The 115,343-nt window shown below is 43.2% G+C and carries 102 protein-coding genes and 3 riboswitches (2 of these 105 only partly in view); of the genes, 71 read left to right on the top strand and 31 right to left on the bottom strand.

The features are described from left to right. The 4 genes from ACZ5B7_RS27215 to ACZ5B7_RS27200 form a co-directional block, all read left to right on the top strand. Positions 1-168 carry the end of a DUF1177 domain-containing protein gene (locus ACZ5B7_RS27215; protein WP_464491694.1) on the top strand. 780 nt of this gene lie to the left of the window's left edge, so the window shows 168 of its 948 coding nt (coding positions 781-948); its start codon lies off the left edge, out of view; its stop codon occupies positions 166-168. Between the two features lie 53 nt (positions 169-221). Then, on the top strand, positions 222-893 hold the full coding sequence (locus ACZ5B7_RS27210) for an AroM family protein (RefSeq protein ID WP_464491693.1): 672 nt from the start codon (positions 222-224) through the stop codon (positions 891-893). A gap of 21 nt (positions 894-914) precedes the next feature. Next, the gene (locus tag ACZ5B7_RS27205) at positions 915-1,844 is read left to right on the top strand and encodes an aminopeptidase (RefSeq protein ID WP_378585985.1); all 930 of its coding nucleotides are present in this window, start codon (positions 915-917) and stop codon (positions 1,842-1,844) included. 156 nt (positions 1,845-2,000) lie between these two features. Then, positions 2,001-2,861, top strand: a complete 861-nt coding sequence (locus tag ACZ5B7_RS27200) for an NADPH-dependent oxidoreductase (RefSeq protein WP_464491692.1) — start codon at positions 2,001-2,003, stop codon at positions 2,859-2,861. A gap of 82 nt (positions 2,862-2,943) precedes the next feature. On the opposite strand, the gene ACZ5B7_RS27195 is transcribed toward ACZ5B7_RS27200, so the two are convergent. The 3 genes from ACZ5B7_RS27195 to motA form a co-directional block, all read right to left on the bottom strand. Next, complete coding sequence (locus tag ACZ5B7_RS27195) at positions 2,944-3,882, bottom strand: DMT family transporter (RefSeq protein WP_464491691.1); 939 nt, start codon at positions 3,880-3,882, stop codon at positions 2,944-2,946. A gap of 332 nt (positions 3,883-4,214) precedes the next feature. Continuing rightward, a riboswitch (cyclic di-GMP riboswitch) is annotated at positions 4,215-4,310 on the bottom strand. A 79-nt stretch (positions 4,311-4,389) separates the two neighbouring features. Beyond that, the gene (locus tag ACZ5B7_RS27190; protein ID WP_464491690.1) at positions 4,390-5,115 is read right to left on the bottom strand and encodes an OmpA family protein; all 726 of its coding nucleotides are present in this window, start codon (positions 5,113-5,115) and stop codon (positions 4,390-4,392) included. Between the two features lie 76 nt (positions 5,116-5,191). Beyond that, positions 5,192-5,983: a flagellar motor stator protein MotA gene (gene motA / locus ACZ5B7_RS27185; protein ID WP_464491689.1), complete on the bottom strand. Its 792-nt coding sequence runs from the start codon at positions 5,981-5,983 to the stop codon at positions 5,192-5,194. Positions 5,984-6,086: 103 nt separating this feature from the next. Between motA and ACZ5B7_RS27180 the strand changes: the two genes are divergently transcribed. The 4 genes from ACZ5B7_RS27180 (at position 6,087) to ACZ5B7_RS27165 (ending at position 8,937) form a co-directional block, all read left to right on the top strand. Next, positions 6,087-6,527 carry a YaaR family protein gene (locus ACZ5B7_RS27180; RefSeq protein WP_464491688.1) on the top strand — a complete coding sequence of 147 codons (441 nt, stop codon included), beginning with the start codon at positions 6,087-6,089 and terminating at the stop codon, positions 6,525-6,527. Between the two features lie 24 nt (positions 6,528-6,551). Further along, a complete protein-coding gene (locus ACZ5B7_RS27175) occupies positions 6,552-6,956 on the top strand; it encodes a flagellar basal body-associated FliL family protein (RefSeq protein WP_464491687.1) in 405 nt (134 codons plus the stop codon). Positions 6,957-6,980: 24 nt separating this feature from the next. Further along, on the top strand, positions 6,981-7,832 hold the full coding sequence (locus ACZ5B7_RS27170) for a flagellar hook-basal body protein (RefSeq protein ID WP_464491686.1): 852 nt from the start codon (positions 6,981-6,983) through the stop codon (positions 7,830-7,832). A gap of 334 nt (positions 7,833-8,166) precedes the next feature. After that, positions 8,167-8,937, top strand: coding sequence for a flagellar hook-basal body protein (locus tag ACZ5B7_RS27165; protein WP_464491685.1), 771 nt, complete (start codon positions 8,167-8,169; stop codon positions 8,935-8,937). A 41-nt stretch (positions 8,938-8,978) separates the two neighbouring features. Here the strand turns inward: ACZ5B7_RS27165 and ACZ5B7_RS27160 are convergent, their stop codons facing one another. Then, positions 8,979-9,428 (bottom strand): PilZ domain-containing protein, encoded by a 450-nt coding sequence (locus tag ACZ5B7_RS27160; protein ID WP_464491684.1) that lies wholly within the window; start codon positions 9,426-9,428, stop codon positions 8,979-8,981. A gap of 189 nt (positions 9,429-9,617) precedes the next feature. Here ACZ5B7_RS27160 and flgM point away from each other — a divergent pair, with 189 nt between their 5' ends. The 6 genes from flgM to ACZ5B7_RS27130 all read left to right on the top strand — a co-directional run bounded on the left by flgM (position 9,618) and on the right by ACZ5B7_RS27130 (position 18,522). Then, positions 9,618-9,881 carry a flagellar biosynthesis anti-sigma factor FlgM gene (gene flgM / locus ACZ5B7_RS27155; protein ID WP_464491683.1) on the top strand — a complete coding sequence of 88 codons (264 nt, stop codon included), beginning with the start codon at positions 9,618-9,620 and terminating at the stop codon, positions 9,879-9,881. Beyond that, entirely contained in the window at positions 9,878-10,339 is a 462-nt protein-coding gene (locus tag ACZ5B7_RS27150; RefSeq protein WP_464491682.1) for a flagellar protein FlgN, read from the top strand. Before flgM ends, ACZ5B7_RS27150 begins: the two co-directional genes overlap by 4 nt. 14 nt (positions 10,340-10,353) lie before the next feature. Next, positions 10,354-11,799 (top strand): flagellar hook-associated protein FlgK, encoded by a 1,446-nt coding sequence (gene flgK, locus ACZ5B7_RS27145; RefSeq protein ID WP_464491681.1) that lies wholly within the window; start codon positions 10,354-10,356, stop codon positions 11,797-11,799. Between the two features lie 21 nt (positions 11,800-11,820). Beyond that, entirely contained in the window at positions 11,821-12,699 is an 879-nt protein-coding gene (gene flgL / locus ACZ5B7_RS27140; RefSeq protein WP_464491680.1) for a flagellar hook-associated protein FlgL, read from the top strand. 178 nt (positions 12,700-12,877) lie between these two features. After that, complete coding sequence (locus ACZ5B7_RS27135; RefSeq protein ID WP_464491679.1) at positions 12,878-14,482, top strand: flagellin N-terminal helical domain-containing protein; 1,605 nt, start codon at positions 12,878-12,880, stop codon at positions 14,480-14,482. An 89-nt stretch (positions 14,483-14,571) separates the two neighbouring features. Continuing rightward, on the top strand, positions 14,572-18,522 hold the full coding sequence (locus tag ACZ5B7_RS27130) for an OmpL47-type beta-barrel domain-containing protein (RefSeq protein ID WP_464491678.1): 3,951 nt from the start codon (positions 14,572-14,574) through the stop codon (positions 18,520-18,522). Positions 18,523-18,572: 50 nt separating this feature from the next. On the opposite strand, the gene ACZ5B7_RS27125 is transcribed toward ACZ5B7_RS27130, so the two are convergent. After that, a complete protein-coding gene (locus ACZ5B7_RS27125) occupies positions 18,573-19,253 on the bottom strand; it encodes a glucosaminidase domain-containing protein (protein WP_464491677.1) in 681 nt (226 codons plus the stop codon). Between the two features lie 148 nt (positions 19,254-19,401). Here ACZ5B7_RS27125 and ACZ5B7_RS27120 point away from each other — a divergent pair, with 148 nt between their 5' ends. The 29 genes from ACZ5B7_RS27120 to pgaD all read left to right on the top strand — a co-directional run bounded on the left by ACZ5B7_RS27120 (position 19,402) and on the right by pgaD (position 43,860). Next, positions 19,402-20,520 carry a flagellar hook-length control protein FliK gene (locus ACZ5B7_RS27120; RefSeq protein ID WP_464491676.1) on the top strand — a complete coding sequence of 373 codons (1,119 nt, stop codon included), beginning with the start codon at positions 19,402-19,404 and terminating at the stop codon, positions 20,518-20,520. Between the two features lie 15 nt (positions 20,521-20,535). Beyond that, the gene (locus ACZ5B7_RS27115) at positions 20,536-20,955 is read left to right on the top strand and encodes a flagellar hook capping FlgD N-terminal domain-containing protein (protein WP_464491675.1); all 420 of its coding nucleotides are present in this window, start codon (positions 20,536-20,538) and stop codon (positions 20,953-20,955) included. A gap of 21 nt (positions 20,956-20,976) precedes the next feature. After that, the gene (locus tag ACZ5B7_RS27110) at positions 20,977-21,795 is read left to right on the top strand and encodes a flagellar hook-basal body complex protein (protein WP_464491674.1); all 819 of its coding nucleotides are present in this window, start codon (positions 20,977-20,979) and stop codon (positions 21,793-21,795) included. Positions 21,796-21,873: 78 nt separating this feature from the next. Continuing rightward, complete coding sequence (fliM, locus tag ACZ5B7_RS27105; protein WP_464491673.1) at positions 21,874-22,791, top strand: flagellar motor switch protein FliM; 918 nt, start codon at positions 21,874-21,876, stop codon at positions 22,789-22,791. A 1-nt stretch (position 22,792) separates the two neighbouring features. After that, on the top strand, positions 22,793-23,164 hold the full coding sequence (fliN, locus tag ACZ5B7_RS27100; protein ID WP_464491672.1) for a flagellar motor switch protein FliN: 372 nt from the start codon (positions 22,793-22,795) through the stop codon (positions 23,162-23,164). Positions 23,165-23,418: 254 nt separating this feature from the next. Continuing rightward, the gene (gene fliD, locus ACZ5B7_RS27095; RefSeq protein WP_464491671.1) at positions 23,419-24,972 is read left to right on the top strand and encodes a flagellar filament capping protein FliD; all 1,554 of its coding nucleotides are present in this window, start codon (positions 23,419-23,421) and stop codon (positions 24,970-24,972) included. Positions 24,973-24,975: 3 nt separating this feature from the next. After that, a complete protein-coding gene (locus ACZ5B7_RS27090) occupies positions 24,976-25,329 on the top strand; it encodes a hypothetical protein (protein WP_464491670.1) in 354 nt (117 codons plus the stop codon). 14 nt (positions 25,330-25,343) lie between these two features. After that, positions 25,344-25,724 carry a flagellar export chaperone FliS gene (fliS, locus tag ACZ5B7_RS27085; protein ID WP_464491669.1) on the top strand — a complete coding sequence of 127 codons (381 nt, stop codon included), beginning with the start codon at positions 25,344-25,346 and terminating at the stop codon, positions 25,722-25,724. A gap of 119 nt (positions 25,725-25,843) precedes the next feature. Further along, a riboswitch (cyclic di-GMP riboswitch) is annotated at positions 25,844-25,931 on the top strand. Positions 25,932-26,035: 104 nt separating this feature from the next. After that, positions 26,036-26,425 carry a flagellar basal body rod protein FlgB gene (gene flgB / locus ACZ5B7_RS27080; protein ID WP_464491668.1) on the top strand — a complete coding sequence of 130 codons (390 nt, stop codon included), beginning with the start codon at positions 26,036-26,038 and terminating at the stop codon, positions 26,423-26,425. 10 nt (positions 26,426-26,435) lie between these two features. Next, positions 26,436-26,882: a flagellar basal body rod protein FlgC gene (gene flgC, locus ACZ5B7_RS27075; protein ID WP_464491667.1), complete on the top strand. Its 447-nt coding sequence runs from the start codon at positions 26,436-26,438 to the stop codon at positions 26,880-26,882. Between the two features lie 13 nt (positions 26,883-26,895). Further along, positions 26,896-27,195, top strand: coding sequence for a flagellar hook-basal body complex protein FliE (gene fliE, locus ACZ5B7_RS27070; RefSeq protein ID WP_464491666.1), 300 nt, complete (start codon positions 26,896-26,898; stop codon positions 27,193-27,195). A 146-nt stretch (positions 27,196-27,341) separates the two neighbouring features. Further along, on the top strand, positions 27,342-28,955 hold the full coding sequence (gene fliF / locus ACZ5B7_RS27065; protein ID WP_464491665.1) for a flagellar basal-body MS-ring/collar protein FliF: 1,614 nt from the start codon (positions 27,342-27,344) through the stop codon (positions 28,953-28,955). Position 28,956: 1 nt separating this feature from the next. Next, entirely contained in the window at positions 28,957-29,955 is a 999-nt protein-coding gene (gene fliG / locus ACZ5B7_RS27060; RefSeq protein ID WP_464491664.1) for a flagellar motor switch protein FliG, read from the top strand. Next, on the top strand, positions 29,945-30,727 hold the full coding sequence (locus ACZ5B7_RS27055; RefSeq protein ID WP_464491663.1) for a FliH/SctL family protein: 783 nt from the start codon (positions 29,945-29,947) through the stop codon (positions 30,725-30,727). Before fliG ends, ACZ5B7_RS27055 begins: the two co-directional genes overlap by 11 nt. Positions 30,728-30,738: 11 nt before the next feature. Then, a complete protein-coding gene (gene fliI / locus ACZ5B7_RS27050) occupies positions 30,739-32,067 on the top strand; it encodes a flagellar protein export ATPase FliI (RefSeq protein WP_464491662.1) in 1,329 nt (442 codons plus the stop codon). Continuing rightward, a complete protein-coding gene (gene fliJ / locus ACZ5B7_RS27045; RefSeq protein ID WP_378585898.1) occupies positions 32,064-32,498 on the top strand; it encodes a flagellar export protein FliJ in 435 nt (144 codons plus the stop codon). Before fliI ends, fliJ begins: the two co-directional genes overlap by 4 nt. Positions 32,499-32,641: 143 nt before the next feature. Continuing rightward, positions 32,642-32,983 (top strand): flagellar motor switch protein FliN, encoded by a 342-nt coding sequence (gene fliN, locus ACZ5B7_RS27040; RefSeq protein WP_464491661.1) that lies wholly within the window; start codon positions 32,642-32,644, stop codon positions 32,981-32,983. Between the two features lie 11 nt (positions 32,984-32,994). Beyond that, entirely contained in the window at positions 32,995-33,609 is a 615-nt protein-coding gene (locus ACZ5B7_RS27035) for a flagellar biosynthetic protein FliO (RefSeq protein WP_464491660.1), read from the top strand. A gap of 5 nt (positions 33,610-33,614) precedes the next feature. Next, positions 33,615-34,367, top strand: coding sequence for a flagellar type III secretion system pore protein FliP (gene fliP, locus ACZ5B7_RS27030; protein WP_464491659.1), 753 nt, complete (start codon positions 33,615-33,617; stop codon positions 34,365-34,367). Positions 34,368-34,445: 78 nt separating this feature from the next. Further along, positions 34,446-34,715 carry a flagellar biosynthesis protein FliQ gene (fliQ, locus tag ACZ5B7_RS27025; protein WP_213117565.1) on the top strand — a complete coding sequence of 90 codons (270 nt, stop codon included), beginning with the start codon at positions 34,446-34,448 and terminating at the stop codon, positions 34,713-34,715. 9 nt (positions 34,716-34,724) lie between these two features. Beyond that, entirely contained in the window at positions 34,725-35,507 is a 783-nt protein-coding gene (gene fliR / locus ACZ5B7_RS27020; protein WP_464491658.1) for a flagellar biosynthetic protein FliR, read from the top strand. Next, positions 35,504-36,601 (top strand): flagellar biosynthesis protein FlhB, encoded by a 1,098-nt coding sequence (gene flhB / locus ACZ5B7_RS27015; RefSeq protein WP_464491657.1) that lies wholly within the window; start codon positions 35,504-35,506, stop codon positions 36,599-36,601. The genes fliR and flhB overlap by 4 nt, the downstream gene beginning before the upstream one ends. 17 nt (positions 36,602-36,618) lie before the next feature. Beyond that, a complete protein-coding gene (gene flhA, locus ACZ5B7_RS27010) occupies positions 36,619-38,667 on the top strand; it encodes a flagellar biosynthesis protein FlhA (protein ID WP_464491656.1) in 2,049 nt (682 codons plus the stop codon). Continuing rightward, positions 38,667-39,809, top strand: a complete 1,143-nt coding sequence (flhF, locus tag ACZ5B7_RS27005; protein WP_464491655.1) for a flagellar biosynthesis protein FlhF — start codon at positions 38,667-38,669, stop codon at positions 39,807-39,809. Before flhA ends, flhF begins: the two co-directional genes overlap by 1 nt. Beyond that, a complete protein-coding gene (locus ACZ5B7_RS27000) occupies positions 39,763-40,749 on the top strand; it encodes a MinD/ParA family protein (protein WP_464491654.1) in 987 nt (328 codons plus the stop codon). Before flhF ends, ACZ5B7_RS27000 begins: the two co-directional genes overlap by 47 nt. Before the next feature lie 30 nt (positions 40,750-40,779). Continuing rightward, positions 40,780-41,490, top strand: coding sequence for a FliA/WhiG family RNA polymerase sigma factor (locus tag ACZ5B7_RS26995; protein ID WP_378585877.1), 711 nt, complete (start codon positions 40,780-40,782; stop codon positions 41,488-41,490). Between the two features lie 170 nt (positions 41,491-41,660). Next, positions 41,661-41,999 (top strand): PilZ domain-containing protein, encoded by a 339-nt coding sequence (locus tag ACZ5B7_RS26990; protein ID WP_464491653.1) that lies wholly within the window; start codon positions 41,661-41,663, stop codon positions 41,997-41,999. Positions 42,000-42,234: 235 nt separating this feature from the next. Then, positions 42,235-43,473 (top strand): poly-beta-1,6-N-acetyl-D-glucosamine synthase, encoded by a 1,239-nt coding sequence (pgaC, locus tag ACZ5B7_RS26985; protein ID WP_464491652.1) that lies wholly within the window; start codon positions 42,235-42,237, stop codon positions 43,471-43,473. An 18-nt stretch (positions 43,474-43,491) separates the two neighbouring features. Beyond that, the gene (gene pgaD / locus ACZ5B7_RS26980) at positions 43,492-43,860 is read left to right on the top strand and encodes a poly-beta-1,6-N-acetyl-D-glucosamine biosynthesis protein PgaD (RefSeq protein ID WP_464491651.1); all 369 of its coding nucleotides are present in this window, start codon (positions 43,492-43,494) and stop codon (positions 43,858-43,860) included. Between the two features lie 67 nt (positions 43,861-43,927). On the opposite strand, the gene ACZ5B7_RS26975 is transcribed toward pgaD, so the two are convergent. Continuing rightward, positions 43,928-44,563: a class D sortase gene (locus tag ACZ5B7_RS26975; RefSeq protein WP_464491650.1), complete on the bottom strand. Its 636-nt coding sequence runs from the start codon at positions 44,561-44,563 to the stop codon at positions 43,928-43,930. A 3-nt stretch (positions 44,564-44,566) separates the two neighbouring features. After that, a complete protein-coding gene (locus ACZ5B7_RS26970; RefSeq protein WP_464491649.1) occupies positions 44,567-45,274 on the bottom strand; it encodes a cell wall anchor protein in 708 nt (235 codons plus the stop codon). A gap of 206 nt (positions 45,275-45,480) precedes the next feature. Here ACZ5B7_RS26970 and ACZ5B7_RS26965 point away from each other — a divergent pair, with 206 nt between their 5' ends. Then, the gene (locus tag ACZ5B7_RS26965; protein ID WP_464491648.1) at positions 45,481-46,449 is read left to right on the top strand and encodes a 2-hydroxyacid dehydrogenase; all 969 of its coding nucleotides are present in this window, start codon (positions 45,481-45,483) and stop codon (positions 46,447-46,449) included. 39 nt (positions 46,450-46,488) lie between these two features. On the opposite strand, the gene ACZ5B7_RS26960 is transcribed toward ACZ5B7_RS26965, so the two are convergent. Further along, positions 46,489-47,967, bottom strand: coding sequence for a GGDEF domain-containing protein (locus ACZ5B7_RS26960; RefSeq protein ID WP_464491647.1), 1,479 nt, complete (start codon positions 47,965-47,967; stop codon positions 46,489-46,491). A gap of 183 nt (positions 47,968-48,150) precedes the next feature. On the opposite strand from ACZ5B7_RS26960, the gene ACZ5B7_RS26955 reads away from it, so the two are divergent. Continuing rightward, the gene (locus ACZ5B7_RS26955; protein ID WP_464494583.1) at positions 48,151-49,143 is read left to right on the top strand and encodes a zinc-binding dehydrogenase; all 993 of its coding nucleotides are present in this window, start codon (positions 48,151-48,153) and stop codon (positions 49,141-49,143) included. A gap of 258 nt (positions 49,144-49,401) precedes the next feature. Here ACZ5B7_RS26955 and ACZ5B7_RS26950 read toward each other — a convergent pair whose 3' ends face one another. The 4 genes from ACZ5B7_RS26950 to ACZ5B7_RS26935 all read right to left on the bottom strand — a co-directional run bounded on the left by ACZ5B7_RS26950 (position 49,402) and on the right by ACZ5B7_RS26935 (position 54,117). After that, complete coding sequence (locus ACZ5B7_RS26950; protein WP_464491646.1) at positions 49,402-50,589, bottom strand: aminotransferase; 1,188 nt, start codon at positions 50,587-50,589, stop codon at positions 49,402-49,404. Next, positions 50,586-51,089, bottom strand: a complete 504-nt coding sequence (locus ACZ5B7_RS26945) for an Lrp/AsnC family transcriptional regulator (protein ID WP_464491645.1) — start codon at positions 51,087-51,089, stop codon at positions 50,586-50,588. Before ACZ5B7_RS26945 ends, ACZ5B7_RS26950 begins: the two co-directional genes overlap by 4 nt. Positions 51,090-51,257: 168 nt before the next feature. Beyond that, on the bottom strand, positions 51,258-52,067 hold the full coding sequence (locus tag ACZ5B7_RS26940) for an N-acetylmuramoyl-L-alanine amidase (RefSeq protein WP_464491644.1): 810 nt from the start codon (positions 52,065-52,067) through the stop codon (positions 51,258-51,260). Positions 52,068-52,422: 355 nt separating this feature from the next. Continuing rightward, positions 52,423-54,117, bottom strand: a complete 1,695-nt coding sequence (locus ACZ5B7_RS26935; protein ID WP_464491643.1) for an N-acetylmuramoyl-L-alanine amidase — start codon at positions 54,115-54,117, stop codon at positions 52,423-52,425. A gap of 221 nt (positions 54,118-54,338) precedes the next feature. Between ACZ5B7_RS26935 and galE the strand changes: the two genes are divergently transcribed. Then, positions 54,339-55,310 (top strand): UDP-glucose 4-epimerase GalE, encoded by a 972-nt coding sequence (gene galE / locus ACZ5B7_RS26930; RefSeq protein WP_464494582.1) that lies wholly within the window; start codon positions 54,339-54,341, stop codon positions 55,308-55,310. 111 nt (positions 55,311-55,421) lie between these two features. Here the strand turns inward: galE and ACZ5B7_RS26925 are convergent, their stop codons facing one another. Further along, positions 55,422-56,720 (bottom strand): NCS2 family permease, encoded by a 1,299-nt coding sequence (locus tag ACZ5B7_RS26925; RefSeq protein ID WP_464491642.1) that lies wholly within the window; start codon positions 56,718-56,720, stop codon positions 55,422-55,424. 269 nt (positions 56,721-56,989) lie between these two features. On the opposite strand from ACZ5B7_RS26925, the gene ACZ5B7_RS26920 reads away from it, so the two are divergent. The 3 genes from ACZ5B7_RS26920 (at position 56,990) to ACZ5B7_RS26910 (ending at position 59,037) form a co-directional block, all read left to right on the top strand. Then, the gene (locus ACZ5B7_RS26920; RefSeq protein ID WP_464491641.1) at positions 56,990-57,454 is read left to right on the top strand and encodes a hypothetical protein; all 465 of its coding nucleotides are present in this window, start codon (positions 56,990-56,992) and stop codon (positions 57,452-57,454) included. A 168-nt stretch (positions 57,455-57,622) separates the two neighbouring features. After that, a complete protein-coding gene (locus ACZ5B7_RS26915) occupies positions 57,623-58,063 on the top strand; it encodes an NUDIX hydrolase (protein WP_464491640.1) in 441 nt (146 codons plus the stop codon). A gap of 98 nt (positions 58,064-58,161) precedes the next feature. After that, complete coding sequence (locus tag ACZ5B7_RS26910; protein ID WP_464491639.1) at positions 58,162-59,037, top strand: ADP-ribosylglycohydrolase family protein; 876 nt, start codon at positions 58,162-58,164, stop codon at positions 59,035-59,037. Between the two features lie 55 nt (positions 59,038-59,092). On the opposite strand, the gene ACZ5B7_RS26905 is transcribed toward ACZ5B7_RS26910, so the two are convergent. Continuing rightward, positions 59,093-60,247, bottom strand: coding sequence for a HupE/UreJ family protein (locus ACZ5B7_RS26905; protein WP_464491638.1), 1,155 nt, complete (start codon positions 60,245-60,247; stop codon positions 59,093-59,095). A gap of 178 nt (positions 60,248-60,425) precedes the next feature. Here ACZ5B7_RS26905 and ACZ5B7_RS26900 point away from each other — a divergent pair, with 178 nt between their 5' ends. Then, entirely contained in the window at positions 60,426-65,732 is a 5,307-nt protein-coding gene (locus ACZ5B7_RS26900; RefSeq protein ID WP_464491637.1) for an OmpL47-type beta-barrel domain-containing protein, read from the top strand. Between the two features lie 74 nt (positions 65,733-65,806). Here the strand turns inward: ACZ5B7_RS26900 and ACZ5B7_RS26895 are convergent, their stop codons facing one another. Continuing rightward, a complete protein-coding gene (locus tag ACZ5B7_RS26895; protein ID WP_464491636.1) occupies positions 65,807-66,226 on the bottom strand; it encodes a VanZ family protein in 420 nt (139 codons plus the stop codon). A gap of 180 nt (positions 66,227-66,406) precedes the next feature. Between ACZ5B7_RS26895 and ACZ5B7_RS26890 the strand changes: the two genes are divergently transcribed. Next, entirely contained in the window at positions 66,407-68,362 is a 1,956-nt protein-coding gene (locus ACZ5B7_RS26890) for a bifunctional 2',3'-cyclic-nucleotide 2'-phosphodiesterase/3'-nucleotidase (protein WP_464491635.1), read from the top strand. Positions 68,363-68,562: 200 nt separating this feature from the next. Here the strand turns inward: ACZ5B7_RS26890 and ACZ5B7_RS26885 are convergent, their stop codons facing one another. Beyond that, positions 68,563-72,096: a bifunctional 2',3'-cyclic-nucleotide 2'-phosphodiesterase/3'-nucleotidase gene (locus tag ACZ5B7_RS26885; RefSeq protein ID WP_464491634.1), complete on the bottom strand. Its 3,534-nt coding sequence runs from the start codon at positions 72,094-72,096 to the stop codon at positions 68,563-68,565. A 331-nt stretch (positions 72,097-72,427) separates the two neighbouring features. Here ACZ5B7_RS26885 and ACZ5B7_RS26880 point away from each other — a divergent pair, with 331 nt between their 5' ends. Continuing rightward, positions 72,428-73,264: a YitT family protein gene (locus ACZ5B7_RS26880; RefSeq protein ID WP_464494581.1), complete on the top strand. Its 837-nt coding sequence runs from the start codon at positions 72,428-72,430 to the stop codon at positions 73,262-73,264. Positions 73,265-73,425: 161 nt separating this feature from the next. Further along, positions 73,426-73,821 carry a hypothetical protein gene (locus ACZ5B7_RS26875; RefSeq protein WP_464491633.1) on the top strand — a complete coding sequence of 132 codons (396 nt, stop codon included), beginning with the start codon at positions 73,426-73,428 and terminating at the stop codon, positions 73,819-73,821. Between the two features lie 240 nt (positions 73,822-74,061). On the opposite strand, the gene ACZ5B7_RS26870 is transcribed toward ACZ5B7_RS26875, so the two are convergent. Then, positions 74,062-76,140 (bottom strand): molybdopterin-containing oxidoreductase family protein, encoded by a 2,079-nt coding sequence (locus ACZ5B7_RS26870; RefSeq protein ID WP_464491632.1) that lies wholly within the window; start codon positions 76,138-76,140, stop codon positions 74,062-74,064. 150 nt (positions 76,141-76,290) lie between these two features. Further along, entirely contained in the window at positions 76,291-77,991 is a 1,701-nt protein-coding gene (gene ilvB, locus ACZ5B7_RS26865; RefSeq protein ID WP_464491631.1) for a biosynthetic-type acetolactate synthase large subunit, read from the bottom strand. Positions 77,992-78,193: 202 nt separating this feature from the next. Between ilvB and ACZ5B7_RS26860 the strand changes: the two genes are divergently transcribed. From ACZ5B7_RS26860 to ACZ5B7_RS26845, 4 genes are all read left to right on the top strand, one after another. Further along, positions 78,194-78,706, top strand: coding sequence for a hypothetical protein (locus ACZ5B7_RS26860; protein ID WP_464491630.1), 513 nt, complete (start codon positions 78,194-78,196; stop codon positions 78,704-78,706). A gap of 70 nt (positions 78,707-78,776) precedes the next feature. Further along, positions 78,777-79,457, top strand: coding sequence for a response regulator transcription factor (locus tag ACZ5B7_RS26855; RefSeq protein ID WP_423799719.1), 681 nt, complete (start codon positions 78,777-78,779; stop codon positions 79,455-79,457). Position 79,458: 1 nt separating this feature from the next. Beyond that, positions 79,459-80,808, top strand: coding sequence for a sensor histidine kinase (locus ACZ5B7_RS26850; protein ID WP_464491629.1), 1,350 nt, complete (start codon positions 79,459-79,461; stop codon positions 80,806-80,808). A gap of 450 nt (positions 80,809-81,258) precedes the next feature. Beyond that, positions 81,259-81,699, top strand: coding sequence for a ferritin-like domain-containing protein (locus ACZ5B7_RS26845; protein ID WP_464491628.1), 441 nt, complete (start codon positions 81,259-81,261; stop codon positions 81,697-81,699). Between the two features lie 57 nt (positions 81,700-81,756). On the opposite strand, the gene ACZ5B7_RS26840 is transcribed toward ACZ5B7_RS26845, so the two are convergent. Beyond that, positions 81,757-82,002, bottom strand: coding sequence for a hypothetical protein (locus ACZ5B7_RS26840; protein ID WP_464491627.1), 246 nt, complete (start codon positions 82,000-82,002; stop codon positions 81,757-81,759). 64 nt (positions 82,003-82,066) lie between these two features. Between ACZ5B7_RS26840 and ACZ5B7_RS26835 the strand changes: the two genes are divergently transcribed. After that, positions 82,067-82,294 carry a magnesium chelatase subunit ChlI family protein gene (locus ACZ5B7_RS26835; RefSeq protein ID WP_464494580.1) on the top strand — a complete coding sequence of 76 codons (228 nt, stop codon included), beginning with the start codon at positions 82,067-82,069 and terminating at the stop codon, positions 82,292-82,294. 55 nt (positions 82,295-82,349) lie between these two features. On the opposite strand, the gene ACZ5B7_RS26830 is transcribed toward ACZ5B7_RS26835, so the two are convergent. The 4 genes from ACZ5B7_RS26830 to ACZ5B7_RS26815 form a co-directional block, all read right to left on the bottom strand. Then, positions 82,350-82,955 carry a glycerol-3-phosphate acyltransferase gene (locus ACZ5B7_RS26830; RefSeq protein WP_464491626.1) on the bottom strand — a complete coding sequence of 202 codons (606 nt, stop codon included), beginning with the start codon at positions 82,953-82,955 and terminating at the stop codon, positions 82,350-82,352. Between the two features lie 133 nt (positions 82,956-83,088). Then, entirely contained in the window at positions 83,089-83,910 is an 822-nt protein-coding gene (zupT, locus tag ACZ5B7_RS26825) for a zinc transporter ZupT (RefSeq protein WP_464491625.1), read from the bottom strand. Between the two features lie 209 nt (positions 83,911-84,119). Beyond that, positions 84,120-85,046: an LCP family glycopolymer transferase gene (locus ACZ5B7_RS26820; protein WP_464491624.1), complete on the bottom strand. Its 927-nt coding sequence runs from the start codon at positions 85,044-85,046 to the stop codon at positions 84,120-84,122. Between the two features lie 221 nt (positions 85,047-85,267). Further along, positions 85,268-86,689 carry a S1C family serine protease gene (locus ACZ5B7_RS26815; RefSeq protein WP_464491623.1) on the bottom strand — a complete coding sequence of 474 codons (1,422 nt, stop codon included), beginning with the start codon at positions 86,687-86,689 and terminating at the stop codon, positions 85,268-85,270. 216 nt (positions 86,690-86,905) lie between these two features. Here ACZ5B7_RS26815 and wecB point away from each other — a divergent pair, with 216 nt between their 5' ends. The 4 genes from wecB (at position 86,906) to ACZ5B7_RS26795 (ending at position 90,652) form a co-directional block, all read left to right on the top strand. Further along, positions 86,906-88,045 (top strand): non-hydrolyzing UDP-N-acetylglucosamine 2-epimerase, encoded by a 1,140-nt coding sequence (gene wecB, locus ACZ5B7_RS26810; protein WP_464491622.1) that lies wholly within the window; start codon positions 86,906-86,908, stop codon positions 88,043-88,045. 183 nt (positions 88,046-88,228) lie between these two features. After that, the gene (gloA2, locus tag ACZ5B7_RS26805) at positions 88,229-88,615 is read left to right on the top strand and encodes an SMU1112c/YaeR family gloxylase I-like metalloprotein (RefSeq protein WP_464491621.1); all 387 of its coding nucleotides are present in this window, start codon (positions 88,229-88,231) and stop codon (positions 88,613-88,615) included. Between the two features lie 208 nt (positions 88,616-88,823). After that, on the top strand, positions 88,824-89,480 hold the full coding sequence (locus ACZ5B7_RS26800; protein ID WP_423799710.1) for a 5-bromo-4-chloroindolyl phosphate hydrolysis family protein: 657 nt from the start codon (positions 88,824-88,826) through the stop codon (positions 89,478-89,480). Further along, entirely contained in the window at positions 89,477-90,652 is a 1,176-nt protein-coding gene (locus ACZ5B7_RS26795; RefSeq protein WP_464491620.1) for a toxic anion resistance protein, read from the top strand. The genes ACZ5B7_RS26800 and ACZ5B7_RS26795 overlap by 4 nt, the downstream gene beginning before the upstream one ends. A gap of 1,336 nt (positions 90,653-91,988) precedes the next feature. Here ACZ5B7_RS26795 and ACZ5B7_RS26790 read toward each other — a convergent pair. Further along, positions 91,989-92,759: a M15 family metallopeptidase gene (locus tag ACZ5B7_RS26790; RefSeq protein WP_464491619.1), complete on the bottom strand. Its 771-nt coding sequence runs from the start codon at positions 92,757-92,759 to the stop codon at positions 91,989-91,991. Between the two features lie 233 nt (positions 92,760-92,992). Then, positions 92,993-93,077, top strand: a riboswitch (cyclic di-GMP riboswitch). 48 nt (positions 93,078-93,125) lie between these two features. Here ACZ5B7_RS26790 and ACZ5B7_RS26785 point away from each other — a divergent pair. Next, positions 93,126-93,302, top strand: a complete 177-nt coding sequence (locus ACZ5B7_RS26785) for a hypothetical protein (protein WP_464491618.1) — start codon at positions 93,126-93,128, stop codon at positions 93,300-93,302. Between the two features lie 149 nt (positions 93,303-93,451). On the opposite strand, the gene ACZ5B7_RS26780 is transcribed toward ACZ5B7_RS26785, so the two are convergent. After that, entirely contained in the window at positions 93,452-94,507 is a 1,056-nt protein-coding gene (locus ACZ5B7_RS26780; protein ID WP_464491617.1) for a multicopper oxidase domain-containing protein, read from the bottom strand. Between the two features lie 219 nt (positions 94,508-94,726). On the opposite strand from ACZ5B7_RS26780, the gene ACZ5B7_RS26775 reads away from it, so the two are divergent. Next, a complete protein-coding gene (locus tag ACZ5B7_RS26775) occupies positions 94,727-94,873 on the top strand; it encodes a hypothetical protein (protein WP_464491616.1) in 147 nt (48 codons plus the stop codon). Between the two features lie 508 nt (positions 94,874-95,381). Then, complete coding sequence (locus ACZ5B7_RS26770; protein ID WP_464491615.1) at positions 95,382-96,659, top strand: UDP-glucose dehydrogenase family protein; 1,278 nt, start codon at positions 95,382-95,384, stop codon at positions 96,657-96,659. A gap of 34 nt (positions 96,660-96,693) precedes the next feature. Here ACZ5B7_RS26770 and ACZ5B7_RS26765 read toward each other — a convergent pair whose 3' ends face one another. Further along, positions 96,694-97,317: a LysE family translocator gene (locus tag ACZ5B7_RS26765; RefSeq protein ID WP_464491614.1), complete on the bottom strand. Its 624-nt coding sequence runs from the start codon at positions 97,315-97,317 to the stop codon at positions 96,694-96,696. A 144-nt stretch (positions 97,318-97,461) separates the two neighbouring features. Beyond that, positions 97,462-99,249, bottom strand: a complete 1,788-nt coding sequence (locus ACZ5B7_RS26760) for a vWA domain-containing protein (RefSeq protein WP_464491613.1) — start codon at positions 99,247-99,249, stop codon at positions 97,462-97,464. Positions 99,250-99,712: 463 nt separating this feature from the next. Between ACZ5B7_RS26760 and ACZ5B7_RS26755 the strand changes: the two genes are divergently transcribed. Beyond that, entirely contained in the window at positions 99,713-100,627 is a 915-nt protein-coding gene (locus ACZ5B7_RS26755; RefSeq protein ID WP_464491612.1) for a CPBP family glutamic-type intramembrane protease, read from the top strand. A gap of 66 nt (positions 100,628-100,693) precedes the next feature. On the opposite strand, the gene ACZ5B7_RS26750 is transcribed toward ACZ5B7_RS26755, so the two are convergent. After that, complete coding sequence (locus ACZ5B7_RS26750) at positions 100,694-101,311, bottom strand: hypothetical protein (protein ID WP_464491610.1); 618 nt, start codon at positions 101,309-101,311, stop codon at positions 100,694-100,696. A 277-nt stretch (positions 101,312-101,588) separates the two neighbouring features. Between ACZ5B7_RS26750 and ACZ5B7_RS26745 the strand changes: the two genes are divergently transcribed. The 4 genes from ACZ5B7_RS26745 (at position 101,589) to ACZ5B7_RS26730 (ending at position 110,301) form a co-directional block, all read left to right on the top strand. After that, positions 101,589-104,000 (top strand): immune inhibitor A domain-containing protein, encoded by a 2,412-nt coding sequence (locus ACZ5B7_RS26745; protein WP_464491609.1) that lies wholly within the window; start codon positions 101,589-101,591, stop codon positions 103,998-104,000. A 330-nt stretch (positions 104,001-104,330) separates the two neighbouring features. After that, complete coding sequence (galU, locus tag ACZ5B7_RS26740) at positions 104,331-105,209, top strand: UTP--glucose-1-phosphate uridylyltransferase GalU (protein ID WP_464491608.1); 879 nt, start codon at positions 104,331-104,333, stop codon at positions 105,207-105,209. Positions 105,210-105,374: 165 nt separating this feature from the next. Next, the gene (locus tag ACZ5B7_RS26735; RefSeq protein WP_464491607.1) at positions 105,375-107,417 is read left to right on the top strand and encodes an N-acetylmuramoyl-L-alanine amidase; all 2,043 of its coding nucleotides are present in this window, start codon (positions 105,375-105,377) and stop codon (positions 107,415-107,417) included. Positions 107,418-107,604: 187 nt separating this feature from the next. Beyond that, positions 107,605-110,301, top strand: a complete 2,697-nt coding sequence (locus ACZ5B7_RS26730) for a glucosaminidase domain-containing protein (RefSeq protein WP_464491606.1) — start codon at positions 107,605-107,607, stop codon at positions 110,299-110,301. A gap of 47 nt (positions 110,302-110,348) precedes the next feature. Here the strand turns inward: ACZ5B7_RS26730 and ACZ5B7_RS26725 are convergent, their stop codons facing one another. The 3 genes from ACZ5B7_RS26725 to ACZ5B7_RS26715 all read right to left on the bottom strand — a co-directional run bounded on the left by ACZ5B7_RS26725 (position 110,349) and on the right by ACZ5B7_RS26715 (position 114,083). Then, the gene (locus ACZ5B7_RS26725; protein WP_464491605.1) at positions 110,349-111,260 is read right to left on the bottom strand and encodes a glycosyltransferase family 2 protein; all 912 of its coding nucleotides are present in this window, start codon (positions 111,258-111,260) and stop codon (positions 110,349-110,351) included. An 81-nt stretch (positions 111,261-111,341) separates the two neighbouring features. After that, on the bottom strand, positions 111,342-112,781 hold the full coding sequence (locus tag ACZ5B7_RS26720) for an oligosaccharide flippase family protein (RefSeq protein ID WP_464491604.1): 1,440 nt from the start codon (positions 112,779-112,781) through the stop codon (positions 111,342-111,344). Between the two features lie 231 nt (positions 112,782-113,012). Further along, positions 113,013-114,083, bottom strand: a complete 1,071-nt coding sequence (locus tag ACZ5B7_RS26715; protein ID WP_464491603.1) for a glycosyltransferase family protein — start codon at positions 114,081-114,083, stop codon at positions 113,013-113,015. A 586-nt stretch (positions 114,084-114,669) separates the two neighbouring features. On the opposite strand from ACZ5B7_RS26715, the gene ACZ5B7_RS26710 reads away from it, so the two are divergent. Further along, positions 114,670-115,343 carry the 5' portion of an SDR family NAD(P)-dependent oxidoreductase gene (locus tag ACZ5B7_RS26710; RefSeq protein ID WP_464491602.1) on the top strand. Its footprint extends 463 nt past the window's final position, so 674 of the gene's 1,137 nt are visible here — the first part of the coding sequence; it begins with the start codon at positions 114,670-114,672; the stop codon falls past the right edge of the window.

Here is a 115,343-nt window from a genome sequence, read left to right as displayed (position 1 = left end):
CACGAAACGGACATTGCCGATGCCGTTCGCTTTGCTGTAGAAGTGGCCAAGGAAGCTACAAACGGAACCTGTGAGCTGTACAGCAAGGATGAATTTGCAAAAATCACAGAGTTGTATGGTTCAATGAAACAACTGCAGACCATGGGGCAGAAGGCTTCTCAGGTTTAATTTAGAGAAGGGGGGCGAGTGCCCTCCTTTATTTTTACTTTAGGGGTGAAGAGTTGGAGAAATTGGGTATGATTACGATTGGGCAGGCACCAAGGACTGATGTAGCCCCAATCATTGAACGATATTTAGAGAATCGGGCAGAACTCGTCCAGGTTGGCGTCTTAGACGGAATGACCAAGGAGTATGTGGAAGAGCATTTATTTCCGGAAGCGGATGATTATGTGCTGACATCGCGATTAGTGACAGGTGAATCTGTTGTGATGTCTCGGGAAAAAATACAACCGATTTTACAAAGGAAGATTGATGAGCTTGAGGGAATGGGTATCAAGCAAATTCTTCTGTTATGTACAGGTGTGTTTCCCGGCCTAACAACGAAGGCTTCTTATTTGATTGAGCCGGACCATATTATTCCGCCTGCGGTAAAAGCGATGGTTGGCGGCCGAAGGTTTGGTGTCATCGTGCCGCTTCCTGAACAAAAGGCGAACCTGAAACCAAAATATACTCCATTCGGGCTTGATCCAGTATTTGCGGTAGCTTCTCCTTATAAAAATGATCCTGCGGGCTACGAGGCAGCGGCAATTGAACTAAAAGGTAAAGTGGATATCATTTTGCTTGACTGCATGGGCTATACAGAGGAAGCGCGGGAACTGGCGGTGAAGGCTTCAGGCTTGCCAGTTATCCTTTCAAACGCAATTATGGCAAAATTAGTATCAGAAATGATTTAAATAAAAAAAGGATGATCATAAATGAAAGAGCAGTTAGTAGAAGTTAGCCAAAGTGTATTGGAAAAATGTTTGGGACTGCAAGAGGGCGAATTGTTTCTTGTTGTCACTGACGATGTCAAGAAAGAGCTTGGAGAGGCGTTATATGAAGCAGGTAAAAAGCTAGGCGCAGAAGCAATGATTGTCGTGATGAAGGAACGGCAGAAGTCAGGGGAAGAGCCTCCTGTCTCGATTGCGGCCGCGATGGTGGAAGCGGATGTGGCGGTCTGCATTACGCAGCATTCCTTAACACATACCCAGGCACGCAAACAAGCGGCAGCAGCTGGTACAAGAATCGCTACGATGCCGGGGATTACGGAGGATATGTTTTTAGAAGGCGCCATTTCTGCTGATTATACAAAGGTTAAAGAGCTTACTGAAGAGGTTACGGAGCTTTTGACGGAAGGGCGCGAGGTCCTGATTGAGAAGGACGGGTATAGCTTATCTTTCTCTATTGAAGGGCGTAATGGGGTTCCGAGCACAGGCATGTATTTGAATAAAGGTGAGTCCGGGAACCTACCTTCAGGTGAGGCTTACATTGCTCCTGTTGAAGGAAGTGCGCGTGGTCAAATTCTGATTGATGGTTCGTTGGCGGGAATCGGCCGTTTGGAAACGCCGGTCTTATTAACCCTTGAAGAAGGGCGTATTGTGAATGCTGAAGGGGATGACGCTGGCAGATTATTGGAGATTCTGGGAGACGGAGATGGAAGATGTTTGGCCGAATTCGGAATCGGTACCAATGACAAAGCCCGCATCACAGGAGTTGTACTGGAAGACGAAAAAGTCTACGGCACCATCCACGTCGCCTTCGGCAGCAACAACACCTTCGGCGGCACCATCTCAGCCGGCGTCCACATCGACGGCGTCGTCAAAAACCCAGCCTTCTACATCGACGGCAAACAAATCATAATATAAAGTGATGCATGGGGACGGTTCTCGTGCATCATTTCGCAGTGACGGAGGCAATGAATGGGGGCATGAGCCCATTCTGATAAAACGGTAATTCATTAAAGTAAGGCAGGGGGATTTTCCATTTCTCTCTGCCATTTTTTCAACAGGGGGTATGTTTTCATGCTGCAAGAGAAGATTTCTAGTAGGTTGGCATTAGAGGGAATTAAACTTTCAAAAGATTTGATTAACGAAACGATTGAAGTACTTACAGCCCATGAATCTGTACGAGGTTTTCTTCCGAATCCGCTTCCGGAGGGGGCTTTGCAGGCTATTACTACTGCCGCACGAAGCGCCCCAACCTCTTCCAATCTTCAGGCATACAGCATAATCGTGGTAAAGGATGAGCAAAGAAAGAGCAGGTTAGCTGCATTATCGGGAAACCAAAGTTTCATCAAGGAAGCACCCGTTTTTCTCATCTTTTGTGCAGATATCTTCCGATTAAAATATGTTACTGAAAGACAGGGCTATACGTTTTCTGCCAAGACGCTAGAAATGTTTTTGCTTTCATCCGTAGACGCTGCTTTAGCGCTGCAAAATGCTTTAGTAGCGGCTGAATCTTTGGGACTCGGTAGTGTCCCGGTAGGGTCTATTCGGAACAATCCAAAGGAAGTTATGGCGGAACTAGGTTTACCGGAGGGTGTTTATGCAGTCGCAGGTTTAGCGATCGGTTTCGAGAAAGAGGGGATGAGAAGGGGTGTAAAACCACGGCTTCCTGAACAAGTCACGGTTCATGCTGAAACTTATTCAATAGAAGAAATTGATACTTATTTGAATGAATATGATCAAATTATGATTTCAAGGAGAACGTATGATGGAAGAAGGGTCTCTTTGGCGGGAGAACCTGAAAAGCACGGGATGGATTACGGATGGTGCGAACACACGGCACGAAGATGCACAAGACCGGAAACCATCGCGGCCTCAGCAAGCTTACGAGAAAACCTAAAACAAATTCTTGAACAAAACGGCTTTTCCTTTAAATAAACATGAAGCACGGGGACGGTTCTGATGCCTCACTATTATGAGGCACAAGAACCGTCCCCATGCATCAAAAACCCCTGTGAGCTTAGGCCCCGGGGGTTTCGTTTATGTGGAAGTTTTCGTTTTCAGCTGCTTTCTGCATTGGCGGGGCGGCTTTTTGTTTTTTGCTCATGAAGAAGAAGACGCCGAGCAGGACGAGGAGGCCGCCGGCGATTTGCCAGCCTGATAGTCGCTCTCCGAGTAAGATGACAGCCAAAATGGTGCTGCCGACTGGTTCGCCGAGAATACTCATCGAAATGGTTGTCGCGTTCACATAGTTTAATAGCCAGTTATTAATTACATGGCTAAGGCTCGGAACGATGGCTAGCAGTAGGAAAATCCCCCATTCCTTCGGTGGATAATCGAGAAACGGCACTCCGGCCCACAGATTATAAACAACAAGCACAATCCCCGCACAGAGGAACACGCTAAAGCTGTATATCCAGTGGGATACATTTTTCACGACGGTTTGCCCGATAAATAAATAACCGACCACCGCGATAACGCTGAAAAAGGAGAGAAGATCGCCACGGATGGCATCAGCGCTTAAACCGAAGTCTCCCCAGCCAATCATCATTGCTCCGATGATTGCAATCCCCATTGTGGCCAGTGCGGAAGCAGTCGTTCTTTCTTTAAAAAGAAAAAATCCGCCTACCAGCGAAATAATCGGCTGCAGTGCGAGAATGATGGTCGAGCTTGCAACCGTGGTTAACTTTAACGAGCCGAACCAAAGAACAAAATGCAGGGCCAGAAAAACTCCGGAGAAAAAGAGCATGGCGCCATTCTTTGGACTCACTTTTTTAAACTCCTTGCGTTTCACCCAGACCATCGGTGCCAATAACAAACTGGCAAACAACATTCGGTACATACTTAAAATTGAAGCTGGCGCGTCGGACCATTTCACAAAGATAGCCGAAAACGATATGGCAATAATGGATATAGTGAGCGCCAGGCTTATGGATTTTGAACTTATAGATTGTTTCATTGCTGCTTCCTTCCTTGATGGTGTTTTGAATGAACTCTCACAAATCTATTACTATTATCGCAGATATTGTTCGAAATTCGTAGACCTTTATTTTCCATGTCCAAAACCAATCAAGGGGGGAATTAATTCTCAACAATAACTATTTAATCTCATTTTATGGTAAGTAATCTTTTGTTCGAGCTTGCACTGCAACTCATAGTCAAGACAGTCTGCAAGCAACAGCTCATGGTAATTCACCCTAAACAAGTGCCACTCTTTTTTGAATTTAGCTAATAATGTATTCATTCCATTTTCAACCCCTTTTCTATTGTCATAAATCGCAGGAGTCCGTATTCGGGAGCTGGCTAGCATGGTGATCGGAATGACCAATGACCTTAGCCCCTGTAGCTTTGCGTCGCCATTTTTCAATGGGTTTGCCTTTTCGTACGATTTATGGATTTACTACTATTTTGACGATGAACAACTTGTCTCAGCAAGTGTTTTCCCGTTTTTTATATTGGGAAAAAATTATTCTTGGACTTTTAGAATCATGATATCTACCCGCCGGTTGGCCTGCCGGTGCTCTCCTGTGTCATTCGGATACAACGGCTTTTGCTCGCCAAAGCCGGCAAATTGTAATTTATCAGAAGAGATGCCATTTTGCTCGAAAAAGTAAAGAACGGACAAAGCACGGGCAGACGACAATTCCCAGTTCGACCTGAATCTGCCCCCAGTAATCGGGACATTATCCGTGTGGCCCTCAATGCTGATAGGGTTTTGCACTCCTTTAATCAAATCCAGCAAGTCACCCAAAATTGCAGGGGAATTTCCCTTCAATTCGGCGCTGCCGGACTCAAACAAAATGACATCCTTAAGGGAAAGTTTGATTCCCTTAGGCTCGTCTTGAACGGTGATGACCTTCTCCAAGCCGCGTGCCTCGATATAGCTTTGAATATTCTCCATCAGGCTATGCAATTTTTCATTCTCTTCCTGTTTCTCTTCTTCGCCGGCAGTTTTTTCGAGCGGCTTCACCGCAGGCGAACTGGCATTTTCTTTTAAAATCAAACTGCTTCCTTTGCCGCTCAAAGCTGAATTCATCGAAACCATGATTTGCTGCAACTTTTCGGAATTGATACTGCTCGAAGCAAATAGGACGATAAACAAAGCAAGCAGCAGGGTCAAAAGGTCCGCGTAAGGAATTAACCAGCTTTCGTCCATATGCTCTTCATTATCTTGCAGTCTCCGCCTCCTCACCGTTCTATTCCTCCTTTCTTACAAGATATCCTAGTCAAAACGCAGCCTCTATTTTTCCAGGGTTGAACTCACAGTCTTACAGACTCTCAACCTCTTTCACAACCATTTCCTCCTGTTTCAAACGTGCCTTTGTTGGCAAATAAACAGCAAGCTTTCGTTCAATCAATTTAGGTGTTATCCCTTCCTGGATGGCAAGGAGTCCCTCCATCATCATCAATTTCAGGTCCTGCTCTTTTTTCGCTATGCGCTTCAGTTTATTGGAGATCGGATGCCACAGGACATATCCAGAAAAAATCCCTAGAAGCGTTGCGATAAAGGCGGCGGCAATCGAGTGTCCGAGTTTGTCCATGTCCTGAAGATTTCCGAGCGCCGCAATTAAACCAACCACAGCACCCAAAACGCCTAGTGTCGGCGCGTACGTCCCCGCCTGGCTGAAGACGAGGCTGCCGGCCTTGTGCCGTTCTGCCGCTGCTTCCAGTTCACTGAACAAGATTTCCTCCATTTGGTCCCGGTCACTGCCGTCAATAATCATTTCAAGGCCATTTTTTAAAAAAGGATCCTCGACGGACTCGGCGATTTCCTCCAATGCGAGTACGCCTTCGCGTCTAGCCACCATCGACCACTCCACCATCATCTCGATGACTTCGTCTTGGCTCGGCAGCTTTGGCTCAACAAAAGCAATTTTCAACAGCATCGGAATTTTTTTTATTTCACTTATGGGAAATGCGACAAACAAGGCAGAGATCGTTCCACCAAAAATAATTATAAAGGCGGCGGGGTTCGCCAACGCTTCAAACGACGCGCCTTTTAATACCATCCCTACACCGATAGAAACGATAGCCAGAATCAAACCGATAAATGTCGTCATAAATTTCTCCTTTTCTAATGATTGCTAAAATTAATAATTTATTGTAATTTAGTTTTACAAATATCGACAATCACAAACTTAAGCGTTTGGAAGGTGTTTTCCCTTGAAAGTTAGTAACGGATTTGGTGTCACAAACGAAAAAATGTTTTTTCCAAAAGAAACGAAGCAAGCTGAATCATCCTCATTCCAACAGATTTTGACAGATTCAAAGACCAATTTGGTAAAAGAGCAGCTAAGCTCCCTTTTAGATGGGATTCAAAAGCAAGGGGAGCGATTGGTTCAGTCACGAACGGCTGCTGATCTTCAAAAATATAAGAAATTAATTCAATCCTTTTTGCAGGAAGTTGTAAAAAATGGCCTCTCTTTAGAAATAACGGATTCTTTCACGTCAATGAATAGGGGGAGGAGACTAAAAATTATTAAAGAGATTGATAGAAATTTGTTGGAGCTGTCGAAGGAAATTTTAGAAAAAGAGGATGCAAATATTCAATTGCTTAATAAGATAGGGGAAATCAAAGGCCTGTTAATCGACCTCTATCTGTAATTTTGACACCAAAGGATGAAAATAATGAAAAAAATCCTAACGCTAAGTGTAGTTCTTGTGTTATTCATCGCGGGCGGTCTTTTTTACTATCAATATCAAAAAAATAACCCTGCCAGCTCACAGGATAAGACGCTGGATCAGCTCGCTAATCAGACCATTCAAACGAAGCAAATCAGCACCAACCTTAATTCGGAAAACCTAATTCAAGTTCAGTTTTCGATTGAAATGGATTCCAAGAAAACGTTGAAGCAATCAGAAAAAATAAAGCCAATCATCGAAAGTGACATTATCAAGATTTTGTCTAAATCAAATAAAGACGATTTTAAGGATATTGCTGCCTTCGAAGGAAAAATCAAAGACAAGCTTAACGAGCGGTTCTCTGATGGAAAAATTATGAACGTTTATACAACGGAACTGTTGATTCAGTAAAATTTTTAAAAAAGGAGAATGACGATGCTTAGAGGGATCGACACGGCGGCGTCCGGCATGATTGCCTTGCAAAGAAGGCAGGAGGCATTGACGAATAACTTAGCCAATATTGAAACGCCAGGCTATAAAAAAGTGGATACAACCTTACGTTCTTTCCCGGAGGTTTTGCTTGAGCGGATTCATGACTCTGGGAATGGCAATGGCTCGAATCCGACAGGCTTCTCCTTGGTTGGGTCGCTGCAGCAGGGGGTCTATGCACAGGAAAATATCTCGAGCTTTATGCAGGGGGACCTTGTGAGCACAGACAATCCTTTAGACATGGCCATTGATGACCGAGCTTTGACGGTGCAAAATGGGCAAAAGCCTGGTGCGTTTTTCGCTGTCGAGAACGGTGCTGGTGAAGTCCGCTATATCCGAAACGGCAGGTTCACGGTGGATGAGGCGGGACAGCTTCGCACAACGGAAGGATATGCGGTGCTAAACCCTAATGGCCATCCAGTTCGGACGAGTGCGGAATTGGCCGGCGGTGATGTTTCTGTTAGTGCGGACGGGGAGATTATTCTTTATCCGGATGACCTTTCTAGGAGGACGGTTCTGGATCGGATTGGGCTTGTTTTGATCCAAAATCCTAATGACCTGATCAAGGAAGGAAACGGTCTGTTCAAGCTGCAGGGAGGCGGAAACCCACCGCCGTTATTGACCGAATTGCCGGCCGGTGTGCAACTGCGTCATAAGATGATTGAAAAATCGAATGTCGACCCTACGATGACAATGACGAACATGATGGAAAACGTCCGTATTTACGAAGCTAATCAGAAGGTTTTGCAGGCTTATGACAAGTCTTTGGAGCTGTTAAATTCGATTGGTAGAGTGTAATTTACACTGGTTTCTAACGAGTTTTACGGGGATTTTTTATGAAGGACGGATCATGTCGCGGTAAGCAGGGAAATGTCCTTCATCGGGCTTATGAAGGCCAAAACTAGTCGCGGCAAGTAGGGAAATGTCCTTCATCGGGTTTATGAAGGCCAAAACGAATCGTGGCAATCGGGGAAATGTCCTTCATCGAGGATATGAAGGCCAAAACGAGTCGTGGCAGGCAAGAAAATGTCCTTCATCGAGGTTATGAAGGACAAACGGGGCCGTGACAATCAAAAAAATGTCCTTCATCCTCGCGCCCCTCATGGACACACAAGCAAAGGAGATGAATCTCATGAATACATCGCTATATATCGCCACAAGCGGCTTAAATGCCTATCAGAAAAAGTTAGATACGATCGCCAATAATATGGCCAATGCCGAAACTACCGGATTCAAAAAAAGAGAGGCATCCTTCGAAGAAAACTTGGCGATTTCCATCGATAATCAGAAGGCTGCCAATCGCGAAGTCGGCAGATTGACCCCAAACGGGATCCGCACAGGCTTTGGGGTGCACATCACTGCAGCACAGTTGAATTTGGAACAGGGGGCAGCCAAAGCCACCAACAACCCTTTGGATTTTATGATCAATGGAAAAGGATTTTTTCAAGTGGGGAAAGGGAACGATGTGTTCTATACCCGTAACGGGTCATTCCAGCAGGGCCCGACAGGGAATGGCACATACCGGTTGGTAAACGCAGACGGCTGTTACCTTATGGACAGAAACGGGGCCCCGGTGGAAATCCCAGAAGGAGCCGCATTTTCCGTTAATGAAAATGGCGTTATTTCGCCGACGAACCGGCAGATAGCGGTTGTGGACTTTGTGAATCCTCAGCAATTAATCCACCAAGGTGGAAATGTCTATCGGTTTACAGGTGGAGCGAATGAAGTGCTAGGTAATCCGGCTGCGCAAATTCGTCAGGGCTATCTTGAAGCATCCAATGTCGACTTGAGCAAAGAAATTACGGACATGCTGACAACACAGCGCGGCTTCCAGTTTAATTCCCGATCCATTTCCTTCGCCGATCAAATGATGGGGATTGCTAATGGGATTATTAGAAGTTAATCTTTACAAAAAAAGAGCCGTTTTCCGCGGCTCTTTTCCAGTTAAATCACGATTTTTTCTTTACTTTTCTCCCAGAGGACCTTAAATAGCTTTTGTTCTGTTTTTTCATCTAGCGGATGAAAATGAACCCCGTATTCATAAAAATCATTTTCCAAAATCTTTCTTCTGCGGATCTGACCGGTCAGTGTGAAGGATTCCCGCAAGAAGGCAAACTCGATCGTTATTTCATCGATTTTACCAATATCGACCAAAGAATGTAGCTTCATTCCGGTGATGCTGATATCGCGAATCAGCCCTTTGTATTCCGGTTCCCCTGAAGAAGAAGGATAGAACCAGCAATCCTGATCCAGTAAGCTAAGCCGGAAAGCTGTCCGGCGATTCGGTTTTTTCGGAACAACATGTTTTTCTTTTTGAAAAAAGGTTCTCCCTGCATATAAAATAATAATCAATACCACTATACTTAGGCTAAGGATAATATGTGTCGTACTCAACTATGATTCCCCTTAATATTTTCTCAATAATAAAAATTTACCATTCAAAACCAAATCTGAAAAGGGGCTAAACACTTTTGAAGAAATGGCCGTTAATAAATTATAAAGAATGAAGCATGGGGACGGTTCTCGTGCCTCAATGAAGCACGAGAACCGTCCCCATGCTTCACCCGGAAAGGAGCCGGTCGTATGAAAATTAATGATTTTAGCCGTCTGCAGGCTTATCAGTCATATAAAAATCAGGTTAATAAGACGCCGCAGCAGGATGTGAATAAGAAGGTTCAGGTAGATAAGGTGGAGTTTTCACCTGCTGCACAGGAAAAAATAAGCGCAGAACGAGAAAAGCGTATTGAAGAATTGAAAAAGCAAATTGAGGGCGGCACGTACAAGGTGGACAGCAAGAAAATTGCCGAGAAATTATTGGATTCTTGGGACAGAGGGACGGATCAATGAAATCGGTTGAGCTGTTAAAAACAATCCTGCAAGAAATGATTACTGTCTATGAAAATCTGCTTACGGTTGGGAAGGAAAAGCAGGCAGCTCTTATTAAAGGTGACCCCGAGCAGCTGCTTGCTGTTTTTCCAAAGGAATCTGCTTTAATCAAAGAAATCAGCCACCTCGAGGAGCGTCGTCAGCAGGAAACCAATTCCCTTCAGATGGAGACTTTAAGTGAGTTAATCGCAGAACATCCATCTGCGGAACTTTCATTCTATCAAACCGAGCTTAAAGCAAAATTAACAGAATTAGAGAAGCAGCATGAGTTGAACAGCCAGTTAGTGCAGTCTTCACTAGAATACATTAATAGCATGCTGTCATTGTTTACCCAAAAACAAGAGCAGCCGCTGACTTATTCAGCAAAAAATTACATGCAGGCCAACACATCGAGAAGCTTTTTCGATGCAAAAGTGTAAGGGGAGGGTGCGAGATGACTTCAACATTTCATGGAATTGAAATTGGCAAACGGGCGATTTTTGCATCATCCACGGCCTTAAGTGTAACCGGGCATAATATCGCTAACGCCAACACCGAAGGCTACACCAGACAAAAAGCCATCACCGAAGCATCCAATCCGCTTACCTACCCTGGCATGAATTCGGGAAAAGGACCGTATCAGCTGGGAACCGGCGTGGATACAAAGGAAATCACCCGGATCCGGGATTCTTTTTTGGACGGACAGTTCCGGACGCAAAACGAGCAGCTTGGGTATTGGAATGTGAAACAGGATACACTGTCAAAAATCGAACAGACCTTAAACGAACCTTCCGATAATGGCCTGCAAGCAGTCTTTGATCGCTTTTGGCAATCCTGGGAGGATTTATCGAAGGAGCCGGACAGCTTATCAGCTAGGGCAGTGGTCCTATCCAATGGCACCGCGCTGGTGGACCGTTTCAATCAAATCTCCAATTCTATCGATCAATTAAGTCAAGATTTAAAAAATAATATCTCAACGAAAATGACCGAAATGAATAATTTGGCCAAACAGGTCAGTGGGTTAAATACGCAAATTGCAAAAATGGTCGCTTCCGGACAAGAGCCTAACGATTTAATGGACAAACGCGATTTGATGATTGACCAGCTTTCAAAATTGGCTGACATTGAAGTGAAGCCTGCGGCGGGCGGAATGGTTGATATTTTTATAGGCCAAGAGTATTTGGTCAATGGTGATCAAAGCAGCACAGTATCCTTTGACAGCTCGAATAACCAACCATTGCTGAACGGGCAGAACATTTCCTTGAAATCTGGGGAGTTGGCCGGCATGGTGGATTCTTTAACGCAGGATATTCCTTCTTATATGGGAAAAATCAATGAAATGGTGACGGTATTCAGTTCAGAAGTAAACAGCATCCATGCCGGTGCCAATGCCATGAATCTGGATGATATTCAAAATCGAAAAATAGATCCAAACGCCGCTCTGGAGCAAATCCCGTTTTTTGTGACGAAGGCTGGTACCTCTCCGACTACGGCAGGTGACATCATGGTTAACCCACTGATTACAGCTTCCTTGAATAAAATCGCGGCGGCACAAGAGGCCAGCGCAGGGGACGCGCAAAACGCCAATCAGTTAAATGACTTAAAATTTAAGGTTCTTTCTTTTTCCAATCAGTCTACTACCTTGAATCAATTTTACCGGACGCTGGCAGGCGAGATTGGCATTAAAACGCAAGAGGCACTGCAGATGGAAAATAACGCGGACTTGTTAGTGCAGCAGGCAGAAAACCGCCGCCAGTCAGTATCAGGCGTTTCGATTGATGAAGAAATGACGAACATGGTCCGGTTCCAGCAATCCTATAATGCTGCATCACGATACATATCGGTCATGGACGAGGTATTGGATAAATTAATAAACGGAACGGGTCGTGTAGGAGTTTAGTCATACGCGGAGGTGAGTAAAGTGCGTGTTACGCAAAAGATGTTAAGTACGCAAATGATCCGGAATATTCAACAGAATTACCGCTCCTTGAGTCAGTATCAGGAGCAGATTGCTTCGGGCAAGGCGGTCAACAAGACTTCAGATGATCCGGTAAAATCTATTCAAATCATGTCCTACCGCTCAGCGCTGGCAGAAACGGGACAGTTTAAACGGAATGCTGAAGACGGGCTGGACTGGTTGGAGGCCACGGATAAATCCTTGGACGACTTGACGCAGGTGATGCAAAAAGCGCGCGAGTTGACGGTCCAAGGCGCAAATGGCGTCAATAACCAGGAAGCCAGGCAATCCATCGCCATAGGTTTAAAGGAACTCATCGGTGAAATCGGCGATATCGCCAATGCTAAAATCGGCGACCGCTATCTGTTTGCTGGAACCGATACGGACACGGCGCCGTTTCAGGATGGCAAGTTTGTGAATACCAATCAGAACTCCCTATCTTGGAACGTCGGCCAAGGCATCTATATGAACGTCAATGTTAACGGAACGGAAATTTTTAATTTTCAAGCCGATGGACTTAATTTATCTGAAACTATTGAAAAAATTGCCGGCGAACTGGATCTGGGCAACAATCCGGAACAATTATTGGGCACTCTAGATAAACAGCTGAACAACCTTTTGGCGCATCGTTCTGTAGTCGGGACCAATGTTAACCGTTTGGAAATGATGGTCAACCGTTTGGATGAAACGGAAATCACCACCAAGAGCATTCTTTCTAAAAATGAAGATGCCGACATGGCGAAGGTTATAACTGATTTGACCAATCAGCAAACGATTCTAAATGCTGCGCTGTCATCAGGCGCGAAGGCAATCCAGCCTACACTGGTGGATTTTTTAAGATAATATTTAAAGGTGTTTCCGGGGGACCGGGAGCATCTTTTTTTTGCGAAGAAATTATCCAAATAAGTAAAAAAATAATAAAAAACGCCATTTATCCTCTCTCCACTCCGCAAAAAGTGTCGTTAAAGAATAGTAGAAAGGCAATAAACCAATTTACCTAAACACTAGGAGGAAAAAAGAGATGAGAATTAACCATAACATTTCTGCGCTTAACGCTTATCATCAATTAAGTGCAAACTCAAATGCCGCATCAAAGAACTTAGAAAAATTGTCTTCTGGCTTACGCATCAACCGCGCAGCAGATGACGCAACTGGTCTAGCAATCTCTGAAAAAATGAGAGCGCAAATCCGCGGTTTGGATCAAGCGCAACGTAATGCTCAAGACGGTATCTCCCTGATCCAAACAGCAGAAGGTGCCATGAACGAAACTCACAGTATTCTTCAACGTGTTCGTGAACTAGCTAACCAAGCAGCAAACGGAACTTCTACAACTCAGGATAAACAAAACATCCAAACAGAGGTAAACCAACTAATCGATGAAATCGATCGTGTTGCAAGTGACACCGAATTTAATAGCTTTAAAATCTTAAATGGTGATATCTCTAAAACTGCTAAATTTGCTCAATCTACTGGTGGTGCAGTTGATAGTGTAGTAGCTTCTGCAACAGCTGCGGCAGGTACAACTACAGTCACAACTACTGGCCCATTAGCAGCAGCGACTGCAGCTATTTGGCAAACAGGAACCTTAATGGATCATAATGGTGCAGCTCCTGCAGCTGTAAGTGGTACAACTAAATTAACTAACCTTGGTGATGGCACAAGCAACTATGGTCTCCAAGTTGGTGATGAAATATCCCTTTCTGCAGTTGTTGGTGGTGAAGTGAAAAACTCCGTTTATGTTGTAACAGCTGAAAGTACATTAGACGACTTTATGGCATCTGTTAAAAACACATTAGGTGCTGCGGATGTATCAATGGATACAGCAGGCGGTACTGCAACTGCTGACGTAGATGCATTAGGTTTAGACCAGCCTGCTTCTGCTGCGAATTCAATGGTAATTACTGGCCAATCAGGTGCCGCTAATGATATTAGCTCATTAACCATCACTGCATCTTCTTCAGAAGGAATTGCTCGTACTTCATTCAATCAAGAAATGAATGGTGGAACTAATGACGGACTTGAACAGATTCAAGTTGCAGGAAACAAAGATGACTATATTGCTTCAGTGGATATTAATGGTGACGGGGCTGCAGGAGCAGGGGACGGAAAGATTGCAGTCCGCTCAAACTCTGTTGTCAAAGTTTCTAACTTGCAATTATCCTTTAAAGATACAATTGCTGCCGGTGATACTTCTACTATTACAGTAGGTACAGCTAATAATACAGTTTCCATCCACGTTGGCGCTAACTCTGGACAAACATTGGAAATCGGAATTAACGCAATGGATTCAGTGGCATTAGGCCTTAAAAAGGATGGAGTAAATATCTCTCTTATGAGCGAAGTAGGTGCTGAAAACGCATTGAAAGTTTTAGATGGAGCAATTAGCACTGTTTCATCTGAACGCTCAAAGCTAGGGGCAATTCAAAACCGTTTAGAACATACCATCAACAGCCTTGGAACTTCATCTGAAAACTTAACAGCTGCTGAATCACGCTTACGTGATGTAGATATGGCTAATGAAATGATGCAATTTACGAAAAACAACATTCTTTCACAAGCGGCACAATCCATGCTTGCCCAGGCTAACCAGCAGCCTCAAGGAGTATTACAGCTGCTTCGTGGTTAATTACTAGTTTTTTAAAATTAAAAAGAAGTCTCTTGTAAGGAGAGACTTCTTTTTAAGCTATCTATTAAAAAATGGATGGAGGATAAGGTATGCAAAAAATAAAGAAGAAACTTTCTTTGTTTATACTGGCTGTCTTAATATTGCAGTTGTTTTCACCGATTACCTCTGCATTAGCCGCCAGTATACCAACAGCACCAACTAATTTGCGTTCTTCTCTAGATGGAATTGATAATGTTATTTTGAGATGGGATGCTGTTACTGGTGCTTCGGTTTATCGTGTTTATGAAATAAAAGGTGAGGAAAAGGTACAAATTACTCAGACCTCAAACCTCAATCGCTATTTTCCTAGTGTTTCGGCAGGAACTCATACGTATGCTGTAACAGCAGTTAATAGTGCTGGGGAGTCACCATTATCATCATCTATTGATGTTGTAATTAAATATCCGGAAATGCAGCCGCCGAGCGGCGCGACCTCCACTATTTTTAACGGCAATGATGTTTCGTTAAAATGGAATGCTATTGAGTTTGCAAATGGATACAAGATATACGAAGTAAAAGACGGCCAAAGAGTTTTGCTGTCCTCTGTAACTACTACAAGCAAAACTTTTACCAATGTGTCCGAGGGGCAGCACCAATACGAATTATCCTCTTACAATGATAAATACGGTGAATCAAACACTAGTTCACTTTTTGTAAACGTAGTGTATCCCGTAATGGCAGCGCCGGAAAACTTGTCATCTTATATTTATGATATAAATAATACGACTCTAAGCTGGAAAGAAGTGGCTTATGCCGAGTCCTATAATATCTATCGAATAGTTGATGGAGAAAGAAATTTGGTTGCCTCTACTACGAATACAAGGCAATATATATCGAATATTCCGGAAGGTGACAATGTTTTTGAAGTCACTGCTGTTAGTTCCAAATTTGGAGAAACAAAAGAAGGCAGTAAAATCAATGTTTCAATCGATTATCCGGAAATGCTTCCACCTGATCAAATCAATTCTTTCTTCTATAACGGGAATGATTTAATGCTCACGTGGTCTTCTGTAAAATATGCCAATAATTATCAAGTCTATCAAGTAAAAGATGGTCAAAAAGATTTAATCGCTACGACAACAAGTCGTTCATACTATTTGAGCAACCTCCCAGAAGGAGATTATACGTATGAAATCGTTGCTGTAAGTGACCGCTTTGGTGAATCTGCACCTAAGACATACGATGTAACAGTAGTTTTTCCTGAGATGCAGGCTCCTAGAGCAATTTTAACGATGGATACAGCGAATAGCGCCATCATAAGTTGGTCTTCAGTTCCTTATGCTACTGAATATGAAGTTTATAAATTAGTAAATGGAGAACCAACATTAATTGGTACAACTACAAAAACGGGTTATTCTGTAAAGGATCTTGAACAAGGTAAACATGAATATACCGTGGTCGCAAAGTCAGACCGTTTCGGTAAATCAACATACTCTAATATAGTAGTTGCTGAGGTTTCTCCAGTATTGCCGGCACCACAGGCTAGCCAGCCAGTAGTAAATGATGATTCCGTCACTCTCTCCTGGCAGCCAGTTGAAGATGCAGCATCTTATAACATTTATAAAGAAGTTGATGGTGAACGTGTCCTTGTAGGCACAACAACCGATCCAAACTTCAAACTGGATACTCCTGAAGAACAAGGCACTCACGAGTATCAAATCGTCCCAGTAACAGCAGACGGCACAGAATCTATCGACTACGCAACCGTCACAGTAGACATCGATAAACCTTCCGATGTCACACCGCCTGTAACGACCGCTGAAACCAACTTAGAATGGTCAAAAGAGGATGTCGGCGTTACGTTAACTGCAACTGACGACCTAAGCGGCGTCAAAACCACCTACTATTCTATCAATCTTGGAGAATTTGCAGAAGGTACGAGTGCCGTTCTTGATAAAGAAGGTGTTCACACCGTTTCTTTCTACAGCGTGGACAATGCAGGCAACGTGGAGGAAGTGAAAACGGTTGAAGTAAAAGTCGATAAAGAGGCACCTCAAACCGTTATCAATACTAGTGCTTATTGGTATAACCAAGACGTACAAGCAGAGTTAACCGCCACCGACAATCTGTCTGGCGTGAAAGCAACCTATTATTCTGTTGATGGCTCTGAATTTGCCGAAGGAACAAGCTTCCCTCTTGAAACCGAAGGCGTTCACACCGTTTCTTTTTACAGCGTAGACAATGTGGGCAACGTTGAAGCAGTAAGAACAGTCGAAGTCAAGATTGACAAAGAGGCACCGAATACAACTGCTAATACAACTGGTGACTGGTACAGCCAGGGTGTCACAGTTGAATTAACGGCAGTTGACAATCTATCAGGCGTTCATTCTACCTACTATTCCGTAAATGGTTCCGATTTTCAGGAAGGCACCAGCATTGTGCTCGATAAAGAAGGTATTAACAAGATTACATTTTACAGTGTAGACAATGCCGGAAATGTCGAGGAAAAACAAACTGTTGAGGTTAAAGTGGATAAAACCGCTCCAACAACAGTGAGCAATGTAGAGGACAAATGGTATACAGAGGCAGTAAATGTGGCCCTTACCGCTACGGATGATTTAAGCGGCGTAAAAGCTACCTATTACTCTATCAATGGTTCTGAGTTTACCGAAGGTACTGATTTCGTGCTTGATAACGAAGGTATAAACACGGTGACTTATTACAGTGTAGACAATGCCGGAAATATTGAGGAAAAACAAACAGTCAAGGTTAAAGTGGATAAAACCGCTCCAACGACAGTAAGCAATGTCGAGGACAAGTGGTACACAGATACTGTGAACGTAGAGCTAACAGCTACCGATGATGTAAGCGGAGTGAAAGCAACCTACTACTCTATCAATGGTTCTGAGTTTGCTGAAGGTACCAGTTTTGTGGTCGACAAAGAAGGCGTCAACAAGATTGCTTTCTACAGCATAGACAATGCCGGAAACGTTGAAGAAAAACAAACTGTTGAGGTAAAAGTGGATAAAACGGCTCCAACAACAGTAAGCAATGTAGAGGACAAGTGGTACACAGACGGAGTAAATGTGGAGCTTACTGCCAACGATAACCTAAGCGGAGTGAAAGCAACCTACTACTCTATCAATGGCTCTGATTTTACAGAAGGCACTAGCTTTGTTCTTGATCAAGAAGGGGTCAACACAATTTCCTTCTACAGCATCGACAATGCTGGAAATGTTGAAGAAAGTCAGACGGTTGAAGTGAAAACAGATAAAACTGCTCCAACGACAGTAAGCAATATTGAGGATAAATGGTATACAGACACAGTGAATGTAGGGTTAACTGCAAACGACAATCTAAGCGGCGTCAAGTCAACCTACTATACTATCGATGGATCTAAAATCGCTGAGGGCACTAGCTTCGCTGTTGCAAACGAAGGCCTCCATACGGTTTCCTTCTACAGCGTCGATCAAGCAGGCAATGTTGAAGAAACGAAGACAGCAGCGGTTAAAATCGATAAAACAGCACCAACGATTATAGCTGATTTTGAAAAGGAATATGCCCTTGGAACAGTCTTAGACTTAAACTACCAAGCAACTGATAATCTATCAGGCATTAAAGAGACATCTGTGGAAGTCAATGGTGTAGTGAACACGACTGGTAAAGTTACACTCGATAAACCAGGCACTTATACGATTAAAATCACTGCCATTGATAATGCCGGCCTAAAAACGACTGTTACAAGAACCGTTTCCGCTTATATCCAGGCAACGATTGAGGTTTTACCTAAAGTCATGAACGGCAACAAAGGCGCGTTCACGGTTCAGGTGTCACTACCGAAGCCATATAACTTCGCAAATGTTGATTTATCAACAACAAAACTGAATGGCGTTCAAGCTAATAACGACAGCAAAGGCTTAGAAAACCAAGCCAAAAAAGGTCAATTCAAATTTAATCGTGAAGATTTTGTTTGGGATGATAAAGAGGAATATTTAGAATTCCGCGCGATGGTTGACGGCTATCTAGTCGTTGGCAGCACGACTGTAAAGGTTATTAAATAATTAAAAAAGAGGCTGCTCCAAAGCCTAGAAAGGGGCAGCCTCTTTATAGATTACGCTGTAAACGAATAGAAAAAGTTGTTAACACCCTTGACCCAGTTGTTATTTAACCCTGTTGGGTCGTTGGCAGCGCCGACGGGGGCGTATTTGGCACCGATTTTGGCAATCGTGTCGTAGCCCTTGTCTAAATAATTTTGCCTTAGGTTACGGGCCATGTCAGCAATGCTTTCCGCAACGGATTCGTACTGGCGCAGGCCATTTTTGCCCATCATGCCGGCGATATTATTTTTTACATTGGCCGCATGGGACTTGCCGTTGCCAGATTCATGAACGGCGATGGATGCCAGCAGATTAGGATTGATATTATATCTTCGTCCTGCTTCAACAAAAAATTCGCCCATATTGCTCAATTTGCCTTTAAGGGCACTATTTAATTTATCAGTTGAAACATCAGTAAAACCTAATGTCATATTATCATCAAGTAAATGTGAGTAATCTTTCATCCCATTCAGAATAGGAGAGTTGTTCGTAATAAAGGAACCACTCGAATTCTCAGGGACATACGTATTTTGCTGGTCTTGCCCACTCAAAACAGCCTGCAACAAATTCGTAAACATATCACCTGTCGGAAAAAGGCTCGCTTCAGCGTTGATGCTTTTACCGGCAAGACTTTTTGAAATCGAAAGCAGGGCCATGTTTTTAAACCATTCGGAAGAAACTGGACTGTAACTCATGATTTATACCTCTGTAAGTAATTTGGTAATTGGAAACAATAACCGTTTTTAATATATATTACTCTATTTTTTTAAAAATTTAAATGATAGAAAATACAAATTTTTTTGTTTATGATTAAACTACTTTCGCCGGAAAGGAGAATAATTTGTGATTCCATCCACTTCGATGAGTTCCACAAGCCACAAATTATCAGAGAAGACTAGCAGCAGTAAGCCGGAAAATCAACAGCCAGGTTCGTTTTTGGAGCTGTTGAATGCATTGAAAAATGGGACAGGTTCACCTCAGAATCTTATTTCGATGGTTGACCAGGTCTTAGACCAGCCTGACACATCAAATCAGGAACTGGACCAAGACAGCGAACAGCAAACTCGAGATGATTTGCTTGCTTTTATCAGTTCATTTTTTGAAAAGACAAATCCTGCACTTGCTCTTCTTCAAACGAAAACTACTGAGGCAGCCCAGAACGAAGGGAAGCAAGCATTGCCGGCGCTGCAGACGGAGCTAGAAGGAATATTGGGCCAGAAGCAAGCTCAAGAATTAATAAAGTCATTTCAGGAGCAGCTTAAATCGAATCAAAACACTGTTCAGGTACAGAACCCGCTTCAACAGCCAATCCAATTTGTGCGGGAGCAAGTTCACCTGCCACAGAATGCGGTCGAGATACAGCAAAATCTACCTGTTTCTAAACTTGAACCCGATTCTGATTTCAAACAGCAGCAATTCGACGGAAAAGAAGTTATTTTTCAATCCCTAACTCCCCCGGGAGGTGCAGACCAGCCAACTGCTAAGAATGAACCTACCCACCTAACAAAGGTTTCTAAGGAACAACTGGCAGCAGAGGTGATGGGCTTATTAAAGAACCATGCCAATCTACATAAGAGCTCTGACATCATCGAAGCGAGGTTTTCAATGACGCCGGAACACCTTGGGGAGATTGATATAAAAATTGTAATTCAAAAGGGGCAGGTAACGGCGCAATTTCTGGCAGATTCTGCCCATGGAAAAGAAATGCTAGATTCGCAAATGTCACTATTGAAGGCTTCCTTGCAGCAGCAAGGCTTTCAAGTGGATAAAATTGAAGTCGCCCAAAGCGGCCAGATGCTGCAAAATCAGTTTTCACAGCAAGACAACCGGTCGCAGCAGGATCAGCACCAGCAGCGCCAGCCCAAAAAGAAAGTGAATCGTGATGAGTTTTATCAGAGCCATAACACGATTGACACATATATGCATAGAGAGTCCGATACGACGATTAATATTCTTGCATAAAAGGAGATGAAGAACATGACATCCGTAAATACAACCACACCATTCTCAAACACGCTGAATGCCAAACAGACAAACCAAGCCACAAATTCATTAGGCAAGGATGCTTTCCTGAAACTGCTGACTACCCAATTGCGGAATCAGGACCCGACCCAGCCGATGGAGGACCGTGAATTTATTTCCCAGCTGGCCCAATTTAGCACCCTTGAACAGATGTCCAACTTAAATCAGGCCTTTGCCCAATTCGCCAACTCGAGCACGAAAGATATCAGCTACTATTCCCATATGATCAGCAAGGAAGCGTCCTGGCTGGATGCCGAAACAGGTCTTCAGGCGAGCGGCATCATTAATGGGGTCATCAAAAAAGACAATCAATTTTTTTATAAAATAAATGACCAAGAGATTCCGATCGAATCAATCATTTCTGCAAAAAACTAACAAACTCTGGAGGTAGGTAACATGCTTCGTTCTTTAAATTCAAGTGTATCTGGTATGAAGGCGTTCCAAAACAAATTAGATGTCATTGGTAACAATATCGCCAACGTGAATACGGTTGGTTATAAGAAAAGCCGTATCATGTTTCAGGATGTGCTAAGCCAAACGGTCCGCGGCAGTTCATCACCGGATCCGGTCGGCGGGTCTGGTGGAACGAATCCGGTGCAAATTGGGTTAGGTGTGAAAACGGCATCGATTGACACGATTCACATGGCTGGAAGTCCAACGACTACGAATCTATCATCCGACTTATACATGGATGGGGACGGATTTTTCGTGGTGCAAAGCGACAGCGGGGCAAAGTACTTAACACGGGCCGGTAACTTTGACCGGGATGGCGCCGGCAACCTCGTGAATCCACAAGGATATAAAGTGCTGGATTCTGGTGGAAATCCTATCCAAATTGATTCGGATGTTTATGTTTCCTACACCATTGATTATAATGGGGTTATTAAAGGGGTCACTCCAGCAGGCACTGCCGATGAAATTGCTACACTTGGGACGGTTGTTATTTCCAATCCAGGCGGCTTGAAAAAAGTGGGCGGTTCCCTGTATGAATTAACAGGAAATTCCGATACAGAAACCAATATCGATAATCTGATTGCCAAACGTTCAGATAACCATGCCGGGCAAATTGTTTCGGGCCAGCTGGAAATGTCAAACGTGGACCTATCCGAAGAGATTACCGAAATGATTACCGCACAGCGCGGTTTTCAGGCGAATGCGAAGGTAATTACTGTGTCCGATTCGATTTTGGAAGAATTGGTGAATTTAAAACGATAATAGTTTCAAATTTTTATAAGGGAGGGAAAGTATTACTGCTTTCCCTTCGCATCATTTTATGGTGGTGGAACCTACGCAATGAAAGAAAAAATTATTCAAAACAGCCAAGACGTCAAAGTCTATGATTTTAAAAAAGCGCTTCGCTTATCGATGGAGCAGGTTCGTGTTTTGACGAGAATCCATGATAATTTCGCTTATCAGCTGGCTTCCTCAATTTCGACGCAATTAAGAACCATCGTGCAAGTGGATGTGGTGTCGGTCAATCAAATGCTTTACGAGGAATTCATCAAGGAACTGCCGGCTTATACAATTTTAAACGTTTTTGAAACGTCCGAAAAAGGCCGCATGATTATGGAATTAAAGCCGCAAATGGCTTATGCCATCCTCAATCGTTTGCTCGGCGGCAGGGAGCTTTCGCCAGCCTCCGATGATAAAACAACGTTAACGCAAATTGAGAATAAAATTCTTCATAAGCTGTTCGAGGGCTTTGTAGAGAATTTACGGAAATCGTGGAAGGATCTCATGAACGTCGATTTGAAGGTGTTTGAGATTGAAACGAATCCCCAGTTTTTACAGGTCGCGATCCCGAATGAAACCGTGATTGTGATTGCCTTTACGATCAAAATCGGCGATGTGACGGAAAAAATGCACATTTGCATTCCGTATATCATTTTGGAGCCGTTTTTGCCAAAGCTATCATCCTATCAATTGTTCTCGACCCGAAGCCACGCCAAAAGCACGCAGGAATCCAAGCTGTTAAAGTCCAAAATTGAAGAACTGGAAATCCCGTTAAGCGTCGAACTGGGGCGCTCGAAGATTTCGATTGAAGAGTTTTTATCGTTAAACGTCGGGGATGTCATCCAGTTGAATCAGTTGTATGATGAACCGTTAAAGGCGAAGGTGGGAAAAGAAGTGAAATTCTTTGTCAAACCGGGTGTGAAGAAGACACGGCTGGCAGCCGAAATCGAAACTGTTTTAGAAAAAGAGGGAAAATAAGATGAGTAACGAGGAGAAAATTTCAAGAGAAGAATTGGAAGCTCTATTAGGCGATACCGAAAAGGAAACGAAGCCGTTTATTTTTCAAGACTTGCCGGATGAACCGCAAAAGCGGGAAACGGACGACTCCGTTAATTTGGATTTGCTCATGGATATTTCGTTGGAGCTGGTTGTGGAGCTGGGCCGGACGAAAAAGAAAATTAACGAAATTCTCGAACTCACACAAGGCTCCATTATCGAACTGGACCGTGTCTCCGGCGAGCCGGTCGATGTCCTGATCAACGGAAAAATTGTCGCCAAAGGCGAAGTGGTCGTCATCGACGACTATTTTGGGATTAGAATCACGGAAATTTTAAATAAAACAATCAATTGACCTGAAGAAAGGCTGAAGCGGCCTTTCTTTTTTCTTTATTATAAAAATTTATCTACGAATTTTTTATCTTTATCTACGAATTTTTAAATATATCTACAAATTTTCAAATATATCTACGAATTTCCGAGTTTATCTGCAAATTTATTAAATCCGCCCTACACGCTCCCAATTTTTCAAAAAGAACTAAACGTTCCCCAAAAACCTGCCGTTATTTTTATTAAGAGCAAAGAAATGATGGTACGGAGGATTTTTAAATGATTTCAAATGATTTTCGCTTATCGGGTCTGGCGTCGGGGATGGATACTGAGGCGCTTGTGACCAAATTAATGAACGCGGAAAAAATCCCCTTAAACAAGGTAATTCAAAATAAGACGATGACGGAATGGAAAATGGATGCGTACCGCGATGTGAATACCAAATTTCTCGATTTGCGGTCTTCGATGGAAGCGCTCAGGCTCGAATCCACTTTTCAAAAAAGCAAGCTGTCGTCCTCGGATGCCGCCAAGGTCGATGCTTCTCTTACAGGTACCCCAAGCAGAAGTGAATACGTGATTTCCTCTGCCAAACTCTATCAGCCGGGTACGCCCTCCTCTGTCAAATTCGCACAGGCAGGAGTAGCCAATGATAAAGCCGAACTAGGATCGGGGTTTAGTTTTTCCCTGAACAATGAATCTATCAGCCTTACTGCACAGGATACAATCCAAAGCTCGATTGCAAAAATCAATGCTTTATCCACCAAAACAGGGGTGACGGCCACTTATTCCAGCGGCGATAACGCGATTATTTTCACCTCAAAGGATGACCAGACGGGTATCAGTATTGCCAATGTATCCAACAGCTCAAACCAGCTTAAGATTGCAGCGGGTACGGTGGGCAGCCAGCAGAATGACTTCCCAGCAGGAAACGCCAGCGGGGCCGTCGGTACCTCACCAGTCTCATCAACACCCGGCGAGGTCACCATTAACGGAACGACCATCACAATCAAAAGCAACCAATTTACCTACGACGGCATCCAGTTTAACCTAAAAACCGAACTGCCGGCCGGAAGCAATGTCACTGTTACGAAGAAACCGGACGTTGATGCAATTTTTGACAGTATCCAAGGCTTTGTTGACAAATACAACGAAACAATCAAAACCCTTCACGACAAATTGGGCGAAAAGCGCTATAAAGACTATACCCCTTTGTTAGATGACCAGAAGAAGGATATGAAGGACAAAGAAATCGAGCTGTGGGAGGAAAAAGCAAAGAGCGGCCTACTATCAAATGACCAGATGATTGCCTCCGCTCTCGACAAAATGCGGTCCATCCTCTATTCCAAAGTCAGTGACAAAGACCCTGCCATAATGAACAGTGACTTCGATACGCTGGCGGAAATCGGCATCACCTCAAGTACTAACTACCGGGATAATGGCAAGCTCGTCATCGATGAAACGAAATTGAAAGCGGCACTGGAAAATAATCTAGACCAAGTTGCTCAGCTTTTTTCAAAGAAATACGATATGGGGACTTCCACCAACAACACGGTGAACAATGCCGAAGAGTTTCAAAACAGCGGGGTCGCCTGGAGGTTGTATGACCAGCTGAACGAAACGATGAAGGACATAACGAAGACGGCCGGTTATTCGAGTGACACTTACCTTTCAAAGGCGTTAAAGCGGCTGGATGAGCAAATTGATTCTTGGGAGAAACGCCTGCAGACAAAGGAAAGCTATTACTGGAAGCAGTTCACTGCGATGGAGCAGGCCATCCAGAAATCGAATACGCAAAGCAGCTGGCTGATGCAGCAAATGGGTGGTGGAATGTAATCGATGGAGAAACAAAAAGAGCAGTTTTTAAAAGATTACTATCAGCTGACAAGCAATCTACTAGAAACGAATGAAGTAGAACTTATTGAACAGCTGCTCCAAGAACGGGACCAGTGCATTGAGAAAGTAAACGAGCTAGATCAACGTAACGGTGCCATCCTCATGAGCGAAGCCATCAAGGAAGAGCTCCGGCGCATTCACCCGTTAGAACGAAAGCTTCAGGAAAAATTAACAGGGGCCAAGCAAACGATTCTTGCGGCGATTGGCTCTCTACAAAAAGAGAAAACGATCAAACAGCAGTACGGGGAACCAACTGCGGCAGCGGTAAGCGGAATTTTTTACGACAAGCGAAAATAAGGGAAAGGTGTGAGATGATGGCTCTGAATAATGCCTATCAATCCTACGAAAATAATCAAGTACTATATGCGAAAAAAGAAGAGCTGCCCCTTTTGTTATATACCGGGGCGATTAAATTTATCCTTCAGGCCAGAATGGCAATGGAGAAAAAAGACTGGCAAAGGGCTAATGACCGAATCCAGCGGGCTCAAAAAATTGTCACTGAATTAATGGTTACCCTGAATATGGATATCGAAATCTCAAAATCTTTTATAGTACTTTATGATTACATGAAGGAAAAGTTAATAGAGGCGAATATCAAAAAGGACGAGCAGCTGTTAATCGAAGTGGAAAAAATGTTAACAGAACTGCAGGATACCTGGAAAGAAGCGCTGAAAATAGTACGGCCTGCTTAACTAATTTTAGTTAAGTAGGCCTTTTTAATTAATTTTGTTGTCAACTGACTAAAACCATTGTATTATTATTTTTGTAGGAAAAATTCGACAATATAATTTTCCAAAAATCGACAAATACAATCCGATAATAGCAAACCTGGGGAAACCCAGCGACGCAAAGCTATAGGGGCTAAGGATCCGAAGGGATTACGCCAGCCAGTTGCCGAAGAGACTCATAGTTTACCCTATTAGACTATTCTTCGGAATGGTCTTTTTTATGTCCTAAAAATAAAAATTTAAGTATTCTGAATTTTTGATAGGAGTGATGATCCATGTCGATGCTTCAAAATATTAATCTCGTCCAACGTGCTTTAGATGCCTCTGTGTTAAGACATAATGCCATTTCCAACAATATCGCCAATGTGAACACCCCAAACTATAAACCCCAAAAAGTTATTTTTGAAGACATTTTAAAACAAGAGCTTTCCGGTGCTGGCTTTGATGGGAAGAGAACGAATATCAAGCATATTCCAATCGGCCTATCTGCTTCGAGCCAGCCTTTGATTACCCAGGAACCTACTGTGATGCAAAATAGCGGCAATGGGGTGGATATGGATAGTGAGATGACGGAGTTGACGAAAAACTCGATTTGGTACCAAACATTATCATATCAGATAAGCGAAGAATTCAATTTACTCAAAACAGCGATTAAGAGCAGGTAGGTGATTCATAATGTCGATGTTCCAACCCTTAAATATTAGTTCTTCAGCCCTAACCGCCCAGCGGTTAAAAATGGATACAATCTCCTCTAATATTGCCAATGCGACGACCACCCGGGGCCAATTGGTGGATGGGGTCTGGATGCCTTACCGGCGGAAGATGGTTGAGGTGCAAGCGAATGGGACGGGAGGAACCCCGTTCAGCCAATTCTTGCAAAATGAAATGAATTCAAATGGGGTCAAGGTCACAAGAATCGTAGAAGACAAGACTCCGTTTCGGCCGGTTTATGACCCGACCCATCCCGATGCCAATAATGAAGGCTACGTGATGATGCCAAACGTGGACATTACAAAAGAAATGGTCGACCTGATGACAGCCTCCCGTACTTATGAAGCGAACATCACAGCCTTTAATGTCGGAAAAAGTATGTCGCTGAAAGCTTTAGATATTGGCAGATAAGGAGTGTTAAAAAATGAGAATTGATCAGCTGTTTCCGGCGCAAGCATCGATCGTTGGAAAAACTCAAAATGCACGGCCCGCTTCCGTGTCAGGCACCTCCTTTTCGAACTCGTTAAGCGAGGCCTTACAGAAAGCAAATGAAACAATTGTCCAATCGGAAAACATGTCCGAAAAAATAGCCACAGGTGAAATAAAAAATATCCATGACGTCACCATAGCTGCACAAAAAGCACAAATCGCCCTGCAACTGACAACCCAAGTAAGGGACAAAGTAGTCGAAGCCTACCAAGAAATCATGAGAATGCAAGTTTAGGGCAAAGTGAAGCATGGGGACGGTTCTTGTGCATCACTTTTCAGAAGCAAAGGGACGGTTCTTGTGCATCACCTTATCAGGAAGTCATGTGAAGAATGCAGGTTTTAAAGGTGCAGCCGATTCTTGGCTAGCATAGCGGAGGGCTTATGAATCAGAAATTTAATGATTTCAAGGAAAAACTCTCGCAGTTTTGGAAAAACGCGAGCAAGAAAAATAAAACATTATATATCGGGACGTTTATTTTACTAGTGGCCCTGCTCAGCTTTGGTATTTTTTATTTTTCCAAGCCCAGCCTTGTTCCTTTGTATGCCAATAGTTTGAGTCAAAAAGAAATTGGCGAGATTAAGGCCGTCTTGGAAAAGCAGGGGGTTACGGACATAGAAGTGACCAACAATGGCACGCAAATTCTCGTTCCGAAAGAGCAATCTGCAGATCTGATCGTCAACTTGGCGGCAGAAGGGTTTCCAAAAAGCGGTCCGATTAGTTTTTCAGAACAGACCAAGGATTTGAAATTCGGCGTCACCGATCGCGAACTTGATGCCATCGAGAGAGAGGTCATTCAAGGGCAGCTGGCCAATTTGATGACGAAAATCAACGGCGTCAAAAATGCGGAGGTCATGATTACTCTTCCGAAGGACAGCGTGTTTATTCGGCCGGAGGAAGAAGGGAAAGCCAGTGCATCAATTATTGTTGACCTCGAGCCCGGCTATCAATTGGAGAAACAGCAGATTAAAGCTCTATACCATTTGGCATCCAAGAGCATTCCGAATCTGCCTGAAGAAAACATCGTCATCACCGATGAAAATGGCCAGCTTCTTTCCTTGCCGCAGTCGGGCGATAATGCCTTTGCCGGGGTGGATAGCTATGAAAGCCAACGGGAGATTAAGCAAAAGGTAGAGGCGGACATTCAACGCAGCATCCAGCAGATGCTCGGCACGATGCTCGGACAGGATAAAGTGCTGGTCCAGACCTTTGTGAAGATGAACTTCGACCAGGTGAAGACGCAGCAAAACTTAGTCGAACCGCTCCCGAATTCCGATAAGGGAATGGCCGTCAGTGTTGAAGAGGTCACGAAATCCTACAGCGGCGAGGGGGCCGTTCCGAGCGGTGTAGACGGCGCCGGTGAAGGCGATGTGCCTGCCTATGCGGCTGAAGGCAGCGGCGGAAAAAATGACTACCAGGAAAAAGTTAATCGCGTCAATTATGAATTCAACCGGATTACAAAGGAAATGGTCGAAAGCCCGTATACGATTGACGATTTGACCATTAACGTCGGTGTGGAACCGCCGAATCCGAAAAATCCGGCATCCTTAACAGCTGATACGCAGGATAATATCCGAAATATTATTGCCAACGTAGTACACACAGCGATAAAGGACAATAAAGGGCTAACAGATGCCGATATTAACAACCGCATCACCGTATTCCCAAGAGAATTTGCTGGTAAAAAGGATTTGACGCCTGCCAAGACGGATTTAAGTCAAAAGGAAACTTATATGAATTATATCTGGATTGGAGCAGCAGCATTAGGTCTCCTTTTGGTCGGTGGTTTAATTCTTGCCGCCCTGCTTAGAAGGAGAAAGAAAGAGGACATGGAGTCAGCCTCAGAATTTTTAGAAATGAAAAAGCTGACCGAATTTGAGCCTATCATTAACAAAAAGGAATCAGTGCAAAACGAATTAAATCAATTGGCTGGTAAAAATCCGGATGAATTTGTCGACCTGTTACGGTACTGGTTAAAGGAAGAAAAGGAGGGATAACATGCGGAAGTTAACGGGAATTCAAAAAGTTGCGATTCTTTTGGTTGCTTTGGGGAAAGAGGGGTCTTCAGCGATTTTGAAACAGCTGAAGGAAGACGAAGTGGAATTGATTACAAAGGAGATTGCCCATCTTCAATGGATCGATGCCAAGGTGAAGGAAGATGTGCTCAGAGAATTTTACCAAATGGCATCTGAGCGGAAGGTCGTTTCGACAGGCGGTGAGCACTTTGCCAAGGATGTGCTCGCACTCTCCTTTGGCGAAGAAAAGGCGAAGGAGATGTTGAACCGCTCCTCCGAAAAGAATCGAAAGAAGCCTTTTTACTTTGCGCAAAAGGCGGAGCCAGTTCAAATCCTCAACCTTTTGCAATATGAAAATTCCCAAACCATCGCACTCGTTCTTTCTTATTTGGAGCCGAAAAAGGCCTCAGCGATTCTGTCTTCTTTTTCACCGGAAAAGCAGGCGGAAATCGCCACAAAAATTGCTTTGATGGACACAGTTTCGCCTGAAGTGGTCAGGCAGGTCGAGGAAGTGCTGCAGGAAAAACTGTCGACGACGACTTCGCAGGATTATTCAGTTAACAACGGGATTGACAATATTGTCAATATCCTGACCGGGGTGGACCGAAGCACGGAAAAGCATATTTTAGAATCGTTGAGCAGGCAAAATGTGGGTCTCGCCGAAGAAATCAAAGGCAAAATGTTCGTCTTTGAAGATATCGCCTTACTCGACAATCATTCGATTCAACGGATTTTACGGGATGTGGACGGTGAAGACTTATACTTGGCATTGAAAATTGCCAGCGAAGACCTCAAAGAAGCTATTTTTAAAAATATCTCCAAACGACGTGCCGAGGCGCTCGAGGAACAAAGCCAATTCGACCGTCCTGTCCGCTTAAAGGAAGCGGAGGAAGCGCAGGGACGGATTGTCCGCATTATTCGCAGGCTCGAAGAAGAAGGCTCCATCATCATAGAGCGAGGGGTGGAGGAAATTGTCATCTAATCTTTTTAAAGCTACATTCATCTCGCCGGTCATTGAAACGAAATACTTATCTTTACATAAAGGGAAGGATTCTTATTTTCCACATTCGGACCAAAGCGCCGAGGAGCTTTTGCAAGAAGCTGAACAGCAGGCGGCGGAAATTATCGTGCAGGCTCAAATGAAGGCGGCAATGGAAAAAGAACAAGCGGCCGAAGATCTGGAGAAATGGAAGCTATTAGAGCAGGAAAAAGTGATAGCACAGCTGGAGGAAATCAAGCAGCAGGGATACCAGCAGGGCTATGAAGAAGGCTTACAGCAAGCTCATCACGACTATGCCGGTAGAATCGAGCTGGCCCAGGAAGTTCTCGAAAAAGCGTATGAAGAGAAAAAGGCCATTATTAAGGAGTCCGAGCCGTTTGTCATTGATTTATCCATTCAAACTGCGGCCAAGGTAATCCATAAGGAATTGGCAACAAACCCGGAGGTGCTTCTTCATCTGATCAAGCAGAGCTTACTGTATTCGAATGAGCGGTCGACGATTTCGATTTGTGTCAGTCCAGATGATTATGAGTTTGTGCAAAACCAGCGTAATCAAATTCTTGAATCTGTGGAAGGGCAGGTAGAGGTGAAAATCCTGCCGGAGCATTCGATTGAAGAAGGAGGCTGCGTCATCCGCACCTCGTACGGAAGCATCGATGCCCGGATAGATGTTCAGCTGAAGGAAATCAAACAGGCACTGCTGAAAACGCTGAGGGATGATACGTATGAACAGGCTGCTCCAGGTCACATTTAGGGATGATTCGAATGAACAAGCTCTTGAAAATTGAAAAATATTTGCAAACACTGCAGACCATCAACCCAATCAAGTTTAATGGAAAAGTCACTCAGGTCATCGGCTTGACGATTGAATCCCAGGGACCAGATGTGAAACTTGGTGATGTCTGCCTTATTTATCCTTCTTCCTCTGAGAAGCCTTTAGAAGCGGAGGTAGTCGGTTTCAAAGGAAACCGAGTTCTGCTGATGCCTTTAGGTGAACTTGTTTCCATCGGTCCCGGCTGTGAGGTGGTCTCGACCGGGAAGCCGCTCACCGTCAAAGTGGGCATGGAATTATTAGGCAAGGTGTTGGACGGTTTAGGCAAGCCAATGGATGAAAGTCCGCTTCCGTCCGGATTGGTCGAGGTCGACACCAACAATAATCCTCCAAATCCGTTAAAGCGGCCGAGAATACATACGCCTTTGAATGTCGGGGTCCGCGCGATTGACGGACTGCTCACAGTTGGGAAAGGCCAGCGAGTCGGCATTTTTGCCGGGAGCGGCGTTGGAAAAAGTACTTTGCTCGGGATGATTGCCCGGAACACCAGCGCGGATGTCAATATCATCGGCCTGATCGGCGAACGCGGCCGGGAGGTGCTTGATTTTATCGAACGGGACCTTGGTAAGGAAGGTTTGGAAAAATCGGTCGTGGTTGTGGCCACGAGCGACCAGCCTGCCTTGGTGAGAATCAAGGGCGCCATCATCGCCACAACGATCGCAGAATTTTTCCGGGATCAGGGCTTAAGTGTCAACCTGATGCTTGACTCGGTTACCCGTTATGCGATGGCCCAGCGGGAAATCGGCCTGGCTATCGGGGAACCGCCGACTACAAAAGGATATACTCCGTCTGTTTTTGCAATGCTGCCGAAGCTTTTGGAACGGGCTGGAACCGGACCGCGCGGGGAAATCACTGCTTTTTACACAGTGTTGGTGGACGGCGATGACATGAATGAGCCGATTGCTGATACGGCTAGAGGAATCCTCGACGGACATATTGTGTTAGACCGAAAGCTTGCGCAACAGGGACACTTCCCGTCGATTAATGTGCTAAACAGTGTCAGCCGGGTGATGAAGGATATCGGGGACCCGGAGCATCTTCGGAGCGCGGAAATTCTGAAGCAGCATATGGCCATTTACAAAGAAGCAGAGGATCTAATTAAAATTGGTGCCTATAAACAAGGAACGAATGCCGAAATTGATTTGTCCATTAAGTACAAGGTTTGGATAGACAGCTTTTTGAAGCAGGGCGTCAATGAAACCTCTCATTTAGATGATGCGGTTGCAGCGATGATTCAACAATTTGGAGGAATGGCTAGATGAGTTTTCAGTTCCGGTTTGAAAAGATATTAAATATGAAGGAAAAAGAAAAAGAATCGGCTCTAAATGAGATGAATGTCGCACGAAAAAAGAAGGAAGTAGCCGAGAGGGAACTGCTTGAGCTTGTGGAACGGAAAGAAAGTTATTTACGAGATTTCGAGCAAAAAACTTCACTTCGCGTGACGGAAATGCTCGAAAGAGACCAATACCTTTATTTCTTGGACAAGCAAATCGAGCGGGTTAAAAGGAAGGTAGCGGATTTGACGAGGGATTTCAATCTGAAAAACCAGCTGCTGCTTTCGAAAAATCAGGAAGAGAAGGTTTGGTCAACATGGCGGGAAAAGTCCTTTGATGAATATTCTGAGAAAGTGAAACGGGACGAGCAAAATATGTTAGATGAGATGGCGGTTATTCGGTATTTTCACAACAGATGAATTTGATTCGCCGATAGAACTGTTCAATTCGCCGATAGAACCCAAAAATACGCTGATAGAGTGTAATTTTACATAAAAAACCACCACTTTAATGAACGTGAATCACGAAAACAGTCTAAAAAACTAAGAGGGAGTGCAATCCAATGAACGAAAAACATATCAAACAAATCAAAGCAGTCCAATTTGCCCCTCTTTTTGATGAAGCAAAGTCCTCCGGAGCAGGAAATGAATTAAATTCGATTGAAGATGTAAACCTACAGCTCATCGTTGAACTAGGCAAGACCCATATGAAGGTGAAGGATATCCTGAAGATTAAACCAGGTGTGATTATTCCGGTAGACAAGCTGGCCGGGGAACATGTGGATGTCGTGATTAACGGATCCGCTGTTGCTGAGGCCGAGGTAGTGGTCGTCGATGAGAAGTTTGCCATACGGATCACCGATATCGTTTCTAAGCAGGAACGAGAAGAAAGAATGCACGATTAGAGGTGGCTACGTTGCAGATTGTTTCTTTTTTAAAAAAAATCAGCCTTACCTTTGTAATGGTGTTCCTCTTTTCTTCATTTAATAGTCATCAAGTCGCGTTCGGAGCAGGAAGCGGCACCGTTTATGATGCCTATTCCAAGGATCAGCAAACTAAAACCGTACAAGGGAACCCTTCGGCCGCAATGCCGCAGCAGCCGTCCCTTGTCCCATCCTTTATAAAATTTATATTTTCATTTGCAGCGATCATCATTTTGCTGCTGTTATGCTTGAAATTTTTAAAATCGAAATCGAAACCAATATTATCGCAAGGTCCCATCCATTCGCTGGGCGGATACCCATTAGGCGGCAGTAAGTCCGTACAAATGGTCATGATTGGCAAAACCTTATATATTTTAGGCATCGGAAACGAGGTCCGCCTCCTGCAGACAATCGAACCAGGTGAGGAACAGGATCTTATTATGCAATCTCTTGTTGAACAGACAGAGTACAAAAAAAAGTCCATTAACTTTTTTAAAAAAGGGGCTCCTATACAATATCAACAGACAGAAGACTGGGAGCAAACCCTGCTGTCCCAAATCAATCAAGTGAAACAAGCGAGCATTCCAATTAACAAACTAAAAGACTAGACAAAATGGCGGAGATTCAGTTGGCAAAAAAAATTCTCATTTTCATACCAATTTTCTTATTTCTTTTTCAAGATGTCAGCTTTGCTGCTCTCAATTCCCCCATCCCTGGGATTAATACATCATCCGAACCCCAGGCAGTGGCCTCATCGATTAAAATTATTCTCTTATTAACGGTTCTTTCGGTGGCCCCGGCCATTTTGTTGCTGATGACGTCGTTTACGAGGATTGTAATTGTGCTGTCGTTTGTTCGTACCTCCCTAGGCACGCAGCAAATGCCGCCCAATCAAGTGATCGTTGGTCTGGCACTGTTTCTGACGATGTTTGTAATGGGACCGATTTTTTCTGATATCAACCAGCATGCTTTGCAGCCATTGATGGATGGAAAAATCACACAGGAGCAGGCATTCGATACTGCCAGCAAGCCGCTGAAGGAATTTATGGCAAAACAAACGAGAGAAAGGGATTTGAATCTCTTTTTGGATTATACAAAATCGGAAAAACCGAAAACGATTCAGGATATTCCTTTGCACGTCCTAGTGCCAGCGTTCGCCATCAGCGAGTTGAAAACAGCCTTTCAAATGGGCTTTATGATTTTTCTGCCCTTTTTAATCATTGATATGATTGTATCCAGCATTTTAATGGCGATGGGCATGATGATGCTCCCGCCCGTCCTCATCTCATTGCCATTTAAAATCTTGTTATTTATCCTGGTGGACGGCTGGCATCTGATCGTCAAATCCTTGCTTACTAGCTTTTAGGGGGTCAGACCCCCACTGGTTCACCGCATTAAAGTACCGGGGGTCTGACTCCCTCAAATAACGGAGGTTTTCTTCATCATGACACCGGAAATGGTCTTCGAAGTATCCAGGCAAAGCGTTTATACCACTCTATTAGTTGCGGCACCCGTTTTGGGAATCGCGTTGGTGGTCGGACTTGTCATCAGCATATTCCAGTCAGTGACGCAGATTCAGGAGCAAACCCTGGTGTTTGTTCCAAAAATCATCGCAGTGTTTGTCGGGTTGCTGCTGTTCGGTCCGTGGATGCTCCAGCATCTATTGGACTTTACGCAAAATATCTTGGGCAATCTGTCCCATTTTACAGGGTAGTGCAGCAGCATGGAATGGTTAAATCAAATCCCCGACTTCCTGCTTATCCTGGCGCGGATTATCTGTTTTTTCATCACTGTACCGGTGTTTATGATGAGAACAATTCCGGCACCCTTTAAGATTGGACTGTCGTTTTTCATGGCCGTCATTGTATTCATTTCCGTGGAACCGTCACATGCACCACTGGCTTTTTCAGGCGTCTATATCGTGCTGCTTATTAAAGAATGTTTGGTAGGTTTGGTGCTTGGCTTCATCGCATCGATTCTCTTTTACGCCATTCAATTGGCAGGCACCCTGATTGACCTGCAGGCGGGCTTTTCAATGGGCGCGGTCTTTGATCCGCAATCTGGTACAAATGCCAACTTAACGGGCAGGCTGAAAAATGTAATGGCGACCCTGTTTCTCCTGTCGATGAATGGCCATCACCTGCTGCTCCAAGGAGTATTGGAAAGCTACCGCTGGATTCCGGTAGATGCGCTTGTGCCTGCCTTTACGGACGGAAGAATCTCAACGTTTATGCTGGAAACTTTCAAAAGCTCGTTTGTGATTGCCTTTTTACTGGCGGCGCCCATCGTGTTTACGTTATTTTTGGTGGATTTGGTGTTAGGAATCATCGGGAAAACGTCCCCGCAAATCAATCTAATGGTGGTCGGATTTTCCGTGAAAATAGGGGTTCATTTTCTTGTCATGCTTGTGGCATTGCCGAGCTTTTTCCTATTGCTCAATACGTTGTTTTCAGAAATGGTGGAATCACTCAGCCAGATGATCCGCATCATGGGGGCGTCATCATGAAGGCCAAGGGTTCATTTTACCTGACAATAGATTTGCAATTTTTCTCAGAGGAAAAAACGGAAAAAGCGACCCCGCAAAAAAGAAGGGAAGCGAGAAATAAAGGTCAAGTGGCCAAAAGTATGGAGCTTTCTTCGTCTTTGATGCTTGCTGCCTTTTTCTTATTTCTTCTTATTTACGGAAAATATCTAGGGACTCAGCTGCTTTTTCTGTTCCGCGAACTTTTTTCTTCCTATTTAATAGGAGAGGTGTCACCGGCTGGCATCGATAAGCTATTCGCAGACCTGACCATGCTTTGTTTTAAAATCGTCTTGCCGGTGTTGCTCGTCTCGTTCGTAGCGGCGTTATTTTCAAACTACATCCAAATCGGCTTTTTATTTACAACGGAAAACCTTAAATTCAATTTGAAAAAATTAAACCCCGTCGAAGGGGCGAAACGCATTTTTTCGATGCGCTCGTTGGTGGAGCTGCTGAAAAATATCCTGAAAATCACCTTGATTGGTGGCGTTTCCTACTGGCTTTTAAAAAAAGAAATAGGAACCATCCTGCAGCTTTCGCAAATGGGAGCCGGACAAATGATTTCCTATCTGTTTACCTTCATCATCAAACTAGGGCTGATTACTTCTATTTTATATGTCGTCATCGGAGTGGCCGATTTTATTTTTCAAAAATATGACCATGAAAAGAAGCTGCGAATGTCGATTAAGGAAATCAAGGATGAGCATAAAAAGAGTGAAGGGGACCCGTTAGTAAAAGGGAAAATCAGAGAGTTGCAGCGGGAGATGTCGATGAATCGGATGATTCAAGACGTACCAACTGCGGATGTCGTCATCACCAACCCGACTCATTATGCGATTGCGATTTCCTATGATGCTGCAAAAGCATCGGCCCCGATAGTCGTGGCCAAGGGTGTCGATTTCATGGCGCAGAAAATCAAAGAAATTGCTAAAGAAAATGGCGTTATCATGACAGAGAACAGGCCGCTGGCGCGGGCGTTATATGCAAACGTGGAAATCGGTGAGGAAATCCCGGAGGACTTATTTAAAGCGGTGGCTGAGATTCTCGCCTATGTGTACCGGTTAAAAAGAAAATTCTGAAGAAAGAAGGTGAAGAGATGAAATTTAAAGATATTTCCGTGCTGCTTGCGGTATTGCTGATTGTCGTTATGATGGTCATTCCATTGCCGCCATTTCTCTTAGATATTTTGCTTATTATCAATATCTCGTTATCGATCACAATTTTATTAGTAGGAATGAATACCAAGGAGCCTTTAGATTTCTCTATTTTTCCTTCTCTCTTACTGATCACGACTCTTTTTCGCTTGGCGTTGAATGTATCGACAACCAGGGCTATTTTGTCGCATGGGCATGCAGGCCAAGTTGTGGCTACCTTCGGAGAGTTCGTTATCGGCGGGAATCCTGTGATCGGTTTTATCATCTTTTTAATTCTGATTATTATCCAGTTCCTCGTTATTACGAAAGGCTCTGAGCGGGTCGCAGAGGTAGCGGCGCGCTTTACCTTGGATGCGATGCCGGGAAAGCAGATGAGCATTGATGCCGATTTAAACGCCGGACTCATCAGCGAGAAGGATGCCCGGGCGAGACGTGAAAAGGTCGGGCAGGAAGCGGATTTCTACGGGGCCATGGACGGTGCCAGTAAATTCGTTAAAGGCGATGCGATCGCCGGTATCATTATTCTGTTTATCAACGTTATTGGTGGCTTCATCATCGGGATGACGATGATGGGGATGGATTTTGCTCAGGCCGCAAGCACGTTTACCCTGCTTTCTGTCGGGGACGGTCTTGTCAGCCAAATACCGGCCCTGCTCATTTCAACAGCAACCGGTATTATCGTGACCCGCGCAGCCTCAGATGGTAATCTTGGCGATGACTTGACCCGCCAGCTATTTGCCTATCCGAAGCTGATTTATGTGGTAGCCGGCTGTATCGCCTTATTCGGTCTGGTGACGCCAATCGGTATCTTGTTGACTTGGAGCATTGCCGGTTTGCTTGCGTTTGCTGCATATAAAATGCAAAAAGCGAAGGAAAAAGAGGAAGAAGCGCAGGAGGAGATCAGTGATACTCCTCCTGCGGAAGAAAATAGTCCGGAGAATGTGCTTAACCTTCTTCATGTCGATTCACTTGAATTTGAGTTTGGCTTAGGATTGATTCCATTAGCCGACACCTCCCAGGGCGGGGACATTTTGGATCGCGTGATTGCGATTCGTAAGCAGGTCGCGTTGGAATTGGGGCTGGTCATTCCGATTATTCGGATTCGCGATAATGTTAATTTGGAGTCCAATGAGTATGTCATCAAATTAAAAGGAAACGAGATTGCTAGAGGGGAAATTTTTCTAAACCATTACCTGATGCTGTCGCCGGAGGATGAGGACCATGACATTATGGGAATTGAAACGACTGAGCCGACGTTTGGTCTGCCGGCTTTATGGATTCAGGAGGAGATGAAGAAGAAAGCGGAGATTTTCGGATTTACTGTTGTCGATGCTTCATCCGTAATTACTACCCATCTCGCGGAAACGATCAAGCGGTATGCCCATGAAATTTTGGGAAGAGAAGAGACAAAGCAGTTGCTTGATAAGGCGAAGGAACATTACCCATCCTTGGTGGAGGAATTGGTTCCGCAGCTGTTATCGGTCGGGCAAGTTCAAAAGGTTTTGCAAAAGCTGTTAAAAGAAAAAATCTCCATCCGGAACCTGCCAGTTATTCTTGAGACGCTTGCCGACTGGGCCGTTTTTACAAAAAATCCGGACTATTTGGCCGAATATGTGAGACAAGGACTCGCACGGCAAATTACCGGCCAATTGGCCGTCAATAAAATGATTCAAGTAATTACGGTGAATGCCAATGTGGAAAAGGTGATTTCTGAGAATGTTCAGGAAACGGAGCAAGGCGTGTATTTGACGCTGGACCCACAAACGATTCAGCAGCTTGTTCATGCCATTAATGATACTGTACAACAGGTGGTTAACGTGGGAATTCAGCCAATCATCTTGACTTCCCCGGCGATCCGGATGTATCTCAAACAAATTGTCGAGCGGATTAATGCCGATATGCCCGTTATATCGTTTAACGAGCTGGAATCTGATGTTGAAGTGCAAAATATTGGTGTCGTTCATTTTCAACATGCTGGAGTGGTTGCCTAATGAAGATTAAGAGATATATAGTCGATTCCCTGCCGCAGGCGATCCAGCTGATTCGCCAGGAGCTGGGCGAGAATGCCGTCATTCTAAACACAAAGGAAATCAAAACAGGCGGGTTTTTCGGTCTTTTTCAACGAAAGCAGTTAGAGGTGATTGCTGCTTCGGAGGTGGCAGAGAAGAAGGCTGAAGAGCTGCCGGTGCCAAAACAGCCGCAAGCGGAAGAATCGGAAGTGCTGAAACGGTTGGAGAATGTGGAGAAGCTGCTGGAGAATTTTTCGAAAAATGAAGCACTTGTGGAGTCTAAACAATCGGGCCAAAAGCTTCAGAAATGGCTTGCCAAGTTAGAGGAGCAGGAAGTTGACGAGGAAGTCATCCGTTTTATTGAAAAGAAAATCATCACACAATCCTCTTCGTTAGAGGAACTAACCGAACAACAAGTGGGGGAAATGGTCCAAGATGCCATAACGGGACTGTTTCAGGACGGTATCGCATCGGAAGGGTTGGATTCTGAGGTCAACATGATTACGCTGATCGGCCCGACAGGGGTTGGGAAAACGACAACGATTGCGAAGCTCGCTTCCAGGCAAGTGTTATATCAGCGCAAAAAAGTCGGCCTTTTAACCGCAGATACGTTTCGGATTGCAGCAGTGGAGCAGCTGCGGACCTACGCAAATATCTTAAATGTACCGATTGAGGTCGCTGATAGTCCAGAACACGTGAAGCTTGCAATGGAGCGTCTAGAGCATTGCCAGATGATTTTTATGGACTCAGCAGGCAGAAATTATCTGGAGGAGCAATATATCGAGGAAATGAATGAGCTTCTCTCCAAAGCGTCCAAGCAGGAAAACCACCTTGTGCTCAGCATGACCACTAGATGGAAAGATATGAAGCAGATTGTGGAAAAGATGAAATCGCTGCAAATCGACAAGATTATCCTGACGAAGTGGGATGAAAGCACCTGTTTTGGGGCGGCCTTAAATTTTGTTTATCACTACCCCTACCCTTTATCTTTCCTTTGTTTGGGTCAGGGGGTTCCCGAGGACATCATGCTGGCAGAGGCGCAATATATGGCGAAAAAGATAATGGGAGTAGATGAACGTGCAGGATCAGGCGCAGAGACTGAGAGAATTGTATCAGCGTTTTAATGGCAGGGAGCAGGAACCAGCTGCTGAATCGGCGATAAAGGCCCGTGGTGGAGCAGCATCCGAAGCGGCAATTTCTGCCCGGCGCAGAATAACACCAATAACAGATGCAGTTCCACAACACGAAAAAGCAACAAAGGTCGTATCCGTCACTAGCGGCAAGGGCGGGGTCGGTAAATCCAATTTTGCATTAAACTTTGCCCTCAGCCTGAGCGAATCCGGACAAAAGGTGGTCCTAATTGATTTCGATATTGGCATGGCGAATCTTGAAATTTTACTGGGAATGACCCCGAGGCACCATCTCATCGATATGGTGAAGGAGAAAAAAAGCATCTGGGATGTCCTTGAAAAAGGCCCGAACGGACTAGAACTGATTTCCGGCGGGAGCGGCTTTGAGGAAATTTTGGATTTAAGCCATGATAATGCCGATTATTTATTTGCCGAACTTGGAAGGCTGCAGGGGTATGCCGACATTATCCTGTTTGATACAGGAGCGGGCCTTTCCAAGGAGTCGCAGCGCTGCCATCTGGCGGCGGATGAAATTATTTTAGTGACGACGCCGGAACCGACAGCCATTACAGATGCTTATTCGGTGATAAAAATTCTCCATCACCAGGATTCGAGCTTGAACGTTCGGTTAGTGGTCAACCGTGTCGCCAATTCCAAGGAAGGAATTGCAATTGCAGGCAGGGTACGGACGGTGACGAAAAGATTTTTAAATAAAGAGATTGAGATTCTTGGGTTTATGCCGAATGATTCCCTTGTATTTCAATCCGTTCTCGAGCAGACGCCATTTTACCTGAACTATCCGAAATCTCAGGCGGCTAAGTGGATGAAGGACATGGTGAATATTTATTTGCATGGAGATGGCGGTAAACGCCAGGCAGCCACCGGAATCAAAGGGTTTATCCAAAAGATGTCTCAATTTGTGGTAAAAAAGTAAACAGTATCTAGGGGAGAGGAGGAGGTACCGTTGAAGCAGCAGCATGAAGAAGAGTTATTTAATCGCTATTTGCCATTAGTTTATAAAATCGTCAAAGCTATGAAAAGAAGCCTGCCCCGCCATGTTGAGGAAGACGAGCTTGTTTCGTTTGGAATGATGGGCCTATTGGATGCTTTCCGGAAATACAGCCAGCGTGACAATATCAAGTTTGAAACCTATGCGACCCAGCGGATTCGCGGCGAAATTTATGACGGACTGCGTCGAAACGACCCGCTGTCACGGACATTGCGGAAAAAAGAAAGAGAAGTTATGAAAGCCTTCGAAACATTAGAACAAACGCTGTTCAGGCAGCCAACCCTAAAAGAAGTCAGCGAATTTCTAAAGATGAGTGTGAAAGAGTGCAAGGATATACTTACGCAGGCTTCTTTTGAAAAACAAGCCTCTTTGGATGAGCCGGTTGAGAGTGGGGAGGAAACTGTTCTCAAAAGGGATTTTCTTTCCGATGATTCCGTTGTTGACCAGGCAAAGCAGGTAGAAGAGAAAGAGCGCAGCCAAATCCTCTCCTCCCTCATCGATGAGCTGCCCGAAAAGGAAAAAATAATCATGTCCCTTATTTACGAAGAAAACTTAAGCATGAGCGAAGTTGGCAGAATCCTTGGCCTACACAAATCACGAATCTCCCAACTCCACTTAAGAATTATAAAAAAGCTAAAACTAGCTTTTGAAAAGGAGTATAACTGATGCATGGGGACGGTTCTTGTGCCTCAGTGAGGCACAAGAACCGTCCCCATGCATCGATTTTTATATGAAAAATAGGAAAAAAGGCTCAACGGGGATTGGAAAACGGCCGTTATTAGTATTATTCATAGAATTTTTTATATAAAAATCGTAAGTAAGGGGATTAGGTTACAATGGCTTTAAAAACGAAAGAGAAGGATTTCAGGGTCAACATCCATTTTCCGTTGGAATCTGAACTGACTCTTATTAATGTTGAAGCAAATTTGGAGAATGTCATCGTCATCGTCGAGAACGTAGGCCCAGGAGGGTTGAGATTTATTTCAAACTTACACTTAAGGAATGATCAAGAAGTCATTTACTCCCTTAACTCAGATGTATTAGAAGACAAAATCCTCCTCCCGGGAACTGTCATCTGGAAAGAAGAACTGTCAAACGAGCTATACCAATACGGCGTCCACTTCAACACACCTGAAACCACACGTTCCTACCTGAACAAACTGCTAGGGGCCTAACCCCTACGCCATCAACGCAATAAAGCGCCGGGTCAGGCACCCTGCGCTTTATTGCGTTAAACTTAAAAAATAAGAGATGACGTAGAAACGTGTCGAAAGTTGTGAATTGCTCTTATATAAGTAATTTTCTATAATAATAAGTAGAAATATGTCGATAGAACTATACGAAAGGGTCTTTATCCATATCCATGGTACTATATCTATTGAATAATACCTACTATTAGGGCGTGATACGTTGAAAACGGTACTAGTTCTGTTCTTATTTTATTATCCATTAGCTATGGGAGTAGTGTGGATTATTGGCAGTTTAATATATTTTGTAAAAAAAGAGCGAAATCAGGATTTTCCAAATTATCGTGATGAGGAATTACCATTTGTGTCTTTATTAATCCCTGCTTATAACGAGGAAAAAACAATTGAAGAAACCATAAACTATGCTTCACATTTGAATTATCCCCATTATGAGGTAATCGTCATCAATGATGGCAGTAAAGATCGAACACTTGAAATTTTAAAATCATTATTGCATATGAATCCAAAACTACGTGTCGTAAATGTTGTCGACAATAAAGGAAAGGCTAATGCCTTAAAACAGGGCGTTCTAGCTTCTAAAGGGGAGTTCATTGCAACCATTGATAGTGATGCCATCCTGGATAAGGATTCCCTAAGATATATTATCCCTCATTTTATCACCCCGCATAATGGGGAGAGGGTCGGTGCTGTAACCGGTAATCCTCGAATCAGAAATCGGACAAGCTTGCTTTCTAAAATTCAACTAGTTGAATATTCCAGTATTATTGGGTTGATCAAAAGGACCCAAAGAATAATTGGGAAAGTGATGACCGTGTCCGGTGTTTTCGTTGTTTTTCGCAAAAAAGCATTGTTGGACTCTGGAATGTGGGATACCGATTTAATTACTGATGATATAGGCGTAACCTGGAAGCTGCAAAGAAGGTTTTGGGATGTCCGTTATGAACCAAGGGCTCTTTGTTGGATGCTGGTTCCTGAGACAATCAAGGGGATTTGTAAGCAGCGATTGAGATGGACACAGGGTGGAATTGAAGTAATCTTGCGTCATCGAGACATCTTTTTAGACTGGCGGCAGAGAAGGCTTTATCCAATCTATATTGAACAGGTGTTAAGTATCCTATGGTCCGTTATTTGGTTTATTTCGACTATTATTTTTTTATACCGAGCTATTTTTCATCAAAATAATTTAATCCCTATCATGTGGATTGGAAATTATCTCTCGATTATTTGTTTGCTGCAATTTCTGGTTGCTCTCTTTATTGAAAGCAGGTACGAGAAAAGGATTTTAACCTATTTGTTGTGGGGCATTTGGTACCCGATCATTTATTGGCATATCAATGCATTGTTAGTTATCATGGCACTGCCTAAAGGAATTAAAATTTTAAAAGAGAGTAAAAGTGAATTTGCTACCTGGGAAAGTCCAGATCGCGGACTTCACTTATAAAGAAGAAAGGAGAAGCCCATGATTATTCATTTAAATAGGTCTAAAGCAAGAAAGTGCTTTGATATTCTATTAACCATTTTTGGCTGGCTTTTTCTTTTAATATTTCTTTATTATTTTATAATCCACTTTGGTTCGGAATTTAGTCTAAGATTTTATCGGCTGAGTATTACTAATGCTAATGCTATTGTGAACTTTACCATTTTGTACAGTGGATTAATTACGCTGTCATTATTATGGTGGAGTACCTATAATAAACGGAAATATGGTTCATTAAGAAGAAGGACTTTTCCCCAGCCCACCCGTAATCATGATATTGCTTCCTATTTTCAATTAACAGAGGAAGAGATTGAACGAGTTCAAAATGATAAGTATGTTGAGGTTCGTTAATTTTAGTTTCATAGAGTGTTAAACTGGAGAAAAGAAAAGGACCGTTCAACTGAAACGGTCCTTTTCTTTATGAATGTGCACTTTGAACAAGTGGATTCGACTTCAGTTTCGTATAAACGATGAAGCGCTGTGGTGCGTTCCCGATAAAATGAAATGGATAGCACGTCGTTAATGTTAGTGTTTCGTAATCGGTTGGAACCGCTATGGTTTCATCTGCCGCGTCCACGATTTTAAATCCGGTCGTTTCGTAGATAAAATCGCCGTATGGGGTCGTGAACGTAATGTCATCCCCGACTTTTAAGTTTTCCAGTTTTCTAAAAACAGTGTCCCGGTGGCCGCTTAAAATCACGTGCCCGCCCTGGCCAGGAAGCGTACTTCCCGCCATATGGCCAACCCCCATTTTCAGTTCGTTGTCATGTGTTCCTTGAACAACAGGATAACTTAAATTAAGAGAAGAAATGGATAGTTCTCCTAATTTTGAACCCGGTTCAGGCAGGGTTGGCCATGCCTCCGTGTTAAATTTCCTGGCGCTTTGCTCAGGCTTATAAGGCTTGATGACGGTTTTCGCTAATAGAGCCGTTTCCTTTGTCATTTCCCAGCCGAAGAATCCAATCGTTGCTGCCCCTGCGATGATGAGTAATGCGGGAATTCCAAGTAAAATCCATTTCACTCTATTTTTCTTTTTTTTCCTGGAAGGTTTCATGGCTTAAGCTTGACTCTCCATTCTGCGGATCGTTCTCATAGCAGGTACAAAAGCAATTCCGCCTAAAACAATTAAGAGACCGCCAATCGCCATGCCAAGTGGAAGATCTGTAGCTGTTTCTGGTAATTGAGAAGCCGGCATTGGAACAAACTTTCCAGATGCTTCAAGGCTTTTCTTCGCTTCAACTGCTGTTTTCAGTGCAACAAGCTTCGTGTTTAAAGCTGATGCAGTGAAATCAGATAGTTTTGGATCAATCACGGCTAATAGGTTGCCGTTAAGGTCCTTCACTTGAATGTTTAATGTCTTTGCATCTTTTAGGCTAAGCTTGCTTAAATCAATGGCTTGGCCGTTTTTATCCACAAATGCCACCTGTAAATGCGCTTTTTGGGCGCTGTCTAAAAATAGACGGCCAACCTCTGCACGGTCTGCATCTGAAAGATTTTCAAGTGAAACTGATTGTAATTTTGCTGCAGCTTGTTCAGCATTCTTCACAATATCATTGAATTCGCTGTCTGTAAGATTAACAGATTGCAGATAAGCATATAAATAGTCTACTTGATTCAAACCTAATGCCTTCAATGAATCTACCAATTTTTGAGCTGAGTCAGTTGTAGCAGCAGATGCTTCGGTCAATGCAATAGGGCTAAATGCAGACAAAGAAAGTCCTAAAGCCGCAACGATTGCTCCTTTTTTCCAAATACTATGTACCATTATCCTATCATTCCTTTACAAAACATTATGATAAATAATAACATATTTCGCCAAAATAATCCATTTGTCCCATATTAATTTTTTGTAAGAATTAAGATTTATTCGGATGGGTCGAAAAAAACCATCCCCTCTTCTCGTATTGTTCTATTAATTTATTTTAAAGTAGAATAGAGTAAATACGATTCTCTTGAAAGGTGGCGTGAAGGTTGAAGCAAACGGTTTATGTGACGAAGAAACTGCCGGAAGAACTCTATGGGAGGCTTTCAAGTCAGTTTGAGGTAAGAATGTGGGGAGAAGAAGAAACCCCTGTCCCAAGGGAGACCTTATTAAAGGAAGTAGCAGAAGTTGATGGCCTTTATTGTTTTATCACGGACACAATCGACAAAGAGGTCTTCGAGCAGGCAAAAAAGCTTAAGATGGTTAGCACCTGCTCGGTTGGCTATAACCACATTGATGTCCAGGCTGCAGCTGAAAAGGGTGTCAAGGTTGGGTATACACCGGGTGTTCTTACGGAAACGACTGCGGATTTGACGTTTGCTTTATTGATGGCCACAGCACGGAGAGTTGTGGAAGCATCCGACGTGTTACATAACGGCAAGTGGGGTTCATGGTCCCTCATGCAAATGACCGGACAGGACATATACGGCGCGACCATCGGCATTATTGGTTTGGGGCGGATTGGCGAAGCACTCGTAAAAAGGGCGAAGGGTTTTGATATGAAGGTTCTTTACCATAGCCGAACGCGAAAGCCGGAAAAAGAGGCGGAGCTTGGTATCGAGTACACAGACCTCAAAGGCTTGCTGCAACAGTCTGATTTTGTCTGCCTGATGCTTCCATACAGCGTCGAGGTGCATCATCTCATTGGTAAGGAAGAATTAGCCTTGATGAAAAAGAACGCGATTCTTATTAACACTGCCCGTGGTGGGATTGTCGATGAGGATGCCTTGTACGATGCTTTAAAAAACGGAGTCATCTGGGGTGCTGGCCTCGATGTCTTTGAGCAGGAGCCTGTTTCGCTTGATAATCCCTTATTAACCCTGCCAAACGTAGTGGCGCTACCGCACATTGGCAGCGCCAGCGTTCAGACGCGCCTGGGAATGGCCCATATGGCGGCTGATAATTTAATTCATGTGTTAAATGGGAATGTGGAAAAAGCGAACGTTATCGGGAATTAATTTTAGAAAAGGAGGACCTTCCAGAGATCCTCCTTTTCCCTATTTAAAAGCATTTACCCCTTCGTTTTGCGCCTTAGAGGAGAATTTACTTTTATACATCTCCTGATCAGCGATTTCCAGGATTTCATCCAGTGTAACCGGCGTACCCGGCTTATAGTGGTAAAACCCATGGCTGGCGGAAATCTTGTACGGCTTTTGTCCGGTCTGGTTCATGGTCTTGAACGCATCCTCGATATTCATCCAAACCTGCTCGACATTTGCTATGTCTTTTTCAAGAAATACAATGATGAATTCGTCCCCGCCGAGACGGAATAGGATATCGTCTGATTGAATATGCCGGCTTATCTCCGCGCAACATGTCCTGATCAGGTCGTCACCAATCGCATGACCCAAGTGGTCATTGACCTTTTTCAGTCCATTAATATCAATGAAGCAAAGGATAAACTTGCGGGAATTTGTCCCGGTACTTAACTCTTGGCGCAGCATCTCGATACCGGTGCGGCGGTTCCGCACCCCTGTAAGCACATCGATGGAAGCGTGCTCCATAAGCTCCTGTTCCTTTTTCTTGATGTCGGTAATATCGGTAGTGTCAATGAGGACACAGGTTTCATCATGATAATCCACCAACTCAAAATGCAAAAGCGACCATTTCTTTTGACCGGGAGCAAGCTGCTGCTCGGTCACGTAATTTTTGACACTTTTCTCCTCATACAACCGTTTCATAATATCTTGTCTTTCAGCGGGATTGCCAAACAAGAAACCAGCATCGAGAGCAGCTAATTCTTTTCCCTCCAGTTGATAGTAGTGGATAGCCTGCTGATTGACCAGCTGGATTTCATTGTCCAGATTAATAAGGATCAACGGATTTGGATTCCGCTGGAACAAGCGGCGGAAGCTCTCCTCGTTTTTGGTTAACTTCCTTTTGTTAAAAAAATCATTTTTTCGAAATCTGTAAAAGGTTAGAGCAATTGTAAACGCGATTACGGCGGCTCCGGTTGAATTGACAAGATTTAACACGAAAGAATAATTAATTTTTCCCAAAAAGGCCAGTACGGCGATAGAAATGAGATGGGCGCCGAGCATCATCGTGAGCATGTGCTTTGGCCGGATGGGAAAAATAATCGCAGCCGCAAATAAAATAATCAGATAGGCGTAGATGTTTCCAGTGTTCAGCTGGCTGTTAATGGATGACACGGCTCCAATCAGCAGATACAGCGAAATATAGGAATTTACAATGAAGCTTTTGGAAACCGTGCGGCGCTTACTGTGCCGGTATAGCATGATGAATACAAGGGAGATGACCAGACCAAATAGATGCACCACTTTAAGGGTCCATTTAAAGGCAGGCTGATTGAGATTTTCCAAAAAGAAAAAGTCAACAATGAAAAAGCATGGATAGGTGAAGATGAGCATATAGGAAACGAGCTTTAATCTCTCAAAGAGGATATCGTAGTTTGATTGTTGAAACTCGCGGTCAGGAACGGAATTCTTTTGCAGTTTTATAGTATTTTTCTTCAAGTCAATCATCCTTTTTCCGCCAAAATCCATTTTTTCCAATGTAGTGTATCATAGGTATGGGGGCCTGTCCACGCAACATTTAAACCATTTTTAAGAGCCATTTCATTTAAAAAATGCCATTTTCAGAGTATTATGGATTTAGTACATATTTTTCAAAAAATGAATAGGAATGGAGTGAGCAAAATGAAAGCAGTTGTTCATGCGGACAAGGCTGGTATTGAAGGGTTAGCCGTTCGGGAAATGGAAGAGTTGCAACTGGGGGTTGGAGAGGTGCGGGTGAAGCTGAAAACAGCAGGGCTAAATCATCGTGATTTGTTCGTGCTGGTGCGCCACAAGCCGACAGACCCGCCGCTCATCATCGGATCGGACGGCGCCGGTGTGGTTGATGCGGTCGGTGAGGGAGTTGTTGATGTCAAGGTCGGCGATGAGGTGCTGGTCAACCCGAGCCTTGGCTGGATGGAAAAGAGCGATGCACCGCCGACTGGGTTTGAAATTCTTGGTCTTCCATTCCATGGAACCTTTGCTGAGCAGGTAGTCGTTCCTGCCGATAACGTTGCTTTGAAACCTGGCTATTTAAGCTGGGAGGAGGCAGGTGTGCTGTCATTGGCAGCCTTGACTGCATACCGAGCATTATTTACACAAGGACAGGTTCGCGAAGGAATGAAGGTGCTTATCCCCGGCATCGGCAGCGGCGTCGCGACCTTATTGCTGCAGTTTGCCAAAGCGGCTGGCGCGACTGTTTACGTGACTTCCCGTTCTTCGGAAAAATGTGCGAAGGCACTCGAACTTGGCGCGGATAAAGCGTTTGACAGCAACGAGGACTGGGAGCAGGCGCTTGGCGGTGAAAAAATGGATCTTGTCATCGAATGCGTCGGTGCGGCAACCTTTAATAAGTCATTGAAGCAGCTCCGCCCGGGTGGAACGATTGTGACTTTTGGAGCATCGGCGGGTGATGTCGTCGAATTCAACCTGCGCGACTTTTTCTACGGCCAGTATAAGTTGTTTGGGACCACATTGGGGAGCGGAGAGGAATACAAGGAAATGCTTAAGTTTGTAACGAAGCATGAAATTAAGCCAGTTGTTGACCGGATGTACTCATTAAAGGAGTTCGGCTCGGCCTTCGAGCGGATGGAAAAGGCGGAGCAGTTAGGGAAGATTGGGTTTTATATTGGATAATATTTTAGTAAAGTGCCTGGTACCAGCCTTTTGTGCGGTAGCAGGCATTTTTTTTGAAAAAATAATACCTGTTTTGGAGCGTTTAAAGGCGTTTGGCGGATAAAATCATAAAATCGGCGGATATTTATGAAGTTTGGCGGATATTATCGAGAAAATGGCGGATAACCTGAAGAGTTAGGCGGATACCTCTTGGAACTCGGCGGATTCTTAATCAGTAGGATCATAAAAAAGAACGGGTCCAAGAACCCGTCCCATTAACTATTTAACCACAGCCCCAACTCTACGCTCCACAAACCGCTGCATTCGCTTTAAAGCTTCCTGCAGCTGTTCCATCGAAGTTGCATAGGAACAGCGGATATAGCCTTCGCCGCTTTCGCCAAAGGCATTGCCTGGTACAACGGCGACTTTTTCCTCTATCAGGAGCTCCTCAGCAAACTGCTCGGAACTTAGGCCGGTCGCCTTAATTGATGGGAACACATAAAAGGCCCCGCCTGGAATATGGCAGTCCAGCCCGATATTGTTCAATGTGTCCACTACATAATTTCGGCGGCGGCGATAGCTGTTTCGCATCGCTTCAACCTCATGGTATGTGTTGCGCAGTGCTTCAATCGCGCCGTGCTGAAGCATATGCGGCGCGCACATGGTCGTGTATTGGTGAATTTTTAGCATATGCCCGACAAACTCAGCAGGAGCAGCCAAGAATCCCAGCCTCCAGCCTGTCATCGCAAAACCTTTGGAAAAACCATTTATTAAAATTGTCCGCTCATACATGCCTTCTATCGCAGCGAAGCTTGTAAATTCCTCGTCATAGGTTAGTTCTGCATAAATTTCATCGGAAACGACAAGCAGGTCATGTTTTACGATCGTCGCGGCGATTTCCTTCAAATCTTCACGCGTTAAAGCCGTGCCGGTTGGATTGTTTGGCGAACAGATTAAAATAGCTTTTGTTTTTTCTGTGATCGCCGCTTCGATTTGCTCAGCCGTGATTTTAAAACCGTTTTCAGGTGAAGTGGATACAGGGATCGGTGTCCCGCCCGCCAATGCCACCAATGGTGCGTAAGAAACAAACGACGGTTCAACGATAAGGACTTCATCGCCAGGGTTTACAATCGCCCGAAAGGCAATGTCGATTGCCTCGCTCGCCCCAACAGTGACGATAATTTGGTTAACGGGATTATATTCCACGTTAAAGCCTCTCTGTAGATAGGCTGCAATTTCCTCACGCAGCTCCAGCAAGCCGGCGTTTGCCGTATAGGAGGTGAAACCTTGTTCGATGGATAATATCGTTGCTTCACGCACGTTCCAAGGAGTGATGAAATCCGGTTCTCCGACACCTAGCGAAATAACGCCCTCCATGCCGGCGGCCAAATCGAAAAATTTCCGTATTGCTGATGGCTTAAGTTCTCTAGCTGTATTTGACAGATATTTCGAAATCTCATTACTCATGGTGTAACCACCATTCTGCGGTCTTTTTCGTCGCCGCTGTCAAAACAAACGCCATCATGCTTGTATTTTTTCAACATGAAATGAGTGGTTGTAGAAACAACACTTTCAATTGGCGATAATTTTGCTGAAACAAAGGAAGCGACTTCGTGCATTGTTCTTCCTTCGACAGTAATGGATAAATCGTAGGCACCTGACATCAGATACAAGGATGATACCTCAGGAAAACGGGCGATTCTTTGAGCGACTTCGTCAAATCCTACCCCGCGCTTTGGTGTGACCTTTACGTCAATCATGGCAATAGTATGTTCCTGCCCCTCAACCTTGCTCCAGTTGATCAATGTTGGGTAACTCATGATGACTTTTTGCTCTTCTAGCTTTTTGATCGTGTCGCGGACTTTCTCCTCGCTGCTCATGACCATGGACGCGATGGTCGCCGTTGAAATTTTGTGGTTCTCTTCAATGATTTTCAGAATTTCAATTTCTTCACTATTAAGCTTCATAAGGGGGTACCTCCTAAACTAGCTAAACTTAAAAAATCCTACCTATGATTTTAATCCTTCTCTGCATGAAAGTCACTCCCAAATACTGTTATACAACAAATATATTGTGCTAGCACAAAAAAAGCCCACTCCAAAAGGCGGGCTGCCTGTTCTTATTAAATTACTTGCTTATTCCACTGAAATGAACACATCCGGAAATCCGGCATTTTTAATGGCGTTCATCCCCTCTTCGGCATTTTCGCGGCTTGAGAAGGCCCCGGCCTGAGCCCGGTACCAGGTTGTCCCGCTGATCACAACAGTATCGACAAACGCTTCGAATCCTTTCGACTTCAACAGTGCCACCTGCTTGTCCGCATTGTCTTTGCACTGGAAAGATCCTGCGATTACTTTGTAAAGTGTGCTGGTGCTGGGCGGTGGGGCAGAGGCTGATTTTGACTGTAAATTAAAAGCCTTGGCAAGCCCGTTTGCATGGCCTTGAGCGACATCTTGGCGCCACGATGACTGTTTCATTAGCGCGGCATCATGCGCATTTGTAATAAAGCCGTTTTCCGATAGCATTGCCGGCATGGCCGATTCGCGGAGGACATGGAAGTTGGCCTTTTTCATTCCGCGGTCAAATAGTTGGTTCATTTTTACGACTTCCCCATGGATGATTTCGCGGTACTTTGCCGTTTGCGAGGAATCTGACAGGCCGTTATAAATATAATCCTCATATCCTTGGGCAGCGCTTGAAGCGGAATTAATGTGGATCGACAAATAATAATCGGCCCCCCAGACATTTGCCTCGTTCGTCCTTGCCTTCAAGCCTTTCGAGATATCGCCTTCCCGGCTCATTTTTACTTCAACATTTTCAAATTGATTGATTAAAATGCTGCGCAGTCTAAGCGAGATATCGAGCGTCACATCCTTCTCATTCAAACCATTGCCCTGGGCGCCAGGGTCGGTGCCTCCGTGGCCTGGATCAAGATAAATTTTCACTTATTCACCTCCATTCTGAACTTTACCTATATCTTATGAAAAAAAGTTGGACAAGGTTCGGGCCGGTGTCTGCCAGCTGTTTACCCTCTCCATCTTTTATTTATAAAAAAAGCCCCCAAAAGGGCAGGCTGTGGAAATAATTATTTTGTAATCCTCCATTGTAAAAAAGAAGAACCCTTTTATAAAAAGGGCTCAAAACAATCTAATCAAACGTTTGAAGAGGAAATATGCTTTCAGTTTTGAAAAAATCAGTAAATCAATCAACTCTTATGGCTTCCAATTAGATAATGCAAACTATGAAAATAGGGGAAACTACTGCTCGTTTTCCCCAAACGTTTAATTAGCGGTAAATTCCTTAATATGGAATATCCTTTTGGATACTATCCAAATTTTGAATCGAGAAATTCACCATCCGTTTATACAGGTTTAAAACCGACTGACCATACGTGGTTCCCGGTACAGCCCACTTGCCGTTTAAGGAGGTCCATGTCGGGGCAGAACCCCTATTGACAAGATGGAAGCGAGGGTCCACTAATGGGTATTGGTTTGGCAGTGGGTTCGTGGTTGCATAGGCGAACAAGTGCTGCAGGTGAGCGATTACCCCTTCTTCAGGTGTTTGGAAGCTGGCACCTGGATTGTTGGGCCCGGTTGCTCCGATGCCGGCGAAGTTGTCCTGCCCCGGCTTGACGACGCCGGTGAATCGGAAGAAGTTTGTCTCGTGAACGGCCTGTGCAAACGCGACGTCTCCGCGAATTCCGTAATATTCGCCATATTTTAAATAAAGGCTTCCCAAATCAGGTGCGCTTGGATTGACTGTTTTTACAAATCGGTTCATATGCTCTGGCGATACGAAAGTTGGTCCGAAAATTGAGTTAATAGATGACTCTTGGACAGGGGCGCTCGGGGTTTCGCTGACTATGTCAGAGCGACTGCTTGAGTCAGAATCGCCACCTAATGCAGTACCATTATTCGGGTCAGCGGTGTCGGATGGGGCGGATTCACTCGCTTCATTAGTGACACTATCGGTACTAGAACCGGCATCTGGACTAGGAACGGTATCTGGATCAGGAGCGTTATCTGGACTAGGAGCAATATCCGCAGAATTGCTGTCAGTCGCCCCAGAATTATCCGTTGTGCTGCTTGTTCCTTCTGCTGGGCTGGCAGCCATTCCTCCGCCTCCTTCGATAATAATGAAGGAATCATTAAATCCGGCAATTTGCACGACTTTCAAGCGCTGTTCGGCGTTTTCACGGTTTGCAAATGCTCCAACCTGAACGCGGTACCACGTTCCACCAGAAATAGTCGTGGTTGCCACAAAGGCATCAAATCCCATGGACCGAAGTTTGGCGACGCGCTCGTCTGCATTTTCTCTTGATTTGAAGGAACCGGAATAGACTTTGAAGAGGGTTCCGGACACGGGAGTTGACGGCGCAGGCGCTGGCTGAGGGGCAGGAGCAGGTGTTGGGGCGGGCGCTGGCTGCGGCGCTGGTGCAGGATTGTTTTTTCGAACAAGATTAAAGGCTGCGGCAAGACCGTTCGCATGGCCTTGAGCTACCTTCTGCCGCCACGCATCTTGCTTCATTAGCGCTGAATCATGAGCGTTAGAGATAAAGCCATTTTCCGTTAAGACGGCTTCCATATTGGACTCACGCAGCACATGGTAATTGGCCTGCCTCGTGCCGCGGTCAATTAACTCGTTTACTTTCATTACCTCTGCATGAATGATACCTTGGATCTGGGCTGTTCGTGAGGACCTAGAAAGGCCGTTATAAATATAGTCCTCATAACCTTGGGCGGAAGCGCCCGCTGAATTGATATGAATTGACAGGTAAAAGTCTGCGCCCCAAGCATTCGCCTCGCTTGTCCGGGCACCCAGGCTTTTGGTGATATCACTTTCACGACTCATTTTGACCGATACATTTTCAAACTGATTGACTAAAATGGAGCGCAGCTTCAATGCAATATCCAAGGTGACATCCTTCTCATTTAGACCGTTTCCTTGAGCGCCAGGGTCGTTTCCGCCATGCCCCGGGTCTAAATAAATCTTCATTTCATCTCCTCCATTTCACTTATTATCATATATATCCTATGGCAAGAGTTTGAATTGGTTCGGGCCTAGTACATTGTGCTTATGTTCCTGACTTTCTGGGCAAGGAGTACTTTTTGTAAAGTTTTTTGGAAAAAGGCTAAGAAACCGAAAATGGGGCATCATTTTTTTAATAATGGTATAATACATAAGTCACGTGAATCTTATATAAGGGGAAATGAATGATGATCCTTGTTGTAGGCGGCGCAGGTTATATTGGCAGCCATCTTGTGAAAGAACTAGTTGAAAAAGACGAGGTAGTCGTATTGGACAACCTGTCTACCGGCCATCGCGATGCCGTTGACAGCCAGGCGATTTTTGTAAAAGGCGACCTTGGCAATGAAGAAGATTTGGACATGATTTTTCATAGTTATCCGATACAGGCCGTGATGCATTTTGCGGCAAACAGCCTCGTTGGTGAGTCAGTCGTCGACCCAATGAAATATTATCAGAACAATGTTGCTTCTACTTTAACTTTATTAAAAGTTATGATGAAACACAATGTCAAAAACTTTATTTTTTCATCCACAGCTGCTACATACGGGATTCCGAATGTGGACATCATCAATGAAGCAACGCCAACGGCGCCGATTAATCCGTATGGCCATTCAAAACTAATGATCGAGCAGATTTTGGCTGATTTTTCAAGAGCCTATGATTTACATTATGTTGTACTAAGGTACTTTAATGCTGCAGGAGCACATGAATCTGCTGTGATTGGGGAAAGCCATGATCCTGAAACACACTTGATTCCGATTATTCTACAGCAGCTGCTGGGTCAGCGGGAAAAGATTTCTGTTTTCGGTTCCGATTACGATACCGAGGACGGCACATGTATCCGTGATTATATTCATGTCACCGATTTGGCTTCGGCTCATATTCTCGCACTTGAAGCGCTGTTATCTGGAGAGAAAACGGCGGAAATCTACAATCTTGGCAACGGGCTCGGATACTCCGTTAAAGAAGTAATTGAAACGTGCGAACGCGTAACAGGCGTGAAGGCCAATGTCGAAATGGCTGACCGCCGCGCCGGCGACCCAGCAAGACTCGTAGCCTCTTCCGATAAAATATTCAACGAACTCGGCTGGAAAGCAGAACGCAACCTAGAACGCATCATCGCCGACGCCTGGAACTGGCACCAGGAGCAGCGATACTGATGCATGGGGACGGTTCTTTTGCCTCATTTTAAATAGAACTAGCACCATCAAATTAAAAAAGTCCAATTCGCATCGATTCAGCGGATTGGACTTTTTGCATATTAGCGTTTTTTAATGCTGTAAAAAGGCAAGCTGGATGAAGAACAGCACCGCAAAAACATAGACAAGCAGGTGTACGTCACGCCCTTTTCCTTTCACCAATTTTAACAGCGGATAGCTGATAAAACCAAGGGCGATACCAGTTGAAATGCTCGAAGTGAGCGGCATGGCCAAAATCGTCAAGAAAGCAGGGAACGCTTCCTCAAGCTCGCTCCAGCGGATTTGTGCAATGTTCCCCATCATCAGGCTGCCGACAATAATCAACGCCGGAGATGTAATCGCCGAAATCCCGGATACAGCACCGACTAGCGGCCCAAAGAAAGCGGACAAGATAAACAGAACGGCAACCGTAAGAGTGGTCAAGCCAGTCCGGCCGCCGGCGGCAACCCCGGATGTTGACTCAATATAGGCCGTGGTTGGGCTTGTCCCAAACATCGCCCCAATTGCTGTAGCCACGGAGTCAGACAGCAAAGCGTGACGTGCCCGAGGCAGCTTGTCACCCTTCATTAATCCCGCCTGGTTTGCAACCCCGACCATCGTTCCGGTTGTGTCAAAAATCGTTACTAAAATGAAAGAAAAAACAACCGCGTAAAGGCTGTGATGAACGACATCGCCAAGCGCTGTGATGGGATTGGCGACCATCAACCCTTCTGGAAGTGAAGGGAAGGATAGGAAACCTTTATCAAAAGAAAGCTGTCCGGTGAAAAAGGCAACAATTCCAGTGATAATCATCCCGAAAAATAAAGCCCCGTTCACTCTTAAAACCATAAGGATAAGAGTAACGGCTAATCCTAAAATGGTTAACAGAGCAGATGCTGAATGAAGATCGCCGAGACGGACTAGATTGACTGGGTCCGCGACGATGATTTTGGTTAGCCGCAGGCCGATAAAAGCGATAAACAGACCAATCCCGGCAGTAATTCCATGCTTCAGATTCTCCGGAATGGCTTCAATTAATTTTTCCCTGAGGGGAGTTAATGACAAGATGACAAAAATAATACCGGCCACAAAAACAGCGGCAAAGGCGGTAGTGTAGCTGATGTGCTGACCGCCAACGACGGAATAGGCAAAGTAGGCGTTCAGCCCCATTCCTGGCGCGATGGCGATTGGATAATTGGCGAACAGCGCCATCCAAAGACAGCCCACAACAGTAGCTAAAATAGTGGCAGTGAAAACCTGATCAAACGGAACGCCCGCATCAGCAAGAATAACCGGGTTTACCACGACGATATACACCATCGTGAAGAAAGTAGTGATCCCCGCAAGCACTTCTGTTCTCATGTTTGTACCATTTTCTGTAAGTCTAAACATCTTAGTTCCTCCAAAACACGAACGATATAATAAATACTTTATAATATTATTCGTATTTAAATAAACTTGCAATAGGTAATTTTATATTTCCCATACATTTTAATGATTATTATAAGGCTGGAAACAAAGGTGTCAGTAACCGTCCGTGGACAAATGTCCGCTCAGGGTGGACACTTGTCCCGGCGGCGCCTGGTCTAAATTGCTACTATTTGGACGTGTTAAGACATATTCTTTGATATATAGGCTTTTCCATCGTAAAGGAGTGCATCATGAGGAGAAGAAATGTACCAGTAAAAGGGCTGTTTATGGGGATTTTGTTGATAGCTGCGGTTTTGATGCTGGTGAGATGTGTTTTTGTTTCATCGGACCAGCAGGCAGCGGCTGTGGTGAATGAGTTTTATCAATATGAGCAGCAGGGTGATTTCGCTAGTTCCTGGGCGCTGTTCCATTCCGAGATGAAGAAAAGATTTGGCAAAGGCGCCTATATTCAGGATCGCGCCCATGTATTTATGAATCATTTCGGGGTTGAAACATTTACCTATACACTTGATGGTGCTGAGAAACTGGATAAATGGGAAATGTCGAAAGAAGGACCTGCCTTCAAAAATGTCTACAAAATCCTCGTTACCCAAACCTATAAAGGAAAATACGGAAACTTTGATCTCAAACAAGAGGTCTTCGCCGTCAAAGAAAAAGAAAAATGGTGTATTCTTTGGGATTACAATGGTCAGTAATAGATGGTGTCAGGCACTGCTCGTGGACTGTGTCCGCCTCAGGCGGACAGTTGTCCCGGCTGTGCCTGTATTGCTGTTGAGGTTTGTCCTTTAGTTATGGAGGAAACTAATAGATGTTTCCAGAATTAAGAACAATAAATAAATATAAACAATATACTGGAGGCTTGAATGGGATACATAGAAGATTTACGGAAACTTGTTGGAACACGGCCGCTGATATTGGTCGGCGCATGTGTAGGGGCACTCGATAACCAGGGAAGGCTTCTTCTCCAAAAAAGATCCAACGGAATGTGGGGGCTGCCTGGTGGTTTGCTGGAACTAGGTGAGTCAGCGGAAGAAGCGGCAAGACGCGAAGTATTCGAAGAAACGGGAGTCGAGATTGGCGAACTCGAGCTGGCCGGGGTCTTCTCGGGAAAGCAGTATTTTGTTGAGCTGCCGAATGGCGACCAATTCTATCCCGTCACGATTGCATACAAATCAAAAGATATTAAAAACGCAAATATCAAAATTGATGGACATGAAACACTAGATGCTGGATTTTTTGACATCGGAAATCTCCCAGAAAAGACAAGCCCGTTAGTTGCTAGCATTATTAACACGTTTGGATGATGCATGGGGACGGTTCTTATGCATCATTTCTGTTGCGTACAGTCACCCTAATGCACCACCCATGCGCCATAAGTTTTAATGAACAAAGAGGTGAGGATATGTTAGACAAAATTAAAGGTGCCCTTTTCGGTCTGGCCATTGGCGATGCAATGGGCGGCACGACGGAATTTTTGACAAGGGATGAAATTCGCAGAAAATATGGGAAGGTGACGGAGATCATTGGCGGCGGAGTCTGGAACCTTGAAAAGGGAGAAACCACTGATGATACGGCCATGGCCGTGGCTGTTGCAAAAGGAATCCTAAAAAAACCAGAAAACCCAATCGAATCGATAGGGGAAGAATTTTTAAAATGGTATGCGACAAACCCTAAAGATATCGGAAATATCATTCGTGCGGTTTTAAGTACATACGGCGGGGGCAGTTGGGCAGTCGCTGCCGAGAAAGCCCATAACCACTATCTTGGCAGGAAATCCGCGGGCAATGGCACATTAATGCGCTGCCTGCCTGTCGCATTATCCTACCGGGACCTCGAAAAGGTTGAAGAGGTGACAAGGGAACAATCTAAAATGACGCACTATGACTCCTTAGCCGACGAAGCCTGCCTTATTTATAGCAGGATTGCCTTTCATGTCCTTCGAGGCGCAGGGCTGAAGGAGGCCATCCAAGTTGAAATTAAGGGAACCATCTATGAGCCTGCCTTAAATGGGCAAAGGCCAACACCTCCGCCGGATGGTTTCGTTGTAAACACCATGCATTGGGTTTTATACTGGCTCCTCAACAGCGAATCCTTCTTGGATGTTGTGATAGGCGCTACTAACGAAGGTTATGATACCGACACAGTCGCCGCTATCGCAGGCGGACTGGCAGGGTTAGCCTGTGGCTATAAAGAGCTGCCAACAAAGTACTGCGATGTATTGCTTGAAAAAGCAGAACTCGAGGAATTAAGCCTAAAGCTTTATGAACTTGTAAAATAAAAAAGGGTGATGCAAGGGAACCGTCCCCATGTATCACCCTTCTCTAGGTCTCCTTCTAAAAAAAGATCCTCTCGACCAGCCAAACTGCTCCCAATACAAAAATCACAATCGACCCGTAGCGGATGATTTTATCAGAGGCTTTGAGCTTGAACATGTATGTTAACACTGGCAGCAATAGCAGGACAATCCCTAGCTGGACAATCTCGATGCCGATATTAAAATTAACGAGCGCCGCAGCCAAACTGCTTTTTGGAATATTCATTTCCTTTAAAATCGAGGCAAACCCGAGCCCATGAATTAATCCAAACAGGAAGGTGATTCCCCAGCGCCGCTTGATATCTTTACGGAGAATGTTTTCAATCGTCACATAACAGATGCTGAAGGCAATCACGGCCTCGACAAACCGGGAAGGCAGTGTCACAATTCCTAAAACAGCCAGGCTAAGCGTGATGCTGTGGGCAAGTGTAAACGACGTGACAATGGCTGCATACTGCTTGAAGGTTTGCTTTCTCAACAGCAGGGCAAATAGGAATAATAGATGGTCGTAGCCAGTTAGGATATGTTCCATCCCTAAGGTGAAAAAGGAAAACCACGATGAATGCCCCCCTCCCCCAGCTGAGTTCTCTCCAACGGATGGTTCGGGAGCAGCATGTCCATCCTGCTGCTGTTGTTGCTGCTGAGTTTCCGCTAGCAGCATTGCCCATTCGCGGTCTTTTCCGTGTAAGACTGCTTCACTTACTTGTCCATTATATTTAACTGCCAAAAAATTATTATAATAGGCAGCGTTTTGCCCTTGATAAAAAATCCCGTCTACCAATTTAACCGTTTGGCCAACCGAAAAGGCAGGATATTTCATTTGCAGGGTAACGACGACCTTATCTCCTTTTTGTTCCAGCTTTAGACCCTGCAGCTCACCCTTTTGCTGCTTCCCATCCGCCTCAACAATGAGACTATCCTCAACCCACTCTTCCAACCTAAATTTGATGTCTTCTAGTTCTTCTTTACTCAGGGTGCTGTCATCATTCTTGTCACCACCGACTCCTTCAATGACGGATAGCGTATCAATCGAATAAACTAACTCTGTTTCGTCCTGTCCCAGGTTAATAGTAGTAAATGCAGCACTTAACGCATGGGCGTATCCAATGCCAGGTATGGTAAACAGAATTATAAAAAGCAATAATCCAAACCTATTTTTTAATAAATTCTCCACTTCTTAAATTCCTCCTGAACGGTGTCATTCCTATTATAAGAAAATTGCCGAAAAATATCGCATTTTTTTACAATGAAAGGGGTAATTTTCCAAAAAATCAATCTAGTAATTTCAATATTCTTTTTATATATTTCGTGATAGATTTAAAATGTAAGAGAAAAAAACGAGGGGGAAAACCATGCGAAGCAATCGTGTGAAAAAATGGGGGAGTATCGGACTTACTGCCCTAATGGTGGGAGGGTCATTCCTGCCTAACTTTACTTTTAACACGATCCTTGCTGAGGCGGCTCAGTTTGGAAATGTGGTTATAAGTGAAGTGTATGGCGGGGGAGGCAACAGTGGGGCCACGTACAAAAATGATTTTATCGAATTGTACAACCCTACGGATCAAGATATCAGCCTTGAGGGCTGGTCTGTCCAGTATGCTGCAAAAGGGGGCACCTTTAGTACCAATACGAAATATATGACACCTCTTTCAGGTGTTATTAAGGCGCATGGGTACTATTTGATCCAGGAACAAGCTGGAAGTGGCGGCACTGTTGATCTTCCAAATCCTGATATTACAAATGGTGGAATTGGTATGGGAGGGTCAGACGGGAAAGTAGCATTAGCAAAAACAACTGCAGCTGTTTCCGGCTCATTAGATGCAAATGTTGTCGACTTTGTCGGTTACGGGGGAGCCAATGATAAAGAAGGCAGTGGCACCACCCAACCGCCATCAGCAAGCAAATCAGTTGAAAGATTAGCCAATGACAGCTCAAGTCCAACAACTGAAGGGGCAGGAAACGGAAATGGCTGGGACACCAACGACAATGCCAATGATTTTGTGCAGGCGGATCCAAATCCGCAAGGCTCCAGTTCACCAATTGAACCAGCATTTGTCACACCGGACCCAATCTCAGAAGGTTCTACTTATATCGGAAATGTCCGTGACAATGACAACGCAGGACAGCCTAAATTATTAGGTCAAACAGTTACTGTTGAAGGAACGGTTACAGTTGCAAACAATACTATAGGCTCAGATACCTTCTACATCCAGGATGCTACTGGAGGAGTTAATATATTTGGTTCCCCACAGGGAGTAACAGTAGGCAATAAAGTGAAAATTACCGGTAAAGTTGATTTTTACAGAGGCCTAACCGAAATCGTTCCAACAAGTGTCGAAGTTATCAGCAGTGGTCATACAGTATCACCTAATTTCATCAAAAAACTAGCTGTTCTAAATAACTATAATACCGCCGAGCCGCTCGAAGGTACGCTCGTAAAGGTAAGAGGAAAGGTAACTGATGTTCCGGCGTCCCCAAACGGTGGAGGTTCCAATATAACGATTACTGATGACGCAGGAAAAAGCACATTGGTAAGAGTAATGCAAACCACCGGCATTAATGTTGTCGATACAATTAAAAAGGATAGCACTTATACATTTACCGGAATTGCAAGCCAGTATGACTCGACAAGTCCATACACAAGCGGTTATCAAGTTTTTCCACGAAATGCAACTGATGTACAGGAATATTTCGCTTTGTCCTTACAGCATGACCCAATCACAACCGCTTATAAAGGAACAAGCACTCAATTTACTGCCACAGCACCTGGGGCAGAGACTGTGACTGTTTACTATAAAGGCACATCAGAAACAGACTATCATTCGATGCCAATGGAAAAAGGCGAACAGGATCAATATAGTGCTGTCCTAACGGCGGCCAACCTGCCGCTTGATGGATTCAGCTATTTTATTGAAGCGAGAAATTCATCCGAAGTGAAGACGGCTGGGTCCTCGGCAGCACCATTTGCTGTCACTGTGGAAACGGATACCCAAGGCCCGGAAATTTCAGGGTTTGAACCGGTCAATAATGCCATTGTCGAAACGACCACTCCGGATATCAGCTTCCAATTGGAAGACCCGAGTGGGATTAATTTTTCAAGAATGTTGGTAAAATTGGATGAAAGTGATGTAACTTCATCCGTTAAAACATCCGTTAATCCATTGCAATTAGAGCTGGCAACACCGCTGGCAATCGGCCCACATACGATTACGGTCGAGGCATACGACACGAAGGGATACCAAAGCACGGCTTCTTGGTCATTTACAGTGGCAAAACCATTCACTGGCGGGGAACATTATCGCGGGACGACCCATAACCATACAAATATTTCCCATGATGGAGCCGGTACACCTGAAGATGCTCTTAAAGCTGGAAAGGCCCATGGGTATGATTGGTTTGCCTTCTCCGATCACTCACACGATATCGATCCAGAATCGGTGGGTCAAGACACCGTTCAACGAAATGGAATGCCTGAAAGAAAAGGCGGCAACCAGTGGCAGCTGACTAAGGACCTTGCCGCCCAGTATACGAAGAACGATTATGTTGTCTTCCCAGCATTTGAAATGACTACCACCACTTGGGGCCACTCAAACGTGTTTGGGACAGATAATTTTATAGATCGAAAAATGAATGGCGGAAAATATCAGGATTTGAATCAGTACTATGCATGGGTATTAACGTATGACAATATTGCAGCCCAATTTAACCACCCTGATATGTCTGCCAATGCCTTTAATAACTTTATGCCTTATGATCAAAAAGTAGATAAACTGTTTACCATGCTTGAGGTAGGGAACGGTTCAGGACATTACGGCTATGCGAATGCCGAGAAAAAATTCTTCAGCGCCCTTGATTTAGGATGGCATATCGCGCCGACCTATGGCGAGGACAACCATGAAGGTACATGGGGTCAAACCATGAAGAGAACCGTTATTGTCGCAAGTGATTTATCTCAAAATTCATTATTGCACTCCATGCGGAATATGCGTGTTTATATGGAAGAGGATCCAAACTTTAAATTAGATATGCTAGCAAACGGCCAATACATGGGTTCGGTTGTGAACAGCAAATCGCTAAAGTTTGATATTAAAGGGTCAGACGCAGTGGCTGAATCCAATTCCATCGCGGAATATAACTTCCTGCCGTCAGATTATAAGTCTGATGACCGAGTGAAAAAAGTCGAACTCATAACCAATGGTTCAAAAGTGGTTAATTCTATTGAACCGATGACGAAAGACTTTACCTGGAACCCGGAAGTAACGGTTACCGGAGGCCAACAATGGTTTGTGGTCAAGGTTACGCAAATGGACGGAGAGCAAATTTACTCTGCGCCAATTTGGACAAAAGAGCAGGATGTTGACGTCCGCGTAAGTGGTTTGGAAGTGGCTGGCGGAGCGATTGTATCCGGCAACCCGGCGACATTAGAAGCCGGCATCAGCAATCTTGGTAAAACGGCGCTTTCTAACTTAACTGTTAAGTTCTACTATGATGAAGTTAACAGCAGCAATCTTATCGGTGAAGGCACAATTGCTTCCCTAGCCTCTAAAGGTGTCGGAAAAGCAAGTGTGACATGGGACAACCCAGTTGCCGGAAATCATACGCTGATTGCTGTGGTGAACACTCCGGCCGGCGATAGCCCTGAGGATAATGAATTTAGGAAACCGATAACGATCAAACAATCATTAGGAATTAAGGTTATGATTGATGCTGCACATGGAAATGAAAACACATCAACTGACCCAGGAACATATAAAAATAACTTCACTGCTTTTACAAAAATGGTCCAGCGTGAAGGTTATACGGTCTTCGAAAATAAGCAGCAGTTAACCGCTGATACCTTAAAGGATGTAAAGGTATTGGTTATGACCCATCCACAAGTAGATTTAACAGCCGCTGAAAACCAAGCCGTTGCAGACTTTGTTAAAAATGGCGGTTCGTTATTGTTGACGGATAAGAGTAATTTTAAAAACAATACGAACATTAATAATGACTTGCTGGAACAAATGGGCTCGACGATTCAAATTAATGATGATGGCATTAACGATGATACAAAAGAAGGAAACTTCTGGTCTGATCCGCTTAAGTCCAAATTTGCCGTCCGTCTGCACTTGAAGCCGGTAGCAAACTATATCACGGACCGAGCCGATACGATTGAATATTATAGCGGTTCGAGTTTGGAAAGGGTTGGGCACCAGCCATTAACAGATAGTGACACGGTCACGATTATTGCCAAGGGGAATGAAACTACCTATCAGGGCAGTGTGGCATCAGGCAACTACGTTTATGATAGTGTTTCCGATACTCAAGGAGGTTCGGCTATTCCGGCGATTGCATCGGAAGTGATTGGTCTAGGAGGGAAAATCGTCGTCTCCGGCATGAACTTCATGAATGATAAGCAAATGGATGAGTCCTACAATCCAAAAGGCAATGACGAAGTAGCGCTGAACTCGATTAACTGGTTAGCAGATCGCGGTACGTCTATTACTAAGCTAGCAGATGCAAGAGAGTTAGAAGAAGGGACACCGGTAGTGGTTGAAGGAACTGTCACCACTGGAGCAGGAGTATTCTTTGATGCATTCTATTTACAGGATGACACTGGCGGAATCATGGCCTTCCAAGAAGTGCCGGAGGGCTCTTTAAAAGAAGGGGATAAGGTTCGTGTCTATGGCCACATCAAGATCTTTGAAAATAATAAGGAACTTGAATTTGGCAGCTTTGCACAAGATGTTATCAAAATTGGAACGACCGAGCCTGTACAGCCAAAAGTGGTTCCAACTGGTGAAGCTACAACGGATGCTAATCAGGGGCTGCTTGTGAAGGTTAAAGGCTTGGTAACAGGGAAGTTTGATGATAACTCTTATTATGTTAACGACGGTTCAGGTGACGTGTTGGTGTTTACTGACGGTTACATCATAAATCAAAGCGGTCCGGTTCCGGCACTTCAGGTAGGTGACACGCTCGAGGCAGTCGGCCTTTCTGGCGCATTTGCCCAAGGAGAGCGGATCCGTGTTCGAAATACCAAGGAACTAATTGGCACTCCTGATGTTACCTCACCGGAAACGGTTGCTGAAGTGAATCCGAAAGAGCCAACCGGCAAAAATGGCTGGTATCAATCCGATGTCACCGTCAGCCTGGCGGCTACAGATGATATGTCCGGTGTTAAGTGGACAGAATATCGTTTAAATGGCGGAGTATGGACAGATTACGCGAAGCCGATTGAATTGACTTCTGACGGTATCCATACAGTGGAATACCGCAGCAAAGACGTCAAGGGTAATATCGAAGATATCAAGTCGTTGGAAGTTAAGATTGATAAAACAGCACCAACATTAACAGTGTCGGTCGACCAGCCGATTCTTTGGTCTCCAAATCATAAAATGGTAGATATAAATGCATCCTTGGATTCCGATGATGCGACCTCGGGCATTGAATCAGTGGTTTTAAAATCGATTACGATTAACGAAGTTAAGCCTATTCCGAGTGATATCCAGGGTGCATCCTATGGAACGGCGGACAAAGCATTCAGCCTTCGTGCTGAAAAAAATGGAAATGGCAATGCTCGTATTTACACTATTACCTATATGGCAACTGATAAGGCAGGCAATACCACAACAGGTACTGCTACTGTAACTGTTCCAAAAAGCAACTCAGGTAAATAATTTGAAAGGACTGCTTTAACAGACAAAATTGTCTTTTAGAGCAGTCCTTTTTAATTGATGCATGGGGACGGTTCTCATGCATCATTGTCGATGGTACGCGAGAACCATCCCCATGTATCACCTACAGCCAACGCCAACAAAACGCCGGCGGAATCAAACCCAATATCAAACAGTCTGCCATCGCGGGTAAAGTATAATTGTAGAATCTCCGTGAATACCCCGTAGGAAATGGCCAGAATCAGCGCCACCCCTTTTGCTTGAAACCGTGATTGGAGCAGCAGTGTCAGGATGAAGAATGCGCTGAAATGCCCCACTTTTTGAAGCAGAAAATCACTACTAAGGTGGGATGGCAATGGCTCCAGGAACACAGATAAGTTTGGATGACGTTCCCACTCAAACCGAATCTCCCCAAACCGTATGAATTGATCAAAGCTATATGTACATGTAGAAACAAAAATGGCTCCCGCACAAAACAGGATTAGTAAAACTCTCATAAAAGTGCCTCCTCTAGCCTCCATTTTGGTCTTCGGGAATTTATTTTATACTCGATTAGACTTGCTGATGGCCTTGGTCTCCCTTAAATTTCTCCATTTTAATTCATATTCTAAATCATTCTACAAATACTATTTTTGTTTGTATGAATTTTTGACAGGTAAGGGGAGGATTTTTCTTTAATGAAGAGGATAACGTTTGTGGCTGTCTTGTTGCTCTTGATAGCCGGGCAGCTCACAGGTCATATTTTTCCGAAATTAGCCAACGCAGTAAGGGAGGATCCTGCGGTTCAATTACGCCTGCTTGAAACCACCGATTTGCATGTATTCTTAGCAAACTATGATTATTACCAGACAAAAGAAGATAACAAGGTGGGGCTGGTAAAAACGTCCACTATGATAAAACAAGCCCGCAGCGAGGTAAAAAACTCTTTGCTTTTTGACAACGGCGATAATATTCAAGGGAATCCCTTGGGTGATTATGTCGCAAAGGTAAGAGGGCTAAAAGACGGTGATGTCCACCCGGTTACAAGGGCCTTTAATATGCTCGGGTATGATGCGGTCACCATCGGCAATCATGAGTTTAATTATGGGCTGGACTTTCTGACCCGTGCCTTTGAAGGGGCGAAAATGCCCGTCGTTAACGCCAATGTATACGACGCTGCTACAGGAAAACATTATTTTGAGCCTTATGTTATTTTTAACAAAAAAGTGATTGATGATGAGGGGCAGAATCACGTCATTAAAGTCGGGGTCATTGGCTTTGTACCGCCGCAGATCATGGAATGGGATAAAGCTAATTTAGAGGGTAAGGTTACCACTAAGTCGATTGTAGAATCGGCGAAAAAACTTGTCCCGGAAATGAAAAAGAAGGGGGCTGACGTGATTGTGGCGCTTGCCCACACGGGAATTAGCGCTGAACCCTATTCACCTGACATGGAAAATGCCGCCTACTACTTAACACAAATAAGGGGCATCGACGCCGTATTTACCGGCCATTCGCATAACTTATTCCCTGGTCCGCTCTATGCGAATCTGCCAAATACAAATCTTGAAAAAGGAACTATCTACGGTAAACCAGTCGTAATGGCGGGTTCGTTCGGAAGCCATTTGGGTGTCATTGACCTTAAGTTGCAAAAAATTCGTGGAAAATGGGCAGTCGCTGGCGGCACGAGCACGCTCAGGCCGATTGCCGATGAAAAAGGCAATTCTCTTGTAGCAACTGACGAAGCGTTAATGAAAGAAATCTTACCGGAGCATATCGGTACGATTGATTACGTCAACCAACCGATTGGCGAGACTACCGCACCGATTTTCAGTTATTTTGCCCTTGTTCAGGACGACCCATCTGTGCAAATTGTCAATAATGCGCAAACGGAGTATTTGGTTGAAAAATTAAAGGATCCAACCTACAGCAAATTTGCAGGCATTCCGATCCTTTCGGCGGCAGCGCCATTTAAAGCCGGCGGACGCGGTGGGTCTAGCTATTACACGGATATCCCGGAAGGAACACTGGCTATCAAAAATGTCGCTGACTTATATTTGTATCCAAATACGCTTCACGCTGTGTTAGTGAATGGAGCTCAGCTAAAGGATTGGCTCGAAATGAGTGCGGGGCAGTTCAATCAGCTGAATCCCACGGCGGGAGGCGAGCAGCAGCTGATTAATCCAGATTTCCGGTCCTATAATTTTGATATCATAGACGGTGTTCAGTACCAGGTGGATGTGACCAAGCCTGCGAAATATGATTATAACGGGAAGCTGATTAATCCGGATTCGGGCCGAATCGTGAACCTAACCTATCAGGGCAAACCGATTACTGCCGATCAGAGGTTCATTGTTGCAACAAATAATTACCGTGCATCTAGTAAAACCTTTCCGGGGGTTAGCCAGGGTGAAGTCATCCTTCAGTCACCGGATGAAAATCGCCAAATCATCACGAACTATATTCGCGAAAACAAAACGATTAACCCGTCTGCTGACCAGAACTGGTCTATTGCAAAATTCCAGGGCACAGTGGTCCCTGTATTCGAATCCTCGCCAAAAGCGCAGGATTATACGAAACTATTTAAAAATATTCAATACATCGGACCATCGAGTGGCGGGTTTGGGAAGTATTCGATTGATTTAACAAATTAATTATTTTTAATGTAGACAAAGGGTTTTTATTAGATGATAATTCCAGAAAATGTCGTGAGGGCAAAGGATTTTGTAGTGAGACATTAAAATTTTGTGGTGAGAAATCCATTTTATGTAGTAAAACCTCGCTATTACGTAATAAGGCGTAAAAAAAGCAGTCTAACCCGAGGTCAGACTGCTTTGCCAATCTAAAAAAACAATTATTGTGTCACTTTTTGAATCCGTCCCTCAGCCTTATATTCAAATGGTTTTGGCAGGGATTTAACAAATTCAACGGTTGCTTCTAAATCCTCTGGGCCAACCTCAAGGCCTGTTGAAAGAGCGCCGATTCCGTATTTTGCATTTCCATACATATAGTTATTCACGACAACGGAATATTCCTTATTCGGATCTATCTTGCTTCCGTCCGGGAGAAAAATGTCCACGATTTTTCCAGTTTTTGATACAGAATTAAAAGTGAAAGTGTACTTGAATCCGGCGATATGGAAGTCGAGGCCGCGATCGGTAATTTGATTGTTTAATACAGTTACCATATCGTCACCGCTTAGATTTACTTTATTAAGCACGTTTCCGAATGGTTGAATCGCAAATAAATCGCCAAACGTTACTTCTCCGGCATCAAGATTGGCACGGACGCCGCCGCCGTTCATCAATGCAAAGTCGGAATTCATTGCTGCCTTCATGCCATCGGCAATCAAGTTGCCAAGTCCGTTGTCACCAATTTCATCAAAAGCAGAAGGGTACCCCTTAGTCAAGCTGGTCAACGAGTTACCCACAACTTCGGCCTTCATCGGCGCTACCTTATCCTCATACTTTTTCATAATCGCGGAAACAGCAGGGTCAGGTGTGTACTGGTCTTGAAAAACGGTAACAATCTCTGCTTGCTTGTTGATGATGTCACCTGTGTCAAGATCAAGCTCTAGATCCACATCAGAAAAAGCGGATCCGTAGGAATAGGCTTGAACGATTAGTTTGTTATCTACTACTTTATTGTTATAAACATGGTTATGAGCAGCAAAGATCACATCTACTTCATCATCTACATTTTCTGCAATTCTGGAAGCATCAAATCCATCAACATAGCCATCTTGAGCAGTAGGATTATGGGCAAGAACGACAATTGCTTTAATGCCCTGTGCTTTCAATTCAGCCGTGTACTTATTAATAGCTTCTGCTTCATCGGTAATTTGTAGGTTCTCATTTCCTTTGGTTACTATCATGTCAGGAGTTTCTTGCGTAATGACTCCGATGAAACCAATCTTCTTCCCGCCAACTTCTTCAATCACATAGGGTTTCCCTGTAATCAATTTTCCTGTTGATTTATCAAAAGCGTTGGCTGCTACAACAGGGAAGTTCATTCCATCATAGCCGGCAGTACCCTTTCCTCCTGGATGCTCGCCGCCATTCATCATCCGCTGTAATTCGGCAATTCCTTCATCGAATTCATGGTTCCCGAGCGCTCCCACATCCATGCCCAAAGACTCCATTACTTCAACAGTTGGTTCATCTTGGAATAATGCTGAAATAAGCGGACTGCCGCCAATCATGTCACCTGCGTTAACAAGAAGGGTGTTCTTGTTTGTCGCTTCTCTTTGACGAATTGCTGCGGCTGTATATTCCATGCTTCCGGCAAGTCTGTCGCCAACTTTTGTATCTGTATCAAGCTGGCCATGTAAATCATTTAAGCCTAGGAGCTGAACTTTTACAGGAGCCCCGCCAATGTCTAGTTTGAAAATGCCGAAGCCAGCTGGATCTTTATCACCAGTATAGGAGATATTGCCGCCATCCTTTATATATTTCTCAGCCTCTGGTGATGATGTAAAGGTTACGTCTACGTTTCCGGGAATCGGAGCAATCGACCAGTTATTATCTGCTGTAGGCGTAATTTCTTTCATTTCAGAAATATAATCCATCAAAACTTGACGGTTTTCATCCGCAGAGTCAATGACGAGTTCGGCACCTTTAAGACCTGGGAAGTTACCGCCGCCGCCAGCACGATAGTTGTTCGTTACCACGATAAAGTCTTGGTTCGGATCGACAGGCTGTCCGTTGTAAGTAAGATTGACGACACGGTTGGAACTAGGATTAATCACGTTTCCATCTTTATCATACTTTGGCGGCATTGTGACATCAATTTGATACTGTACACCATCAATAACATCAAAGTTGTAAACCGGGAATCCCGAATTTAATAACGGCTGTTCATCAGTTTTTGCTGGGTCAATAGTGTTAAACTTCCCAGCGGACATTTCAATCCATTCTTTGACAACAGAGCCTTTGACTTTAACAGCTTTCAAGGTATTGTCATATAGGTACAGGTCGCCTGCGCTTCGAATCGTTAAGTCTCCTGCTTGAATTTCGGTATACTCAGCAACTCCATTGCGTCCAGCTTTAAAAGGTGCGCCGACAGATAGAATTGGCAGGTTTTGAAGCTCAGGTTTATTGGTAGCAATGTACCTTTCTGCATACCATTTTTGAGCATTCGTTACTACCTGGATAGATGGGTCATCCTGTACCAGTGCAAAATAGCTATAAATGTCATCGGTTGTTTTTCCGATTGGAGTGTTAACGTAATTAATGGTTGCTTCATGGTCTGCTTTAACCGCATCTACGATGGATTGAACTGGTTTAACCTGGGTTGGCGAATAGATTTCACGTGTTTGAGATTGGGAATCTCCTACCTTCCACTTGCCCTTTTCTTTTACAAGGTCAAGGTCAATAATTCCTAACGATCCCCCGCCATAGCCGGCTTGTACGGCTGGCACACCGTTAATAGTTCCTCTTGCATTATCAACCCCAGGAAGCGGGTTACCGTCGGGGCCTTTGAACAACGCATCGAGAGACTTAACGTCCTTTGCCGGGAACAACTTATGTGTATGCGAGAAGGTAATCGCATCAATTCCAGGCACTTCACTTAAAGCATAAATGACATCTTCCGTGTTAGCCTTGTTGCCGCTGAAACCAGAGTGTGTCATCGCAACGATGATATCGGCACCTTCTTCACGCATTTGCGGAATAAACTTCTCGGCAGTTTCAACGATATTTTTCGTAATGACTTTGCCATCTAAATTGGCTTTATCCCAATCGTTAATTTGCGGCGGCACAAAGCCGATAAAACCGACTTTGATGAAATGCTTTCCACCTCGTTCATCAACGAATTTTTTGTTGATAATTCTATAAGGTGTAAATTTATTGATGTCATTTTCCGGATTATTGTCGTGGTCATCAACATAAACGTTGGCGTTTACAAATGGGAAATTCGCATCATCGTAAGCTTCTTCTAAAAAGTCAAGCCCGTAGTTGAATTCGTGATTTCCTAATGTGGCCATGTCATAGCCCATTTGGTTCATCGCTTTGAAGACCGGGTGAACTTGGCCATCCTTTAACGGTTCTATTTTTGCAAAGTAGGTACCGAGCGGAGTCCCTTGAATCAAGTCACCGTTATCGACCAAAAGACTGTTTTCTACTTCTTTACGGGCATCCTTTACAAGTGCGGCAGTACTTGCCAGTCCAACCTTTAAGTATTCTGAATTTTTGTAATAGTCATAGTTAAGTAGATTGGTATGCAGATCGGTCGTTTCCATTAGACGCAGTTCTACTTTTGGATTGGCATTGCTGTTTTTCGGGGCTGCCGCTCCAGCTTTTACTGTTGGAAAAAATGGAACGGTAACAAGTGAAACGGCAAGTGCTGCGGATAAAAATTTCTTTGCTTTAGTTATATTTCTCTTTTTCAACCAAGTCGCCCTCCTAGTAATCTATCATTTTACTTCTGGAAAAATGGAATCCCCCCTAAAAAAGAGTCTATGTACCAATTTGTTCTTATTGAAGGACAAAACTAGCGCAATTAAAAAACTACGTTCTTAATTGAGGTTTTATGTCCTTTTTTAGGTAGTTCTTCCTTATTTTTCATCCAAGCTTTTTCATCATAAATAACTTTTTCAAGTTTTGTAAGGGAAGGAAGTCGTAGGTCTAAATGTACTTAAGTGGGAAATTTCTCCCCCTCCATAAACAATTTTGAGATTATGTTGTATCCTTAAAGAAAGAACTTAAAAGAAGGACGGTATTATCATGAAAAAAACGGCCAAGGACATCCTATATATTTTTCTCGGTGCCCTTATTTTTGCGATAGGGGTGAATTATTTTACCATCCCAAACCATCTCTCCGAAGGCGGCATTTTAGGGATCACGATAGTGGCTCACTATTTGTTTGGCTGGTCGCCAGGGGTTGTGAACTTCGTATTAAATGCCGTACTAATTTTAATAGGATATAAATTTTTTGATAAAAGAGCTTTTGTTTATACACTAGTTTCGCTTGCAGCCTGTTCCGGGTTTTTATTTTTAACAGAGGATATCGGAAAAAAGCTAACGGAAGATACCCTGCTTGCCTCGTTGTTTGCCGGATTGCTGGTGGGAGCGGGCTTGGGCTTCATTTTTCGAGCGGGAGGAACATCCGGTGGCACGACTATTTTGGCAAGACTGGCGAATCAATTTTTTGGTTGGAGCATGGGAAAAGCGATGCTTATCATTGACATTGTCGTGGTGGCAGGGTCGATATTCATCATTGGCTTGGAAAAAGCGATGTTCACACTGCTGATTGTCTATGTCGGAGCGAAAGCGATAGATTTCATCGTCGAAGGGCTCGATGAACGGGTAGCTGTGTTAATTATTTCTAATTTGCCGGAAGTGGTCTTAGCTGGCATCACAGAAAAAATGTCGCGCGGGCTCACCGTCCTCGAAGGATATGGTGGCTACACCGGCCAGAAGAAAGAAGTACTCTACATTGTCATCAACAAACAAGAAATCGTCCAACTTAAAAACATCGTCAGTGACATTGACCCAAACGCATACGTCACTGTCCACAATGTCCACGAAATGATGGGGAAGGGGTACAAGGCAGGATAGGTGTCAGCCACCGTGCATGGATAAATTGGCGTTTTGTCCACGTGAGGTGGACACTGACAGAATGTTGTATGATATGTGATAGTTCGACAGGTTTACTGTTTTTGGCATAGTAATCAAAAGGACATAGGAGTATAATTTTTTAGAAAAGGGAGGTGATTGTGTTGGACGAGAAACGATTAGACAGGTTAGAACAAATGCTTTCTAATTTAATCGGAATGGTAGGCGGGATTAAAACGGAACTGTCGGAATTACGAGGGGATCAACAAGGAATAAAAGCAGAACTGTCAGAATTACGAAGTGAACAGCAAGGAATAAAAGCAGAACTGTCAGAATTACGAAGTGAACAGCAAGGAATAAAAGCAGAACTGTCAGAATTACGGAGAGAACAGCAAGGGATTAAAGCAGAACTTTCGGAAATGCGTGCCGAAAACCAAAAACAATTTGCGGAAATTCATGCTAAGCTAACCGACATGCAGGCAGACCAGGACCATATTTGGGAAAAGGCAGCTAGAAATGAACGGGAACTGGCAAAACTTAAAATACATCTTCAGTTATAATTTCTTCAATCTAATATCTGCATATGCGACCCGTAACATTTTTCAATTAGGAACCTCATGATTATCAAAAAATCAGCCTTTAAAAAAAGGAAGTGTCCTCATTCTTTAGAATTTGGAAACTTCCTTTTATTATAATTTACAGAGAGTTGTAAGATGGGGCATTTATGGTGTCAGGCACCACGCGTGGACAAATTGGCGTGTCGTCCACGTGGGGCGGACATTTTGTATGTTTTTTACAGCTCATTGTAGTTTTTCGACTGCTACCCGGCCGGAGAAGAAGGTGGCGCCCCCGCCCATATCGGCAATTCGGTCGGGAGTGAGGATGTTTACTAGGTGCTTTGTTTCTGTTTTTACGGTTGCGTCCGATATCATGGTTTCATCTGCCCATAATCCCTGGGTCACAACCACTCCCGGAAGAACGCTGTACCCAACAGCGGCTTTCAGCTCAATCTCGCCGCGATGATTCCAGACCCGGACCTGTTCACCATCTTCAATCCCCAGCCGCGATGCATCCTCCCAATTTAGAAAAAGTCGCGGCTCTTTTTCTAAAGAAATGTGCCTTTCATTATTTGAAAAAGTCGTGTTCAAGAAATTATGGTTTGGACCCGGGACAAATTGAAACGGAAACTCCTCGCCATCGTCCACTAATGGCACGTAGGTTGGCAGGGGCGGGTACCCGTCCTTCTTCATCCGCTCCGAATATAATTCGATTTTTCCGCTTGGTGTCGGCAGTCTGCCCGAGAATAGCGGCTTAACATGAGCCTTCACATAATGGCGCTCAGCCAGAACCTCGTAGCTCACACCGCTCAAATAAGGATTCTGCGGGTTATCGAGCGCACCCCTAATCATTTCCGCTTCCGTCTCAGTAAACGCAGTATCCGTAAAGCCCATTCGCTCAGCGAGCAGTCGGAACACCTCGACATTTGACATAGCCTCGCCGAACGGTTCGATGACAGGCTGCTGCAGCTGCACAAAATGATGCCAGTACGAAGTATAGAAATCGGTGTTTTCGAACGACGATGTCGCCGGAAGTACGATATCCGCATACTTGGCCGTTTCTGTTAAAAATAAATCGTGCACGACAGTAAACAAGTCTTCACGGGCAAGCCCTTCACGCACCTTCTTGCTTGAAGGAGCCACAACCGCCGGGTTAGATCCGTATACATATAGAGAATTCACCGGTGGGTCAAGCGTCAGCAGGTCATCGCCGAGCGAATTCATGTTCACACTGCGTGTGTTTTTATTTTTCAAAAAATCTGGCCGTTGCAGCCTTGCTGCATTATGGGCCAAGAATCCAGAATTGCCTTTGATGGCGCCGCCGCCCTTTACAAGCCACTGGCCAGTCAACGCCGGCAGGCAGGAAACCGTCCGGACAAACATGCCGCCATTATCGTGGTGCTGCGGGCCGTTGCCAATCCGAATAAAAGAAGGCGATGTTGTCCCATACATTCGTGCCAATCTATAGATATCGTCAACTGGAACCCCGGTAATTTCCGAAACAGCCGCTGGGTTATATTGCTTCACATGCTCCCGCAGTTCCTCGTACCCAACCGTATATTTTTTCAAAAAATCATCATCGACCATGTTTTCGTTAAACAAAATGTGCATGATGCCGAGGGCTAGGGCGCTGTCCGTGCCCGGCAAAATCGGAATAAACCAATCTGCCAATCTTCCAGTCTGGTTTTTATGGACATCGATGACGACAATCTTGGCGCCATTTTCGCGGCGTGCCTTTTGCGCCAACGCTACCTGATGCATATTCGTGCTCACTGCATTGATGCCCCAGAAAATGAACAATTTCGTGTGAATCGTCTCCTCAGGGTCTATGCCAAGGCTGCCGCCCATTGTATACTTGTAGCCGACCGCTCCGGCCGAGTTGCAGATGGTCCGGTCAAGCCTTGATGCACCAAGCCGATTCCAAAAGCGGCGGTCCATGCCTTCAGCAGCGAGCCGCCCCATATTTCCGTAAAAGCTATAGGGAAGAATGCTCTCCGGCCCGTCCGTTTGAATCAGTTCCTTCCAGTGGTCCGTGATGGTGCTCAGCGCTTCGTCCCAGCTAATGCGCGCAAAACGTCCCTCGCCCTTAGCCCCGACGCGCTTTAGCGGATATTGCAGGCGTTTTTCGTCATGAATCCGTTCCGCCATGTTCCGAACCTTATTGCAAATGTGTCCTTTTGTCACGGGGTGTTCTGGATCGCCCTCGACCTTGACAATTTTTCCATCCTGTTTATGGAGTAAAAGCCCGCACTGGTCTGGACAGTCGAGCGGGCAAACCGCATGAAAAATCCCGTCTCGCGGGAGATTTTCGTAGGAAGGCATAAGCATTCTCCTTTAAAGAGCTTGATAGATTAATACTATCGCAGAAGGTGCTTGATTGTCACGAATCGAGAAAGAGGAGAGCGAAACATACTCAGGTCATTTTAGGACTGGGATGTCATTGGATAAAAAGACGTCCAAATCCATCCAGCCTCACCGCGACAGAATCAGCTGATGGTTGCTGTGGTTTGGCGGAACCATTGGGTAGACATTCTCTTCTTCGACCACGTCAAATTCCATCAGTGCCGGACCATCCAGACTCATCGCCTCCTCAATAATCCGTCGGGCCTCCTCCTCCGAACGCGCCCGAAATCCAGCGACGCCGTAAGCTTCAGCCACCCCTGCAAAATTCGGCGAGCCGATTTTTACAGAAGAATAGCGGCCATGATAAAACAACTCCTGCCACTGGCGCACCATGCCCAAATAGCCGTTATTCAAGATTGCAATCTTGATTGGCAGGCGGTACCTGACGGCCGTAATCAACTCCTGCAGATTCATTTGAAAGCTGCCGTCGCCAGACACGCACAAAATGGGCGTCCCCGAACCCGAACGCTCGGCCCCGGAGACCTCAGCCGCAGAACCAGTCACCCCAGCCGCCGCCCCGATTGCTGCCGGCAGCCCATAGCCCATCGTGCCCAGCCCGCCCGACGTCACCAACGTCCGCGGTCTCGTAAACTGATAATGATGCGTCGTCCAAATCTGGTGCTGTCCGACATCCGTCACTACTACTGTGTCCTCTCTAGAAAACTCGGCCAGCGTGCGAATCACCGTCTGCGGGCTCAAAACGCTCTTCGACTTCTCAAAGCGCGGCACCGTCCGCTTCCAATCCACCGCCTCATTTACCCAAATTTCGCCGTTTGCCCTGATTCGTTCATAATCCAGTTCCTCTTTTAATTGAAAAAGGAACTCAGCAGCGTCTTTGACAATCGGCAGGTCTACGGAAATGATTTTATTGATCTCAGCCGGGTCTATGTCCACGTGAATTTTTTTCGACTTTGGCGAAAAGCCGCTCACCTTTCCGGTCACCCGATCGCTAAACCGAACTCCGATTGAGATCAACAAATCGCAATGGTGCACCGCTTTGTTGGCGGCGTACGTCCCGTGCATCCCAAGCATCCCCAAGAACAGCGGGTTCCCCGTATCCATCGCACCAATCCCAAGCATTGAACTAACAACCGGAATCCGCGAGCGCTCGGCGATTTCCCGTAAATGGCTGGCAGCCCCCGAAGCAATTACCCCGCCGCCGACAAAAAGCACCGGCTTCCTGGCGTTTTCAATTAATTCCTTCGCATGATTAATAGATTTCCTGCCCGCTTCATTAGTCCTTTCGCACCTTGGTGCACGGCTAAGGTTCATCCGTTCGGCGCCCATTGTCACACTTTTGGTTGTCAACTCCACCAAGACCGGTCCGGGCCGTCCCTCGACGGCAAGCTTTAGGGCGTTATCAAGTACACCTTGCAGCTGCCCCGCCTCAGTTTTAAAAGAATACTTGGTAATCGGCATAGTAATTCCCGAGATATCTAATTCTTTGGCGGATTCCCCGTTTAATAGATTAGCTGAAAATGGCCCGGCAATAACAACGATCGGGACAGAATCACTATAGGCGGTTGCAATTCCGGTGATTCCGCTTGTTACCCCGGCGGCCGTTGTCATCAGGACTACTCCGGGCTTACCGGTAGCGCGGGCGTAACCGTCGGCAGCGTGAACGGCTGCCTGTTCATGCCGCAATTGTATGTAGCGTATATCCGAATGTTCAGCCGGTAAAACCCCATCATTATGACAGCCAAAAACACATTCCACTCCTAGTTTATGAAGCGTCTCCATAAACGAATCTACTTTAAAAACTTCCTTCAACAAAATATTCACCTGATTTCACAGTTTTTAAATAGTTTAAATTATCAGTCAAAATAAGTATGTGATTTACATCAACGGTGGGTTGTTTTTTTAAAAAAAGAGCCTTGGCCCATTTTCACACACTTTTCACACAATTCTCCCAAAATTATCCCGAACCCTTTGTCTATACTTAGATTAGAAACAAGTAAAGGAGTGTTAGAAAATGAAAAAAACTCTAATTGCAGGTGTTGCCGCCCTCACGCTTTTAGGAGGCGCTTATGGAATCCAAAGCGTTTCAGCAGCTGCCAGCAATCCGAAATCAGTGGAAACGAAAGCCTCAGGCGGTCACTTTGGCAAGAAGCTTGAGCTGGCCAGCCAGTATAAAGACCAAATTCATCAAATCAACCAGCAACGAAAGGAACGACTGAGCCTGAGGTCGCAAATCGTTGATAAAAAGGACCAGCTGTTGGACTTGGTGCTGGAAGCTAAAAATAGCGGCAATAAAGAGAAGTTTCAGCAGGCCAAGGATGTAAAGCGGCAATTAAAATCAATGAACAAGGAATTAAAAACTCTTATGAAGGATGGCCGAAGCGACCGGAAATCCTTAAAGGATGCTGTGAAAAATGGCAATGGAAGTGAGGCCTTTAAAGAGGTAATTGCCACCCAGCAGCAAGTGAATGAAAAATTAAAGCAAATTGCCGCCGAGCTGGCCAAATTAATAGACATTTTTCAATAAGGGTAAAAGGGATGGTGTATTTCGCTGTCCCTTCTTTATTATATAATTGAAAAGTGAGGTGAGCCGTACGATGAAGCATGTTTTTGTTGTGGATGATGAGCAGAATATCCGAGACATTTTACAAAAATATATTGAAAATGAAGGCTACAAGGTAACGCTGTTTTCCGACGGCCGTCAAGTCTATGAGGAGATGTTGCGGCTGAAACCTGATTTGCTGGTGATTGATATCATGATGCCGCATCTCGACGGACTTGAGCTTTGTAAAAAAATCCGCTCGGCTAGTGATGTACCGATTATTTTTGTCTCGGCACGGGACGGCGAATTCGACCGAATTCTCGGGCTTGAGCTTGGCGGGGATGACTATTTAACGAAGCCATTCAGTCCAAGAGAACTAATAGTACGTATGAAGAATATTTTGAAACGGCTGGAAAAATCAATGGCCGTCGTAACAAAGCAAACATTAAGTATCCGGGACGTCACGATAGACCCCGAAAGAAGATACATAGAAAAAGACGGGCAGGAAATCAAGATGACTACAAAGGAATATGAACTGTTTGTGTTTCTGGCCCGGAAAAAAGGAAAGCCATTTACCCGGGATGAACTTCTTGAGTTTATTTGGGGTTACGAATATGCAGGAGACGGTCGACTGATTGACGACTTGGTTAAACGGATCCGTAAGAAATTAGATCAACACCAATCTTCCGTGGAGCTATCCACAATCTGGGGCTATGGGTACAGGCTGGATGAGTAGGATGAAAATTGGATCAAAGTTGTTATTATCGTATTTTATATTAATTATCAGTATTTTTTTGATTACTAGCTTTACATTTCATTTCCTATCGCAGCGGTACTTGCTGAAGGAAACGGAGGTGCAGCTTAAGAAGGAAGCGAAAGTAATCAGCCAGGTGCTAAGCAGGTCTTCTTTTTCAAGCGAAGCCGTTCGTGAAAAACTAATAAACCGCCGGGCACTGGCGGTAACGGAGCGGTTAATGTCTTCGAAAATGATAATTTGGACAAGGGATCGGGACATTATTTATTCGGATTTAAGAGGGGTTTCTTTGGACGATGTCCTGGGGGAAAGTAAGGGTCCTGGCCGGAACTTTGTCTCGGAAACGCTGGCTGTCACTTCGAAAAACGGGAAAAAGATTGGGTACGTGACCCTCGTGGCGAGACTTGATGAAGTGCAGAAGGTAAATCGTTTGATGCGACGATCCCAGTTGTTCAGTTTGTTGATATCCGCCGTGATTGCGATTGTATTAGGGTTTATTTTTCAAAAAGGTTTAACAAGGCCGCTCAGAAACTTAACGGAGCATATGAAAAATTTCTCGCTTAGAGGCCGGGGCCAGGAAATCAGGTTGAATTCAGGGGATGAAATTGGAGAATTGGCCGACAGCTTCAACGCCTTATCGCACAAGCTTAAACAGTATGATGAGGAGCAAAAAGTGTTTTTTCAAAATGCCTCGCATGAGTTGAAGACACCGTTGATGGCGATACAGGGAAATGCCGAGGGAATTTTGGATGGCGTGGTGAAGGGCAAGGACGTAAACAAAAGCCTGAACGTCATCATCGCCGAAAGTCAGCGCCTGAAGCGGATTGTGGAGGGCATTACGTATTTGGCGAAGCTGGAGAATGTGGAGGACTGCTTTAAATTTCAAGAGTGGCCGCTTGATCAGTTGATTCAAGAGGCGGTTGAAAGCGTTGCGGCCCTTGCGGATCAGCGGGGTGTAAGGATTGTGGCCGAGACCGGGTCAACGGGGTTCGTAAAGGTGGACCAGGAAAAACTGAAGCGCGCGTTGATAAATTTACTTGGGAATGCCATTCGTTATGCCGAATCGGAGGTGCGAGTGAAAGCGGCTTTTATGGGTGAGGATTATGGAAGGACATTAACGCTAGTGATGGAAGTCCGTGACGACGGCCCAGGCTTTGCATCCGGCGAGGTTGAAAAAGTATTCCAGCGCTTTTACAGCGGTGACGCTGGCGGCTCGGGAATCGGTTTGGCCATTACCAAAGCCATTGTTGAAGGGCATGGCGGCTCAATTGTGGCGTGTAATGGGGAACTGGGCGGAGCGGTATTCCGAATTACCCTACCTGAGATGGAGTAAGCAACTTTAATTGACGGTAGCAGGGCTGTAACTGTCGGATTGCACGGTTTTACTGTCGGATAACGAGCTGCAACTGTCGGATAAGGGACCGTAACTGTCGGATAACCGACTTTAATTGTCGTTAAGTCCTGTTACTCTCGGATAATCGACGGTTACTCTCGGATAGGGATCAAATACTCTCGGATAAAGCCGGTTTACTCTCGGATAAAGGATAAATACTCTCGACAGAGCCAACTTGCTCTCAACTAACTGCGGGCGCCCAGCCAAGAAGCGCCAAAAAAGTCATCCCTAGGCGTCGAATCTTGCAGTTTTCCCAGGAAATTTTGTAGAAATAACACCGCAAATTTCCTTGGCTTTTTTAAGTTGAAGTTGCTAAGCTATGATAACCTTTCACCAATCCCCCCTCCACCCATAGGATATAAAATAAGAATGGGTGGGAGGTTTTTTTCTATGTATCCTTATTCAAATTACCTTGACGCGATAAACCGGCAAGGCAATAAATTGATAGGTGAAGTGGAGAGGGCGATCAATGGGGAGTACAGTGCCATTGATTGTTATGCCAAGCTGGCCAATTTGGCTTCTAACAAGGGAGAGCGAGATCGAATCCTGGAAATTCGCCAGGATGAAATCAAACATTATCAGCAGTTTGTGGAAATATACCGAAGACTAACGGGGCAGCATCCGCAGCCGAAAATTCTCGAGGAATGTCCCGGTAATTACGTGAATGGGCTGGAGTTTGCGTTGGTGGATGAACAGAAAACAGTCGATTTTTATATGGAAATTTCCGATACCGCAAACGACCCATTTATAAGAGAGGTTTTTCGCAGGGCAGCAGTGGACGAACAGAATCATGCGGTGTGGTTTTTGTACTTTTTTTCAAAAAGAAAATGAAAAATGTCCCCGGTAAACAGTATCCTTACCGGGGACATTTTGCTAGATGGAACATGATTAGTCCCCACTGCCACCTGAATCGCCTCCACTGTCGGAACTGCCATAATTATTATCGTTATCATTAGCGGTATCATGTAAATAATCTCTATCATCATGGTGATGGCCAGAGGATTTTTCTTTCTTAATGCTTGGGAAAATTAATAAAGCCAAGATAATCAATATGGTCCCAAAGAACTCTTGCGTTCCGAAAATAAGGTAAATACCGAAAATCAAGAGTGCTGCACCAACCAGCCTTTGAAGCAATCTTATTGCATTCAGAAATATCCCCCCTTATAAAATAATTATTTTCAAGTAGGACTTTTTATGTATTACGAACAGTTTACAACCTTATGAGGCCCTTATGAAAACAAGCCCGCTGACAGAGGGTCAGCAGCGGACCCTAAATAATCTATTAAACAAAAAAGGGCTCAGCAACCGAGCCCAAATCAAAATCATCCGCCTCGCCCAGACTATCTCCGACCTCGGGGGAAGTCCCCACATCACCGACCAAAGCATCGCAGAAGCTATTCGCTTGAACAGCGGGACATTGAAATGATGAACTATTTTTTAGCTAATAAGAAAGTATAAACTTTCTTAACGCATAAATTCAACTACGCCTCTGTCTTCGTCCTATCGGACTCGCCAATCGGCGAGTTTTCATTTAATCCTCCCTTAATGTTTTCTATATGGACCAGGATTAGTAGGAAAATCATGCCTAATACAATAGCAGGTATAACCCAATTATCTATTTTGAATATCAAGAACACAGGAATAAAAAGGAACGACCCCAAGCCTGCGAAAGTGAAGCTTTTTAAAAAAGGATAGAGTACGAGAAATGAAAGAACAATTACGGGTGCTATCAGAGGTTCGAACGCAATCATTCCGCCGATAAAGGTCGAAATTCCCATACCGCCTTTAAACTTAAGGAAAACCGGCTTGAGATGGCCAACAATGACAAACACCAGACCTAACAATTGAACCGTCTCCGAAAATTGCAGCAGATACTGCCCGGCAAGTACCACTGCTGCCCCTTTCAAAGCGTCACCCAGAAAAGTTAGAACAAAGGCCTTTTTTCCATAAACACGCCCAGCATTCCTTGCTCCGACATTCCCGCTGCCCTGCTCGCGGATATCCTGCCCTTTTAAGAACATGGACACCAAGTAGCCGAACATGATATTACCAACGATATAAGAAACAAGATAATACAACCAGACCATTGTCATCACTGCCTATACATGTACTTTTTAATATTATAATATGTATCTATTGTTTGGACGGAGATTTATTTAAAGCGGATATGTGCTTAAAATGTTAATAGGGTACGGTCTCAAGGAACCGAACCCTATATATCTATATAAACAAAAGCAGGCTAATCGCCATTACAGCCATCCCGCCAATCAACCCATAGATGGACAGGTGTGCTTCATCATACCTTTTGGCGGCTGGCAGCAGCTCATCAAGGGAAATGAATACCATAATCCCGGCTACGGCGGCAAAGATAACCCCAAACATAATATCGTTAAGAAAAGGCATTAGGAAAAGGTAAGCAGCTAACGCCCCGATTGGTTCCGACAGTCCCGAAAGAAAGGATAGCTTAAACGCCCTTTTTTTATCGCCGGTGGCAAAATAGACCGGAACGGAAACCGCAATTCCTTCTGGGATGTTGTGGATGGCAATGGCCACTGCAATAGCGATTCCGAGCTTTGGATCCTGGAGGGCGGAGGTAAAGGTAGCAATCCCTTCTGGAAAGTTATGAATGCCAATCGCAAGAGCGGTGAAAGTTCCCATTTTTAGTAAGTCTGGTTTCTTTCCGGCAACCGCAACCGCCCCGCCGGAATCGGACATATCCTCGACCGTACGAAGTTCATGCGGGTTGCTTTGTTTGGGAATAAATTTATCGATGCTGGCAATCAAAAGCATCCCCGCAAAGAAGCCGCTGACGGTCAGCCAGTTGCCAGGAACGGTTCCCATAGCATCCACTAGTGCCGTTTTTGCCTTTGCAAAAATCTCAATCATAGACACGTAAATCATGACACCCGCGGAGAATCCGAGTGTGACCGAAAGAAACTTTGTATTCGTGTGCGAGGTGAAAAATGCAAGTATGCTGCCAATCCCAGTGGCAAGGCCGGCAAATAAAGTTAACCCAAAGGCCAGTAGCAGATTTTGAGTCACCTTTTTTCCTCCCTTTATAAAAACAAATTTATCTTTCTCGATGTTTTTCTTTCTTTTCAAAATAACATAAAAACAGTTATATTTTTATATGCGCGAACCCAGAAATGTTTCCTTTTGTGAGGCAGAAGAACCGTCCCCATGCATCAAAAAAACTGGCTAAATGGGGTAAGTTGCCCATTTAGCCAGTCGGGTGTTTCTGCTGTATTCCTTTATTGTAATTCCAATTGTTTCTTTAGTTCGGTTTGGATTCTTGTCTTTTCTTCTGGTGAAACCAGTCCATAGTAAATTTTATTGATCATTGTCCCGGTTTCTTTGATTTCCATCTGCTGAATCGTTTTTCCGGCGTCTTTATAATTTTTTTGGATGTCTGCCATTTGATCGAAGGTTAGGTTCGTTTTTATGTTTTTTCCAATTGCTTCAAAAATGGAGGAGAAATTTGTCAGGCTTGTTAGGCTCATGCCTTCATCAATTACTCCTTCAATGATCTGCCGCTGTCTTAATTGCCGGCCAAAATCACCTCGGGGGTCCTCATACCTCATTCTTGAAAAATTTAAAGCCTGCTCGCCATTAAGGTTTATTTCTCCTATAGGAAAGTGGAAATCCCCTTGGGAAAAATCAAAATCATTATAGACTTTGACACCTCCAACCGCATCGACAATATCCTGAAAGCCTTCCATATTGATCTGCATATAGTAATCAATTGGAATATCAAGAAATCCTTCGACGGTAGCCATGGACATGGGAATTCCGCCAAAAGCATAGGCATGGTTAATTTTATCCTCTGTTCCTTTTCCAACAATCTCGGTCCGGGTATCCCGCGGAATGCTGAGCATTTTAACAGAATTGGTATTTGGATTAACTGCCAATACGATTATCGTGTCGGAACGGCCTTTGTCCCCTTTTCGTTCATCAACACCGAGCATTAACACAGAAAATGGCTCCTTTTTTTCCAAAGCAACTGGCTGTACCCGTTTTTCCGGCACGGTTCGTTTAACCGGCTGGTGCATGGTGACTACGGCTTCTTTGAGCGAATGATATACCATATACCCATAAACCCCCGCCGCAACAAAAACTAGTAATAGAATAATACCCGCGGCTTTTATCCACTTCCTGCTTTTCCTCGAGTGAACCTCCATATAATGGACCTCCAATTTAGTTTCATAGTGGGTTGATAGTGATGTGGGTTAGTGTTAGCAATATATTAACATCATTAGAAAAAAAATCCAATTGCGATATATTAATAGTTTCATGGAGATTAAAATAATAGGACAGATTCCTGGTTTTTTACCATAATAAAAGGGGATACAGTTTTATAGAACTGTATCCCCTATCAGCAGTTTTCTACTAGACTAGGTGTTTACTCCCCATTATCATCTTTATTTTGTTTTTTCTGCTGCTCCTGCAGGGCAATCAGTAGGTCCTGGATATCCACCCGGCCGTCCTTATTCAGGACGTTTAGATTCATTTCTGGTGCTGCCGGTGTTGGCGGCACAGTAGGCGTCGAGCCCTGCCCACCCATATTCGCACTCGGTCCAGCGGCCGGAAGCACAGCCGCGGCCGCCCTATTTTTCGACCCGCTGCCTCCGGCAAAGGTGAACACCAACAGTATCAAAACAAGCAGACCGGCAACGCCATCACCAATATAGAAGAAGGTGGCATAATCGGACCAAAGCATCTTGCTTTTGCTCATTTTCTCCTCAGAATTGCCGATATACTCCTTTATTTCCGAGTGATTTGGATAAATTCGCTGAACTGCTTCGAATTTTTCCAAGGCATGTTTATAATAACCGCCCCAATACAACTCAAGGCCCTCTTTATAAAGCCGATTCGTTTCGCTCTTCGTATTTCTGACGCCGGCCTGGTTCACAAATTCCTTGACCGTATTGACTGGTACGGCAAAATTAAAGCCCTGCACTTCTTGACCGTTGACCGTATCGCCTCTAAAGGTGAGAAGCCCAATAATTTGCCCTTTTTCGTTAATGACAGGTCCGCCGCTATTTCCGTGCGTAGCCGCGGCGTTAATTTGAATTACCGGACTTCCTTGGTCGGTCTTTTTGTCAGTCGCGGAAATTTGCCCTGCATTCATAGTGGAAACGAGAGATGAATCAGGTGACAAAAGGTCCGAATCGGCAGCGGCCGGATAGCCGCTTACCCAAATATTATCCTGGTTTTGGACTTCGCTAGAGTCACCAAGCGGGATGGTCGGCAGGTTCTTTCCCTCTATTTTAACGACGGCGGCGTCCTTCCCTTGGTTAATCGGCGCACCGTAGCTCTTAATTTCCCCATCGAGAACATCTCCGCCTGGTAAAATAACCTTTGTGACGCGCTTAATTTCCGTATACTGAGTATAGGCGACTAAATAATTATAAGCAGTATTGTAATCAACCTGGAAGTGGTCCGCCATGATGGTCACCAGCTGCTCGAAGGCTGCATCGGCCACCTCTTGGTCTGCCATTTTTCCATATTCGACAACATGGGCATTGGTAACGATATAGCCGTCAGAGCTAATAATCGCACCTGAACCCGACCCACCGATAAGCGTTTGATATTTTAGCTGTTCCAAAACTGCTTCGACTTCAGGGTTATAGTCATTAAACTGCCACCCAACCAATGCATAGTCAATAATTCGTACCACAGCAGGCTTCGTGTATTCATTCAGCCTTTGGGCTTGCGATACATTCCCTTTGGCAGGCTTGATGTTGATCAGGACAAAGGAAGCGACGATCGCCGCAATCAGCAGTAAGCTGATCGGAATGGTAAATAGGGCCCTCTTCTTCAATGCATGATTCACCTCTATATTCGGAATTTTTGAAAAACCAACAATGGCAATATATTCGGTGGTTGGATAACGGGAATTTGTACCTGCAAAATTTTGCTGTGGGCGCAGTTGACAGGGAAGTCTATATGGATGGAGTGGTAATTGGCAGTAATTTTTCAAAAAAACATTTGAAAGGTATAATGGTTTGTAGATTAACTAATGGAGGTCTTATTAGATATGCAAATAAAGGTTATGACGGTATTCGGTACGAGACCTGAAGCAATCAAAATGGCGCCGCTCGTGAAGGAGCTGGAAAAGTATCCGGAGCAAATCAAGTCAATTGTAACTGTAACAGCGCAGCATCGTGAAATGCTGGACCAAGTTTTGAATATTTTTGAAATCACGCCTGATTATGATTTAAATATAATGAAAGAAAGACAATCGTTGATAGGTGTGACTACCCGGGCCTTGGAAGGCCTTGACCAAGTTTTAGCTGATGTTAAACCAGATATCGTGCTGGTTCACGGCGATACATCGACAACGTTTGTGGCAAGTTTAGCAGCTTTTTATCATCAGATACCGATTGGTCATGTGGAGGCGGGGCTTCGTACGCACAATAAATATTCGCCTTACCCTGAAGAAATGAACCGGCAGCTGACAGGTGTATTGGCTGATCTTCATTTTTCGCCAACGGTTCAGTCCAAGCAGAATCTAATAGTGGAAAATAAGAAGGAAGAATCTATTTTCATAACTGGCAACACAGCAATCGATGCGTTGAAGACGACTGTAAAAAGCCAATATTCACATCCTGTATTGGACAGGCTTGGCGGAGATAGATTGGTGCTTATGACTGCCCACCGTCGCGAAAACACCGGGAAACCAATGGAGAACATGTTCAATGCTATCCGCCGTTTAGTTGAAAAGCACGATGATGTCCAGGTCGTTTACCCGGTACATATGAATCCGGTTGTTCGCGAGATTGCCGGTCGAATCTTGGGAGACAATGACCGAATTCATTTGATTGAACCGTTGGATGTCATTGATTTCCACAACTTTGCTTCACGGGCGTATTTGATTTTGACGGATTCTGGCGGTGTTCAAGAGGAAGCACCATCGTTGGGTGTTCCGGTTCTTGTCCTAAGGGATACAACCGAGCGTCCGGAGGGGATTGCCGCCGGTACGCTGAAGCTTGCGGGCACCGATGAAGAAACCATCTTTGGAATGGCCGACGAATTGCTTACGGATCCGGCTGCACATGACCAAATGGCCAAAGCCTCCAACCCCTACGGCGATGGCATCGCCTCTGGGCGCATCGTCCAAGCCATCCTCTACCACTTTGGAAAAAGAGGGGATAGGCCAGAGGACTTTGGGGTTTAAAGTTAAAGGGTATCAATAGAGGTGTCAGCACCGCTCGTGGACATTGTCCATGTGGGGCAGACGTTCTTTGAATTTAGGTTTGAACTGGCTAACCTTTGTAAGTATTGAGCTTTTTAGCCCACTTGTCTCCTGCGAGGAGGCAAGTGGGTTATCCCTATTTTTAAGTAGAAAGTTGTGTTGTCTATGAAGCTAAAGAAAATCCATCATATCGCCATTATTTGTTCTAATTATGAGAAGTCAAAGGATTTTTATGTGAGGATTCTTGGCTTGAATCCAATAAGTGAAACTTATCGAAAGGAGCGGGATTCCTATAAACTGGACTTAGAAGTGAATGGCCACTATCAGATTGAACTTTTTTCCTTCCCGAATCCACCCGAGCGACCAAGCTATCCGGAGGCAGCAGGCCTAAGGCATATCGCCTTTGAAGTAGAAAACATTGAAGAAGCAGTTCACCATTTAACTGAGCAGCATATAGAAGTGGAACCAATCCGCATCGACACCCTCACCAACAAGAAATTCACCTTCTTCGCAGATCCTGACGGCCTTCCCATCGAACTATACGAGATATAGAAAAAGCCACCACCCGCTTCCTCAAAAAATAGGTCTCAGGTCGTAGTTTGTTTGCGATTCAAGTCTATGGCGGGCAGGAGTTTTTTCATGTATTGTGGAATTAATAGATGGAAATAACTTTCATTTGTTGGCAATTCATTTAATAATGAAACATTCACTTCTTTCATACGTATTAATAGAAGTGATGAAAAGTCAGGAGTCGATTAAAATGAATCCCATTCTTTCGTTAATTCTCCGCTCGTTTGTGGCTGTACCTGTTACCATTATTGCGGGCTTTGTCAGCTTTTTCTTTATGAACATAAACTTTCTGCCATCGATTGGTATTGCGATTGCCGCAGGAGTTCTAACCCATTTAATCCTTGGGCCAATCATGACTTCAACGTTTTTGAAAAAACACCAGCTGTCATGGAGGGAATACCGTTATATTCGAAAAAATTTAGCGGATGCCCAGAAAAAAATCCGCCGCTTGAATAAATCGCTTTTTAGTATTCGCGACCTGTCGTCTGTGAAGCAAAGAATTGACATACTTCGTATCACTAAAAAAATTCAAAAGATGGCTCTCAAGGAGCCGAAGCGTTTCTATCAGGCCGAGCCGTTTTATTTTTCACATCTCGATTCAGTTATCGAGCTGACGGAAAAATACAATTTTCTTTCAGCGCAGCCGAAAAAAAGCTTGGAAATTAATCAATCTTTGATTGAAACAAGACAGACCTTGAATGAACTTACCAAGGTACTTGAGGAAGATTTATATCATGTGGTCTCAGATGATGTGGACCATTTAAATTTTGAAATTGATGTTGCCAAACATACGATAAAAAAACAAAAAGAAGCTAAATTCCCTGAAGAAAATAGGTGGTTAAAATGACCGAAAATAATCCATTGCAAAAAGGTGATTTTTTAAATGACATTCTCGCTGACCCGTTTGGCGACGGGCTTCAGCCTGCGAAAAGCCCAGTGGTCCAGCAGCCTGGGGAGGCCCCAAGGCCGACAAAACTTATCGAAGTTATTCCGGAGGAACACCGCGCCAAAGCTTATCAGCTTGCTGAACAAATTGACCCGACCAACCATCAGGCGATGATTCAGTACGGGACACAGGCCCAAGGAAAGCTGCTCTCGTTTTCTCACGCCATGCTTGAGCATGTTCAGCAAAAGGACGTTGGTGAAATTGGAGAAATCATCAGCGATTTAATGAAGCGCCTCAACGAAGTGAATCCGGACGAGCTAAAGGACAGCAAGCCGTCCTTTTTTGGACGGATGTTTGGAAAAATCTCCAGTTCGCTTCAGGAGGTTCTGTCCAAATACCAAAAGACCGGCGCACAAATTGACCGAATTAGCGTGAAGCTGGACCGCAGCAAAAACGTACTGTTATCCGATATCAAATTGCTCGAGCAACTTTACGAAACGAATAAAGAATATTTCCATGCTCTCAATGTATATATTGCCGCCGGTGAAATTAAGCTTGAGGAAATGCACGAAAAGACAATCCCTCAGCTAAAAATAGAGGCAGAAGCCACAAATGACCAGATGAAGTATCAAGAAGTTAACGATATGATTCAATTTGCGGACCGGCTCGATAAACGTCTCCATGATTTGAAGTTAAGCCGAGAAATCACGATTCAAAGTGCACCGCAAATTCGCCTGATTCAAAACACAAACCAGGCATTAGTGGAAAAAATTCAGTCCTCCATTGTCACGGCCATTCCGTTATGGAAAAACCAAGTAGCGATTGCGCTGACACTCATCCGCCAGCGCCATGCGGTTGAGGCTCAGAAGCAGGTATCCAAAACTACTAACGAACTTCTGCTGAAAAATGCTGAGATGCTGAAAACAAATACAATTGAAACGGCCAAAGAAAACGAGCGTGGTCTTGTCGATATCGAAACGCTCAAGAAAACACAGGAAAACCTGATCTCCACATTGGAAGAGACTTTAAGGATCCAGGAGGAAGGACGCCACAAACGCCGGATTGCCGAGCAAGAACTTGCCACAATGGAAAACGATCTAAAACTGAAACTCCTTGAAATCAAGGGAAAATAAGAAATGCCCCCGCAATGGACACGTTCAGGATGCGGGGGCTATTTTTTTGTAAGACAAAATTCGCCCTTAAACCGCTCTGAGTATCGTAGCAAAAAAAGACATGGGTTCGTCCCCCCGCCTTTACTCGTCAACTTTAAAGATTTACTCGCCTTATTTCCTAAATTACTCGCCCAAATCTAGATTTTATGCCAAGCCCTATTTGGAGAGGCCAAACCTACCAAAAAAGGTACCTTTTCAATTACCCTTTTTGGTGTGATTTCCATTTATCTGGATATATTTTCCGATTAGGTGTGGTTACTTTCCAAATGGGGAGAAATACTTTCCACATTCATGATGTTACTTACACTTTTTGGCCGAATACTTACCAAAATATCTGGTTTACTTTCCAAACTTATTTTTTAGGGGGGATTACCCAAAAAAGCCAGGCGGCGAGCCTGGCTTAGGTAACATATGAGATCTTAATAATACCTTTCTAAAAATTACTCGCTGGATTTGGGATTTTACTCGTCAACTTTTGAGTTTTACTTGCCTAATTTCATGATTTACTCGCGCAACCCTATCTAGAGAGGCCAAACCTACCAAAAAAGGTACCTTTTCAATTACCCTTTTTGGTGTGATTTCCATTAATTTGGAAATACTTTCCGATTAGGTTTGGTTACTTTCCAAATGGGGAGAAATACTTTCCACATTCATGATGTTACTTACACTTTTTGGCCGAATACTTACCAAAATATCTGGTTTACTTTCCAAACTTATTTTTTAGGGGGGATTACCCAAAAAAGCCAGGCGGCAAACCTGGCTTAGGTAACAGATAAGATCTTAATAATACCTTTTTAAAAATTACTCGCTGGATTTGTAATTTTATTCGTCAAAAGCTAGGCTTTACTCGTCAACTTTAGAGTGTTACTTGCCTAATTTCATGATTTACTCGCGCAACCCTATATGGAGAGGCCAAACCTACCCAAAAGGTGCCGTTTCAATTACCCTTTTTGGTGTGATTTCCATTTATTTGGATATACTTTCCGATTAGGTGTGGTTACTTTCCAAATGGGCAGAAATACTTTCCACATTCATGATGTTACTTACACTTTTTGGCCGAATACTTACCAAAATATCTGGTTTACTTTCCAAACTTATTTTTTAGGGGGGATTACCCAAAAAAGCCAGGCGGCGAGCCTGGCTTAGGTAACATATGAGATCTTAATAATACCTTTTTAAAAGTTACTCGCTCGAATTGAGGTTTTACTCGTCAAAAGATAGGATTTACTCGCCCAACCCCCGTTTCATGAGTCAACCCCCAACCCCAGAATTCGTTGTCCGCAACCCTAGACCGTTGTCACTTATTCACCGGTACCGCATCATAGTATTCCTCTAGAGTAATCCCATGTTTGTTTATAACCTTGGCGATGGCTTTACTAACATAACGAAGGTGCCATGGTTCGTATTTGTAGCCGGTGATGGATTCTTTTCCTTTCGGGTAGCGGATAATGAAGCCATACTCGTCTGCATGGTTCGCGAGCCACTTGGCCTCCACCGTTCCCGCAAAGCAATCCTCCGCAGGGCATTTTCCGTTCCCGCCCGTCACATCAATGGCAAGACCCGTTTCATGCTCGCTTGTCCCAGGCTCGGCACTATACATTTTCGCTTTTTTAATGCCATCTTGATTGACGTAATAATTGAACAACGCCTTTTGTGCGGTATATGATCGATAGGCCGAAACTCCGGCAAGACTGATGCCCTGTTCTTCGGCAGCGGCAAATAATTTTTCGATAGCCGCAGCCGCTTCCTTACGCATTTTTTGTTTTTCCGCTTTTTTATTAGAAATATATGGGATACTTGGATACACTAAATCTTCAGGTTGATAGTTTTCAGGTAAGATATTGTACTTATTTACAAGAACAGGAATACTTTCTGGGTTGAAAACCTCTTGCACCTGCCCATCACGGTGTTCCGACTTTTTCTTAGCGGATGAAGAGTTGTCCTTACCATCAGATTCGGTCCGCGTTACGCCTTTATCGTCCTGGGAAAAAAAACTTTTCCCCATGCAGCCGGTTAAAGGGAAGAGGAGAAGCATCAAACTAGTTATCACAGAAAATATTTTTACCATCGCAAACTTCCTTTTTTAAAAATGAATTTGATAACAGCATGGACACAATAAAGCCACTTTTAAACATGCTTATAAAAATAAGCCCCACTAACAACGAGGGTCCTTTTTCCTATAAACAAACGCATGATCATATTGTCAGAAGGCTAACATTATGGGAATTTTCGAAAAAATTAGTACCCAAGACTCTTTTCATTTTAAAGTAGGTTATTTATGCTGTTTACAAACACATAAATCGTACGAAACGGCAAAACTATTGAAAAATGGTGACGCAAAGCTATAGGGGCTAATGTTTAACAACGATGCTAGCCAGCTACCGAACACGAATACTCCAGCGGTTTATGTAAAGACAAGTAAGGAGGTTTTCATGTGTTGAAATTATGGCAAAAGGGAAAATACTATTATCATGTCTATCTGTACCGACATAATGAGCTGCTGCAGCATGATTGTTTATGCGAGAAGCTAAGGTGGAAGTTGAAGATTAAAGCAATCTATCACAATAGCAAAGCGATTGAACTTGGTTTTAAACTAAACCCTATAACCTGAAAAATGGTTTCTTTTAAGATAGCAAATCCTTAAGGTGAAATAAGATGAAAAATGTCAGAGGGACAAGGAATCTTTCGACACTTTTCTCGACACAACATAAAAGAAATCGGCCTTCTTAGGGCCGATTTCTTTTTGTATCAATATATATGTTAATGTGACATTACAGCGCTGCCATCATCATGTCCGTCTTTAGTCACCTTCAGAACCGCTACAGCTCCTTTGGTAGCATGGTTGAATTGGTGGGTTACTATTGGATAGCTGCCTTCTTTTGTTACAGTGAACTCAACCACAGCGCCGCCACTTGCTGGCAGAAGCACGGTTTGCATGCCTTTCATGTGGTTGAAGGGATTACCGTCAATATATACATCATCAAAGACAGTTCCGACTACATGGAAGCTAGAAACCTCATTTGGGCCAACGTTGTCCACGTAAAGTCTCACTTTGTCACCAACCTTGGCAAGGAGCGGTTTGTCAACAAGGGAGCCAACAGCACCATTTGTGTTTGGGTCGCCGCCTTTAAGCGCCTTCGCGGAAAAGACTACATATTTTGGAACACCATTTGTAAAGTCCTCTAGGTTGTTGTACTTATACCACTCGTTTTGGACAAGCGCGTATTCGCGAGTCACTTGAGAGTCTGTAGGGTAGCCTTCCTTCGGCTTGACAATAATCATCCCGTGCATCCCATTCGCAATATGAGCGAGGACAGGCTTCGTGCCGCAGTGGTACATAAATACGCCAGGATTGTCAGCAGGATAGCTGAAGCTGCCAGTATGATCCGGCATGACATTCGCAAAATCAGCGGAAGGTGCCGCATGTACGGCATGGAAGTCCATGCTGTGCGGAATGGATGGATCCATATTCTTTAAGGTGAAATTAATTTTATCTCCTTGATTGACAACAATTACTGGACCAGGCGCTTCGCCGTTAAAGGTCCAAGCCTTATACATTTCGCCTTTATTGATTTCAATGTCAGTAATTTGAGCGGTCATTTCAATATTGACTTCATGCTCGCCAATTCGTTCCATTTTAAGAGGAGTTGGTTTTTGGTTCAGGCCTTTATGGGGTGCGAATACTTCAACTGCAGCTTCTTTGTCTGTCTGCGCCTCCACCTTTTTTTCCACTGAAAGATCAGTTTTTCCACAAGCACCAAGAATTAAAGCAGATGTGACAACCATTGTTGCTGCAACCTTTGTAAACTTACCCATTTTACTTCCCTCCATTAATAACTCCTAATTTATTTTTTTGATAAATGATTACACTTTCATTTTACTTTTATTAGAAATGCTTCTAGTGATGCGGGTCACTCAAAATAGGGGTGTTCTTGAACAATTTGTGAATGAGTGAGCAAAGTAATATTTATATGGTGTAAATACTAATTTCTCAGCTGATAGTGGTAATTCTATTAATAAAAGGAGGCGCTTTTTTTGAAAAACAAAAACGACGAAACAAGCGAAGGTTTGAATCAAATTTTTGAAATTATTAATGCTAAAGGAGATGAAGGGGAACTTCGGGAGATTGTAAAAAATAATCAAGAAAAACAGTCGCCCGAAATACGGTCACAGAAGCAATAAACTCCATGGAACTAGAAGCTAATTTCTAGTTCCTATTTTTATGTGCATAACGTGTATAACTTGTGGATAAATCTTTGCTGATTGTGGGTAACTAGTGTATCTTTGTGGGTATTTGACTTTTTAGAAAAATATTTTTTGGGGTCAAAACGTGGATAACCTGTATAAATCTGTTGATAACCATGTGGATACTGTTAAAAACTTGTTTATAAACTATGAATAGCCATAAATCTGCTGTGGATACCTTTATTTTTCCCCTCTTGAAATGCTTGTTTTGAATGGGCGGGAGGTGGCCGAACAAATGGCTGAGCTCGTGCACTTTACAAATGGTGCCCATTTATCCCCCTTTCTAGGCAGAACAACCTTCCTTAAAATCACTTTCTGAATAGATTATTACTAGCTTAATTAGAGGGGAGGACAAGGCTCGCCTGAAGGCTTATTGGAACATCCGAAGAATTAGCCTAGGGGGCCTTATTCAGTCCTTTCGTGAAAAAGGAGGACTACATCCGTTTTGAAAATATTAATCGTCGGAACAGGCTATGTCGGGACGACGACCGGACTTATTTTTTGCAAAATGGGGCATCAAGTTACCGGCCTGGATCTCGATGAACAAAAAATAAACGCACTGCAAGCGGGGAAACTGTATTTCTACGAGCCAGGTCTTGAGGATTTATTGACCAAGCATGTCAGCGCTCAAAACATCCGCTTTACAACTGACACCGAGAAAGCAGTAAAAGAAAACGATGTTATTTTTATATGTGTCGGCACACCATTGGGAGCCAAGGGAAAAGCTGACCTCACTTTTGTAAAAAATGTTGCAGGGACTATCGGCCGCTATATGAACCATTATAAGTTGATTGTGACCAAAAGTACGGTACCCGTGGGCACAGCTGAAAACGTCACCAATTGGATTAAGGAGAAACAACCAGCCCCTATCCCTTTTGACGTCGTATCTAATCCAGAATTCCTGCGTGAGGGTTCTGCCCTTCATGATGCACTTAATCCCGACCGGATCGTTATTGGTGCTTCAAGTGACAAAGCTAGAGCAGTTATGCGCGAACTTTATAAGGATTTTCAATGCCCTATCATTGAAACCAACCCGCAAGCCTCCGAAATGATCAAGTATGCCGCCAATTCCTTCCTTGCCATGAAAATTTCCTTTATTAATGAGTTAGCCCGGGTTTGTGATGCACTAGGGATTAACGTCAATGATATTTCCACGGGGATTGGCCTCGACCACCGGATTGGCCCGCATTTCCTCCGTGCTGGAATGGGCTTCGGCGGATCCTGCTTCCCTAAGGATGTCAATGCCTTAATCCAAACGTCCAAAGAAACGGGAAGACCGCTTTCAATATTGGAAAAGGTGGTTCAAGTAAACGACGAACAACAGCTTTATATTATGCAAAAAATCAGGCAGGTGTTGGGCGGGAACTTGGAAAATAAAACAATTGCCGTGCTGGGATTAGCCTTTAAAGCTAATACGGACGATACACGGGAATCGCCAAGTTTGATTTTGATTGAAAAATTGCGTGGGGAACGGGCAGCGGTTCAAGTCCATGATCCCGTCGTAAAATCATCGGGATTAATACAGTTTTCGAAGGTGGAGGAAACTGTGAAAGGCGCCGACGCAGTCATTCTTTGCACCGACTGGAACGACTACAAAACCTTAGACTGGGCGGCCCTTAAGTCATTGATGAAACAGCCTATCATCTTTGATGGTAGAAACATGCTCAATAAAATCAAAATCGAGGAACTTGGCTTTCGGTATCTAGGAGTCGCCAATCACTAATTCTTGATAAAACAAGGGGACAGCTGTCCCCTTATTATTTTTGGCTCTGCAAAACCAGCTGCAATCCCAGGCCGATATAGATAGTCCCAACCACTTTGCCCTGCCAGTGGGCAAATCGGCTGTTCCGATTGGAAAAGAGCCGCTTCCCGATGGAGCTTGTCAAAAAGGCCAAAAGCGTTGTATACAGGATGCTCATTAATACGAAGGTGAGTCCGAGAGTTAGCAGCTGCAGAACAATCGGCGTTCCGTTGTGATGAACAAATTGCGGAAGAAAGGCCAAAAAGAACAGCGCTGTTTTCGGATTCAACAGTTCAATGAGCAGTGCCTGGCGGAAGGACGTGACCGCCGAGCTTGGTTTAGCCGCCTTAATAGCCTCGGCTTGACTTTTTGCTTTTTCCAAGAACGATTTAATCCCGATGAAAATCAGATAAGCAGCCCCTAAATATTTTACGATTTCAAAGGCAAGGGCGGATGTCATTAAGATGGCCGAAAGTCCAAGCACCGCTGCAACCGTATGGATCAAGTCCCCAACAGCAATCCCTACACCCGTGATGATCCCTGATTTTCGCCCGCCATTGGCAGTTTGTGTGACGGTTAACAGGACGGCAGGACCAGGAATAAGAAATAGGACCAGTACAACTAAGATAAACGATAGCAATTTTTATCACTCCATGGAAAAATTATGGTGATGTCATTTTATCATAATATTGAAAATATTATAATATGAGTTAAAGTAAAAAGGCATTCGAACGTACAATAAAAAAACTCCTGCCCGCAAATCGGCGGCCAGGAGTTTACTTATTTAACTCACATTCTCAATAAAAATAGCCTTATGCAATTCAGGTAAATGAATACAAAGTTTGTCATTCCTTCTAAGCCGGTGGCCGGTTTCGGCGTCAATCAACTCGCCGCCCAAGTCAATCGTGCAACTGGATTTATTGAGGAGAAGCAAGGTATTGTCCGTGATAGGTACAAAGGTAATTTGGTCGGTTTCGGAAAATTCCTGATCAAGCTTGAAGAGCTGCCGTAAGTGAAACTCACCCTTAAATGCCTTTAGTCTTTTCACCTTTTGTACCGTACTTTCGCCTGTATTTTCATCTTTTACCTCTACCACTAGTTGTCCGCTGAACCCGCGGTTTTTCTTCCTTTTTTTTGCTCGATAGGAGATGACCAGCACTACCAACAGCAGAATAGCCGCTGCACCTGTCACTGCATAAATCCATGGTAACGTTAATGGTTTCGCAATCATGGCTGCCTTCACGTGCCCGCCGATAGGCTTTAGATTTACTCCGCCGGCCCCTGTGACTTTCATCGTTTGCGGCTTGGTCTCACGGAAAAAGCTGTTGCCTTCAGCCCTCACTGTCACTTCATAGCTGGAGGAGTCCCCTGCTTTAAACTCGCCGAAAAACCCTTTGTCCCCAGCCTTTAGAGGGATTTCTTCAGTTTTTCCTGAAGCTGAATCCTTTACAAAAAGACTAGCCTTTAGCGTAGGATATAGATCCTTAGTGACGATTTTTTTGCCGTTATCCTCAAAGAAAACTTCGATCTTCACGGTATCGCCCGCTTTAATATTTTTTGCCATTGGTGCAAGTTTAAGCTGCAAGTCATTATTGAAGACAAGCTTCACATCCACCTTGTCCTGCGGGAAGCCTTTCACCTTCAAAGTCCAATTTCCTTGAACGGGATTAAGCAATTTCAGCATCGAATAATTTTTGGACTTGGTTAACGAAATGTTGTCAGAAGGGATGGCGACCTCTTTTCCTAACGGGTCAACCAGCTTTAGCTCAACCGGCTTACTCGAAATTAGCGAAATATTGGCCTCCTGGACATTTTCATTTGGAACGGTAAACGGAACATCCTCAAACTCCTCGGTCGCCGTTACATCTTTAACTGGGACCATTTTTAACTTCAAATGGTCAGCAAAGATTTCACTAAGAATACCTGGCAGGTCAGCGGCATTATTTGTTTCGAAAAATTTCCCATTCGTACCGGTAGCAATATTCTGCAGCAGCTGTTTATTCAGCTTGCCATCGGCGTTTAAGCCAATCACATAAATCGGATAGCCCTTCGCTTTCGCTTCCACTACCGATTGGGCGAGCTGCTCATCAGCCTGCTGATTGGTTTTCGGCTTGGTTTTGTCCAAATCATTGTTGCCGTCAGCAAGCACTACGACAAGTGGAATATAGCCAGATTCATGGCCAGTGTCCAAAAATTTAAGTGCCTCAGCCACTCCAACGGAAATATCGGTGTTATTGTATTTACCAAGCGAATCAATAAAACTCTTGATAGCCTGTTTATCCGCTTCCGTTTGGATTTTCGTGAGCCCCTTTTTGCTTTCGACATCATTTCCGTAAGCAATTACCCCGATCTTGTCTCCTTTAATAGAGGACATGTCCACAAACATCTTCATCGCTTCATTAGAAATACCATTCGGGTCACTAGACAGCATCGACTTGCTGACATCAACCACCAGTACCCCTTCAATCCTCGAAGAAAGCTCCATCTGGGCGGCAGCCTCGGCACGGTAAGCACCCGCCGAACTATAGATGAAAACAAACACAGCACAAATGTAAATCCACTTTTTCAACATCTATGTAACCCCCTACTTGAAATCTATTAATAGAAATTCGTTCAATAAATAAACAATAAATGTTCTTTATATAATACTATTCTACCAACCATTCCGTATTTTTCATAAAATATTTGTCTAATAAAATAAAAGTATTATCGACAAGTTTCGAGTGATGGGTGATGCATGAGGACGGTTCTGGTGCCTCAAAATGGGGGATTACAGAGGTGTGTGGACGGTTTACGGATAATGGTAAGAATATTTTGATGCTTATCACATAACAATATGTTAAATTATTTCTATTAAACTTAAATTCAAGTAACCAATAAAAAGGGGAAATCGCATGACAAGAACATGGAAGTGGATTATTGCCTGTTTCGTATTCTTGCTTTTATTAAATGGCTTAGGGGTCCTGGCTGTACATTTATTGAGTAAGTAAATTTGAAATCCCCCCAAAATTAACCTATAGGGAATGACGTTGATAATGACAACGAATTTAACTAAACCTATTTCAATTAAGCTGTTAATTGGTATGCTGGTTGTGGTCTTTGGAGCCGAAATCCTGCTCTATCTCAACCGTTTCAGCTATCTCGCCGGAACCCTTTATGACGCGGTGATGGTCGCTTCACTTTTTATCGGCATCAAGTTGCACCGAAGGCTTGCACCCCCGCAAGAGCAGGGCCCAAGTAAAACGAAACGGCAGATGGTCCTTCAGTTTACGGGTGCTTTTTTGATTTTCATTCTTGGCAGCACCGTAATCAACGTCTATTCAAGTATGACCTATGATGACTTTAACTCTGATTATGACCAATATGTGCAAACTTATACTGACACGCAAACCTACCCAGAAGAAGAGAAGGGAACCGCCGCAACAGAAGAGTCGAAATTTTGGTCTTATATGGATAAAATCGATACAATTGGCGCTGATCTTTATACAGACGCCCTGGCCGGTTTAGAGGAGGTTTGGCGGTTAGCTTATATCATACTTATTCTCGTTTTCTTAAAAAAGCTTTTTCCAAAACGGTGGGAGAGCGGATCGAGGGATGTCTTTCTAATGGTTGCTCTATTTTGGACCTCGCTTTTTTTCGGCATCGACCACACACTCGATACCGAGCAGTCATGGACTGTAAAAATAGGATCCATAGTTACCTTCGCTAACATGGGGTTTCTGTTTGGAATCATCCTATTATGGACACGAAACCTGTGGCTGACCGTGCTGGTTCACTCCCTCTACGACATCACAGCAACCCTGTCATGGTATTACATCGACTACGCCGTCGAACTATTTGCAGGGATCTTGCTGGTTGTACACATGATCTTATTCCTAATGGAAAAATCAGCGCAAAAACGCATTCAAACACAGCTAGAACAGACTGAGGCGGCGCAACTAGCAGAATAATAGAAAAAGAGGTCACAGAGCGCTGTGACCTCTTTTTTTGCAGCCCCATATAATTAGGTGTCCACTTCATTCTTCGTAAATGTAAGACTTCCCATTAATCCAATATTCAATCGACCCATCATCCTGTATACGATATTTTATCTTTTCGCTGTCGAAAGCCTTCTGTAGGCTCTCTCTGGCTAATTCCTGTAAAACATCGAGTTCGAATAAATATTTTTGAAACAGGACAGGGTCGATCGTTTTCGTTTCAGCAAGATACGTGATAATAGAAAGGCGCTGTTCATAAACACCAAGCTGATCCAGATTATATTCACGAAAGCCCGAAGGAAGCTGCAAATCCTTTAACATTGTGATCAGATTTTTCTGCTTCGCTTTAGCGCCTTGAAGATCGTACGCTCTATTTTCCAGACAATCCTCCAATAATGTTAAACTTTCCCTATGGTACCTTTGCTCTATTTTAAAATAGGAGATAATCTTTTCATTTTTTGGGCCTGCCAGATTCATCGTTAACAAAGAGGAAAACAATATTACTAGAATAATTCCGAGGGCTGCAAATATCCAGTTTTTATGTGAGTTTGTTTTAGCCAGAATGGGATTTTCGCTCATCAGTTGGTCCCTGTAAGAACCATTTGCTCTCAGTTCCTCCAGCTCTTGTTTGACTTTTTGTTGGGCAGGAGTCAGCACGATAGCACCCCAATTTCCATTTATATTACTATCATCCTACTATAAAAGTAACGATAAAATCCATTAATTCCCTAAACTGTTTTAATAAAATAATTTTACAAATATAGATATGACAAGGAAACTTCATACTTTACGAATTATTATGGAATTTTTTTCTAGTACTTTCGAATTATTATTATATTAATATTATTTACAATATTTTTACATAATGATAGAATTAAAATCAGACTCTTCTGAAAATATAAAAAAGGGAGTCTATTATTAGGGGGGATACATAGTGAAGAAGAACTACGGTCTAAAGGTATTTTCCAGCATCGCAGCGACTACGTTAGCCGCGTCGGCATTATTTACAGTGCCTTTTGTTGGGACAAAAGCAGCACCCTTTTCAGCCAAGCCAGCATATGCGGCGGAGGTTCAGTCGGCTCCGGTTGACTTGAACATTATTGATCAAGACCGGCTCGCCAAAGCCTTACAGGAGCGGGGGCTGATTTCAAAGAACGCCACTTCTGAAGAAGTGGTCAAGGCTGTAAAGGCCTACATCAATCAAAAGCAGGGCGAAAAGACTGGCAAGGCAGACAAAGCCTTAACCAAAGAACAGCAGGAAATGGACAAAAAAGCAAAAGACTTTTTAACGAAGCAAAAGGACAAGCTAGCTAAACAGCTTAACAAAGGTCACGAAAACTTCAAAAAAGGTAAGCCGACTGGCGCAGTTAAAGTAGACTCTGCAAAGCAGGCAGCATATAACGGGGATGTTCGTGAAGATAAGGTGCTTGTGCTTTTAGTAGAGTATGCTGACTTAAAGCACAATAATGTAGAACAAGAAGACGGATATATGTACGCAGATGACTTCAATAAAGAGCACTATGAAAAAATGTTGTTTGGCGATGAAGATTTCACTCTCTTCAACGGAGACAAGATTAAAACATTTAAACAATATTACGAAGAGCAATCAGGCGGTAGTTACACCGTCGACGGTACGGTGTCCGATTGGTTGACAGTACCAGGAAACGCTGCTGAGTATGGCGGTGACAGCCCATCAGGCGGCCATGATAATAAACCTGGCACAAAAGGAGCACGCGGACTTATTAAGGATGCACTAAATGCAGCTGTGGCATCTGGAATTAATTTAGCAGATTATGATAAATTCGACCAATATGATCTAGATGGTGACGGCGATCGGAACGAGCCAGACGGTTTAGTTGACCACTTAATGGTTCTCCATGCAGGTGTCGGCCAGGAGGCTGGCGGCGGAGTAGTTGGAGATGATGCGATTTGGTCACACCGCTGGACATTAAATGGTGTTTATCCTGTCGCTAACACTACAGCTGCCGTAGATTACTGGGGCGGTAAAATGGCAGCTTATGACTACACTGTTGAGCCTGAAGACGGAGCAGTGGGCGTATTCGCGCACGAATATGGTCATGACTTAGGGGCTCCGGATGAGTATGATACACAATATACCGGAAATGGCGATACAGTTGCACAATGGTCGATCATGAGCGGCGGCAGCTGGAGCGGCCATATTGCCGGAACACAGCCACCAAGTTTCTCGCCGCAGGTGAAAGAATTCTACCAAAAAACAATCGGCGGAAACTGGGCGAATATTACAGAAGTAAACTATAATGATATCGATCAAAACGGTTTGGCTGCAGTCATTGACCAGAGTGTAACGAAATCGAAGAATCCTGGAACCGTGAAGGTTAATCTTCCTGCTAAAAAAGTTCCTGGAATCCAGCCTGAATTTGGCGCAAAATACTATTATAGTACAAAAGGTGATGACCTAGATACGGTAATGGAAACACCAGAATTTGATTTAACAAACGCAAGCAGTGCAAGTTTTGACTTTAAAGCTTTCTATGAGGTCGAAACAGATTACGATTATTTGAACGTAACAGCTGTTGCCAATGATGGTTCAGAAAAAGTAATCGATGTGATTGGGGATGACTCTGACGTGGTCCGCAGCGGCTCGGCATTCGAATCTACTCAAGGTAAATGGGTGGACAAGTCCTATGACTTGAGCCAATTCGCCGGCAAAAAAGTCAAATTGGTATTTGAATATGTAACCGATGGAGGCCTTGCACCAGACGGATTCGCAATCGATAACCTGCAATTAACAGTTGATGGACAGGTTGCATTCTCTGACGGTGCAGAAGGGACTGCAAAAGTAACCTTAAACGGTTTCGAAGTATCAGATGGCTGGATTAGCAAACCTCACTACTACTATCTTGAATGGAGAAACTACGCTGGCTCCGATAAAGCACTAGAATTCTCTCGCGGTGTAAAATATAATACTGGTTTAGTAGTTTGGTATGGTGACGATACGTTCACTGATAACTGGGGCGGAGTTCACCCTGGTGAAGGGTTCCTGAGTGTGGTTGATGCCCATCCTGAAGCAATTGTAGGTACCCTGAATGGTAAACCTTCCATCAGTCAAAGTACAAGATACCAAGTGGCGGATGCTGCGTTCTCATTGGATCAGGCACCTGCATGGACGATTGATTCTCCGTCCCGCGGTCTTTTTGAATACCTAGGACTTCCAGGCGTCACAGCATTTGATTCTACAAAAACATACATGAACACGATGATTCCAGATGCTGGAGTAAAAGTTCCGGCACAGTACCCGCTTAAGGTCCAAGTTATTGGCGAAGCAAAGGATAACTCTGCTGGGGCGGTTTGGATTCATAAATAATAGGTTAAGTGAGATATCGGGCTTTGCTCGGTGTCTTTTTCTATTTATCATAAAGTTGTAAATTAACATTTACCATGACAAAGAAGTCATCAATAGGAGACATCGGGCCGATCATGATTTTGCCAGTCAAGCAGGGCAACTGCCATTCATGACTTTGGTGCCCAAATCAACCTTACTCTAATATCATGAGTGAGGTTTTTGATTTTGGTTTTTTTTCCATTTCTGTTCCATCTTGTATATTCTAATTTGTTATGGAATAATTTTAGTAATAAATATGTTGAACTAGGATTTCGGTTTGGTGCATTAAAGTCGATGAAAGGAAGAATGATAATGAAAAATGTGAAAAAAGCAATTATTCCTGCCGCTGGTCTTGGAACACGTTTTCTCCCGGCCACAAAAGCCATGCCCAAAGAGATGCTGCCAATAGTGGATAAACCGACGATTCAATACATAATTGAAGAAGCGATAGAATCTGGAATCGAAGATATTATCATCGTTACTGGTAAAGGAAAAAGGGCAATTGAAGACCATTTCGATTACGCATATGAGCTTGAACAAACCCTCCTTAGTAAAGAAAAATTTGACTTGTTGGAAAAGGTTCAAGAACCATCAAGAATGGCTGATATCCATTACATTAGACAAAAAGAGCCTAAAGGATTAGGACATGCTGTTTGGTGTGCTCGGAATTTTATCGGTGATGAACCATTTGCGGTTTTACTTGGGGACGATATCGTTCAAGCAGAGACTCCCTGCCTCAAACAATTAATGAACGAATTTGACAGAACTCGTTCTTCTGTCATTGGCGTTCAGCGAGTGCCTGAGGAGGAAACAAATCGATATGGTATTATCGATCCAATTGAACAGCATGGCCACTCTTACCAAGTGCGGAACTTTGTCGAAAAACCACAGTTAGGCACAGCCCCTTCAAATTTAGCTATTATCGGCAGATATATTTTTACACCTGAAATCTTCATGTTTTTAGATAAGCAGGAAATTGGTGCAGGAGGGGAAATCCAACTTACGGATGCTATACAAAATCTAAATCATATTCAGCGGGTGTTTGCTTATGAATTTGAAGGCAACAGGTATGATGTAGGGGAAAAATTAGGTTTTATTGAAACAACGATTGAATTTGCTCTTCAGAAAGAGGAATTACGAGAAGATTTATTAAAGTTCATGGCAAGTCAAATCAACAAATATCAATTGTAATACCAAATATGCCAAAATAAATATTCATTATGCACTATGAGTAAAATTAATTACTCATAGTGTTTTTTTTGTGTGAAAATAGTAATATACTCGCAATTATTTCTACTAGCTTTATGATAGAATAACAATATTGTTTGTAAAATTTTGTAGAATAGGAGTAGGAGGATGAAAAGACGGGTTTTGTTATTTTTTTCAGTACTATTAATCTTTTTTGGATCCCTTCCAAAAGGAAGTAATGCAAATGGATTAGATGCTACAAATTTAGGGGATTCTTCTGAAGTTTCAAGTTATTTTATCATCCATTATAATGGTGAAAATCAAGAGGCAGTTCTAAATGACAATGTATCATTGACGTTAAATGGTTGGACAGATGAAGCAAAATCTTCTGTTAAGGGTAAGATTAATATTCATACTGATTCCATAAATCAAACGGAAGATATCACGATTGATGTTACCAATGACCTAAAGGAAATTTCAGTCCCGGAAAAAGAAAGTATATTTTATAGATTAGAAGTGTCTGATACATTTAACGTTGAGGAAGTGACAAATGAACCTAATACTCTCAGTACTCAAAGTGTAAATGAGACTTCTTCTTCGGAGGACGGTATTGTAGTTAGTGAGACCCCGTCTACGAAGGACAGTACTGTAGTGAGTGAAGGAACTTCTGAAGAAGCTTTAAATTCCACCAATGCAGAATCAACGATGGGGACACCTTCTGTTCAATATGCCACTCATGTACAAGACATTGGATGGCAAAACCCTGTTTCTGATGGAGAATTGTCCGGTACAGAAGGGCAAGCAAAACGACTGGAAAGTATTAAAATTTCAGTCGATAATGTAGAAGACTTAGGTGTGAAATACTCCACACATGTTCAAGATTATGGGTGGCTTCCTTATGTTTCCGATGGAAAAGAAAGTGGAACTACAGGACAAGGAAAACGCTTGGAAGCTATTAAAATTAATTTAACTGGTACCCAAGCTGAAAATTATGATATATACTATCGAGTTCATGCACAAGATTTTGGCTGGTTAGGTTGGGCAAAGAATGGAGAATCCGCTGGTACAGAGGGACTTTCAAAACGCTTGGAAGCAATTGAGATTGTTTTAGTGCCAAGAGGTGGAGCGGCTCCTGGCTCAACAGATCAACCATTTGTAAAAAAACTATCTGTTGCTTATTCAACTCATGTTGAATCATATGGTTGGTTGGGTTATGTAGAAGACGGAGCAATGAGTGGAACCCAAGGGCAGGGTAAACGTATGGAAGCAATAAAAATTACTCTACCTAATACTCCTTATAATGGAGATATTATATATTCAACTCATGTTCAAGATTATGGCTGGATGAAAGATGTTTCCAATGGTGAAGTTTCAGGTACCACTGGACAAAGCAAGAGATTGGAAGCTATTAAAATTAATCTAACTGGTGAAATAGCAAATTACTATGATATTTATTATCGAGTTCACTCACAAGATTATGGTTGGTTAGGTTGGGCGAAAAATGGGATGAAAGCTGGTACCGAAGGGCGTTCAAAACGATTAGAAGCTATTCAAATCAAGTTAGTCCCTAAAGGCCAAGGTGAACCAGTAAGTGTATACGAGGCATTCAAACAATCATGGATAGTATTTTTAGATCCTGGACATGGTGGATCTGACCCTGGTGCAACTGCAGGCGGGTATCGAGAAGCGGACTTAAATTTAGCTGTTGCGAAAAAAGCCCAAGCATTATTAGTAAATCGCGGCTATACAGTTTATATGTCCAGAAATGACAATACATCTATACCATTGCTGGATCGTTCTCAAATGGCAAATAATTTGCATGCAGACATCTTCGTTAGTATCCACACTAACTCTACGGGAACATCAACAACTTCTGTTAGTGGTATTGAGTCTTACTTTTACGAATGTGATCCAACAAATCCTTCGAAAATCAATGCTGCTATGGCTACAAATCCAGACAGAATTGCAAAGAGTATGCAACTTGCAAATTTAATTCAAGAAAAAATGATTGCTTATACAGGAGCCGCTAACCGTGGAACTGATGGGGCAGATTTTTCAGTTTTACGTGAATCGGCTATGCCTGCCACTTTATTAGAGATTGGCTTTATAAATAATTCGAGCGAACGCCAGAAATTATTGACGGAATCATATCAAAATTCACTGGCAAAAGCAATTGCTGATGCAATTGATGAATATTTTAAAGCATATTAATCCATTAAAACCCCCAAGTGTCTTTTGGGGTTTTTTGGTATATTTTTATTGTAAAAAAAAGTAATAGATATATAGTCTTTAACCTGTTTTTTATGTTAGACTAATAGGGTTGATGCATGAAGATTGTCGAATTAAGTTATTATTCGTGTTTTTATGTATAAAATTTTAACTACAGGGAGAATGATAAATGCGAAGAAGTATAGTCCTTATCGGAACGCTATTAATGGGTTCTGCGTTTCCTACTGTAGGAAATATTGCTTATGCAATAGAAAGCTCCGATACTGGAAATTTCGTAGAAGGATCTAGTTATTATTTCATTCATTATAATGGTGGAGAACAAGAGGTAGTCTTACGTGAAAATGTAAAGTTGATATTGACTGGATGGACAGATGAATCCAAAACGGCTGTAAATGGTAAAATTGAAATTCAAAAAGATTCATCAAATGAAGTAAAAGATATCACGATAAATGTTAATAATGAATTAAATGATTTAGCGATATCTGAAAGTGAAATTATTCAATATAGATTAGCTTTGTCTGATTCATTTCAAGTTGATGAAGTAAAGCCAGTAGATTTAAAAGAGCAAATTACAGTTGTAGCTGAAAATAAAAACGGAACTTCAATTGAGGAAGTAGATTTAGTTGATGAAAACGGCACAGTAATTCAAAATAAAGGCTTAATATACTATTCGACTGACGAAAATAATCAAAAAATAGTAATTACTAAAGAAGAATATGATTCCTTAAACTCTGATGCAGCTCCATCTGGGATAGTTAACTCTACTAATGCTAATTTAATAGAAAGTGAGAATAACTCCAATACAGTACAAACTGCTTCAGAAAGTACTCCCATAGAAAATCCTTCAGTTGTTTATTCAACCCATGTTCAAGATTACGGGTGGTTAACAGGTGTGTCTGATGGACAAATGTCAGGAACACAAGGCCAAGCGAAACGTATGGAAGCTATAAAGATTTCCTTAGAAAATGCTCCTTATTCTGGAGGTATTTCTTACAAGACCCACGTTCAAGATTATGGCTGGTTAAACAATGTATCCGATGGAGCCATTTCTGGAACATCTGGTGAAGCAAAACGTCTAGAAGCGATCCAAATCAACTTAACTGGTGAAATGGCAGATCATTATGATGTTTATTACCGTGTTCACGCACAAGATTATGGTTGGCTGGATTGGGCTAAAAACGGAGAATCTGCTGGTACACAAGGACTGTCGAAGCGCTTGGAAGCAATCGAGATTGTTTTGGTGGAAAAAGGTGGAGCAGCCCCAGGTTCAACAAATAGACCAATTATTATGGATCCATCTGTTGTTTATACAACCCATGTTCAAGAGTATGGATGGTTAGCGGGAGTATCTGATGGACAATTGTCAGGAACACAAGGACAAGCAAAACGAATGGAAGCCATCAAGATTTCATTGGATAAGATTCCTTATTCCGGGGGTATTACTTACAAGACCCACGTTCAAGGGTATGGTTGGTTAAATAATGTATCAAACGGTGCTATATCTGGAACATCTGGAGAAGGTAAACGGTTAGAAGCGATTCAAATCAGCCTAACAGGTGAAATGGCGCAGCATTACGATATTTATTATCGTGTTCATGCTCAAGATTATGGTTGGCTGGATTGGGCTAAGAACGGGGAATCGGCTGGAACACAAGGACTGTCGAAGCGATTAGAAGCCATTCAGATTATGTTAGTGGAAAAAGGCGGAGCTGCACCAGGACCAACTAATAAACCATTTATTCAGTCGGATTTGACTAACTACTATAATATTACGCTAAATGATGCATTAAATATGCAAATGAAGGTTATGCCACAGACTGATAAATACGCAAATGCTCCTGCATATGTCAGCAGTCAATACCTTAATGTATTTAATGGCGGTTCGATAACTGGAATCAGTGTAAACCTTAGGACTTCTCCAACTTTGAATAATGATAATGTAGCTGTTAACGTTGTTAAAGGAACATTATTCAAAGTATTGGATGCAAATGTTATCGGTGATTCGTACTCAGGCAGTACAAGATGGTATAAAGTTGAATACAATGGACAGATTTTATACGTACACAGTGCTCTTGCAACAGCTAATTTGAGAATCGGCCAAGCTACTGTTGATTATCTTAATATTAGAGCTGAAAAGAGTTCAAGCAGTCATATTTACGCTAGTGTAATGAAGGATACTTTATTCATTGTTTTAGAAGAAGCAAGTGACTGGGATAGAGTTAGCGTGGGGGCTTGGCGCAATGCAACATCTTCAGATGTCCTTTATTATTTGAATCCAACTAACTTTATAAATGATGAGAAACAAAGATTTCAATTCATGGACCTAACAAAACCGAGTGGGGTTTCAGCAGAGACTTTAAATAAATACCTTGTTGGAAAAGGAATATTAGCAGGCCAAGGTCAAGCCTTCATTGATGCAGGAAATAAATATGGGATTAATGAAGTATATTTAATGGCACATACATTGTTAGAAACGGGAAATGGTACTTCGACTCTTGCAAAAGGGATGGAATATAACGGAAAAACTGTTTATAACATGTATGGAGTAGGTGCGCTCGACAGCTGTCCGGATGAATGTGGAGCTAAAACTGCTTATGAGAAAGGGTGGTTCACACCTTACGATGCTATAGTTGGCGGAGCTGCGTTTATTAACGATGGTTATATAGATGGCAATAACTATTACAATATAGTTCAAAATACGTTATATGAAATGCGTTGGAACCCACAAGTAATGAGTACATTAAACAAAGCTTCACATCAATATGCTTCTGATATTGGATGGGCGTATAAACAAGTTCAAGTTATGTATGATGTATATAAAATTCAACCATATACTGTATTCCTAGAATATCCAGTATATAAATAAGATCAAAAAAAGTAGTACAACCTTATGGTGTGTACTACTTTTTTGCATTATTTAATTTGTAACTTCTCTTTAAATTTATTTTTACCTGTTAAACCATGGTAAAAATACTTGGCAAACTTTAAGCCATCTTTTTTAATAACCCCGCGGTAAACAGCATAGATAAATAAATAAGGATAAAAAATAAAAAGCTGCTTTAAATTAGCATTTCTCTTCATAAATAATACTACATTTCTATACATAAAATACTCTGACAATCCTGAAACCTGATTGATTGAAGCTGATCCTTTATGAATGACCTTTGCATTACAGTTGCAAATTACTTCATAACCCTTTTTCTTTATATTTAAACACCATTCTGTTTCTTCATAGAATAAAAAGTAGTCTTCTGGAATATACCCGATTTCGTCGAGAATTTTAGTATGAAATAACATACATGCTCCACCAACGTAGTCACAAGAAATAATTTCTCCTCTAACCTTGTCCTCGTGCACTCTGTTATTTAATACTTTTACTCTTCCAGTATTAAAGTCGATCATTGCACCAGTTGATTGCACAATTTCAGGTTCATTAAATTCACATACTCTTGGTCCGACAACACCTACATTTGGATGTGTTACCATATAGTCCATTAATTTTTGTAAAAAATCCGGATTCGTAATCACGTCATTGTTAAGGATACAAATATAGTCAGCCTTTTCAGCTTTAGCCCTTTTCAAGCCGACATTATTCCCGCCAGCATAACCTAAATTTGCCCCGGTTTGTATAAATATATGATGTGGGAATCTTTGCTTTAAAACAGTTTCTGAATTATCTTTAGAAAAATTATCAACGATAATAACTTTAAAATTCTTGTAGTTTATTTTTTCTACCGATTCTATACAGGCAATTGTGTCGTTCGGATTATTATAGTTTAGAATTACAAAATAAACAGAAGGAATAGGTTTATTATTATTTTCCAATCCATTTCCCCTCACTTTTTTATATTTTTTGGTATTCATTGCACTATTAGGGTTTGAAAAGATTAAATCAATTGAATAAAATTATCTGCCTCTTAGAACCAATTTATTGTTAAGTTTATTTAAAATCATGAAAACAATTGAATCCTTTACTACTATTAACCCTGCCAAATATACGCCTGCAGCAATAAATAATTGGATGAAGGTCAGCAGGAACGGGCTTACATTGATCATACTTCCAGCTGCACTAACAGAGAAATAAACCAAAATACTTAAACCAAAATATTTTGTAAACATTTTTGAGAAAGTTTTCAGTTCAAAATATTTTCTAGCAAAATACATCTGAATCATTGCACCTGAAGCTTCAGCGACCAATAGGGCAATAGTTGTAGCTGTACTTGCCATATATGAAACTAAAAGGATATTTGCAATTAAGCTAAGGAGTGCACCGATAGTAATGGATATAGCATATTTATTATTCTGGTTTGTTGACACTAGTATTTGAATACCAAATATATTTGCTAAACCAACAAAAAATATAACTGGGCTCATTATATTAAGTAAATTAATTACTGTTTTAAATTCATTTCCTAAGAACCAAGTAACAAAATTAGACGATATCGCCATCAAACCTAATGTCATAGGCAATGTAATCATTAATACAAATTGAAGGGCATAGTTAATGTATTTTTTCATTGAGTCAATATTCCCTAGAGCAAATTCTTTTGCCATTCTTGGAAGTAAAACTGAACCTAATGATGTGATAAATCCTAAGGCTATTCGAATAACCTTATCTGCTTGGTTGTAATACCCAACTTCAACTTTTCCAGAAACATGTCCTAAAACAATTTTGTTCACGAGAATATATACCTGAATCATAATTTGGGGTAAAAATAAGCTAATTATTGGTGCAATATGCACTTTAATGTCTCTAAAAGTTGTTCTTTTGAACGAAACCACTTTTAACAATGGAATCCACATAATTAGTTGACCCATGAAGAGCGTACTCGCATTAATCAAAATATAGAGACTTAAATCTTCAATACTTTTTACAAGAGTAAAAATTAAAATAATACTTACTACTCTTATTAGTATATTCCTCATTGTGATGCTCTTAATTTGTTCCATTCCTATAAAGTACCAAGAAATGTCAATTGTAGTAGCGATTAAGGTAAAAATATGAATGAAAAATAACATTTTATTATCAGCGACAGTAAATATAAATATTACATAACACAATGTGGTAAGCAATGAAATGGATAGTTGTACACAATAAATGGACCAGAATTCTTTAGAACGTTCGTTCTGGTCTAATTTTGTTGCTATTTGTCTACTACCGTAAATCGGGATACTTAAAGCAGCAAAGACTATGAATAGCTGAACGATAGATAATACATACGCATCCGTACCAACACCTTCTGGTTTAAGTACTCTTGAAACATATGGAGTAGTAATAAATGGTGTTATAACAATCAATAATTGATATACGACAGTAAATAAATAATTTGATATAAGTTTGCCCATTTAACGGAATCAAATCCTTTTTTGTTTAGCATTTTATCGGAATCATCAATATGATTTGCCTTATAAGAGTAGCATTAAACGTTATTATAAACAACGATAATACTTATTTCTACAGGAATAGACAAGAAATTTTTATGTAGTTCCAATTACCTCTTCTAATATAAAAAGGCTGTCTGTGAATTAGACAGCCTTTTATTATGGAAGGTTTGTAAAAAAGGCAAGAGGCCTTTTTTACAGATCATTTAATTTTTCAATCATAACATTGGTTCTTTTATCCCAAGTATTTTCTTTAAGAAATTCTAATCTTTGGTCTTGACTGTACTTCAGTTCATTATTTGCAATTAAGCCTTTTAGAACATTAATATACTCGTCCGTATTATTATAAAAACAAACAAAATCGTTAAATCTTTGAATTTCTTTATAATAAATAGTAATTATATTTTTGTTGAAATTGATGTATTCATATAATTTGACGGGATCAACCGATTGAATTAATTCGTTTAATTTGAAAGGCATTATCAGACAATCCACATCCTGAACAACATCATATAACTTACTATGGTTTATAGGTCCATGGAAAATTATTTTTTCATTTTCCGGGATTTCACATTCTATTGGTCCGAAAAAATGATACTCCAAATTATTTATTTCATTAAGACTTTTCTTGATAGTATCAAAATCAACCCATTCGGAGATCGTTCCAATATAAGCAACTTTAAAATCTTTTAGTGGCTGTTGTTTTTTATCCATTGCATCAATGATCTTACCATTATAACCATTTCTGATTAAAACTGTTTTATTGGAACTGCAGCCTCTATCAATAATTTTATTTTGGAGATTCTGACTCGAGACAAATACAATGTCAGAGTCATGTAACAACTGTCTTTCAGAAATATCCAGATTTTTTTTTACGCTCGGAATGTAATTAAACCCTTGGACATCATCCATACAATCATAAATAATTTTGAACTTATTTATGTTTCTTTTCGGAATATAGTCATAAAGTGAAGGATGAGTGATCCAAATAATGTTGGGCTTAATAACTTTCAAAATTATTGAGAAAATCATCTGTTGAATAAAGCTATTCAAAGAATGGAAAATCCTCATACGTTTCAATGGAAGTACGATTATTGGAAACTTTTTAGTTTTTGAAGGATTTGAAGTGATTACTTTTCTGCTCCGTGCGAACTGGTAAAACACTGTCACATCAAATACAGTATCCAGCTTCTCGGCAATAAAATGGGGACGTTGTTTTATCCAGCCCCAATCAACGTGCATAAGGTATAAAACTCTTTTCTTCATACAAACCCCTTTCCGAAAGCTTTACTTTGGTAAAAAGTAAATATAAATAGATTATGATTCTATTTGATACTTGCATAATTTCACTTATGCATAAAAAGAACAAAACGGTACTGAGTAAGAAGTAAATAAAATTGGTGTCCTTTTTCATTTAAATAATCATGATTTTGATTTCCCTTTATTACCTTTGATAAATTAAAGTTAATAAAATTTGTACATTATTTAAGTATATTATATTCACTTTAGGCAATCAACAATCACATGATTAAATTCCTAAAGAATAGGGACCTTTCATGTAAGGTGGCTATTATCATCATGACCATATTGCGGGTAAGTTTCTTTATTTCCTTAAGTCAAAGTCATTTAATTGAACTAACTAACCGCATTTTAAAGTACAAATTTTGTTGTAATCTGTTATAATTAATTTTCGTTAAGTCAATAATTGTCGTTTTCTGCATCAATCATACATCTGTGAATGAATGACGTAGTTTTGAGAAAAATATTATTAATTTATAATTAATCTTTTAGGAGTCGGAAGCTCAAAAGGGTATTAAAACACTTTTTAACTAAAAGAAAGAAGGAATTCACTATGCTAAGAAATGTACTTATTACAGGCGGAGCAGGCTTCATCGGAAGTAGCTTGGCTCTAAAATTATTGGAAAAAGGTTATAACGTAACCGTTCTTGATAACCTATCACCACAAATTCATGGGCAAGATGGAACCTCTTCAGAGTTATTTTTAAAAGTAAGAGATAAAGTGACTTTTATTAAAGGTGACGTTGTGAATAGCGATGACTGGAGAAAAGCTTTAAAGGGTCAGGATGTTGTCGTGCATCTAGCGGCGGAAACTGGCACAGGACAATCGATGTACGAAATCAATAAATACATAGATGTGAATATTAAAGGTACTTCCAATTTATTGGATATTCTAACTAATGAAGAGCATCAGGTGAAAAAAATCATTATTGCCGCTTCAAGAGCTATCTATGGAGAAGGCATGTACCATTGTTCCGAGCACGGTGTTGTCTATCCAACTGCAAGAATTGAAGAAGACATGAGCAAAGGTGATTTTGAGGTCAAATGTCCGATATGCCATCAAAATGTGGAACTGATGGCAACCACAGAGGATACAAAAATCCATCCTACATCTGTTTATGGCATTGCCAAACAGGTACAGGAGCAAATGTGCATGGTGGTCGGAAAATCCTTAAACATTCCTGTTGTTGGATATCGCTATCAAAACGTATATGGACCGGGTCAATC

It is taken from the genome of Neobacillus sp. S1115, assembly GCF_055385565.1.
The sequence above is the reverse complement of the archived record's forward strand: the minus strand, read 5'-3'. Positions and strand labels throughout refer to the sequence as shown.

What these genes read in the sequence shown, in the direction of transcription:
- ACZ5B7_RS27205 (WP_378585985.1), top strand. Translation starts at nt 915, where the DNA reads ATGAAAGAGCAGTTAGTAGAAGTTAGCCAAAGTGTATTGGAAAAATGT.
- ACZ5B7_RS27200 (WP_464491692.1), top strand. Translation starts at nt 2,001, where the DNA reads ATGCTGCAAGAGAAGATTTCTAGTAGGTTGGCATTAGAGGGAATTAAA.
- ACZ5B7_RS27195 (WP_464491691.1), bottom strand. Translation starts at nt 3,882, where the DNA reads ATGAAACAATCTATAAGTTCAAAATCCATAAGCCTGGCGCTCACTATA.
- motA (WP_464491689.1), bottom strand. Translation starts at nt 5,983, where the DNA reads ATGACGACATTTATCGGTTTGATTCTGGCTATCGTTTCTATCGGTGTA.
- ACZ5B7_RS27175 (WP_464491687.1), top strand. Translation starts at nt 6,552, where the DNA reads ATGAAAAAAATCCTAACGCTAAGTGTAGTTCTTGTGTTATTCATCGCG.
- ACZ5B7_RS27170 (WP_464491686.1), top strand. Translation starts at nt 6,981, where the DNA reads ATGCTTAGAGGGATCGACACGGCGGCGTCCGGCATGATTGCCTTGCAA.
- ACZ5B7_RS27165 (WP_464491685.1), top strand. Translation starts at nt 8,167, where the DNA reads ATGAATACATCGCTATATATCGCCACAAGCGGCTTAAATGCCTATCAG.
- flgM (WP_464491683.1), top strand. Translation starts at nt 9,618, where the DNA reads ATGAAAATTAATGATTTTAGCCGTCTGCAGGCTTATCAGTCATATAAA.
- ACZ5B7_RS27150 (WP_464491682.1), top strand. Translation starts at nt 9,878, where the DNA reads ATGAAATCGGTTGAGCTGTTAAAAACAATCCTGCAAGAAATGATTACT.
- flgK (WP_464491681.1), top strand. Translation starts at nt 10,354, where the DNA reads ATGACTTCAACATTTCATGGAATTGAAATTGGCAAACGGGCGATTTTT.
- ACZ5B7_RS27135 (WP_464491679.1), top strand. Translation starts at nt 12,878, where the DNA reads ATGAGAATTAACCATAACATTTCTGCGCTTAACGCTTATCATCAATTA.
- ACZ5B7_RS27130 (WP_464491678.1), top strand. Translation starts at nt 14,572, where the DNA reads ATGCAAAAAATAAAGAAGAAACTTTCTTTGTTTATACTGGCTGTCTTA.
- ACZ5B7_RS27125 (WP_464491677.1), bottom strand. Translation starts at nt 19,253, where the DNA reads ATGAGTTACAGTCCAGTTTCTTCCGAATGGTTTAAAAACATGGCCCTG.
- ACZ5B7_RS27115 (WP_464491675.1), top strand. Translation starts at nt 20,536, where the DNA reads ATGACATCCGTAAATACAACCACACCATTCTCAAACACGCTGAATGCC.
- ACZ5B7_RS27110 (WP_464491674.1), top strand. Translation starts at nt 20,977, where the DNA reads ATGCTTCGTTCTTTAAATTCAAGTGTATCTGGTATGAAGGCGTTCCAA.
- fliM (WP_464491673.1), top strand. Translation starts at nt 21,874, where the DNA reads ATGAAAGAAAAAATTATTCAAAACAGCCAAGACGTCAAAGTCTATGAT.
- fliN (WP_464491672.1), top strand. Translation starts at nt 22,793, where the DNA reads ATGAGTAACGAGGAGAAAATTTCAAGAGAAGAATTGGAAGCTCTATTA.
- fliD (WP_464491671.1), top strand. Translation starts at nt 23,419, where the DNA reads ATGATTTCAAATGATTTTCGCTTATCGGGTCTGGCGTCGGGGATGGAT.
- ACZ5B7_RS27090 (WP_464491670.1), top strand. Translation starts at nt 24,976, where the DNA reads ATGGAGAAACAAAAAGAGCAGTTTTTAAAAGATTACTATCAGCTGACA.
- fliS (WP_464491669.1), top strand. Translation starts at nt 25,344, where the DNA reads ATGATGGCTCTGAATAATGCCTATCAATCCTACGAAAATAATCAAGTA.
- flgB (WP_464491668.1), top strand. Translation starts at nt 26,036, where the DNA reads ATGTCGATGCTTCAAAATATTAATCTCGTCCAACGTGCTTTAGATGCC.
- flgC (WP_464491667.1), top strand. Translation starts at nt 26,436, where the DNA reads ATGTCGATGTTCCAACCCTTAAATATTAGTTCTTCAGCCCTAACCGCC.
- fliE (WP_464491666.1), top strand. Translation starts at nt 26,896, where the DNA reads ATGAGAATTGATCAGCTGTTTCCGGCGCAAGCATCGATCGTTGGAAAA.
- fliF (WP_464491665.1), top strand. Translation starts at nt 27,342, where the DNA reads ATGAATCAGAAATTTAATGATTTCAAGGAAAAACTCTCGCAGTTTTGG.
- fliG (WP_464491664.1), top strand. Translation starts at nt 28,957, where the DNA reads ATGCGGAAGTTAACGGGAATTCAAAAAGTTGCGATTCTTTTGGTTGCT.
- fliI (WP_464491662.1), top strand. Translation starts at nt 30,739, where the DNA reads ATGAACAAGCTCTTGAAAATTGAAAAATATTTGCAAACACTGCAGACC.
- fliJ (WP_378585898.1), top strand. Translation starts at nt 32,064, where the DNA reads ATGAGTTTTCAGTTCCGGTTTGAAAAGATATTAAATATGAAGGAAAAA.
- fliN (WP_464491661.1), top strand. Translation starts at nt 32,642, where the DNA reads ATGAACGAAAAACATATCAAACAAATCAAAGCAGTCCAATTTGCCCCT.
- fliP (WP_464491659.1), top strand. Translation starts at nt 33,615, where the DNA reads ATGGCGGAGATTCAGTTGGCAAAAAAAATTCTCATTTTCATACCAATT.
- fliQ (WP_213117565.1), top strand. Translation starts at nt 34,446, where the DNA reads ATGACACCGGAAATGGTCTTCGAAGTATCCAGGCAAAGCGTTTATACC.
- fliR (WP_464491658.1), top strand. Translation starts at nt 34,725, where the DNA reads ATGGAATGGTTAAATCAAATCCCCGACTTCCTGCTTATCCTGGCGCGG.
- flhB (WP_464491657.1), top strand. Translation starts at nt 35,504, where the DNA reads ATGAAGGCCAAGGGTTCATTTTACCTGACAATAGATTTGCAATTTTTC.
- flhA (WP_464491656.1), top strand. Translation starts at nt 36,619, where the DNA reads ATGAAATTTAAAGATATTTCCGTGCTGCTTGCGGTATTGCTGATTGTC.
- flhF (WP_464491655.1), top strand. Translation starts at nt 38,667, where the DNA reads ATGAAGATTAAGAGATATATAGTCGATTCCCTGCCGCAGGCGATCCAG.
- ACZ5B7_RS26990 (WP_464491653.1), top strand. Translation starts at nt 41,661, where the DNA reads ATGGCTTTAAAAACGAAAGAGAAGGATTTCAGGGTCAACATCCATTTT.
- pgaD (WP_464491651.1), top strand. Translation starts at nt 43,492, where the DNA reads ATGATTATTCATTTAAATAGGTCTAAAGCAAGAAAGTGCTTTGATATT.
- ACZ5B7_RS26975 (WP_464491650.1), bottom strand. Translation starts at nt 44,563, where the DNA reads ATGAAACCTTCCAGGAAAAAAAAGAAAAATAGAGTGAAATGGATTTTA.
- ACZ5B7_RS26970 (WP_464491649.1), bottom strand. Translation starts at nt 45,274, where the DNA reads ATGGTACATAGTATTTGGAAAAAAGGAGCAATCGTTGCGGCTTTAGGA.
- ACZ5B7_RS26955 (WP_464494583.1), top strand. Translation starts at nt 48,151, where the DNA reads ATGAAAGCAGTTGTTCATGCGGACAAGGCTGGTATTGAAGGGTTAGCC.
- ACZ5B7_RS26950 (WP_464491646.1), bottom strand. Translation starts at nt 50,589, where the DNA reads ATGAGTAATGAGATTTCGAAATATCTGTCAAATACAGCTAGAGAACTT.
- ACZ5B7_RS26945 (WP_464491645.1), bottom strand. Translation starts at nt 51,089, where the DNA reads ATGAAGCTTAATAGTGAAGAAATTGAAATTCTGAAAATCATTGAAGAG.
- ACZ5B7_RS26935 (WP_464491643.1), bottom strand. Translation starts at nt 54,117, where the DNA reads ATGAAGATTTATTTAGACCCGGGGCATGGCGGAAACGACCCTGGCGCT.
- galE (WP_464494582.1), top strand. Translation starts at nt 54,339, where the DNA reads ATGATCCTTGTTGTAGGCGGCGCAGGTTATATTGGCAGCCATCTTGTG.
- ACZ5B7_RS26925 (WP_464491642.1), bottom strand. Translation starts at nt 56,720, where the DNA reads ATGTTTAGACTTACAGAAAATGGTACAAACATGAGAACAGAAGTGCTT.
- ACZ5B7_RS26920 (WP_464491641.1), top strand. Translation starts at nt 56,990, where the DNA reads ATGAGGAGAAGAAATGTACCAGTAAAAGGGCTGTTTATGGGGATTTTG.
- ACZ5B7_RS26915 (WP_464491640.1), top strand. Translation starts at nt 57,623, where the DNA reads ATGGGATACATAGAAGATTTACGGAAACTTGTTGGAACACGGCCGCTG.
- ACZ5B7_RS26910 (WP_464491639.1), top strand. Translation starts at nt 58,162, where the DNA reads ATGTTAGACAAAATTAAAGGTGCCCTTTTCGGTCTGGCCATTGGCGAT.
- ACZ5B7_RS26900 (WP_464491637.1), top strand. Translation starts at nt 60,426, where the DNA reads ATGCGAAGCAATCGTGTGAAAAAATGGGGGAGTATCGGACTTACTGCC.
- ACZ5B7_RS26895 (WP_464491636.1), bottom strand. Translation starts at nt 66,226, where the DNA reads ATGAGAGTTTTACTAATCCTGTTTTGTGCGGGAGCCATTTTTGTTTCT.
- ACZ5B7_RS26890 (WP_464491635.1), top strand. Translation starts at nt 66,407, where the DNA reads ATGAAGAGGATAACGTTTGTGGCTGTCTTGTTGCTCTTGATAGCCGGG.
- ACZ5B7_RS26870 (WP_464491632.1), bottom strand. Translation starts at nt 76,140, where the DNA reads ATGCCTTCCTACGAAAATCTCCCGCGAGACGGGATTTTTCATGCGGTT.
- ACZ5B7_RS26860 (WP_464491630.1), top strand. Translation starts at nt 78,194, where the DNA reads ATGAAAAAAACTCTAATTGCAGGTGTTGCCGCCCTCACGCTTTTAGGA.
- ACZ5B7_RS26855 (WP_423799719.1), top strand. Translation starts at nt 78,777, where the DNA reads ATGAAGCATGTTTTTGTTGTGGATGATGAGCAGAATATCCGAGACATT.
- ACZ5B7_RS26850 (WP_464491629.1), top strand. Translation starts at nt 79,459, where the DNA reads ATGAAAATTGGATCAAAGTTGTTATTATCGTATTTTATATTAATTATC.
- ACZ5B7_RS26845 (WP_464491628.1), top strand. Translation starts at nt 81,259, where the DNA reads ATGTATCCTTATTCAAATTACCTTGACGCGATAAACCGGCAAGGCAAT.
- ACZ5B7_RS26830 (WP_464491626.1), bottom strand. Translation starts at nt 82,955, where the DNA reads ATGGTCTGGTTGTATTATCTTGTTTCTTATATCGTTGGTAATATCATG.
- ACZ5B7_RS26820 (WP_464491624.1), bottom strand. Translation starts at nt 85,046, where the DNA reads ATGGAGGTTCACTCGAGGAAAAGCAGGAAGTGGATAAAAGCCGCGGGT.
- wecB (WP_464491622.1), top strand. Translation starts at nt 86,906, where the DNA reads ATGCAAATAAAGGTTATGACGGTATTCGGTACGAGACCTGAAGCAATC.
- gloA2 (WP_464491621.1), top strand. Translation starts at nt 88,229, where the DNA reads ATGAAGCTAAAGAAAATCCATCATATCGCCATTATTTGTTCTAATTAT.
- ACZ5B7_RS26800 (WP_423799710.1), top strand. Translation starts at nt 88,824, where the DNA reads ATGAATCCCATTCTTTCGTTAATTCTCCGCTCGTTTGTGGCTGTACCT.
- ACZ5B7_RS26795 (WP_464491620.1), top strand. Translation starts at nt 89,477, where the DNA reads ATGACCGAAAATAATCCATTGCAAAAAGGTGATTTTTTAAATGACATT.
- ACZ5B7_RS26790 (WP_464491619.1), bottom strand. Translation starts at nt 92,759, where the DNA reads ATGGTAAAAATATTTTCTGTGATAACTAGTTTGATGCTTCTCCTCTTC.
- ACZ5B7_RS26780 (WP_464491617.1), bottom strand. Translation starts at nt 94,507, where the DNA reads ATGGGTAAGTTTACAAAGGTTGCAGCAACAATGGTTGTCACATCTGCT.
- ACZ5B7_RS26760 (WP_464491613.1), bottom strand. Translation starts at nt 99,249, where the DNA reads ATGTTGAAAAAGTGGATTTACATTTGTGCTGTGTTTGTTTTCATCTAT.
- ACZ5B7_RS26755 (WP_464491612.1), top strand. Translation starts at nt 99,713, where the DNA reads ATGACAACGAATTTAACTAAACCTATTTCAATTAAGCTGTTAATTGGT.
- galU (WP_464491608.1), top strand. Translation starts at nt 104,331, where the DNA reads ATGAAAAATGTGAAAAAAGCAATTATTCCTGCCGCTGGTCTTGGAACA.
- ACZ5B7_RS26735 (WP_464491607.1), top strand. Translation starts at nt 105,375, where the DNA reads ATGAAAAGACGGGTTTTGTTATTTTTTTCAGTACTATTAATCTTTTTT.
- ACZ5B7_RS26730 (WP_464491606.1), top strand. Translation starts at nt 107,605, where the DNA reads ATGCGAAGAAGTATAGTCCTTATCGGAACGCTATTAATGGGTTCTGCG.
- ACZ5B7_RS26720 (WP_464491604.1), bottom strand. Translation starts at nt 112,781, where the DNA reads ATGGGCAAACTTATATCAAATTATTTATTTACTGTCGTATATCAATTA.
- ACZ5B7_RS26715 (WP_464491603.1), bottom strand. Translation starts at nt 114,083, where the DNA reads ATGAAGAAAAGAGTTTTATACCTTATGCACGTTGATTGGGGCTGGATA.